The following is a 115,343-nucleotide window of genomic DNA, read 5'->3' as shown; positions in this document are numbered from 1 at the left end:
TCCTGTAGATAGAGTTCTGCGCTTTCGGGCGTCTTTTCCTTTGCTCTTTCGCAGATTTGATGAGCCTCTTCATATCTACCCATTTTGGAAAGGCAGTATGCTTCATTGCTGTATATATCTGTCAAGATAGGGGATTCCTCGTCTCCGATAAATTTTAAAGCCCGTTCGTAGTTTTGATAGCCCAGTTCCCAGTTTTCCAGATGAGTGTAGGCCAATCCGATAAACATATGGGCGAATTCGGGAGGAATACTTTGGCCTTTGAGTGCCAACTGATACTCTTGGATAGCTTTCGATTCATTCTCCAAGTGGAAAAAGCTATGGGCTTTCATGAGGTGGGCTTCTCCAAAATTCTCATCGGCAGCCAGGGCAAAATCGCAGGCTTCAATGGTTTTCTCAAATTCTTGCCGGTTAAAATGAGATTTGGCCAATCCGGTCCAATAGGACGGGTCGTAAGGATTTTTATCTATCAGTTTGTTATAGATATAGATTGCTTGCTCGTCGTGATCGCCACTGCGGTAACAGTCCGCCATAGCGGCCAGAAAATCCTCTTCTTCTTTGTATTCCTCTATGCCGAGCGTAAGCCACGATAATGCTTTTTCGGGATATCCCATGTCCATATAGAGGTAAGACACATCAAGAATGGTGTTTAGCGATTCCTTGTCTTCAATAGAATCGAGCAACTTTTCCGCTTCATCCAGATTACCTTCGTTCAGCAGGATTTCGGCTTTCAGCAACTTGACTTCCGTTTCGTAGGTTTCGGTTATGCATTCGGCTACGTTCTTGGCTTTCTGGAGTTTCATGGTGTCCAGATACAGATAAGCTTGTTCTACCATGAGGTCGGTATGTCCCGGATGAAGTTCCAGGCCGTAGCTGATTACTTCCTGTGCTTCATCAAAGCGCCGACTGAGGGCATATCTGTCAGCAATATCCGCGAGTTGGTCTCCATCCAGATAAAGTGGTTTGTTTTCTTTTTTCGCCGTTTCGTAGTCGGCTATGAGTTCGTTTAGTTCCTGATCTTTATCAGATGAATTATTTTTTCTTGCCATGTGATGTAGTGATAAGTGATTAGTAATTAATAATGTAATGATAAGTGATAAGTGATTAGTGCAATGCAGCATATAGCGTAGCCTACTAATCACTTATCACTTATCGCTTATCACTATTTGTTAATTTTCCCCCATGTATCTTTCAACCCTACGGTACGGTTGAATACTAACTTGTCGGGAGTGGAGTCTTTGTCTATATTAAAATAACCGATTCGCTGGAATTGCAGATAAGAGAGATTAGGCAGGGTGGCTACGAATTTTTCGACGTAGCAGCGGTTAAGTATCTGCAATGAATCGGGGTTGATAATCTCTTTCATGGCTTCCAGGGCTTCGCAGTTTTTGGCTTCGCGGATGGCGGCCAGTTCGTCGCGTGGATTTTCTACTTTCCAGAGACGATCGTAAAGGCGTACTTCGGCAGGCAGGCAATGGGCGCAACTGAGCCAGTGTAGTGTCCCTTTGACCTTGCGGTTTGCATCGGGCATGCCGCTTTTGGTATGCGGGTCGTATTCACAGTACACTTCGGTTATCGTTCCGTTTTCATCTTTTTTGCAGCCTGTACACTTCACGATGTAGGCATTTTTGAGACGTACTTCCTGGCCCGGAGTCATTCGGAAATATTTTTTCGGAGCATCTTCCATGAAGTCTTCGCGTTCTATCCACAGTTCACGGCTGAATTCGATGGTATGGCTTCCGGCTTCCGGATCTTCGGGATTGTTGATGGCTTCCAGCTCTTCCACTTTGCCTTCGGGATAGTTGGTGATTATCAATTTTACCGGATTCAATACGGCGGAAACACGGGTTGCACGAATATTCAGATCTTCGCGAACGGCACTCTCCAGCAGCGCGAACTCATTAAGCGCATCGTAGGTGGTATATCCTATTTTATCAACGAACTTACGGATGGACTCCGGGGAGTATCCGCGACGGCGGAATCCGCAGATGGTAGGCATACGGGGGTCGTCCCAGCCGTTCACCAAGCCTTCTTTCACCAGAGTAAGCAGGTTGCGTTTACTCATCAGGGTATAACTGAGGTTTAACTTGTTGAATTCGTACTGGCGGGGGCGGTTATCGTTCAGGTCGTTGCCTTCTTTGAGCCAGTCGATAAACAGGTCGTACAGTGGACGGTGCACGACGAACTCCAACGTACAGAGTGAATGGGTAACTCCTTCGAAGAAGTCACTTTGTCCGTGTGCAAAGTCGTACATCGGGTAGGCTTTCCAAGTGGTTCCGGTACGGTGGTGAGGATGTTTCACCACACGATAGATAATCGGGTCGCGGAAGTGCATATTCGGGTTTGCCATGTCGATTTTGGCACGGAGCACCATAGCACCTTCTTCGATCTCGCCACTGTTCATCTTGCGGAACAGGGTAAGGCTCTCTTCGACAGGACGGTTGCGGTAAGGGCTTTCGGTTCCCGGTTGGGTGGGAGTTCCTTTTTGTGCGGCGATTTGTTCGGAAGTCTGCTCGTCGATGTAGGCTTTTCCTTCTTGGATCAACCGTACGGCAAAGTCCCAGAGTTGCTGGAAATAATCGGATGCATAATACACATTTCCCCACTCGAAACCCAGCCATTTGATATCTTCTTCGATGGCTTCTACATACTCTACGTCCTCTTTGGTCGGGTTTGTATCGTCGAAACGAAGGTTGCACACGCCACCGTGACGGGCTGCCAGACCGAAATCAAGGCAAATAGCCTTGGCATGGCCGATATGAAGGTAGCCGTTCGGTTCCGGCGGGAAACGTGTCTGCACCTTTCCTCCGTTTTTACCTTCTTTTAAATCATTTTCTACAATTTGCTCAATAAAGTTGAGGCTTTTCTTTTCGCCTGTAACCTCTTCGTCCTTAATATCTGTCATAGCGTTTAAATAAGTTATGAGTTACGAGAGATAATAACTGCTGAAGATGACTCGTAACCAAATATGCTACAAAAGTATGATATTTTTTTCGTATATCCTTATTTCACCGGAATATATCCGCTCTTTTTTATTATATCCTGTCCTTCGCCGGAGAGAATAAAGTCGATGAGAGGGGCTACTGCTTCTTTGTTGTTCGCATTATAGTAATAGTAAAGGGGACGCACGATAGGGTAAGTTTTATTTGTCGCGTTTTCCACACTGGGATGGGCATAATGCATACCGTTATCGTAGGATACGGCTAATGTTTTGACACGTGGTGATACATAGGCCAGACCGACATAGCCGATAGCACCTTTGGTCTGGCTGACAGATTGAATCACGGCACCGGTGGCGGGCATGGAAAGGCTGCCGGACATGTAGTTCTTGTTCTTCAGTACGCTTTCTTTGAAGAACTCGTAAGTTCCCGAAGAAGTCTCGCGGGAGTAAACGATGATTTTCCGGTTTTCACCTCCTACCTGTTGCCAGTTGGTGATTTTACCACGGAAGATGTCTTCCAGTTGCTGACGTGTAAGCTGTTTTACCGGATTGGAGGGATGCACCACCACGGCCAAGGCGTCATAGGCGACAATCGTCTCTTCTATATCTGTTTGGACGGCTTTAGCTTTCATCTTTTCACTGAACTTGATGGGACGGGAAGCCATGGCAATGTCTGTTGTGTTGTCCATCAATGCGGCGATACCCACACCGGTTCCGCCTCCGGTGACGGTGACGCGGGCATCGGCATGTTTGTTCATGAAACGCTCTGCAGTTTGCTGGGCAACCGGAAGGACGGTATCACTACCCTTGATGCGTTGAGCATGGAGACTGGTAATGGCAAGGGAAAAAAATAGAAATAATATACTTTTTACTTTCATGGGAATGATGAATTATGATTTAATATACATGAACTGACTATTATTTGGAATAGATTCAACTTATGGGTTTTATGAATGATAATTTATGGGGCAATGACTGATTGCGATGGCAAATTAAAGGAGAAGATGTTACATTGCTGTTTCAAAATCTTCTTCGGTATTCATTGTAACAGGATTGTAATATGTTTGAAACAATTCCTTCAAACGATGTTCACACCGTCTTAACATAATACCCTTTCCTTTGCATCAGAAATCAACAGGTATGAAGAAGATTTTTGAAAAGATAGTGGAAGGAATATTGACTTGTAGCGGTTTTGTTACAAGTGTTACGATCCTGCTTATCGTACTGTTCTTGTTTACCGAAGCATTCGGGCTGTTTGGCAGTAAAGTGATAGAAGAAGGATATGTTCTCGCTTTGAATAAGGAGAATAAGGTCAATCAACTGAGTCCGGCTCAGATAAAAGATGTTTTCGATGAAGAGATAACGAACTGGGAAGAACTCGGTGGGGAGAATCTCCCTATCCGGGTTTTCCGTTTGGAGGATATCACCCGGTATTATACGGAAGAAGAATTGGGGGATGCTTATCAACATGCCGGGGCATGTATTACGAAACTGGTTGAAAAGACTCCGGGAATTGTTGCTTTTGTTCCGCAGCAGTTTATCACCGAACCGGAACAGGTGCATTTTATCAAAGACAATACGATTTCTGTGAAAGACGTGTTTGCAGGCGCTGAGTGGTTTCCTACGGCAACTCCGGCGCCTTTATTCGGCTTTTTACCTTTGATTACGGGCACGTTGTGGGTGAGTCTTTTTGCGATTCTTATAGCGTTGCCTTTCGGACTTTCGGTTTCTATTTATATGTCCGAAATAGCCGGTTCGAAAGTGCGTAAATGGTTGAAACCTGTTATTGAATTGTTGAGTGGTATACCATCGGTGGTGTACGGGTTCTTCGGGCTGATTGTAATAGTGCCGCTTATACAGAAGGTGTTCGATCTCCCGGTGGGAGAGAGCGGGTTGGCAGGAAGCATTGTGCTGGCTATCATGGCATTGCCTACCATTATTACCGTTACGGAAGACGCCATGCGTAATTGTCCGCGAGCCATGCGTGAAGCGAGTCTGGCTTTGGGAGCTTCGCAATGGCAGACTACCTATAAAGTGGTTATTCCGTATTCTATTTCCGGCATAACTTCGGGGGTGGTACTGGGCATCGGCCGTGCTATCGGTGAAACAATGGCCGTGCTGATGGTAACCGGAAATGCTGCGGTGATTCCGACTACTATTCTGGAACCTCTGCGCACCATTCCCGCTACTATTGCTGCCGAACTGGGAGAAGCCCCTGCAGGAGGCCCTCATTACCAGGCTTTGTTCTTGCTGGGGGTAGTGCTGTTCTTTATTACATTAATAATCAATTTTAGCGTGGAATATATTTCGTCCAAAGGTGTGAAACGCAGCAAATGAAAACGGATAGTACACTTGATGAAGGTTAGCAATATATCAGATGCGAACCAACACTATATCAAGTGAATGCTGACAATATATCAGATGTATGCTAACAATATATCAAATGAATGCCGACAGTGTATCAGATGAAAAAGAAAAATAAATAGAGATGGAAATAACAAGTAATAATAAAGCCAAACGCCGTTCGCAGAAGATCGCTTTCGGAATATTCCGTTTGTTGAGTGTATGCATCGTCTTGATTCTTTTTACGATATTGGGTTTCATTATATATAGAGGTGTCGGTGTCATCAGTTGGGATTTTATCTTTTCGGCACCTACCGATGGTATGACGGGAGGAGGTATCTGGCCCGCTATTGTAGGTACATTTTATCTGATGGTAGGTAGTGCGCTTTTCGCTTTTCCGGTGGGGGTGATGAGTGGCATTTATATGAATGAATATGCTCCGAAAGGGAAACTCGTTCGTTTTATACGTGTGATGACAAATAATCTGAGTGGTATTCCGTCTATTGTATTCGGGCTTTTCGGTATGGCTTTGTTTGTGAACTATCTTGGTTTTGGCGATAGCATACTGGCCGGTTCGCTGACACTGGGATTGCTTTGTGTACCTTTGGTGATCCGTACTACGGAAGAGGCCTTGAAGGCGATTCCCGATAGTTTACGCGAGGGAAGCCGGGCTTTGGGGGCTACTAAATTACAGACTATCTGGCATGTTATTTTACCGATGGGAGTTCCTAATATCATAACCGGACTGATTCTTGCTTTGGGACGTGTATCCGGCGAAACGGCTCCGATATTGTTTACTTGTGCGGCTTATTTCTTGCCGCAGTTGCCTACAAGTATTTTAGATCAGTGTATGGCCTTGCCCTATCACCTGTATGTGATATCGACCAGTGGGACAGATATGGATGCCCAGCTACCGTTGGCCTATGGCACGGCGTTGGTACTGATTGTGATCATATTGCTGATAAATTTATTGGCAAATGCATTAAGAAGATATTTTGAGAAAAAGGTAAGAACAAATTAAAGAGACAGATGGATTTACGATTAGACGATTTACGAATTACGATTGAAGTTAGATAAAGAGATTTTATGATTAGACGATTTACAATTGGAGATAAATGGATTTACGGTACTATAAATTGCAATACAACTCGAAACGAAAAGCGATGCAATTCAAGACAGTTGTAATATCAATCGTAAATTGTAAATCGTCTAATCGTAAATAAAAAGAATGATATTTTTATGATAAATGCCCGTGATGTAAATTTTTGGTATGGTGACTTTCATGCTTTGAAAGGGATCAGTATGGAGATAGAAGAGAAGTCCGTAGTTGCTTTTATCGGCCCTTCCGGATGCGGTAAATCTACTTTTCTCCGCCTGTTTAACCGTATGAATGATTTGATTCCTGCCACCCGTCTGACAGGAGAAATCCGTATCAATGGTGAGAATATCTACGATAAGGGGATAGAAGTAGATGAACTACGGAAAAACGTAGGAATGGTTTTTCAGCGTCCGAATCCTTTTCTGAAAAGTATTTTTGAAAATGTTGCCTATGGCTTGCGTGTAAATGGAGTGAAAGACAATGCTTTCATCCGTCAACGGGTGGAAGAGACCCTGAAAGGTGCTGCGCTTTGGGATGAGGTGAAAGATAAGTTGAAGGAGTCGGCGTACGCTCTTTCCGGCGGACAGCAGCAGCGCCTTTGTATTGCCCGTGCAATGGCTGTTTCTCCTACGGTTTTGTTGATGGATGAACCGGCATCCGCACTCGATCCCATTTCTACTGCAAAGGTGGAGGAGCTGATTCATGAGTTGAAGGAGCGATACACCATTGTGATCGTGACGCACAATATGCAGCAGGCTGCCCGCGTTAGTGATAAAACGGCTTTCTTCTATCTGGGGCAAATGGTGGAATACGACGATACAAAGAAAATTTTTACAAATCCGGAAAAAGAGGCAACACAGAATTATATTACCGGGAGGTTTGGGTAGGAATCTATGTGGATGTCGGGTCCGGTATTCCTTAATTTTTAAATTTTTAATTATTTCATACTATGGTAAAGTTTATAGAATCGGAGCTCATTCTGCTTAAAAAAGAGATTGACGAAATGTGGACACTGGTTTATAATCAGTTGGATAGGGCAGGAGAGGCTGTACTCACGCTCGATAAAGAGTTGGCTCAACAGGTTATTGTCCGTGAACGGCGGGTGAATGCTTTTGAGCTTAAGATAGACAGCGATGTGGAGGATGTGATTGCTTTGTATAATCCGGTAGCCATTGATTTGCGCTTTGTGCTTGCAATGCTCAAAATAAATACCAATCTGGAACGCCTGGGAGATTTTGCCGAAGGAATTGCCCGTTTCGTATTGAAGTGTGAAGAGCCTGCATTGGACCCGGACTTACTGAAACATCTGCGTTTGGAGGAGATGCAGGGGGAGGTGCTCTCTATGCTCGAACTGGCAAAACGTGCCTTGAATGAGGAAAGTATCGAATTGGCAACATCGGTTTTTGCGAAGGATAATCTTCTGGATGAAATCAATGCCGGGGCTACCTCCGTTCTTGCCGGCTATATGAAAGAACATCCGGAAAGCATGCTTTCCTGTCTGAATCTTGTCAGTGTATTCCGTAAGTTGGAACGCTCCGGAGACCATATAACGAATATTGCCGAAGAAATTGTGTTCTTCATTGATGCAAAGGTGCTCAAGCACAGCGGAAAGACGGATGAACACTATCAGGAAAAGTAACATTTTGAAACTTTTTATACAAAAATTAGTGCTACTTAAAAAAATGTTCTATATTTGTCTCCTGTAACGGGTAAGTTACAGGAGATTTTTCTTGAAATGATAATAAATCCAAAGATTTTTCAAAAAGATGTTATAAGACATGTTTTATAATTTGGTTCATAACAGGAAAAGGACCTATATTTGCACCGTTATCCTGAAAACAATCTTTTTACCTTAAAAAAAAACTAATACCTATTGAAAACTGAGAAATGGAGCTTTGTGAAAAGCCCCATTTTTTTTGCGTCTATAGCTCATAACAATTAACACAGATTATTTGTTTAGTCCACGTTTATCGGTTTCAATTTTGTATCTTTGCATCTATGATTAATGAGTATGTTTTGAAGCGTATTCTTCAATCATAGATAGTGAATCGTTAAATTATTAATAATAAACCGCTTTATGTTTTCCGGAATAGTAGAAGAATATGCTACCCTTGTAGCACTGGTGAAAGACCAGGAGAATATACACTTTACCTTCAAGTGTTCGTTTGTGAATGAACTGAAAATCGACCAAAGTATTTCACACAATGGGGTGTGTCTGACAGTAGTTGATCTTACTGATGATACCTATACCGTGACTGCCATGAAAGAGACTCTGGAACGTTCCAATCTCGGGCTGCTGAAGGTAGGTGACAAGGTGAATGTAGAACGTAGCATGATGATGAACGGCCGTTTGGACGGGCATATCGTGCAAGGACATGTGGACCAGACCGCTACTTGCGTGGATATAAAGGATGCGGATGGAAGTTGGTATTTCACGTTCAAATATGCATTTGACAAAGAGATGGCGAAACGTGGATATATTACTGTAGACAAAGGGTCGGTAACGGTAAATGGTGTTAGTCTGACAGTATGTAACCCTACGGATGATACCTTCCAGGTGGCTATCATACCTTATACTTATGAGCATACCAATTTCCATACTTTCGTTATTGGCAGCATAGTGAATATCGAGTTTGATATTATCGGTAAATATATCAGTCGGATGATTGTCTGATTGATGAATCATAATTTATAAGTCACATGGATTTTCAGCAATTAGTCAATTCCCGGCAAAGCGACCGTGCTTATGACAAGGAGCGTCCGGTAGAGCCGGAAAAGTTAGTTCGTATATTAGAAGCGGGGTGTCTGGCTCCTTCGGCTTGTAACGCGCAACCGTGGAAGTTTGTGGTAGTCACAGATAAGGATTTAGCCGGTAAAGTGGGAAGGGCGGCCGCCGGATTGGGAATGAATAAGTTTGCTAAAGATGCTCCCGTACATATTTTGATTGTAGAAGAATCTGCCAATATCACCTCTCTGCTGGGAGGGAAAGTGAAAGACAAACATTTCCCTTTGATTGACATAGGCATTGCTGCTTCCCATATGGTTCTTGCCGCAGAAAGCGAAGGCTTAGGCTCATGTATTCTTGGCTGGTTTGATGAAAAAAAGATCAAGCAACTGACTGGTATTCCCTCTTCCAAGCGGTTGCTGCTCGATATCATTATCGGCTATCCTCTGAAAGAGAAACGGAAGAAAATCCGCAAGGCAAGGGAGAAGGTGGTCTCATATAATAAATACTGAAATAGTGACTGGTGAGTAGTGACATCACTACTCACTATTTTACAGTTCTTTCAGTAATACCTTGCTTGCCTTCTTGTAATATTCTTCTCTTGATTCCACCAGAATCCGCCATTCATCACTGAATTCAACTTCTTTATCGATTTTGAAATTCTCGGAGCCATAGGTGTCCAGCCGGTCAAGTACTACTGCTACATTCAATTGGTTGAGATCCATAGAGGGCTGGTAGGCGATTTCTTCGCTTTTCTGATCGGTTACTACCTCATGTATCAGGTTGATTTCCTGTAATTGATACAACGTTTGGTTTGTAAGCCGGATCGGGATCTGGTGTTCTTCTGATATCTCTTCGGCTGTATAAGGTGGCTCGTTACGTTCGAAACGTTTGGCTATGAGAGACATGATAAGAATAGATATGAAGTCGCGGTAACGACGGCTGATGTTTTGTGTATCTTTATCGAAGCTGAAGTTTCTGAGGTTCTGTCCGGCATAAGTCAGTTCGGCACCGAACAGGCAAATGGTCCAGGATATTTGCAGCCATAACAGAAACATCGGCAGCGCGGCGAAACTTCCATAAATGGCATTGTAGCGCGATACCCATAACTGACTGCTGATGTATAGGAACTGGAATGCCTGATAAGCAGAACCGGCAAGAATACCCGAAATGAGTGCATGCTTAAACTTTACCTTCGTGTTGGGCATAAAGATGTAAAGCCCTGTAAACATAAACCAAGTCAGTACGAAAGGGATAAGCCGTATCAGAAATTTTATGATAGGAGCCAGCAATACGAAATCCTCTATTTGCTTCAGCATAGTACTCATGAAAATAGAAAGACCGCCTGATACGACAATCAGAATAGGCATTAATAGGAACATGGAGAAGTAATCGGTGATTTTGCGATACATGCTTCTTGCTTTCTTTACTCCCCAGATGCGGTTGAATGTAATTTCGATGTTGCTTACCAGATTGATGACTGTCCATAACAGCATGATTAAACCCACTCCGATAAAAATTCCGCCTTTGGTTTGTGATAAGTAAGAGTTTACGAATTCAAGGATCGTATCGGAAGCTTCCGTTGCCCCTCCAAAGCCGTTGCGGAATTGATGCTCCATGATGGTGGATACGCCGAATCCCCGCGCAATGGCGAATACGATGGCGAGTATGGGCACAATGGCAAGCAGTGTGCTATATGTCAATGCAGAGGCTTTATTGACGATACGGTCTTTCGTGAAGCGGTTGATACAGAGGTAAATGGTTTTAATGACGTTATAAACCGAAAATTTGGTTCTGGTCACTTCGTCCTCCGTGATGCGCCAGATATCATAAGTGATGAATTTCCATATATCGGTTATTTTTTTCTTCATGGCATTCATTTGGAATTATAGTTGAAAAAAAGCAGTCAGCCTGTAAGCCGAGTTCTGTATCCTGTTGGATGAAAGTATTAATTTTTTCATTCCTTAAATCCGTTCATTCAACAAGATGCCTGTCATTTATCTGAGTGGCATGTCACCATACCACTTTAGCGGTCTACCCTCCGACATGGAGCGAGCAACTCTCATAACGCCGGTATACATGACCTTACAACTCCTAAGACGTACAGCCCGACATGTCACCATGCGGCTGGTGGGCTCTTACCCCGCCTTCTCACCCTTACCTCTCTCCCCGAAGAAAGAGGGGCGGTCGTTTTCTTCTACGTTACTCTACCCTCGCGGACAGCTTTCTGTTAGAAAGTAGGATGCTCTGTGTTGCCCGGACTTTCCTCCTGCGCCGAAACGCACGCGACAGGCCGGCCAACTGCTTTATGAGTGCAAAAGTACGTCAATTATTTGTTTTTTGCTAAAAAACAAACACAAACTTCTTCTTTATTGTTCGTTCAATTCTTATCTTTGCTATTAATTGTGTAGAAGTTAGAAGGCATTATTCAATGAAGATACGTATCCTTTTTATTATTCTGTTGTGTTTCATGATTTCAAACATGAAAGCAGGAGAAATTTGTCCCGTTTCTGCCGATTCGGCTTATGCTATTGTCAATGTCTCCGTTTGTAATATGCGGGATGAGGGTAAATTTACTTCCGGTATGACTACTCAGGCTTTGCTGGGAATGCCGGTGAAGGTGTTGCAATATACCGGTTGGTATGAGATTCAGACACCGGACGATTATACCGGATGGGTACACCGGTTGGTGGTTACCCCTATGTCTAAACAGAGGTATGACGAGTGGAACCGTGCGGAGAAAATTATTGTGACGGCCCATTATGGTTTTACATACGAGCGGCCGAATGAACATGCACAGACTGTTTCGGATATAGTGGCGGGTAATCGTTTGAAATGGGAGGGGAGTAAAGGACATTTCTATCGGGTTTCTTATCCTGACGGCCGATTGGCTTATATCTCCAAATCGATAGCCAAGCCGGAAACAAAATGGCGTTCTGAATTGAAAATGGATGCACAAAGTATTATCCGTACAGCGTATACAATGATAGGTATTCCTTATTTATGGGCAGGCACTTCTTCGAAGGGAGTCGATTGTAGCGGTCTGGTGCGGACTGTGCTCTTTATGCACGATATCATTATTCCCCGGGATGCTTCACAGCAGGCTTATGTGGGGCAGCGTATCGGTATTGCTTCCGATTTCAGTAATATAGAGCCGGGCGATCTTATATTCTTCGGCCGGAAAGCAACGGCAGACAAAAAGGAAAGCGTGTCTCATGTCGGTATTTATCTGGGTAATAAGATGTTTATACATGCGCTGGGCGATGTGCACATCAGCAGTTTCAATCCGGAAGATAAAGAATACGATGCATTCAATACCGGCCGGTTGCTCCATGCCGTTCGTTTCTTGCCTTATATAAATAAGGAAAAAGAATTGAATACGACCTTTACGAATCCATATTATAATTAAATGACGGGTGAAGAATAGGAACTGTCGGCTACCTGTTACTAAAAGCACTTCATTCCTCATTAAAAAGTGTATATTATGCAAAATCGACGAGACTTTCTTAAGACGGCCACTTTAGCTGCCATTGGTTCCGGCTTAGGTATTCATAATGTGTTTGCCGGAAAATCGGGTCCGGCTCTTTTCTCTGTCAATAAACTCGGTAAGGGAGGCAGGATGAAAATGAGATTTTTTCCTTACGAGCTTAAGTTGAAGCATGTGTTTGCCGTAGCTTCTTATTCGCGCACTACGACTCCCGATGTACAGGTGGAGATAGAGTACGAAGGGGTGACCGGATACGGCGAAGCCTCTATGCCGCCCTATCTGGGTCAGACGGTGGATACCGTAATGGCATTTCTGCGGAAAGTCGATCTGGAGCAGTTTAGCGATCCGTTCGGGTTGGAAGATATCCTGGCATACGTCGACAGCCTCAGTCCGGGTGATACAGCTGCCAAAGCAGCAGTCGATATAGCTTTGCATGATTTGGTTGGAAAATTGTTAGGAGCTCCTTGGTATAAAATCTGGGGACTGAATAAAGAAAAGACTCCTTCTACCACTTTTACTATCGGTATCGATACGCCTGATGTGGTGCGCGGGAAAACCAGGGAAGTAGCCGGACAGTTTAATATATTGAAAGTTAAGTTGGGGCGTGATAATGATAAAGAGATGATTCGTACGATTCGTTCTGTGAGTGCTTTGCCGATAGCGGTTGATGCCAATCAAGGATGGTCGGACCGGCAATATGCGCTCGATATGATTCATTGGTTAAAAGAACAGGGCATCGTGATGATCGAGCAACCTATGCCCAAAGAACAATTGGATGATATTGCTTGGATTACCCAGCAAAGTCCGTTGCCGGTATTTGCCGATGAGTCTTTACAACGCCTTAATGATGTGACCGCTTTGAAAGGTGCTTTTACCGGGATAAATATCAAGTTGATGAAATGTACCGGCATGCGCGAAGCCTGGAAGATGGTGACGCTGGCACGTGCGCTGGATATGAAAGTAATGGTAGGGTGTATGACTGAAACTTCTTGCGCTGTATCGGCCGCAGCACAGCTTTCTCCGGTTGTTGATTTTGCCGATTTGGATGGTAACCTTCTTATCTCCAATGACCGCTTTAAAGGTATGGAAGTTATAAACGGTAAAATCACTCTCAATGATTTGCCGGGAATCGGAGTTGATTTAATAATGTGACAATATGCTATGAGGTAATGGGTTAATGAAAGAATGTAAAGAATGAAAGAATGAAAAAAAATATGCCGGTGGGTTATTCGGGGATGGAGAGCAATTGGCGCATTGATACATTCTTTTCATTCTTTCATTAATCCATTACCCATTAACTGTCTTATTATTTAATTATTTATTTGTTCAAGCCGAAGAAAGTTCCTATCTTTACCGCTCATATATTCAATATTCACACTAAAAAAGAAGAACTTATGGCAAGTAGAAGAGAACTTAAAAAATCAGTAAATTATATTTCGGGAGAATTATTTGCAGAGTGTTTGGTCAATGCTATGTTTATTCCGGGAACGGACAAGGCAAAAGCAGAAGATATTATGGCTGAAATCCTGAAAATGCAGGATGAATTCGTTAGCCGTATCAGTCATACTGAGCCGGGTAATGTAAAAGGATTCTATAAAAAGTTCCGTTCCGACTTCAATGCAAAAGTAAATGAAATTATTGATGCCATCTCGAAATTGAACTGAGAATGAAAAAAGCAATTTATAGCTTTATTTACTATCGCCTTTTAGGCTGGAAAACAAATGTGACGGTGCCCAATTATGATAAATGTGTTATTTGTGCGGCACCGCACACTACCAATTTAGACTTGTTTATCGGTAAACTGTTTTATGGAGCTATCGGACGCAAAACCAGTTTCATGATGAAGAAAGAATGGTTCTTTTTTCCTTTAGGACTTATCTTTAGAGCTGTGGGCGGCATACCGGTGGACCGGAAACGTAAGACATCATTAGTAGACCAGATGGCGCAGCAGTTTGCCAATAGCAAGAAATTCCATTTGGCTATTACGCCGGAAGGTACACGCAAACGAAATCCGAACTGGAAGAAAGGCTTCTATTATATTGCATTGAAGGCGCAAGTCCCTATTGTCCTTATCGGCATAGATTATGCTACCAAAACAATATCTTCCACCAAAGCCATTATGCCTACGGGAGATATTGAAAAGGATATGCGCGAAATCAAACTTTATTTCAAGAATTTCAAAGGGAAATATCCGGAAAATTTCTCCATTGGCGAAATATAAACGAGTAATAATCAGAAACGGAAAGGCTGGTGTTTAACGAAATGATGCATCCATTAAAAATTTCAATCGTTCAGACAGATATAGCCTGGGAAAATAAACAGGAAAATCTCCGTATGCTTCGTGAAAAGCTACATGCTCTTCGCGGAACAACGGAGATTGTTGTTTTGCCGGAAATGTTTTCTACGGGATTCACGATGAAAAGCCGGGAACTTGCAGAACCGGTATCCGGAATTACAGTACGTATTTTAAAGGAATTGGCGGCTGATTTTCAGCTTGCCCTTTGTGGCAGTTTTATTTGTAGCGAACGGAGTAATTATTACAATCGTGCTTTCTTTATTACCCCGGAAGGGGAAGAATTCTATTATGATAAGCGACATCTTTTCCGTATGGGGAATGAAGCAGAATATTTCTCTTCCGGAAACAATAAGCTGATTATTTCTTATCGGGGGTGGAATATTTGTTTGCTGGTCTGTTATGATTTGCGTTTTCCGGTATGGAGCCGGAATGTAAACAATGAATATGACCTGCTGATATATGTGGCGAGCTGGCCCCAGGCAAGAAGATTGGCGTGGGATACTTTGCTTTGTGCCCGTGCATTGGAAAATATGTGTTATGTGTGCGGGGTGAACCGCATAGGCGTAGATGGTAATAAACTCATTTATAATGGAGGCAGTGTTGTCTTTTCTGCTAAAGGAGAAGTCTTGGCTTCTGTCCCGGATGGGGAAGAAGGTATTGAAACCGTTTCGCTCAGCCTGATATCTTTGCAGCAATTGCGCGATAAGTTTCCTGTGTGGAAAGATGCAGATGCTTTCCGGCTTTAGCTTCCTACATATTTCTTTGGTTAAATAAACAAACGTTAAAATTGCTCTTTCTCGGCAACAATACCTACAATAAGGTAGTTTTTATAATAAACTTCTTTTGTATCTTTGTCGTTCAGAAAAACAGTCGCACGACTTGAATCTAACATAACTTAATTAAAGAATTTATGAAAACAAACTTAAGTTCTCAAATCACTCTCAACAGGGTCTCCCCCAGATACTACAGACCGGAGAATGCATTTGAACGGTCGGTATTGACCCGACTTGAAAAAATCCCTACCGATATTTATGAATCTGTAGAAGAAGGTGCCAATCACATCGCTTGTGAAATAGCACAAGTAATACGCGATAAACAAAAAGCAGGGCGCTTCTGTGTATTGGCGTTGCCGGGTGGTAATTCTCCGCGCAATGTGTATGCGGAATTGATTCGTATGCATAAAGAGGAAGGTTTGAGTTTCCGCAATGTGATCGTATTCAATATGTACGAGTATTATCCTCTGTCTTCTGATGCCATCAACAGTAATTTCAATGCTCTGAAAGAAATGTTGCTGGACCATGTGGATATCGATAAGCAGAATGTATTTACTCCGGATGGAAGCATTGCAAAAGATACGATTCTGGAATATTGCCGTTTGTACGAGCAGCGTATCGAAAGTTTTGGAGGGGTTGATATTGCCCTGTTAGGTATCGGTCGTGTAGGTAATATTGCTTTCAATGAGCCGGGTTCGCGTTTGAATTCTACCACTCGTCTGATTTTATTGGATAGTGCTTCGCGTAACGAAGCTGCCAAAATATTCGGAACTATCGATAATACACCTATCAGCTCTATTACAATGGGTGTGTCTACAATCTTGGGAGCCAAGAAAGTATATCTTCTGGCATGGGGTGAAGACAAGGCCCGTATGATAAAAGAATGTGTGGAAGGTTCTATCACGGATACGATTCCCGCTTCTTACCTGCAGACGCACAACAATGCACATGTAGCGATCGATCTTTCGGCTGCCAGCAACCTGACGCGTATCCAGCGTCCGTGGCTGGTGACTTCCTGTGAATGGAACGACAAGCTGATTCGTAGTGCTATCGTTTGGTTATGCCAATTGACAGGTAAACCGATCTTGAAACTTACTAATAAAGATTATAACGAAAACGGTTTGAGCGAATTGTTGGCTCTCTTCGGTTCGGCATATAATGTGAATATCAAGATATTCAACGATTTGCAGCACACTATTACCGGATGGCCCGGTGGAAAACCGAATGCTGACGATACGTATCGTCCTGAACGTGCCAAACCGTTCCCGAAACGTGTTGTCGTATTTTCTCCGCATCCGGATGATGACGTGATTTCTATGGGAGGTACCATTCGCCGTTTGGTAGAGCAGAAACATGAAGTGCATGTAGCTTATCAGACGTCGGGTAACATTGCAGTAGGGGATGAGGAAGTGATTCGTTTCCTGCACTTTATCAATGGTTTCAACCAGATATTCAATAACAGCGAAGACCAGGTAATCAATGAGAAATATACGGAAATCCGTAAGTTCCTTAAGGAAAAGAAGGACGGTGATATGGATTCACGCGATATATTGACTATCAAAGGCTTGATTCGTCGTGGTGAAGCCCGGACGGCTTGTACATATAATAATATTCCGTTGGATCGTTGCCATTTCTTGGATATGCCGTTCTATGAAACCGGTAGAATTCAGAAGAATCCGATCAGTGAAGCCGATGTGGAAATCGTACGTAATTTGCTTCGTGAAGTGAAACCTCATCAGATATTTGTAGCAGGCGATCTTGCCGATCCGCACGGTACACACCGTGTTTGTACGGATGCTGTGTTTGCTGCTATTGATTTGGAAAAGGAGGAAGGTGCCAAGTGGCTGAAAGACTGCCGTATCTGGATGTACCGTGGTGCGTGGGCAGAGTGGGAAATCGAAAATATTGAGATGGCAGTGCCTATCAGCCCGGAAGAGTTGCGTGCTAAACGTAATTCTATTTTGAAACATCAGTCACAGATGGAGAGCGCACCGTTCTTAGGTAACGACGAACGTCTGTTCTGGCAACGTAGCGAAGACCGTAACCGTGGTACGGCTGCGCTTTACGATAATCTGGGTCTTGCTTCTTATGAGGCAATGGAAGCATTCGTGGAGTATATTCCGCTATAACAATTAGTAAAGAATCATAAAGGAAGAGTGAAGAGTCGGGAATTCTTCACTCTTTTTTTGTTTATCAATAAAAAAACTACTAATATGAAGAAAGAAGAAACTTACTGTCGGTTGCTTCCTATGGCGGGAGCTTATAACATGCGTGACTTGGGTGGCTATCGTACGGTTTATGGCAAGTGTGTAAAATGGAAAATGCTTTTCCGCTCGGACGATATGAATAAACTGACTGCAATGGATTTAGATTATCTCTCTTTATTGCCATTGCGTACGGTTATCGACTTCAGGAGTGAAGTAGAGAAAAACGCCGCCATAGACCGTTTGCCGCAAACTGTGTCCAAGCACATACCCTTATCAATTGAAGCGGGCGATATGAGTGGTATCACCCATTTTGATAGAAATAATCTGAGCGCCGTTATGGAGGAAGTGTATGCATATATCATCCGGAATATGCAGGATGTATACAAAGAGTTTTTCAGTATCCTGTCGGAGAAAGAAAACGCTCCGCTTCTTTTTCATTGTTCTGCGGGAAAGGACCGGACCGGTATCGCTGCCGCATTGTTATTGTCGGCTTTGGGAGTCGATCGTGAGACTGTAACGGAGGATTATATGCTGTCTGCAGAACATATCACCAAAAAATATGAATTCATCACTCGGGAGCATCCGGAGTTGAAGCCGTTGACTACCGTAAGAAAAGAGTATTTGGAAACTGCATTCCGGGTAATAGACGAAGAATTTGGAGGAATAGAAAGGTACTTGATCGATAACCTTGAAGTGGATTTGGATAAACTACGTGAATTATACACAGAATAGAGGAATTTACTCTATTTTTGCGGATAAATGGTAAATGATTGGAGTTTTATGAGAAAACTATGCCTATTCCTGTTGTTCCTTATTGCAGGGACATCCCTGCTCTTTGCGCAGGCCATCGAAAAGAACGTAGAAGAGCGACTAACTGATTTCTTCAGTAATTATACCACTGTTTCTGCAAAAATCAACCGACCCGCGCTCAAGAGTGTAGAGATTGATTTTGACCGTAAACGACTGACGATACAAGCTTCCGAGAGTTTTGCCTACCAGCCTTTTCTCCCGGAAACAGTAGAGAGTATTTATAATCAGGTGGAAAATCTTCTTCCCGGTCCTGTACGTTTTTTTGATGTCACGATCTATGCTGACGGTAAACCGATTGAAGATCTCATTCCTAATGTTTACCGAAAAAAGAAAAAGGATAAGACACGTCTTTCTTTGAATATTGATTATAAAGGGGCGCCATGGGTGAAGAATATGTCACGTCCCTATGAAATTTCGCGTGGACTGGACAATCGTCATATCGCTTTGTGGCAAAGTCATGGACAGTACTTTAAAAACGATAAAGGAGAGTGGGGATGGCAGCGTCCCCGGCTTTTCTGTACTACTGAGGACTTATTTACCCAGTCCTTTATTCTTCCTTATGTCATTCCGATGCTTGAGAATGCAGGCGCCAATGTATTTACTCCGCGTGAGCGTGATACGCAGAAGAATGAAGTGATTGTTGATAATGACACGAAAGACGGGTCTGTCTATCTGGAAGTGAAAAGTCGTAAAGCTCGTTGGGAAGTAGCCGCTAAAAGAGGTTTTGCCCGGACGAAACGTGTTTATAGAGATGGGGAGAATCCGTTTTTGGACGGTACTGCCCGTTATGCCCGTACCGAAAAGAAAAAGAATAAGGCTTTTGCGGAGTGGATCCCTACTATTCCGGAGAGTGGTAATTATGCTGTATATGTTTCTTATCAGACATTGCCCAATAGTGTGAGCGATGCTAAATATCTTGTTTTTCACAAGGGGGGAGTTACCGAATTTAAGGTTAACCAGCAAATAGGTGGGGGGACTTGGGTCTACTTAGGAACTTTTGAATTTGATAAGGGTAATAACGATTATGGCATGGTGGTGCTCAGCAATGAGAGTAAGGAGGACGGGGTAGTATGTGCAGATGCAGTACGTTTTGGCGGTGGTATGGGTAATATTTCGAGAGGTGGTAATGTCAGTGGATTGCCGCGTTATCTGGAGGGAGCACGTTACTCAGCACAATGGGGTGGTATGCCTTACGAGGTATATGCCGGCAAGAAAGGAGAAAATGATTATACCGACGACATCAATGTGCGTTCTAATGCATTGAATTATTTGTCCGGAGGGTCGGTGTTTAATCCCAAAGAGAAAGGATTGGGAGTACCGTTGGAGATGGCAGTTGCTTTGCATAGCGATGCAGGGCATAGCAGGACGGACGAAATAATCGGTTCGCTGGGGATATATACGACGGATTTCAATAACGGGCAGTTGAATACGGGGATAGACCGTTATGCTTCACGCGACTTGTCGGATATTTTACTGACTCAAATACAGAATGATATTCGTGCTGCCTACAATATCCCCTGGACACGCCGTAGCATGTGGAACCGGAATTATAGTGAAACGCGTTTACCTTCTGTTCCTTCCACCATTATAGAATTGTTGTCACATCAGAATTTTGCCGATATGCAGTTGGGACATGATCCTAATTTTAAGTTTACGGTAGGGCGTGCTATTTATAAGGGGGTACTCCGTTTCATAAATAGTCAACATGGGAAAGAGTCTGTTGTGCAACCGCTTCCAGTGAGTAATTTTGCGATCCGCTTCGGGAAGAAAAAGAATACACTGGAACTATCCTGGCAGGGAGAAAATGATCCTCTTGAGCCAACGGCTACCCCGCGGGAGTATATGGTATATACCCGTGTCGGTTATGGTGGTTTTGATAATGGAGTATTGGTAAATAAAACGTCGCATGTGGTCAAAATAGAGCCGGGACTTGTATATTCGTTCAAAGTTACGGCAGTGAACCGTGGTGGTGAAAGTTTCCCTTCTGAGATTTTATCGGCTTATAAAGCAAAGAACGAAAAAGGAAAAGTTCTTATTGTTAATGGTTTCGATCGCTTAAGCGGACCTGCCGTTATCAATACTTCTACCACTGCCGGCTTCGATTTGGAGCAAGATCCGGGAGTTCCTTATTTATACAATATTTCTCTTTGTGGTCCGCAGACCGGTTTTGACCGTAAGCAAGCCGGTAAGGAAGGAAAGGGGAGTCTGGGAGATAGCGGCAGTGAGTTGGAAGGTATGAAAATCATCGGAAATACTTTCGATTATTCATTTATTCATGGAAAGGCGATTCAGGCGACGGGACGATATAGTTTTGTATCGTGTAGCGATGAGGCGGTAGAAAACGAAAGAGTACAATTGGAAGAGTACCCGATTGTGGATTACATCTTGGGGCTGGAAAAGGAGAATACGACCGACCGGGCTTATTACAAGACTTTTTCTTCGGCTATGCAACGGATCATCACTGCCTATTGTCAGTCGGGAGGGAATATATTAGTCAGTGGTTCTTATGTGGGAAGTGACATGAGCACTTCGCAAGGGAATCGGGAATTTACCGAGAAAGTATTAAAATATGGTTATCAGGAATCGCTTCGGGATAATCGTTCCGGACAGATCGATGGATTGGGGCGTACTGTTTCGATTCCCCGTTTGCCTAACGAGAAAATGTATGCGGTAACTGCACCGGACTGTATCGTCCCTGTAGCTCCAGCTTTTTCCGTATTTACCTATCATCCGGGAAAGCAGAGTGCCGGTATTGCTTATCGTGGAGATTACCGTACGTTTGTAATGGGATTTCCTTTTGAAAGTATAGAGTCGGAAGCTGATCGGGCCGCAATTATGGCGGCAGTGCTAAACTTTTTTGATGATAAATCCTTTTAAGAGGAAAATTCAAATAGACTCTTAATGGAAGATGGCGAATGTTAAATGATGAATGATTCATAAACGGGTTAGCAATTAATTATTCATCATTTACCATTAATCACTAAAAAATTCTATCTTTGTCGCTATCATTAACTTTAAAATAAAAAGATTATGTATACCATACAAGCAAATCCCAGTGGTACACGCACTATGGAAGTTTCAGAAGAGAATTTGAGAACAATTGAAAAATATGCGTTGTTTCGTCATCTTATCGACAGTAACGGTATTGTCGATGAAGCTGTTCTCGATAAACTCAAGCTCAATATCCGTTCACTTATTGCCAGTCAGGAGGAAGACAGTAAGGACCTGCTCGATCTTTGCATTGATGTGATTTATCACAACAATATGAAAGCATTCGGTTTGCAGCAACTTATAAAGTTATATCTTGTCTGGTTCAATTCGCAAGAGGCAGAAGAGGAGGAGTCATGATTGCTGTTGACACTCGTGGGACGACTGCTTACAGTCCCTTGATTCCAGCCATAAAGGCCATGTGTAGTGCTGAATCCGGTGATACTGTGGAGATTATTATGGATAATGCCAATGCATTTCAGGACTTAAAAGAATATTTGTCGGAGCAAGGCATCGGCTTTCGCGAAATTTATGATGGTGAGCAGATGACTTTACAGTTTACTATTCCAGGATGAGTGAAATACAACAGAAATTAGAAAAACTGCCGGGAAAGGCAATTAAAAAAATAAACAGTATATATGGTAGTGTAGATAAATTCTATGCTACCGTTTATCTTATTGCCCGTAATGAGCATCAATGCCAGATGATGTCTGTACCGGCTGCCGATCAACGAATAAAAACCATTCATGCTTATCAAGGATTGATACGTTTTATGCTTGATGAACTCGGTCTTGATGGAAAAGATATCATGGATGGTATAGCGAGTGCTTATCTGGAGGATTTTGTGAACTATCGTGAGCAGGACTTCGGTATGACGAATGAAGAATTTATTTCTATCATCAAACGCATCGGATAATTTATGGATATCTTTCTGATTATTTTGGGGAGTATTTGCCTGTTGGTAGGGCTAATCGGTTGTATTGTCCCTATGTTGCCGGGGCCGCCTATTGCTTATGTGGCTTTAGTACTGCTTCAACTTACCGATAAGGTCACTTTTACGCCGTTGCAACTCTTTTTTTGGTTACTTCTTGTCGTAGTGATTCAGATACTCGATTATTTTGTCCCGATGTTTGGAGTGAAACGATTCGGAGGTACGGGTTGGGGAAATTGGGGTTGTATTATCGGTACGTTTGCCGGACTCTTTCTATTTCCGCCTTGGGGTGTTATTATTGGTCCGTTTGCCGGTGCATTTATAGGAGAGTTGTTGGGCGGCAAGGAAACGAGGCATGCACTGAAAGCCGGATTCGGGGCTTTTATAGGTTTTCTTTTGGGCACTGTACTCAAAGTAGCCGTATGTGGATGGTTTATCTTCTGCTTTATCCATGCATTAGTATAGCGAAATTATCCGTATCTTCGCAGCATGAAAGAATATCGACTTACCGATTGGTTACCCACTACAAAAAAAGAAGTAGAATTGCGCGGGTGGGATGAGCTCGATGTTATCCTGTTTAGTGGAGATGCATATGTAGACCATCCTTCATTCGGACCGGCAGTGATCTGCCGTATCCTTGAAGCGCAAGGATTACGGGTAGCTATTGTTCCTCAACCGAATTGGCGTGATGACTTGCGCGATTTTAAGAAGTTGGGTCGCCCTCGTCTTTTTTTTGGTATCTCGGCAGGGTGTATGGATTCAATGGTGAATAAATACACGGCCAATAAGCGCCTTCGCAGCGAAGATGCCTACACTCCGGACGGTCGTCCGGATATGCGTCCGGAATATCCTTCGATTGTATATAGTCAGATATTGAAAAAAATCTATCCCGATGTCCCGGTAGTTTTAGGTGGAATCGAGGCGAGTTTGCGTCGGTTGAGTCATTATGACTATTGGCAGGATAAGGTGCAGAAAAGCATTCTATGTGACAGTGGTGCGGACTTACTTATCTATGGTATGGGTGAGAAACCGATTGTGGAGCTTTGCAAGCGTATGCAATCTTCTGTGGAGATACCGACAGATATTTTGCAAACAGCTTATTTGTGCAATGCGACTGAGATGGAATCTATCCGTGCGGAAGGAGATATAGAGCTTTATTCTCATGAAGAATGCCTGAAAGACAAAAAAAAACAGGCGGGTAATTTTCGACATATCGAAGAAGAGTCCAATAAATATGCTGCCTCACGTATACTGCAACGGGTCGATAAACGTGTGGTAGTCGTCAATCCGCCATATCCTCCTATGACACAGCAAGAACTGGATGGTTCGTTTGATTTACCGTATACACGTCTGCCGCATCCGAAATATAAAGGGAAGCGTATTCCTGCCTACGACATGATTAAGTTCTCGGTGAATATTCATCGCGGATGTTTTGGAGGATGTGCTTTTTGTACAATATCGGCACATCAAGGCAAATTTATTGTGAGCCGCAGTAAGGAATCTATTCTGAAAGAGGTAAAAGAGGTCATGCAATTGCCCGATTTTAAAGGATATCTCAGTGATTTGGGAGGTCCTTCGGCCAATATGTACAAAATGGGAGGAAAAGATGAGAATATTTGCCGGAAATGCAAGCGCCCGTCATGCATTCATCCTAAAGTTTGCCCTAATTTGAATACCGATCACCGCCCTTTGCTGGATATCTATTATGCGGTGGATGCGCTGCCAGGTATTAAAAAATCATTTATCGGTAGCGGGGTACGTTATGACCTGTTGTTGCATCAGAGTAAAGATCCTGCGGTCAATCAAAGTACTTCCGAATATACCCGTGAACTGATTGAAAAGCATGTAAGCGGACGGTTGAAAGTAGCACCGGAACATACCAGTGATCGTGTTCTCTCTATTATGCGTAAGCCTTCATTTAACCAGTTTGGAGAGTTTAAGAAGATATTCGATCGGATCAATTGCGAAAAAGGATTGCGCCAGCAGCTTATTCCTTATTTTATTTCCAGCCATCCCGGTTGTAAGGAAGAAGATATGGCAGAGTTGGCGGTTATTACCAAACGTCTGGATTTTCATCTGGAACAGGTACAGGATTTTACTCCTACACCAATGACGGTAGCAACGGAAGCTTGGTATACCGGATTTCATCCATATACTTTGGAGCCGGTATTTAGTGCTAAAACGCAAAAAGAAAAGCTGGCACAGCGACAGTTCTTTTTTTGGTATAAACCGGAGGAACGCCGGAATATCATAAATGAATTACGCCGTATCGGTCGGCAGGACCTGATTGATAAGCTTTATGGAAAGAGGTGAATTGAAAAATTAAAGAATGAAGGAATGAAAGAGTGAAAGAGTGAAAGAATTAAAATGGTATAATTTAGCATCCACTCGATAGATGAAAATGCTGCATAACTTGAAGGGAAAGAGGGAAGCCATACGAGATAAAAGTTATATCGAATTCATGTTAATCTATTAATTGTCTGAATGTTTCTTTCTTTCATTTTTTCATTCTTAAATTGGCACATTGGCACATTATTTAATTATTTAAAATGTCACGAGAGAAAATATTAATAAAAACTTCGTGGATAAGTACGATTGGTAATGCGGTACTTTCTGCGTCGAAAATTGTAATTGGTCTGTGGGCCGGTAGTTTGGCTGTACTCGGTGATGGTATTGATTCGGCAACGGATGTGGTTATTTCCATCGTTATGATTTTTACGGCGCGTGTTATCAGCCGGCCACCTTCCAAGAAGTATGTGTTCGGTTATGAAAAGGCCGAGGGTATTGCAACTAAGATATTGTCACTTGTGATCTTTTATGCCGGTGTACAAATGTTGTTGTCTGCAATTGGGAGTATTTTCTCAAATGAAACTAAAGAAATTCCTTCTCCCATTGCCATATATGTCACCTTGTTTTCTATTGCCGGCAAGTTGTTGCTGGCATCTTATCAATATAAACAAGGAAAGAAGATCAACAGTTCCTTACTTACGGCAAATGCAGTCAATATGCGTAATGATGTGGTCATCTCATCCGGAGTATTACTGGGGTTGATCTTTACTTTTATATTTAAACTGCCTATACTCGATTCAATCACTGGATTGATAATCAGTCTGTTCATTATAAAGTCTTCAGTGAACATCTTTATAGATTCCAATGTAGAATTGATGGATGGCGTTAAGGATGTCAATGTATATAATAAGATATTCAAAGCTGTAGAGCAAGTACCCGGTGCAGGCAATCCCCATCGTGTCCGATCGAGAATGATAGGGAATTTATATCTGATCACACTCGATATAGAAGTCGATCCCAAAATAACCATAACGCAGGCGCATGAGATTGCCGATTCTGTAGAGAAGAGCATTAAAGGTTCGATCGATAACGTTTATGATATTCTGGTACATGTAGAACCTGCCGGTAAATGTCAGACGGATGAAAGATTCGGTATAGATAAAGGTATGGTGGAATAATCCAAAAGTATATTATGGGTGACATACTGCCATATTTGGCATATTCCCCTGTGTAGGAAATGCATGTTAAAAGGGTTGTCATGTAATGAATGTAAATTTGTCAGTTCATGCCGTTAACCGCTGTTAATCAGTAAATATTCTCTGTTAAAAGAGGACAAAAAAGAGTGACAAGTGGAATAAGTGAATGATTTTTGTCGTTATTTTAACGTCATAAAGTTAAAACAAAACGGAATATTAACATTTTAAAGAATAAAAAGAATAGTATGAAACAGACAACAAGAAACATTTTAGGAGTAGGGGCTATCGTTCTGCTGAGTTCAGGAGTTGCAGGCATAACTACCTACAAAATGATGCAGGGGCAGGATACCGATAAGCAGATAGCATTTAATGAGGTGTTCCAGCAGAACCCTAATGTAAAATTGGCTGCTTTTGATGCAATCGATGCACAACCGGTAGATTTGACACAAGCGGCTGAAAATTCGCTTCATGCTGTAGTCCATATAAAATCAACTCAGACTTCAAAGACGCAGACCGTTCAGACACCTCCCGATATTTTTGATTTCTTTTTCGGTGATGGACGTGGCGGACAGCGTAGAGTACAAACTCCGGAACGTGTAGGTTTCGGTTCGGGGGTCATTATCTCTAAAGATGGATACATCGTAACGAACAATCACGTAATTGACGGAGCTGACGAAATAGCTGTGAAGTTGAATGATAACCGTGAATTTAAAGGACGTATCATCGGTACAGACCCGAGTACTGACCTTGCATTGGTGAAAATAGAATCGGATGATGATCTGCCTACCATTCCGGTTGGTGATTCTGAAGCGTTGAAAGTAGGAGAGTGGGTACTTGCAGTAGGTAACCCGTTTAATCTGAATTCTACTGTAACTGCCGGTATCGTAAGTGCAAAGGCCCGTACATTGGGTGTTTACAACGGTGGTATCGAATCGTTCATCCAGACGGATGCTGCGATCAACCAAGGTAACAGTGGTGGTGCGTTGGTTAATGCTAAAGGTGAATTGGTTGGAATCAACTCTGTGTTGTCATCTCCTACAGGTGCATATGCCGGGTATGGATTTGCTATCCCGACCAGCATTATGAAGAAAGTGGTTGCCGACTTGAAAGAATACGGTACTGTACAGCGTGCAATGTTAGGTATCGCAGGGGCTTCTTTGGGAACCAGTATTATGGAAGACCAGCAGCCTATCGATAAATCAGGTACTACACTTCGTGATAAAGCAAAAGAATTCGGTGTGGTAGATGGTGTTTGGGTTCGTGAAATTGTTGACGGTGGTTCTGCTGCCGGTGCCGATATCAAGGTAGACGACGTTATTATCGGTATTGATGAAAAGAAAGTACATAACTTTGCTGATTTGCAGGAAGCACTTGCTAAGCATCGTCCGGGTGACAAGGTGACTGTGAAGTTGATTCGCGATAAGAAAGAGAAGAATGTAGAGGTGATATTGAAGAATGAACAGGGAACTACCAAAGTAGTAAAGAATGCCGGAATGGAAATTCTGGGTGCAGCTTTCAGGGAGATTCCTGCTGATTTGAAGAAACAACTCAAGTTAGGATATGGTGTCGAAGTGACAGGAGTTACCAATGGAAAAATGAAGGATGCGGGTGTCCGTAAAGGTTTCATTATCTTGAAAGCTAATGGCGAGCAAATACGTAAAGTCAGTGATCTGGAAGAAGTGCTCAAGGCAGCTACTAAGTCACCGGATCAGGTATTGTTCCTCACCGGAATGTTCCCCTCTGGAAAACGTGCCAACTACGCCGTTGATCTGACTCAGGAATAAATGGGTAGTTTATAATTAATTTAAGGTAAGAAGATTGTAATATTAGCTAATGAATAAGAAAAAGAATGCCGACAGACAACTTGTCGGTGTTCTTTTTTGTTTCATAGTTAATAATAATGGTGAAAAAGTTACGTTAAGATAATAAGTTAACAAATTATTTGTTGTAACTTTGCACTCCAAATCTGTTTTATAAGAATGAGACAACTAAAGATTACCAAAAGTATCACTAACAGAGAGAGCGCTTCTCTTGATAAGTATTTGCAGGAAATAGGTCGTGAAGATCTCATCACTGTAGAAGAAGAGGTAGAGCTCGCTCAGCGTATTCGTAAGGGTGACCGTGTAGCGTTGGAAAAACTGACACGTGCCAATCTTCGTTTCGTCGTATCTGTGGCCAAGCAGTACCAGAACCAGGGTTTGAGTTTGCCGGATTTGATTAATGAAGGCAATTTAGGACTGATCAAGGCTGCCGAAAAGTTTGATGAAACACGTGGATTTAAGTTTATCAGTTACGCTGTATGGTGGATTCGCCAGTCTATTCTGCAAGCATTGGCAGAGCAGTCGCGAATTGTTCGTCTCCCATTGAACCAGGTAGGTTCGCTGAATAAAATCAGCAAAGCCTTTTCCAAGTTTGAGCAAGAGAACGAACGTCGTCCGTCTCCTGAAGAGTTGGCAGACGAACTGGAAATCCCGGTTGATAAAATCTCTGATACATTAAAGGTGTCCGGCCGTCATATTTCGGTGGATGCTCCGTTTGTTGAAGGAGAAGACAACAGCTTGCTGGATGTGCTGGTAAACGATGATTCGCCTATGGCGGATCGCTCTCTGGTAAATGAGTCTCTTGCGAGGGAAATTGATAGAGCTCTTTCTACGTTAACCGATAGAGAAAAAGAAATCATACAGATGTTTTTCGGTATCGGACAACAGGAAATGACATTAGAAGAAATCGGCGATAAGTTTGGCCTCACACGTGAGCGCGTTCGCCAGATAAAAGAAAAAGCAATCAGAAGATTAAGACAAAGTAATCGTAGTAAATTGCTCAAATCGTACTTGGGATAAGTCGATATATCAGTTTTCGAAAAAAGGTATTAGTCGTGTAAGTAAAAGTGTTTAGGGTAACAATCTTAAAACGTGCTTACACGACTTTTTTATGTCTTTGTAGAAGCGTATTCCTGTATTTTTACTTGTAAGTATACTGTCTTATGAATAAACCGGTTCGATTTTTGTTAGTTCTGTTTTTGGCTTTCATATTCTGTTTTATTGCACGTGGCAGATGTGGTGGAAGCGCCGATACTTTCTCTACTGGTGAATACAATCGTTTGAAGTTAAAGGCAGATTCTGCAAAAGTTTATTGTGTAGATAAGGGATTCAATACCAATTACTGTTTCTTGGTCGATTTCTGTATACATTCCGGCAAGAAAAGGTTTTTTGTTTGGGACTTTAGGGGTGATTCCGTCGTATATGCCAGCCTTTGTGCACATGGGTATGGGAAAAACAGTACTGCTTCCAAACCTGTATTCAGTAATGTGGAGGGAAGTTATTGTTCTTCTTTGGGACGCTATAAAGTCGGTATCCGTTCGTATAGCAAATGGGGAATCAACGTTCATTATAAATTGCACGGACTGGAACCGACGAATGACAATGCTTTCAAACGTGTAATTGTGCTTCATTCGTATGATCTTGTGCCTGCGACCGATATTTATCCGGTACATCTTCCATTGGGGATAAGCCAGGGATGTCCTGTGATATGCAATGATGTGATGCGAAAAGTAGACAAATTGCTAAAGGGTGAGGCTAAGCCGGTGTTGCTATGGATGTATCGTTAGTAATGCCATTTATTTGTGATAAATAAGGGATATTTCCTCTTTTTTGTTACCTTTGCCACGATAAAAACAATTCAGATATGAAATACGTAAAAATACTATTTGCCATAGCATTGGTGTTTACAATGTGTTCGGCGTTTTCACTAAAGAAAGGTTCTCACAAGCCTGTGTATGCCTTTGGCATTTCAGCATCGTTTACTGATACGGTGGTGTATTATACCGACATTCAGTTGTTGGATAGTGTTCATCTTGATAAGGGTGGTTTTTTGCCGCATCGTGAATTGTATAGCTACCAGTTGAAGAACTTCCTGGAGTTTGAAATGAACTTGCCTAATCGTACCTGTATGATTTATTTTTCCGATAATAAAAAGAAGATTGATAAGGAGGCTTTGAAAGTACTCGGAAAATATAAGAAGAATAAATCGATTGTTCTGCAAAAAATAGATCCGGAGAAGTTCCGGTTTACTAAACCGGAAGAGTAGTTCGGACGTTAATATATAAGAGATACATGGTTTGTATCTCTTATTTTTTTATCTTTGTACACATTGTAATAAATAAATTTAAAATGAAGCGACTGATTACACTTTCTTTCTTTTTCTATCTGGTAGTTTTTTTGGTATCTTGTCATGACGATGAAGAGCCTAAGATAAAAGCTTCAAGAACTGTTCTTATGTATTTGGTCGCAGATAATAGTATAAGTGATGATATATATCCTAACATTGCGTCGGTAGAAGAAGGGTTGAAAAATGCGGAGACTCCAGGGACTTTTGTGATTTATTGGGATGGAGGGAAGTATTATAGGAGTGAGTTTCCACAGCCTACTTTATTTAAATATGAAGTAGGGGAAGATGGAAAAGTGAGTGATCGGGTGATTATTCAAACATATAATGAACAGAATTCGCTGTCTCAGGATGTGATGCTTGATGTATTTAAAGATGTAGAAGAACTATGCCCTGCGGAATGTTATGGATTGATATTTGGATCTCATGCTACAGGATGGCTTCCGGTGGATCATAGTCGTACTCGGTCTTTTGGGGATGACGGTGGCTTAAAAATTGACATACCTGATTTGGCTGATGTGTTGGCACGTACTTCTATACATTTTGACTATATTTTGATGGATGCCTGTTTGATGTCACAGGTTGAAGTTGCATATGAACTTAGACATAGTGCCGATTATTTGATCCTTTCTCCGGCGGAGGTGATGAGTACCGGTTTTCCTTATAAAAATATTGTAAAGTATCTTTTGTCTGTTGACGATAAAGAAAGGAATGCAGTTTTATTAGCTCAGGCATATCTTGATTATTATAAAACACAAAGATTTCCTTGGGCCACAATTGCTGTTGTGAAGACTGATGAAATGGAGCTTTTGGCTGCAGTTACTCGTTCTATTATGCAAGAGAATATGGAGAATATTGCAAGTTTTACTCCATCTATGTTATCCTTATTTCAGAATAGATATGGGTATGGAAGAGGAGAACTAAGTCGTTCATCATATGATTTCAGAGCTTTTGTAAGTGAAGTGACCGGTGGAAATATTCCTTTAGCTTTTGAAGGACAACTTGGAAAAACTGTTATTTTCGAAGGGTATGTGAATGATTATCCATTGGTAAATATTGATGAAGATATGTATTCCGGTATTGGTTGCTATATTCCATACAAGTCTTTTACTAAATGGAATGCTTATTTTAAGAATTTACAGTGGTATTCTGCTGTGGGCTGGGATACTACTGAAGTCTTATTGGAATAAATATACTATGGAAAACACCTCAAATCTTATCCCTCCAACTCCGAAGCAAAAATATGTCCGTGGTTGGCTTTCCTTTTTTCTGTTTGTAGTAGGCTTTGGTTCATTGTTTAGTTTGATCATGTCCATTGTCGGTTTTAGTTCTGTAGACAACGTTGGTTTTATTACTTGTCTTTTTTCCGGTATCGATATTTTATTTTCTTTAGGTCTTGTGGCGTTAGCCGGTTATACCATTTATGCTTTTTTGTATATTCGGCCTAATGCCGTTTTTCTCGGAAAGTTATATGTTATCATTATTTTTATTTCCAATATGTTGGTTTTGTTGTCCGGTGAAATGCCGGATACAGGGTGGGATAGCCTTCCACAGGTGGTGAAAGCATTGGTTTGGAGTTTTATCTGGTTCAGTTATCTTTGTGTTTCCAGGCAGGTGGAGAATCTTTTTCCTAAAGAAGAACGTATGGTGTTCAAAAGAGATAAATATTTTGCGATTTCTTTACTGGTGATACCGGCCTTGCTTCTGCTAATTTATTTTATATCTTATTTAGGGAACAGTACTGCTGTGGTGTCTCTTTCTCCGGAAAAGGGAGAATATACCGACGGAGTTGTTGCTTTTCGTGCCCCGAAGGGCTTGTTGTGTGAAAGAGTAGATAGTATTTCCGATAACATATACCATTCCTTCGAATCGGGAGACAGTATTTGGGGAACAGTAGTAGGGGTATATGATACGAATACTACTGAAGCTTACTTCAAAGAGTGTGTGGACTCTTGGAGAGACACTGCGCTGGATGGTTATGATTTCTCCGTTCTTGATATGAATACCGGACTGGTGGATCATAATGTGTTGCGTATGCAGTCGATCCGATATATAACCGATCCGCGTCTGGTTTGGACATTTGCTGCTTTGTTTAGTCCGGAGACAGGGAAGGCGTGTATTATTTCTTGTTTTGCAACCACTCCGGTAGAAAGAACGGAGGGAGTGGTCAATGAGATGCTACAGACCATACGATTTAAATAGGTGGTGGAAAGTTCTTTTTTATTTTGATTTTATGGATAAAAAATCTATGTTTGTAGCACCGACAATATTGCGGTAATTAAAAAAACAGTAAGCAATGGAATATGCTGTAATCATCTATTACGTACTTGTTGAAGGAGAACAAGTCGTTGAAAGCCTGAATGTTAAGAAAAACATAGAGGCAAGTTCTCCGGAAGAGGCTATTGGTGTGGCTTATAAATTATTTGAAGCCGAAGTGGAAGCTGCGGATGAAGAATGTTATATTGTGTCGATAATTCCTAATGCTATGCACTAATGTATGATGTTTTCATATTTCGGATAATATGGATGTGATTGATAGGCTTGGCATGAGGTTTTTGTTGCAATATAATAAAGATCGTTTTTGCAGTATAGTTTATCTAAAAAATGTGATAATTATGGTTATTATTGCAGGGTAATATTGTTTTTAATGCAATAAAATAATTATTATTTCTGTCACATTTGTTACAGTTTTGATTCATGTATTTGCATTATCTTTGCAGAAAAATATGATTATGGAACAGTTACATGCACATGAAGTTCTCCACATGATGGAAGGAAATAGTTATTCAGAATCATCTTTGCGGAAAGCAATTGTAGATAAGTTTGGTGAATGTCAGCATTTTTATGCTTGTTCGGCAGATGATATGAATGTTGATGAATTAATCGAATTTCTTAAAAAGAAAGGTAAGTTTATGCCTGTGAGGGATGGATTTACCGTAGATGTATCTAAGGTTTGTAGTCACGAAACAGGTAAGTAGATTTTTATCGGTGGTACTGTTCACTATTTGAAGTGTGCCCCAAAAGTTTTATGTCTAACGGCAGTATCCATAATTTTGTGTAAATAGAAACGGGATTCAGTTATAAGTTCTCTTATATCTGAATTCTGTTTTCAAAAATAAGCATAAATTGATTCATAATCAATCCCCAGTTAGTAATCGGCATTGTCCATTTCTTCTCAATCTCCATCAGAGAAAGGTATACCATTTTCTTCACAGCATCATCCGAAGGGAATGAAAGTTTTGATTTAGTGTACTTTCTGATTTTTCCATTCAGATTTTCTATGAGGTTTGTTGTGTAGATTATTTTCCTGATTTCCAATGGGAACTGGAAGAAAACAGTCAGGTCATCCCAGTTATTCCTCCATGAGAGGATGGCATAAGGGTACTTCCCTCCCCATTTCTTTTCCAAATTATCCAGTTCCACGGCAGCAGCCTCCTTGTTGGGCGCGTTATAGATGTTCTTCATATCGGCTGTAAACTCTTTCTTGTCCTTGTAAACGACATATTTGCAGGAGTTCCTAATCTGATGTACGACACATATTTGCGTGGAAGATTGAGGAAATACGGCACGTATGGTGTCGGTAAATCCGTTCAGGTTGTCAGTGCAGGTAATCAGTATGTCCTGCACTCCGCGGGCCTTCAAATCTGTCAGGACACCCATCCAGAATGAAGAACTTTCTGATTTTCCCACCCACATGCCAAGGACTTCCTTCAAGCCGTTCTGTTTCAGACCGATACAGAGATAGACAGTCTTGTTGATGATTTTACCGTTGTCACGAACCTTGAAGACAATACCGTCCATCCAAACGATAAGATAGACCGGGTCCAAAGGGCGGTTCTGCCATTCCTGAGCAGCTTGATTGACTTTGTTCGTGATGATGGAAATGGCTGATGTGGACAGTTCTATCTCATAGATTTCACGCATCTCCTCTTCTATGTCGGACACGATCATTCCTTTGGCATATAGGGAGATAACAAGTTTTTCTATGGAAAGCCCACGACTCTCGTGTTTGGGAACAACTATGGGCTCGAATTCACCGTTACGGTCACGGGGAATAGGTATGACCGCTTCACCGTGTTCGGTTTGGATTTTCTTGGGGTAGCTGCCGTTACGGGAATTGCCGCTGTTATGACCGGAAACCGAATTCTTCTCATAACCCAGATGGGCATCCATCTCACCTTCAAGCATTTTCTCCAATACCTGCGCGTGTAACTGCTTCAGAAACTTGCTGACATCAGCTTCTGTTTTGAACTGGCTAAGGAACTCCTTACTTAATACCTCATCAGGCACTACATGATTCTTCTCTTTCATAATTTTCTTCATTTTGCAAAGCTATTAAATAAAAAATACGGAACCCATACTGAATCCCGTATTTTACATTTACACAAAATATTTTATAGTGCCTTTTATGTCTAACTTTTGGGGTGCACTTCATTTTTTGCCTTGTCCACTTTTTTGTGTAAATATCAAACTTCAGTATTCAAGTTTCATACTTGATTCCTGTTTTTTTCCTCATTCCGTTTTTTCTTTTTAATCTGTGTTTTTTTCTGTTCCCACAAAATAGTAGGCAGTAGCCACAAAATAGTGAGCATCCTCTTTTTAACATCGTTAATTTTTTTATCCCCTCCTGTATCCGGCCTTCATTTCCCCTTCCTGTCAATATTTGTCACAAGGCTTCTCCCTTTCTCCATCCTGAAAGGCTCCTTTTCTCTATTGAAAAATAGATACATCCGTCTTCTTTCTTAATGTGCTGTTTACCAACCTCTTGCCTTTTCTTCTTTTTTCCCGTAGAGAATCTCCCCGTTCCTCTACGAGTCTCCCTTCCTTCCTCTACGGGTTTCCGTCCTTTTCCCGTAGAGTCTTCCTTCCCTTGTTTCTAATCCGTTACATCCCCCTCTTTCCTCCCTTCCTTTCCCTTTCTCCTTGTGTAATGATAAATGCTTCTCCATGCGGCAACGGATTCTTTTCCACAAACCTTCCCTTCCTTTCAATCCGTTTCTTTCTTCATCGTCCCCTTTTTTCCTTCATTTTTCCCTTTTCACGCGCGTATATATATTATAATGTGTAGCCCTTTTTCCCTTCCTTTCCCTTCCTCTGTTTTTATGTTCTACAACATGTTTCATAATCAGCCCCTTACATATTTATTTTCATTTTATTCAAAAATAAACATTGAAATCTTTTGCTTGTATCGTAAAAAGGCCTACTTTTGCATCCGCTTAGCTGAAGAGCCTGAGCCTGTTTCTTTGACATATTGAAAGCGCATTCTCCAAGTTAACGGTTTAAACAAAAAAACTCCCTGAAAGTTTTGGAAGTAAAACAATAAATTCGTTATCTTTGCAGTCCGGTTCGCAAAAAAAAAGGTCGGTTTGGTGTGTCGGTTCTTTCTTTCCCTTTCGCAAGAGAGTCTTAGAGTAGAAAATCCGCAACCCGAAAAAAAAACTTCCGAAATATTTGGCGGTTTAAAATAAACCCCTTACCTTTGCACCCGCTTTTGAAAACAAAGCAACCATAGTTCTTTGAAATATTGATAAACAATACAAGTAGTACGATTCTGTCTTATTAAGTTATGACAGATTAAAAATTTAGAACCGTCAATGCTTATTAATATAGGTATTTAGAATGACGTCAATAGATTTACGGTATCCTGAACAGAGCAATATACTGCCGCGTTTTAATTGTTGATTCATTAATGATTGATTCGTGCAGTCACAATACTTTTACAATGAAGAGTTTGATCCTGGCTCAGGATGAACGCTAGCTACAGGCTTAACACATGCAAGTCGAGGGGCATCAGGGTGTAGCAATACACCGCTGGCGACCGGCGCACGGGTGAGTAACACGTATCCAACCTGCCCTTTACTCGGGGATAGCCTTTCGAAAGAAAGATTAATACCCGATGGTATAACATGACCTCCTGGTTTTGTTATTAAAGAATTTCGGTAGAGGATGGGGATGCGTTCCATTAGGCAGTTGGCGGGGTAACGGCCCACCAAACCTTCGATGGATAGGGGTTCTGAGAGGAAGGTCCCCCACATTGGAACTGAGACACGGTCCAAACTCCTACGGGAGGCAGCAGTGAGGAATATTGGTCAATGGGCGAGAGCCTGAACCAGCCAAGTAGCGTGAAGGATGACCGCCCTATGGGTTGTAAACTTCTTTTATATGGGAATAAAGGGTGCCACGTGTGGCATTTTGTATGTACCATATGAATAAGGATCGGCTAACTCCGTGCCAGCAGCCGCGGTAATACGGAGGATCCGAGCGTTATCCGGATTTATTGGGTTTAAAGGGAGCGTAGGTGGACATGTAAGTCAGTTGTGAAAGTTTGCGGCTCAACCGTAAAATTGCAGTTGAAACTGCGTGTCTTGAGTACAGTAGAGGTGGGCGGAATTCGTGGTGTAGCGGTGAAATGCTTAGATATCACGAAGAACTCCGATTGCGAAGGCAGCTCACTGGACTGCAACTGACACTGATGCTCGAAAGTGTGGGTATCAAACAGGATTAGATACCCTGGTAGTCCACACAGTAAACGATGAATACTCGCTGTTTGCGATATACAGTAAGCGGCCAAGCGAAAGCATTAAGTATTCCACCTGGGGAGTACGCCGGCAACGGTGAAACTCAAAGGAATTGACGGGGGCCCGCACAAGCGGAGGAACATGTGGTTTAATTCGATGATACGCGAGGAACCTTACCCGGGCTTAAATTGCAAATGAATATGCCGGAAACGGCATAGCCGCAAGGCATTTGTGAAGGTGCTGCATGGTTGTCGTCAGCTCGTGCCGTGAGGTGTCGGCTTAAGTGCCATAACGAGCGCAACCCTTATCTTCAGTTACTAACAGGTCATGCTGAGGACTCTGGAGAGACTGCCGTCGTAAGATGTGAGGAAGGTGGGGATGACGTCAAATCAGCACGGCCCTTACGTCCGGGGCTACACACGTGTTACAATGGGGGGTACAGAAGGCCGCTACACAGCGATGTGATGCCAATCCCTAAAGCCCCTCTCAGTTCGGATCGAAGTCTGCAACCCGACTTCGTGAAGCTGGATTCGCTAGTAATCGCGCATCAGCCACGGCGCGGTGAATACGTTCCCGGGCCTTGTACACACCGCCCGTCAAGCCATGGGAGCCGGGGGTACCTGAAGTACGTAACCGCAAGGAGCGTCCTAGGGTAAAACTGGTGACTGGGGCTAAGTCGTAACAAGGTAGCCGTACCGGAAGGTGCGGCTGGAACACCTCCTTTCTGGAGCGATGCCGTAAAGGGCGTCCATTTCCGGTTCTGAATGTACTACTGGTACTTGTTTATTTATAGCATATAGATCGACCGTCTATATTATATTATAGATAGAGATAAACAAGAGAAAGAAGAAGCCGAGCCGCATGGCGAGGTTGAACTAGTCCTATAGCTCAGTTGGTTAGAGCGCTACACTGATAATGTAGAGGTCGGCAGTTCAACTCTGCCTGGGACTACTTCCGCAAGTCGACGCCTGGTGGATTGCGGGTTTGAAACTAAGTTTTCAACTCTCAACTTCCAACTTTCAACTTGTACGAAGGGGGATTAGCTCAGCTGGCTAGAGCATCTGCCTTGCACGCAGAGGGTCAACGGTTCGAATCCGTTATTCTCCACTCCGCTTCGGATTGCCGGTTGTCAAAGGACGACTGACAGTTTAGGGCAAACGATCTTTGACATGATGTACAAAAAGTAAATTTTAGTAAAGAGCTAAAAGTATATATCAAACCGTAGTGTTTCGATTTTGGATTCCTGATTATTGATTTTTAAATTCTTAATTATTGATTTCAAATCGATCCGGTGATATGAAGAAAGTAAGAAAGGGCGCATGGCGGATGCCTTGGCTCTCGGAGGCGATGAAGGACGTGATAAGCTGCGATAAGCTGCGGGTAGGTGCAAATAACCTTTGATCCGCGGATTTCCGAATGGGACAACCCAACCGGTTGAAGACCGGTTATCTATCCAATGATAGAGGCTAACGCAGGGAACTGAAACATCTTAGTACCTGCAGGAAAAGAAAATAAACAATGATTCCCCTAGTAGTGGCGAGCGAACGGGGATTAGCCCAAACCATGGATGTCACGGCATCCATGGGGTTGTAGGACCACGATGTCGCAAGACATCTGACGAATGGAATCCTCTGGAAAGAGGAGCCGTAGACGGTGATAGCCCGGTACATGAAGTCAGACGAAGCGTAGTGGTATCCTGAGTAGCGCGGAGCACGAGGAATTCTGCGTGAACCAGCCGGGACCATCCGGTAAGGCTAAATACTCCCGAGAGACCGATAGCGAACCAGTACTGTGAAGGAAAGGTGAAAAGCACTTCGAATAGAAGAGTGAAATAGTCCCTGAAACCGTGCGCCTACAAGCGGTCGGAGCTGTTTTAAACAGTGACGGCGTGCCTTTTGCATAATGAACCTACGAGTTACTTTTACTGGCAAGGTTAAGCATCTTGAGATGTGTATCCGAAGCGAAAGCGAGTCTGAACAGGGCGTATAGTCAGTAGGAGTAGACGCGAAACCAAGTGATCTACCCTTGGGCAGGTTGAAGGTTAGGTAACACTAACTGGAGGACCGAACCGATAAGCGTTGAAAAGCTTCCGGATGACCTGAGGGTGGGGGTGAAAGGCTAATCAAACTTGGAGATAGCTCGTACTCCCCGAAATGCATTTAGGTGCAGCCTTGTGAGTTACTAATGTGAGGTAGAGCGACTGATAAGATGCGAGGGCTTCGCCGCCTATCAAGTCTTGATAAACTCCGAATGCGCATTAGTCCTATCACAGGAGTGAGGGCATGGGTGCTAAGGTCCATGTCCGAAAGGAGAAGAATCCAGACCATCAGCTAAGGTCCCCAAATAAATGCTAAGTTGAACTAACGAAGTCAGATTGCTAAGACAGCTAGGATGTTGGCTTGGAAGCAGCCATTCATTTAAAGAGTGCGTAACAGCTCACTAGTCGAGGAGTTTGGCGTGGATAATAATCGGGCATCAAGCATTTTACCGAAGCTATGGGATACGTAAGTATCGGTAGGGGAGCATTCCACTCTGCGTCGAAGGTGAAGCGCGAGCTTTGCTGGAGCGTGTGGAAAAGCAAATGTAGGTATAAGTAACGATAAAGGGGGTGGGAAACCCCCTCGCCGAAAGACTAAGGTTTCCTGATCAACGCTAATCGGATCAGGGTTAGTCGGGTCCTAAGGCTCAGCCGAACGGTGATGCCGATGGCAGAACAGGTTAATATTCCTGTACTACCTTAAGGAGTGACGTGGAGACGGAGTCGTGACAGCGCCGCGGACTGACGGAATAGTCCGTTGAAGGGTGTAGATGTTGATTGCGGCAGGCAAATCCACCGCAAGAGTCGAACCTGATAGTATGGAGCGTTCTTCTGAACAATCCAATAGTGCGTGTAATCATACTCCCAAGAAAATCCGCTAAACTTAATCCTTGAGGTACCCGTACCGTAAACGGACACACGTAGTCGGGTTGAATATACTAAGGCGCTTGAGTGATTCACGGTTAAGGAACTAGGCAAATTGACCCTGTAACTTCGGGATAAAGGGTCCCTGCTGAGAGGTAGGGCGCAGAGAATAGGTCCAGGCAACTGTTTAACAAAAACACAGGGCTGTGCAAAATTGAAAGATCACGTATACAGCCTGACACCTGCCCGGTGCTGGAAGGTTAAGAGGAGATGTCATCGCAAGAGAAGCATTGAATTGAAGCCCCAGTAAACGGCGGCCGTAACTATAACGGTCCTAAGGTAGCGAAATTCCTTGTCGGGTAAGTTCCGACCTGCACGAATGGTGTAATGATCTGGACACTGTCTCAACCGTGAGCTCAGTGAAATTGTAGTATCGGTGAAGATGCCGATTACCCGCGATGGGACGAAAAGACCCCGTGAACCTTTACTATAGCTTAACATTGAATTTGGGTAATTGATGTGTAGGATAGGCCGGAGACTTTGAAGCGGGTACGCCAGTATCTGTGGAGTCGCTGTTGAAATACGGCCCTTTGATTATTTGAGTTCTAACTCGTTGTCACGAGGACACTGTTTGGTGGGTAGTTTGACTGGGGTGGTCGCCTCCAAAAGTGTAACGGAGGCTTCTAAAGGTGCCCTCAGGACGATTGGTAACCGTCCGCAGAGTGTAATGGCATAAGGGCGCTTGACTGGGAGACTCACAAGTCGATCAGGTAGGAAACTAGAGCATAGTGATCCGGTGTTTCCGCATGGAAGGGACATCGCTCAAAGGATAAAAGGTACTCCGGGGATAACAGGCTGATCCCTCCCAAGAGCTCATATCGACGGAGGGGTTTGGCACCTCGATGTCGGCTCGTCACATCCTGGGGCTGGAGAAGGTCCCAAGGGTTGGGCTGTTCGCCCATTAAAGTGGCACGCGAGCTGGGTTCAGAACGTCGTGAGACAGTTCGGTCTCTATCTATCGTGGGCGTATGAAATTTGCGTGGCTCTGACACTAGTACGAGAGGACCGTGTTGGACTGACCTCTGGTTTACCGGTTGTGCCGCCAGGTGCATTGCCGGGTATCTAAGTCGGGATTGGATAAGTGCTGAAAGCATCTAAGTACGAAGCCAGCCACAAGATTAGATTTCTCAGGGTCGTCAGAGACGATGACGTTGATAGGAGGCAGGTGTAAAGGTAGTAATATCAAAGCCGAGCCTTACTAATTGCCCGTTGACTTTCTTTTTGTCACGATGGTTTCATATATACGTTTAGCCTGCTGCTGCTGCGGCTTTTGAATTTACTTTTTTCCGTCATGTCTACCTTATTCAGGTGACTATAGCACCGGGGTTCCACCTCTTCCCATTCCGAACAGAGAAGTTAAGCCCGGTCACGCCGATGGTACTGCGTAACAGTGGGAGAGTAGGTAGTCGCCGTTTTTTTTCTGAAGGATCCCCTTGCAACCCGGAATACGGGGGCAAGGGGATTTCTGTGTTTAGGGGTATTGGAAGGAATTGGGGGGGAGAAGAAAGAGGGGAGATGGGAGAATGGAGAGGGGAGAAGTGCTATGCAGCGTGACAGCGCAGCCTGCTTCTCACATCTCAATTCTCACATCTCCCTTTTTTAAATTCTCCCTTTTCCTTTCTTTTTGACTATTCTTTTGCTCTTATTGAACAGTTTTCTTCTTGTTTTCCCTTTTTTTATAAGATTGATTTTCGTACTTTTGGCAAAAATCTAATTGAAGCAATAGATATTATAATATAAACTTCTAAATAGTCCGTGAATATGGAAAACAAAATTCAAGAGTTGACCGATAAGATTTATCGTGAAGGCGTAGAAAAAGGTAACGCAGAAGCCCAACGTCTTATCGCAAATGCTCAGGAAGAAGCGAAAAAGATCGTCGAAGATGCTCATAAAGAAGCGGAATCGATTATCGCCACCTCTCGTAAGTCTGCCGACGAAATGGCAGAGAATACTAAATCGGAGTTAAAATTATTTGCCGGTCAAGCTGTCAATGCTTTGAAATCGGAGATTGCTACCATGGTGACCGACAAGATTGTGACGGCTCCCGTGAAGGAATTTGCGCAGAATAAGGACTTCTTGAATGCTTTTATTGTAGCGTTGGCTACCAAATGGAGCGTAGACGAACCGATTGTTATTTCGACTGCGGATGCAGAGTCTTTGAAAAAATACTTTGCTGCCAATGCGAAAGCCCTGTTAGATAAAGGTGTAAAGATAGAACAGGTGAATGGTATCAAAACGCTGTTCTCCGTTTCTCCGGCAGACGGTTCGTATAAAGTGAACTTCGGGGAAGAAGAATTTATGAACTACTTCAAAGAGTTCCTGCGTCCTCAGTTGGTAGAAATGCTATTCTAAAGAGAACCATTATGAGTAAATACTATTACTTGGTAGCCGGTTTGCCCGAACTCACTCTTGAGGATAGCAAACTGAGTTATACAGTAGCCGATTTTAAAACAGAAATTTATCCTGGGCTTTCTTCTTCAGACCAGAAGCTGATCGATCTGTTCTATCTGAAATTCGATAATGCCAATGTCTTGAAATTACTGAAAGACAAAGATGCAGTTATCGATTTGCGTGGAAACTTCTCCGCAGCAGAATTGAATGAGTACATCGCTACTATCAAAGAAGGCGGTGAAGTCAGCGCTAAAGAATTTCCTTCTTACCTATCCGTTTTTATTTCCGATTATTTCAATACACCAGCCGAAAGTGCGGTGCTCCACGAAGACCATCTGGCAGCCCTGTATTATGAGTATGCCATGAAATGTGGAAATAAGTTCGTCTCTTCCTGGTTTGAGTTCAATCTGACGATTAATAATATTCTGATTGCGTTTTCTGCTCGTAAATATAAATGGGACATCGCTCAGAATGTGGTAGGCAACACGGAAGTGTGCGAAGCATTGCGTACATCCGGAGCCCGCGATTTCGGACTTTCCGGTGAAGTGGATTGTTTGGAACAATTGATGAAAATCAGCGAAATAACCGAATTGGTGGAGCGTGAGAAGAAACTCGATTCATTGCGTTGGAACTGGATGGAAGAAGCGACGTTCTTCGATTACTTTACGGTAGAGCGTATTTTTGCATTCCTGCTGCAACTCGAGATGATTGAACGTTGGATAGCGTTGGATAAAGAAAAAGGAAATCAACTCTTCCGGAGCATTATCGATGCATTGAAAGATGAAGTGCAGATTCCCGCAGAATTCAGATAAAATAAAATAACTAAAATTATATGGCAACAAAAGGAACTGTTAGTGGCGTTATTGCCAATATGGTGACCCTCGTCGTTGACGGACCGGTATCTCAGAATGAGATTTGTTATATCTCTACCGGTGGCGATAAGTTGATGGCGGAGGTGATTAAGGTGGTAGGTTCGCATGTATATGTCCAGGTGTTTGAAAGCACCCGTGGGTTGAAAGTGGGAGCGGAAGCCGAATTTACAGGACACATGCTTGAGGTGACTCTGGGTCCGGGCATGTTATCGAAAAACTACGACGGTCTGCAAAACGACCTCGACAAGATGGATGGTGTTTTCCTTAAGAGAGGACAATATACATATCCGTTGGATAAAGAAAAAAAGTGGCATTTCGTGCCGTTGGTAAATGTAGGCGACAAGGTGGAAGCTTCGGCATGGTTGGGACAGGTAGACGAAAATTTCCAGCCGCTGAAGATTATGGCGCCTTTTACACTGAAAGGAACCTGCACGGTGAAGTCTGTTGCTGCCGAAGGGGATTATAAGATTGAAGATACCATTGCCGTACTCACCGATGAAGAAGGTAAGGATATTACAGTCAATATGATTCAGAGATGGCCGGTGAAGCGTGCAATGACTAATTATAAAGAAAAGCCCCGTCCTTTTAAATTGCTGGAAACCGGAGTTCGTGTTATCGACACGGTGAATCCGATTGTAGAGGGAGGAACGGGCTTTATCCCTGGCCCTTTCGGTACGGGTAAGACAGTGCTTCAGCATGCCATCTCTAAACAGGCGGAAGCGGATATTGTGATTATCGCTGCTTGTGGTGAGCGTGCCAATGAGGTTGTGGAAATCTTTACCGAATTCCCCGAGCTGGTTGACCCGCATACAGGACGCAAGCTGATGGAGCGTACTATTATTATTGCAAATACTTCGAACATGCCGGTGGCTGCCCGTGAGGCATCCGTATATACAGCGATGACCATTGCAGAGTACTATCGCGCGATGGGATTGAAGATTCTGTTGATGGCCGATTCTACTTCCCGATGGGCACAGGCATTGCGCGAAATGTCCAACCGTATGGAAGAGTTGCCCGGACCGGATGCGTTCCCGATGGACTTATCGTCTATCATTTCCAATTTCTACGGCCGTGCCGGTTATGTGAAACTGGATAATGGAGCATCGGGTTCTATTACTTTTATCGGTACGGTGTCTCCGGCCGGTGGTAACTTGAAAGAGCCTGTTACCGAGAACACCAAGAAGGTGGCCCGTTGTTTTTATGCACTTGAACAGGATCGTGCCGATAAGAAACGTTATCCGGCAGTGAATCCGATCGATTCTTATTCCAAATACATCGAATATCCGGAATTTGAAGCATATATCTCCGAACATATCAACGGTGAATGGATCGGGAAGGTAAATGAAATCAAGACCCGTTTGCAGCGTGGTAAAGAGATTGCCGAGCAGATCAACATTCTTGGTGACGACGGTGTACCTGTAGAATATCACGTTACTTTCTGGAAATCGGAACTGATCGACTTCGTGATCCTTCAGCAGGATGCTTTCGACGAGATAGATGCCGTGACTCCGATGGAACGTCAGGAAACTATTCTGAACATGGTAATTGATATCTGCCACACTGAATTCGAATTTGAAAACTTCAATGAAGTAATGGATTATTTCAAGAAGATGATTAACATCTGCAAACAGATGAACTACTCCAAATTCCAGTCGGAACAGTACGAAGACTTCCGGAAGCAGCTGAAAGAGCTGATTGATGAAAGAAGTGTTAAATAGTAAATCGTAAATAGCTAAATAGTAAATAGATGGCAACAAAAGCATTTCAAAAGATATATACCAAGATCACTCAGATTACGAAAGCTACCTGTTCGCTGAAAGCGACGGGAGTGGGGTATGACGAGTTGGGCACCGTGAATGGCAAACTGGCCCAGGTGGTAAAAATTGCCGGTGATGAAGTGACGTTGCAGGTGTTCGAAGGTACCGAAGGTATCCCGACCAATGCGGAAGTCGTGTTCTTGGGCAAATCGCCTACGATCAAAGTAAGCGAGCAGCTTGCCGGTCGTTTTTTCAATGCGTTTGGCGACCCTATCGACGGGGGACCGGAAATTGAAGGACAGGAAGTGGAGATCGGTGGTCCGTCTGTAAATCCGGTTCGCCGTAAGCAACCGTCGGAACTTATTGCAACGGGTATTGCCGGTATCGACCTGAACAATACATTGGTATCCGGACAGAAGATTCCGTTCTTTGCCGACCCTGACCAGCCTTTTAACCAGGTAATGGCAAACGTGGCCTTGCGTGCCGAAACGGATAAGATTATCCTCGGTGGTATGGGTATGACGAATGACGACTACCTGTATTTCAAGAATGTATTCTCCAATGCCGGTGCACTCGACCGTATTGTCAGCTTTATGAATACGACGGAGAATCCTCCGGTGGAACGTCTGTTGATTCCCGATATGGCATTGACTGCTGCTGAATATTTTGCGGTGGAGCACAATGAGAAAGTACTGGTATTGCTTACCGATATGACCTCTTATGCCGATGCTTTGGCAATCGTGTCCAACCGTATGGACCAGATTCCTTCGAAAGATTCTATGCCCGGTTCGCTTTATTCGGACTTGGCGAAGATCTACGAAAAGGCGGTGCAGTTCCCTTCCGGCGGTTCTATCACGATTATTGCCGTGACTACTTTGTCCGGTGGTGATATTACGCATGCTGTGCCCGATAATACGGGATATATCACCGAAGGCCAGTTGTTCCTGCGTCGTGACAGTGATATCGGTAAGGTTATTGTCGATCCGTTCCGTTCTTTATCCCGCTTGAAACAGTTGGTAACCGGTAAGAAGACACGTAAGGACCATCCGCAGGTGATGAATGCCGCCGTACGTCTGTATGCCGATGCCGCCAATGCCAAGACAAAGTTGGAAAACGGTTTCGACCTGACTAATTATGACGAACGTACTTTGGCTTTTGCAAAAGACTACTCCAATCAGTTACTTGCTATCGATGTAAATCTTGATACTACCGAAATGCTGGATGTAGCTTGGGGATTGTTCGGTAAGTATTTTCGTCCGGAAGAGGTGAATATGAAGAAAGAACTGGTAGAACAGTATTGGCCGAAATAATTGGATTTACGATCAGGCAGTTTACAGTCGTGCGATTGGATTTTTGTAGATTGTAATAGCGAAAAGAGTTGTTTCGATTGTCTGTTGGTAAATGGTTAAAACAGTAAAATAAATGAGATGGCTATAAAGTTTCAATATAATAAGACGTCCCTTCAGCTATTGGAGAAACAACTGAAAGTGCGGGTACGTACTCTGCCTATTATTAAGAACAAGGAGAGTGCCCTGCGCATGGAGGTGAAGCGCTGCAAGACGGAAGCGGCCGATCTGGAAGAAAGGCTGGAGAAACAAATCCAGGCTTATGAAGCCATGTTCGCACTTTGGAATGAGTTTGACGCCTCATTGATAAAGGTAAATGATGTTCATCTTGGCGTGAAAAAGATTGCCGGTGTACGGGTGCCGTTACTCGAAAATGTAGATTTTGAGATACGGCCGTACAGTATGTTTAACGCTCCCAAGTGGTATGCCGACGGGCTGCATCTGTTGAAGCAGCTTGCACAAACGGCTATCGAAAGAGAGTTTATACTCGCCAAACTGAACTTGTTGGAACATGCAAGAAAAAAGACCACTCAGAAAGTGAACCTTTTTGAGAAGGTACAGATACCGGGGTATCAGGATGCACTGCGAAAGATCAAACGTTTCATGGAGGATGAGGAAAACTTATCCAAGTCGTCGCAGAAGATTCTGAAATCCCAGCAGGAAAAAAGGAAGGAGATAGAGGCATGATTACAAAAATGAAGAAACTCACGTTCCTGGCTTATCATAAGGAATACGAAGATTTTCTGAATAGTCTTCGCGAGCTTGGCGTGGTGCACATTGTTGAAAAACAGCAGGGTATAGCTGAGAATGCCGAGTTGCAGGACAGTATTCGTCTTTCGTCGCGTCTGGCGGCTGCCATAAAGTTGCTCCAGAATGTGAAGCTCGATAAGAATACGGCAGTTGCCAAAGAGGGGGGGACTCCTCAACGGGGTGCACAAGTACTGGATGAGATAGATGCGTTGCAGACGGAAAAGAGTAAACTGACCCAACAGTTGCAGGGTTATGCAAAAGAGCGGGATGCCTTGACTGCATGGGGCGACTTCGAACCGGAAAATGTTCGTCGGTTGAATGAGGCTGGCTATACGGTAGGGTTTTATACCTGTTCGGAAGGAAATTATAAAGAAGAATGGGAAACGGAATATAATGCGATGGTTATCAGTCGTATATCTTCAAAAGTATTCTTTATAACCGTAACGAAAGACGGAGCAGAAGTCGATCTGGATGTAGAGCAGGCCAAGTTGCCGGCTTACTCACTGACTCGCGTGAATCAGCTTTATGCCGAAACGGAACAGGCTATTACTGAAAATGAAGGAAAGCTTGCTTTGTTGGCCGAAAAGGATATTCCTTCCCTGAAGGAGATGGAGAGGGATTTACAGAATAATATCGAGTTTTCTAAAGTAGTGTTGAGCACAGAACAGGCTGCCGGTGAAAAACTGATGTTGCTTGAAGGTTGGGTTCCTGCCCGTAACAAGATAGAGATTGAGGCTTTCCTCGATTCGTCTCATGTCTATTACGAACTTTCCGATCCCACGCCAGAAGATAATGTGCCGATCGAATTGAATAATAAGGGATTCTTTTCCTGGTTCGAACCGATTTGCAAGCTCTATATGCTGCCGAAGTATAACGAATTGGACTTAACTCCGTTCTTTGCTCCGTTCTTTATGGTTTTCTTCGGGCTTTGTCTCGGCGATTCGGGGTATGGATTATTTCTTTTTGCGGGTGCTACGGCATATCGTCTGATGGCTAAGAAGTTGACTGCTTCTACCAAGTCGATCATTTCGCTGATCCAGGTACTGGCTGCTTCTACTTTCTTTTGCGGATTGTTGACGGGAACTTTTTTCGGAGCAAATATCTACGATCTGGATTGGCCGATTGTACAGAGGTTGAAACATGCGGTCTTCATGGATAATAACGATATGTTCCAGCTCTCGTTAATATTGGGAGTGATACAGATCATGTTCGGTATGGTGCTGAAAGCGGTGAACCAAACGATACAGTTTGGCTTTAAATATGCCGTTGCAACGATCGGATGGATTATCCTGTTATTGTCTATGGGTGTTTCGGCTTTGCTTCCGGAAATATTACCGATGGGCGGTACGGTGCATTTGGTAATACTCGGTATTGCCGGTGTGATGATATTCCTTTTCAATACTCCCGGAAAGAATGTGTTCCTGAATATCGGACTCGGTTTGTGGGATTCCTACAACATGGTTACCGGTTTGCTGGGTGATGTGCTTTCGTATGTCCGTCTGTTCGCTCTCGGGCTTTCAGGAGGTATTTTGGCAGGAGTATTCAATAGTCTCGCAACCGGAATGAGTCCTGATAATGCTGTTTTAGGACCGATTGTGATGGTACTGATCTTTGTGATCGGCCATGCCATCAATATATTTATGAATGTACTCGGTGCGATGGTTCACCCCATGCGTCTGACATTTGTGGAATTCTTCAAGAATTCCGGATATGAAGGCGGTGGTAAAGAGTATAAACCTTTTAAGAAATAAAGAAACAAAGATTTAAAATTAAACAATAAAAACAGAATAAAATTATGGAAATGAATTTGTTTATTGCCTACATTGGCATCGCGGTAATGGTTGGTTTGTCGGGTATCGGTAGTGCATACGGGGTAACGATTGCAGGTAACGCTGCCATCGGCGCATTGAAAAAGAATGATAGCGCATTTGGTAACTTCCTTGTATTGACAGCCCTTCCGGGTACACAGGGTTTGTATGGTTTCGCCGGCTACTTTATGTTCCAAACGATTTTCGGTATCCTGACTCCTCAGATCACAGCTATTCAGGCTTCTGCCGTATTGGGTGCAGGTATTGCTTTGGGATTGGTTGCTTTGTTCTCAGCGATCCGCCAGGGACAGGTTTGTGCCAATGGTATCGCTGCTATCGGTCAAGGTCACAACGTGTTCAGTAATACACTGATCCTTGCTGTATTCCCGGAACTTTATGCAATCGTAGCTTTGGCTGCTACTTTCTTGATTGGTAGTGCTTTGGCATAAGCCGGATATATAAAAAAATATGAAAGACTCCTGTAATATCGTATTGCAGGAGTCTTTTTTATCGAGAGCATATGATCATTTTTTTTTTGATGCATGTCCATTCAAAGAATAGAATGAAACGCCCTGCTGAAGGGGGATTGCAAACGTTTGTGGCTTCCTGTCAATTCATATTTTCTGCATAAACCATTATTTTTCAATAAATAATGCGTATTTTTGCAGTCGCTTAATAAAAAAGAGTTCTAAACAATTATATGGTAAAAGATTTATTAACCCCCGATTATATCTTCGAAGCCAGTTGGGAGGTGTGTAATAAGGTAGGAGGAATCTACACTGTTCTGTCCACAAGGGCAAACACATTACAGACCGCTTTTCGTGATAAATTGTTCTTTATTGGTCCGGACGTGTGGCAAGGTAAGGATAATCCTTTGTTTATAGAGTCCGACAATCTTTGTGCGGCATGGAAAGAACATGCCTGTGAAAAAGATAATCTTTCCGTCCGTGTAGGACGTTGGAATATTCCGGGCAATCCCATTGTGATATTAGTAGACTTTCAGTCGTTCTTTGCAGAAAAGAATGAAATATATACAGAGATGTGGAATCGTTTTCAGGTAGATTCGCTGCATGCTTATGGCGACTATGATGAAGCATCGATGTTTTCGTATGCTGCCGGTAAAGTAGTGGAAAGTTTTTATCGCTACAATCTGACGGAGAACGATAAAGCTGTTTATCAGGCACATGAATGGATGACCGGATTAGGAGCGCTTTATCTGCAAACGGCTGTACCGGAAATTGCGACGATCTTTACGACCCATGCTACGTCTATCGGACGTTCCATTGCGGGAAACAACAAACCTCTGTATGATTACCTGTTTGCTTATAACGGTGATCAGATGGCCGGAGAGCTGAATATGCAGTCCAAACATTCCATCGAAAAGCAGACAGCTCATTATGTGGACTGTTTTACGACGGTAAGTGAAATAACCAATAACGAATGTAAAGAGTTGCTTGATAAAGCGGCCGATGTGGTATTGATGAATGGTTTTGAGGACGATTTCGTTCCTAAAGGAAGTACTTTCACCGGCAAACGTAAACGTGCCCGTTCGGTTATGCTGAATGTTGCCAATAAATTATTGGGAACAAATTTGGGTGATGATACGTTAATTATCGGAACCAGTGGACGTTATGAATTTAAGAACAAAGGTATCGATGTGTTTCTGGAATCATTGAACCGTTTGTGCCGGGATAAGAACTTGAAGAGAGACGTATTGGCTTTTGTCAATGTTCCCGGCTGGGTGGGCGATCCCCGTGAAGATTTGCAGGCGCGTCTGAAAAGTAAAGACAAGTTCGATACTCCGTTGGAAGTGCCTTTTATCACGCATTGGTTGCATAATATGACGCATGACCAGGTGCTTGATATGTTGAAATATCTTGGAATGAGCAATCATCCCGAAGATAAAGTGAAAGTGATTTTTGTGCCTTGTTATCTGAATGGCAGGGATGGAATCTTGAATAAGGATTATTATGATCTGTTGTTGGGACAGGATCTTAGCGTTTATCCGTCTTATTATGAACCTTGGGGATATACGCCTTTGGAGAGTGTGGCTTTCCGTGTGCCTACCATTACTACTGATCTTGCCGGTTTCGGTCTTTGGGTGAAGAGCCTGAAAAAACAGAATGGTATTGATGGCGGGGTGGAAGTGTTGCACCGTTCGGATTATAATTATTCCGAGGTGGCCGATGGTATCAAAGATACAGTCTCGCTATTCTCCGCAAAAACAGAAAATGAAGTGAAGGAAATCCGCAAACATGCCGCCGAAATCGCAGAGAAGGCGTTGTGGAAACACTTTATTAAATATTATTATGAGGCTTATGATATTGCTTTACGCAATGCAATGAAACGTCAGCTGAATTAAATTATTTATCAAACAAGTAAATGATAACATTATGAAAGTTAAAGTTAGTAATGTGAACACTCCGAACTGGAAAGAGGTGACTGTAAAGTCACGTGTTCCGGCGGAATTGGAAAAGTTGTCTGAAATAGCACGCAACATTTGGTGGGCCTGGAACTATGAAGCAACCGAATTATTCAGAGATTTGGATCCGGCTTTGTGGAAAGAAGTGGGTCAGAACCCTGTGCTGCTTCTGGAACGTATGAGTTATGAGAAGCTGGAAGCTTTATCAAAAGATAAAGTTATCCTGAAGCGCATGAATGATGTTTATACTAAGTTCAGAGACTATATGGATGTGAAACCGGACGCTACTCGTCCCTCTGTGGCTTATTTCAGCATGGAGTATGGTTTAACGAATGTTCTTAAAATATATTCCGGAGGTTTGGGTGTACTTGCCGGCGACTATCTGAAAGAAGCTTCTGACAGTAACGTGGACCTTTGTGCAGTAGGGTTCCTTTATCGTTATGGCTACTTTACCCAGTCATTGTCTATGGACGGACAGCAGATTGCCAACTACGAAGCGCAAAACTTCGGCCAATTGCCTATCGACCGTGTGCTCGATGCAGACGGCAAACAGATGGTAGTGGACGTTCCTTATATGAACTACTTCGTACATGCTAATGTATGGCGTGTGAATGTAGGCCGTATTTCTCTGTATCTGCTGGATACGGATAATGAAATGAATAGCGAGTTCGACCGTCCTATTACTCACCAACTGTACGGTGGTGATTGGGAAAACCGTCTGAAACAGGAAATCCTGTTGGGTATCGGTGGTATCTTGACTCTGAAAGCATTAGGTATCAAGAAAGATATTTATCATTGTAATGAAGGACATGCTGCACTGATCAATGTTCAGCGTATCTGTGACTATGTGGCTACCGGTCTTACTTTCGATCAGGCCATCGAGCTTGTTCGCGCTTCTTCTCTTTATACGGTTCATACTCCGGTTCCTGCCGGACACGACTATTTCGACGAAGGCCTTTTCGGCAAGTATATGGGAGGATATCCTGCTATGATGGGTATTAGTTGGGACGATCTGATGGATCTCGGACGTAATAACCCGGGTGATAAGGGCGAACGTTTCTGCATGTCTGTGTTTGCCTGCAATACTTCTCAGGAAGTAAATGGTGTGAGTTGGTTGCATGGAAAGGTTTCTCAGGAAATGTTCTCTTCTATCTGGAAAGGCTATTTCCCGGAAGAGAGTCATGTGGGTTATGTTACCAATGGTGTCCACTTCCCTACATGGAGTGCTACGGAATGGAAGCAGTTGTATGCGAAGTATTTCAATGAGAATTTCTTGTATGATCAGTCTAATCCGAAGATTTGGGAGGCTATCTATAATGTGGCTGATGAAGAAATCTGGAAGACCCGTATGACCATGAAGAACAAGCTGGTAGACTACATCCGCAAGCAGTTCCGTGAAACATGGTTGAAGAATCAGGGTGATCCTTCACGTATTGTGTCTCTGATGGATAAGATCAATCCGAATGCGTTGCTGATTGGTTTCGGCCGTCGTTTTGCTACATACAAACGTGCTCATTTGTTGTTCACCGATTTGGAGCGTCTGGCTAAGATCGTTAATAATCCCGATTATCCGGTACAATTCCTTTTCACTGGAAAAGCTCACCCGCATGATGGTGCTGGACAAGGCTTGATAAAGAGAATCATCGAGATCTCCCGTCGTCCGGAATTCTTGGGTAAGATTATTTTCCTTGAAAACTATGATATGCAGTTGGCACGTCGTCTGGTATCCGGTGTTGATATCTGGCTGAATACACCGACTCGCCCGCTCGAAGCATCCGGTACATCGGGTGAGAAGGCATTGATGAACGGTGTGCTTAACTTCTCCGTACTTGACGGATGGTGGCTGGAAGGCTATCGTGAAGGTGCAGGATGGGCGTTGACAGAAAAGCGAACTTACCAGAATCAAGATCATCAGGATCAGCTGGATGCTGCTACTATCTACAGCATTCTTGAGACGGAAATTCTACCGTTGTTCTATGCACGCAACAAGAAAGGATTCTCTGAAGGCTGGGTGAAGACAATCAAGAATTCTATTGCGCAGATTGCACCTCATTATACGATGAAGCGTCAGCTCGATGATTATTATAGCAAGTTCTACACGAAAGAAGCCAAACGTTTCCAGATGTTGTCTGCCAATGACAATGCCAAGGCAAAAGAGATTGCAGCATGGAAGGAAGAAGTGGTTGAGAAATGGGATTCAATTGAGGTTGTATCTTGTGAGAAGACAGAAGAACTTGTAAAAGGCAGCATTGAAAGCGGAAAAGAATATACGATTACTTATGTTATCGATGAGAAGGGCTTGAACGATGCAGTAGGACTTGAATTGGTGACTACTTATACAACGGCTGACGGTAAACAACATGTTTATTCTGTAGAACCGTTCAGTGTCATCAAGAAAGAGGGGAATTTGTATACATTCCAGGCTAAACACAGCTTGTCTAATGCAGGAAGTTTCAAGGTATCTTACCGTATGTTCCCGAAGAATCCGGATCTGCCTCACCGTCAGGATTTCTGTTATGTACGTTGGTTTGTGTAATCAATCGGTATACCGATAAAGCATCATAAAAACAGCCCTTGCAGTTTGATTTGCAAGGGCTGATTTTTTTGTGTATTCTCTTGAGAATCGACTTTTATTTCTTCAGTGCTTCGGCAATCTTTGTTTGCAGTTCTTCTCCGTGTAAACCACGGGCAATGATTGTTCCTTCACCGTCAATCAACATGGTATGAGGAATACTGTTTACGGCATACAACTGTGCGCCTTCACTGTTCCAGTATTTCAAATCGGACATCTGCGGCCATGTCATTTTCAGTGTTTTAATAGCTTCTTTCCAAGAGTCGGCATTCTGATCGAGTGATACGCCTACGATTTCGAAGTTCTTACCTTTGTATTTTGCATAAGCTTCTACTAAGTTCGGCATTTCACGACGACAAGGACCGCACCAGCTTGCCCAGAAGTCTACAAGAACTACTTTCCCTTTTCCTGCATAGTCCGACAACTTAACAGATTTTCCGTCAGGAGTCTGCATTTCGAAATCGATGAATTTCTGTCCGACGGCTGTTTTCTTTTGCTTTTCAACCATCTCTTTGATTTTTACGATGGCAGCATCGTTTTGGAATTGAGCCGGAATCTGTTGCAATAAAGCATCATTTTCTGCTGTTTCCATGCTGTAATAGTTCATCTTGAACAAGTGGATACCTACCGGATTGGTGATGTTTTTTTTGATTCCCTCTTTATAAACTTCTCCCAATTCATTCTGAAGACCTTCGAGTGCTTTCATGTTTTCAGCCCTCTGTTCTTCGGTCATGTCGGCATTTCCCATGGATTCGTAAATGGGTTGTGCTTTCTGATTGAGCGCGTTGATCTTGTTGCGTATTTCCTGGTAGGCGTCGTTGTTGGCTGTACCGGTTGCCGAATCATTGTTTTTAGTCAGAGCGATATTGATTTTTCCGTTTTCAAGGAAGAAGTCCATAAGCATTGCTTCATTTCCTGTGCCGGATGTTACATAGCGGTTTACGGCAGAGTCCTGCACGCCTTCGAATGTAAATGTACCGTTCTTTATAATGGCAGTATCCAGTTTGCTGAGTTGTCTGCCTACTACTTCCTGTAAAAATACAGTGTCACCGTCGGCTGCTCCCTCTACTGTACCGGTAATGACATAGCCTGGTTTGTTTCCGCCGCAAGCCACCATACCTAAAGCGGCGGCAGCAACGAACAAATAAGTTAACTTTTTCATGCTTTCGTAAAATTAGTGAATAAATATTTATGCAAAGATAGATTATTTTTCAATCTTTCGGAGGAAAACTCTGTTATATTAGATTAACACGTAGGAGGAAATCGTAGAAATGTGTACCTTTGCACCCCAAATTAGTATGAATATGCAAGAAAACAATTACATTATCGAAGTAAACAGTGTATCGAAGTTTTTCGGTGATAAGACTGCTTTGGATAATGTGACCTTAAATGTAAAGAAGGGAGAATTCGTGACGATTCTCGGTCCTTCGGGTTGTGGTAAGACCACGTTGTTACGCCTTATTGCCGGCTTTCAGACGGCTTCGGAAGGTGAAATCAGAATATCGGGAAAGGAAATAACACAAACACCGCCCCATAAGCGTCCGGTGAACACGGTTTTTCAGAAATACGCTCTTTTTCCGCATCTGAATGTGTATGATAATATCGCTTTCGGTTTGAAGCTGAAAAAGACACCGAAGCCGGTCATTGAAAAGAAAGTGAAGGCTGCCTTGAAGATGGTAGGCATGACGGATTATGAATACCGTGATGTCGATTCTCTCTCCGGCGGACAACAGCAACGGGTAGCCATTGCCCGTGCCATTGTCAATGAGCCTGAAGTTTTGCTGCTCGACGAACCGTTGGCTGCGCTCGATCTCAAAATGCGTAAAGATATGCAGATGGAGCTGAAAGAGATGCACAAGAGTTTGGGCATTACATTTGTATATGTGACTCACGATCAGGAAGAGGCTTTGACGTTGAGTGATACCATTGTGGTGATGAGCGAGGGACGGATTCAGCAGATAGGTACGCCGATCGATATATACAATGAGCCTATCAATTCGTTTGTTGCCGATTTTATCGGTGAGAGTAATATACTGAACGGTACCATGATCAAAGACAAGCTGGTACGTTTTTGCGGTACGGAGTTCGAATGTGTGGACGAAGGTTTTGGTGAAAACATGCCGGTAGATGTGGTGATTCGTCCCGAAGACCTGTATATTTTTCCTGTATCCGATATGGCACAACTGACAGGAGTAGTGCAATCTTCCGTATTCAAAGGGGTGCACTATGAAATGACGGTGCTTTGTAGTGGTTACGAGTTTTTGGTGCAGGATTATCATCACTTTGAGGTGGGAGCCGAGGTAGGATTGCTTGTGAAACCCTTTGATATTCATATAATGAAGAAAGAGCGCGTGTGCAATACTTTCGAAGGCAAACTGACGGATGAGACTCATGTGGAGTTTTTGGGATGTAACTTCGAATGTGCACCTGTGACGGATATCGCGGCCGGTGCCGAAGTTCGGGTAGAGGTAGGCTTCGATAAGATTATCCTTCAGGATAACGAAGAAGACGGTACACTGACCGGTGAAGTGAAATTCATCCTTTATAAAGGTGACCATTATCATCTGACTGTATGGTCGGATTGGGACGAGAATGTGTTTGTGGATACGAATGATGTTTGGGACGATGGCGACCGCGTAGGTATTACTATTCCTCCCGATGCGATCCGGGTAATTAAAAAATAAAAATGAATTTCAGAGGTGAATAAGTTATCAGTCTTTTTTTCATCACGTAAGAGTTGGACTCTTCCTTACATTATCTTTTCGGCGATATTTGTCGTCATTCCGTTGCTTCTTATTGTGGTTTATGCATTTACAGATGACAACGGACATCTTACTTTGGAGAACTTTGAGAAGTTCTTTACTCATCATGAAGCAATCAATACCTTTGTATATTCTATCGGAATAGCGATTATTACGACGCTTGTATGTATCCTGTTAGGATATCCCGCTGCGTGGATATTGAGCAATGCGAAACTGAACCGTTCTAAGACATTGGTAGTGCTGTTTATCCTGCCCATGTGGGTCAATATTCTGGTACGTACGTTAGCCACCGTTGCCCTTTTCGATTTTTTCCGAATGCCGTTGGGAGAAGGGGCGTTGATATTCGGTATGGTATACAACTTTATTCCTTTTATGATCTATCCCATCTACAATACACTGCAGAAGATGGATCACAGTTATATAGAGGCAGCACAAGATTTGGGGGCCAATCCGGTACAGGTGTTCTTGAAAGCGGTATTGCCCTTGTCGATGCCGGGAGTGATGAGTGGTATCATGATGGTGTTTATGCCTACCATCTCTACTTTTGCCATTGCCGAGTTGCTGACCATGAACAATATCAAGCTTTTCGGTACCACCATTCAGGAGAATATCAATAATAGCATGTGGAATTACGGTGCGGCCTTATCGCTCATCATGTTGTTGCTGATTGCGGCCACTTCACTGTTCAGTACCGACGATAAGGATCATTCTAACGAAGGAGGAGGATTATGGTAAAGAGGATTTTTGCCCAGGCCTATTTGTGGATATTGCTGTTGTTGCTCTATTCGCCCATCGTGATTATTGTGATTTATTCGTTTACCGAAGCCAAAGTATTGGGAAACTGGACAGGTTTCTCAACTAAACTCTATTCTTCGTTGTTTACCACAGGAACGCATCATTCGTTGATGAATGCATTGATAAATACGGTGACTATCGCTCTGATTGCCGCCACTGCATCTACTTTGTTGGGAAGCATTACTGCTATCGGCATTTTTAACTTGAAGAACCGTGCCCGTAAGACCATTGGTTTCGTAAACAGCATTCCCATTTTGAATGGTGATATCATTACCGGTATTTCATTGTTTCTGCTGTTTGTTTCTTTGGGTATCTCTCAAGGATACACTACGGTGGTGTTGGCACACATCACATTTTGTACGCCTTACGTGGTGCTCAGTGTGCTTCCGCGTCTTAAGCAGATGAATCCGAATTTATATGAGGCAGCGCTCGATTTAGGGGCTACTCCCATGCAGGCTTTGCGCAAGGTGATTTTTCCGGAAATCCGTCCGGGGATGATCAGTGGCTTCATGCTGGCGCTGACACTTTCCATCGATGATTTTGCAGTAACAGTATTTACCATCGGCAATGAGGGGCTGGAAACTCTTTCCACCTATATTTATGCCGATGCCCGAAAGGGCGGATTGACACCGGAGTTGCGCCCTCTTTCCACTATCATTTTTGTAGTGGTGTTGGCTTTACTCATTGTCATCAATCATCGTTCAAGCAAAAAATAATGTAATAATGTGCCAATGTGCCAATATGCCAATGTGCCAATATGCCAATTGGCTGCGCTGCAATTGGATGTAATTTGAAGGAATAATCATGCCGCATGGAAATTGGCACATTGGCATATTGGCACATTAAATAATTATTAATGTTATGAGAAAAATTCTATCTATACTCATTTTAGGAATTCTTTTTGCCAGTTGTTACAATACCGGGGAGCCTCGCAAGAATGTACTGAAGATATACAATTGGGCTGATTATATCGGTGAGGGTGTTTTGGAAGATTTTCAGGTTTATTACAAGGAACAGACCGGAGAAGATATCCGTATTGTCTATCAGACATTCGATATCAACGAAATCATGCTTACCAAGATTGAAAAGGGACATGAGGATTTTGATGTGGTTTGTCCTTCGGAATACATTATCGAACGTATGCTGAAAAAGGATTTGTTGTTGCCCATCGATACTGTTTTTGCCCATTCGCCCGATTATATGAATAATGTGGCGCCTTATATCCGTGAGCAGATTAATAAACTGAGTCAGCCGGGACGCCCTGCCAATCATTATGCTGTGTGCTACATGTGGGGGACGGCAGGAATCCTTTATAATAAGGCTTTCGTGACGGAGCAGGATGTAGATACCTGGGGATGCCTTTGGGATAAGAAGTTTGCCGGTAAAATACTGATGAAAGATGCCTATCGCGATGCATACGGGACAGCGATCATCTACTCTCATGCCAAAGAACTGGCCGAAGGAAAGGTGACCGTAGAGCAGTTGATGAACGATTATTCTCCTCAGGCAATGGCTATTGTGGAGAAATATCTGAAAGCGATGAAACCGAACATTGCCGGCTGGGAAGCAGATTTTGGTAAAGAGATGATGACTAAAAACAAGGCTTGGATAAATATGACCTGGAGCGGAGATGCCATGTGGGCTATCGAAGAAGCCGATGCAGTGGGAGTAGACCTCGATTATGTAGTGCCCGAAGAGGGCAGTAATATATGGTATGACGGTTGGGTGATTCCGAAATATGCACGTAATCCGCAAGCAGCCAGTTATTTTATCAATTTCATGTGTCGACCTGATATTGCTATTCGCAATATGGATGCCTGCGGATATGTAAGTGCTATTGCTTCTCCCGAAATAATGGAGGAGAAAATCGATACGACCTTGACTTATTATTCCGATCTCAGTTACTTTTTCGGGCCGGATGCCGATAGTATTCAGATAAACCGTATCCAATATCCGGACCGTAGTGTGGTGGAACGTTGTGCCATGATTCGTGATTTTGGTGATAAGACGAAAGACGTACTCGAGATATGGTCACGTATCAAAGGGGATAATCTCGGTGTGGGGATCACGATACTTATTTTTGTGGTGGTCGGCGTAATGAGCGGCTGGATGATTTATAAACGTGTGCAGCGTTATCAGCGTAATAAGTTGCAGAGACGGCGTAGCCGTAGACGACGGAGTCTGAATCATTGAAACGGGCTGTGTTCCGTACTGGAATATACGATACTTAATACTGGAATATACGATGTTCAATACTGGGGGTAACCGTATTTTATCCTAAAATGAATCGTTTTTTCATTCATAGGTATTTAATCTATTTTTTCAATTTTTAATTGACACCCATAACAGCATTTCCCTTATACGAGCGTCTAATAAACAAAGCCAGACGCCGTATGAGGGATTTTTTCATTTATACTATTCTATGTTTATTCTGTTTCGCCCCGGCGGCGGCACAGGAAGTTCCGTTCGAGGGACTCCATCTGGATGATTTGATTTCAATCCCCGGCGAGCGAAAGCCGGGGATTATCAATCATCCTGTTTCTGCTTTTGAATTACCCGGTTTCAAATTGCTTCCTTCCGGGCATGCGCATCTTCTCCGTCATTATCCCGGAATTTCTTTACCTAGTATGCCCCCGGTCCCTTTTCCGGAAAAGAACAATCTCCGGAGTTATTCTTTCTGGCAACCCTTGAAGCGGTTGACAATAAGGGGGAACTACTTCTTTTCAGGAATATTACCGGTAGAAACTTACTCTTCTACTACGGTTCGCTCGGATGTAGAGGCTCGTTACCGGTTGACGAATAAGTTTTCACTTTATATGTCTACTAACTATCTGTCCGACAGATACCGTACCCCACGTTCCCTCTATACGAGGGGAACAAGTGCCGGAGTCGCTTATCAATTGTCCGACAGGTTTTTGTTAAAGGCCGGCGCCTCTTATCAATATAATACTGTCCTTCGAAAATGGGAATGGATATACATGACTGGTCTTGTTTTCTGTTTTTGAAGTCTGTTTGTCATCTTTTGAAATCCGTTTGTCACCCTTTTCTGTTTTTTTTGCATTTATTTTTAAAGAATTTGTCGATTTCTTTTCTCAATCCCCACTTAATGCCTATATTTACCACGTTTTAAAGATTTCTGATAAGTAAGATACGGTTCCTTTTCAATGTTATTGCAGAGTTATTTATCTCCTTAATAAGACTTCTCTAACAAAATCATTTTATTATTTAAGAATTAATTATTTTTTTTCGATGAACATTTTTATTGCAGGATTGAGCTATAACATTAGCGATTCCGATTTAACAGAGTTGTTTGCAGAGTATGGAGAAGTAGCCTCAGCAAGAGTTATTTCTGACAGAGAGACAGGCCGTTCCAAAGGTTATGGTTTCGTAGAGATGGCAGATGAAGAAGCCGGTGATAAGGCGATTGCAGCATTGAACGAAGCAGAAGTAGATGGCAGAAAACTTGCTGTATCTGTAGCTCGCCCTAAAGAAGAATCTGCTCCTCGTCGTAGCTACGGCGGTGGTGGTAATCGTGGTGGTGGCTACGGTGGCGGTAACCGTGGCGGTGGTTACGGTGGCGGTCGTGACAGATATTAATCTGACAAAAAGCGGTAACGCTATGTACGCATAGTAAAAGGGCATCCGGAGAAATATTTCCGGATGCTTTTCTTTTATTGAATACGTCAATCTGCGTCTTCTCCCTTTACTTCTCCTTCCACTCTTCTCAAAGGCCTGGCATCTTCCCTTGATGAGGGGACTCGTTTTATTTCTCCTGATTTTGCTGTAATTCAGCAAGTTCTTGTTATATTTGTGAAATGGGAGAAACACTATCAGACATCGCACTTTATCATGAGTATAGGGTAAAGGCGGATACGGACGGTTTGGTGTCCGAACGAACCTGGGATGATTTGAATATGGACGACGTTTTTCTGTCTGCCGATTACACTTCTTCTTGTGTGGGCAGACAGTACCTGTATGATGTATTGCATTACAATCGTCCGTCGGCAATAGCCGTTCATGAGGACATATTGCATACGCTTTCTTCCGATACGACATTGCGCAGTGACATTCAGAAGGAATTAAAAAAGTTGAATCATTCGGACGCCTGTTCGATAGCTTCCTTGTTATCGGCAGATCATCCGGTCAGTTCCCGTTCTTTTTATCGGTTGTTGAGGGTCTTGCAATTTGTCCCTGTGCTTTCTTTGGGGTTGTTGTACGTCACTTCTTCCGTCTGGTTTCTTTGGCTGATGTTAGTAGGCTTGCTGGTGAATCTTATCTTGCATTATCGCAAAAAGACAGAGATGCAGGCATATCTTTTCTCCGTTCCGCAATTATTGAACCTGTTGAAGCAATCGGAAAAACTGGCCAAGCGCCCGCTCTGCCTTTCGGTCGATAAAGAGATTACCGGCGTTTTGGCCGATTTAATCTCTTTGAGGAAGCGGCTGGCTTCTTTTCGTATGGGTATTCGTCTGGAAAATGATCTGGTTCTTATTGCCTATTTCTTTACGGAACTGCTGAATATGTTCTTTTTGCTGGAAGCGATTTCTACCTCCCGTGCTTTTTTTCTTTTACAGGGTAAGCAGCAGAAGATAGAACAGGTGTTCCGTTTCTTCGGGTTGGTCGATGTGTTGTGTTCCGTATCGATGTTTCGGGAGTCATTGCCCTATCACTCACTGCCCGGACGTTGCCGTGAGGGTGAATCTTTTCATGTGGCGGATATCTATCATCCGCTTATCGGCCATTGTGTTTCCAATACGGTTACCCTTCATGGCAAGTCTGTGTTGATCACCGGTTCCAATATGTCGGGAAAGACGAGCTTCATCCGTTCGATAGGAGTTTGCCAGCTTGCTGCCGAGGCGTTGAACACCTGTTTTGCGCGCAGTTTCCGTTACCCTTCGGGTATGCGGCTTGCTTCCGCCATTCATATGGAGGATAGTTTGCTGGAAGGAAAGAGTTTTTTCTTGCAAGAGGTGCAGACGATTAAGGAGATGATTGATTTGAGCAGGGAAGGGAATCATCTCTTTTTGCTGGATGAGTTGTTCAAGGGAACGAATACCGTAGAGCGCATTGCCATTGCCAAAGCGGTGCTTTCGGCATTGATACGGCAAAGGAACATCGTATTCGTATCTACCCATGACATCGAACTGGCATCTTTGCTGAAAGATGAATACGACCTGTATCACTTCTGCGAGAATGTGGAAAACGGAGTTTTGTCTTTTGATTATAAACTGAAACCCGGTCCGGTTACGGAACGTAATGCCATTCGCATTCTGGAAATCTGCGGATACCCGCAGGAAGTAGTGCAGGAAGCATACAGTGCGGTAGGGCAGACCTCTCAACTCTGATTCTATTCCAGCTCACCGGCAGGGGTAAAGGTCATAGTGACTTTCGTATAGCTTTCTACCTGCGATTCTATCGCTATCTTGCCGCCGTATACCGATACGATTTTCATAGACAGGCTGAGGCCGATACCTTGTCCCGCATACTCGCGCGTGTTGCTTGCCCGGTAGAAAGAGTGGAAAATGTGTTGTATCTCTTCTTCCGGAATACCGATTCCATAATCTTTCACTTCTATGACGGGCGCGTTTTCACGAATGCTTAAACTGACATCTACCTGCCCTTTGGAGTACTTCCGGGCATTATCGATTACATTTTGGAAGGCTATGCGCAGCAGATAGAAATTGGCCGTAACGAGAGCATGGCCTTCCGGCACATCGGTATGGAACATCACTTGGGGGTATTGTAGGCATAAGTCGCGTAAAAGCACCACAAGGTCCATCTCTTCCCTTGCGTTTTGCAGGATGTCTTCTTCTTGGCGGGAGAGGAAAAGCAGGTGCTTTATCAGTTGGGTGATGCGCTTGCTTTCGGTAGAGATACGTTGGAGCGAATCGATATACTCTTGGGGGGAACGCTCTTTGAGCAGGGTGATTTCGCACTCGCCCTGAATGGCGGTGAGCGGGTTGTTCAGTTCGTGCGAAGCATTGCTGATGAAAGATTTTTCCGCTTGGAAAGCGGTGTCGATTCTGTCCAGCATCCCGTTCAGCGTGCGGATGAGGTCGTCCAGTTCATCCTTGTTGCCGAACGTTTTCATCCGTATGTTCAGGTTGTTTCCACGGATGCGCTTCAACTCTTTGAGCATGTGTTTCAGGGGATGCAGAATGCGGTTGGCATAGATTCTTCCGATGAGATAGATGAGTCCGCAACTCATCAGCAGCAGGAACAGGGCGAGCAGGAGGATGTGTTTCTGAATGTCGCGTCCGTAATTATTGCTTGCCATGACCAGTACGATGAAGTCGCCTTCATTGTCGGGATAGTGGAGGGCGGCACCCCTCAGATTGCCGTAGACGAACGGAACCGGAAAGTCTTTGAACAGGCGTGCCTGCTGGTTGCTGTCGAGATATTTGTTCAGCGTGTCGTTCACGGCTGCCGACGCACTGTCTGTATTCAGCAATATCTCTTGTGCCTGTGGCAGCAGTTCGTCATATTTCTGTTGGATTTCGCGGTAGCTGTATTCATCCACCTCATCTTTTTCCCAATGCTTCTGAGCGGTCAGATAGGCTTTTTCTATCAGGTAAGAGTCGTAAAGATGGTTGATGTAGCGGGAGGTGAAAAAGTAGAATACCATGACCACCGCAGCGATTGCCCCTACGGTGATGATGGTATAAAACAACGCTATTCTGGAACCTATCTTCATACGCTGTGCTTTTTCTTTTTATCTGTTACTGGATACCCATGATATAGCCCATTCCCACAACAGTGTGAATGAGTTTCGTGTCGAAATCCTTGTCTATCTTGTTTCTCAGATAGTTCACGTAGACATCTACCACGTTGGTGTTGGTATCGAAGTTCTTGTCCCACACGTCTTTTAGCAAGGTGAGACGGGAAAGGACAACGCCTTGATGGGTCATGAAGTATTCCAGCAGGCGATATTCCTTTACGGTAAGGTCGATGCTGATCTCTCCGCGTTGGGCGCGGCGGGTGTTGCAGTCCAGCACGAGGTCATTGCAGGTCAGTTGCAATGCCGGTGTTTCCCTGCCCCGGCGGAGCAGCGCTTTGATGCGGGCTTCGAGTTCCTGAAAGCTGAAAGGTTTTACCAGATAGTCATCCGCTCCGGCATCCAGCCCTTTCACTATATCTTCGGTAGTGCCGAGTGCGGTGAGCATGATGACAGGTGTCTGATATCCTTCCTTCTGCCGGTATTGCCTGCATAAGTCCAGACCGTTTATTCCGGGCATGATGATGTCCAGCACTAACAGGTCGAATGCTTCGTGCTGCAACAGTTCCCAAGCGGTGGTGCCGTCGTGGGTTACGCTTACCGTATGACCGAATTCATGCAGTCCGCGTTCGATGAACGAGGCTATGTTCCTTTCATCTTCTACCAATAATATCTTTGCCATAACTGGAACGACGTTTTTAAAGTACCGTACAAATATACGAGAATTCACCACAGAATGCCATAGAGTTTCTTAAGTTTAAGGCTTGTATTTGTTTTATTTGTACCAACACACCATTATGGTTACTTGCAAGGCTCGAAAAGAAAAACTCTCTGTGCCCTTCTGTGGTGAATATCTTATTTATAGTTTTCTCTGGTTCAGATTTCCTTCCTTGTCATACAGCATCTTCTTGTAAACCATCTCCACAATCAGCGGGAAGATGAACAGGGCAAAGAAAGTAGCGCCTATCAATCCGCCGATAATGACGATTGCCAACGGGCGTTGCGATTCCGAACCGATGCCGTGACTCATGGCTGCCGGCATCAGGCCGGTGGCTGCCATGGCTGCCGTCATCACTACGGGGCGGATGCGCGAACGCATGCTTGTCTTTATGGCTTCCGGCAATGGCAACCGTGCCTGTATGTTGTGCTTGATGTCCGAAATCATAATCACACCGTTCTGAATACAGATACCGAACAGGGCGATGAACCCGATACCTGCCGATATGGAGAAGTTGAAGTGGGTGATGAGCAGCGCAATAATACCGCCGACGGCTGCAAAGGGTACATTCAGTAATACCAACCCTGCATCCCGTGCATTGGAGAACAGTACGAACAGGATGATAAAGATGATAGCGATACTTACCGGAACGACTTGCGAAAGACGTTTGGTGGCACGTTGCTGATTCTCGAAGTCTCCCGTCCACTTTAGCGTGTATCCTTCGGGCAGGTGTACGGAAGTATTGACCTTCTTTTGCGCTTCGGCCACGGCAGTACCCATGTCCCGACCGCGTACGGAGAATTTCACGGCGCAGAAGCGGGTGTGGTTATCGCGGAATATCAGCAGGGGGCCTGTGATGGTTTTTATCTCCGCCAGTTCCTTGATGGGGATCATTGTCCCGTTCATGGTGGGTACCAGAATCTTGCCTATTTCCTCTTCGTTCTGCCGGTATTCCGGTTTATAGCGTACCATGATGTTGAACTTCCGCTCGTCTTCGTAAAGCAGTGATGCCGATTTTCCTCCGATAGCCATTTCGATGATGGACTGTACATCCTCTTTGGCTACCCCATAGCGTGCCAGACTCTGTTCGTTCAGTTCGATGCGTAGTTCCGGCTGACCGATGTTGCGGATAACTCCGAGGTCTTCGATACCCTGCACGGTGGAGAGTATCTTGTCTATCTGTACCGCAATCTTTTCCGATTTATACAGGTCTTTTCCGAATACTTTCACGGCGATGGAGCCTTTCACGCCCGAAGCCGCTTCCTCCACATTGTCCGTGATGGGCTGGGAGAAGTTAAAGTCGATGCCGGGATATAGCGAAAGGTCGTCCTGCATTTTGTCTATCAGTTGCAGCTTGCTGAGTTTGCTTTCCCAGTCCTTTTCCGGGTAGATATCTACGTGGAATTCGATGTTGTAGAATCCTGTGGCATCCGTGCCGTCATTGGGGCGTCCGGTTTGTGAGAGCACTTGCCGCACTTCGGGGTATGCCGCTAACTTGCGCCGCATCTGATTGGCGAGCTGTACCGATTCATCCAGCGAGATGCTTTGCGGCAGGGTGGCACGGATGTAGATGGAACCTTCGTTCAGTTGCGGCAGGAACTCCGTGCCCAGCAGGGTGAACATCCACAATCCCACGATGGCGGCGATGCTCGCCAGCCCGATGGATAGCTTGCGATGTGCATAGCATTTGTCGAAGAGGGCACTTGCCTTTTCGTTGATGAAACGGACAAAGAAATTATTCTTTTCGCGTACATTCTTTTTCAGCAGCATGGACGACATTACGGGTACCAGCGTCAGCGTAAACAGCAGTGCGCCCAACAAAGCGAAACCGAGCGTATAGGCCAACGGTGAGAACATCTTACCCTCTACTTTCTGGAAAGAGAAGATAGGGATAAGCGCCGTGATGATGATCAGTTTGGAGAAGAACACCGCTTTGGCCTTGTCTTTGGCCGTGTGGCGGATGAGTCCCATCTTCGACATGCGGTTGAAGGCAGGCATGCCCACTTCCCGCGCTTTTTTGTCGAGCGCCACGAACACCCCTTCCACCATCACCACAGCACCGTCTATGATAATACCGAAGTCGATGGCGCCCATGGATAGGAGATTGGCCGACATGCCCATGGCCCGCAGGCAGATGAAGGCGAAAAGCAGTGCTAACGGAATGACTACCGCCACTACCACCGTGGTACGCCAGTCGGCCATGAATATCAGTACGATGAAAGTCACTAACAGAATCCCTTCAATCAAGTTATGGGTAACCGTGCGCACGGCAAGGTTTACGAGATTTTCGCGGTCATAGAACGGAACGATTTCCACATCTTTGGGCAGTATGTTCTTGTTTATATCCTCTATTTTAGTCTTTAGGGCGTCGATCACCTCTCCGGGATTTTCTCCCTTTCGCATCACGACGATGCCTTGCACTACATCGTCTTCGTCCATTCTTCCCACTTGTCCCAAGCGTGGCAGGCACGATTCGTGCACATCTGCCAGGTGGCGTACCAGTACGGGCGTACCGTTGATGTTTTTCACTACGATGTTCCGCAGTTCCTCCAGGTCGTTGATGAGGCCGATACCCCGTACCACATATGCCTGCGAGCTTTTCGTGATAACGTCGCCGCCCACGTTGATATTACTGTTGGCAATGGCGTTGTACAGTTCCAGCGCGGTGATGCCATAATTGATCAGTTGGTGCGGGTTGACACTAACCTCAAAAGTCTTCACCTCTCCGCCGAAGCTGACAATATCCGCTACGCCCGATACTGCACGGAGGTTACGTTCGATCACCCAGTCCTGAATGGTTTTCAGTTCGCGCACGCTCCGTTTGTCACTGCGCAGGGTGTAGCGGAATATCTCTCCCGTAGGACCATAGAGGGGCTGTACCTCCGGTGTGATCCCTTCCGGCAGGTCGGCGTCGTTCAGCAGGTTGTATACTTGCTGGCGGGCGGTGAAGTCGTCCACTTGATCTTCAAACATCACATTGATCACCGATAGCCCGAAGAGGGTGGTAGAGCGGATATCCGTTTTCTTCTGTACCGGATTCATGGCTATCTCGATAGGGATGGTGATGAACTTCTCCACCTCTTCGGCGCTTCGTCCCGGCCATTGGGTGATGATGGTGACCTTCGTGTTCGTCACATCCGGAAAGGCGTCGATCGGTGTATGCTTAAAGGACACGATTCCGGCGATAACGGCTATCGTGGTACAGAAAAAGATAAAAAACTTGTTCTTCAGTGAGAAGGCTACAATGTTATCGATAAACTTGTGCATCGTCTGTTCCTCCCTTTAATCTGCATTCAGTGCGTTATACACTAACAATACGTTTTTGTTCAGAATCCGGTCTCCTTCCTGTACCCCCGATGAGAGATAACACTCCTTGCTCAGTTGCCGGTATACTTCCACCTCTTTTACGGCGAGTTTGCCGTCGGCATCCACCGTCACTACAAAGTTCTTTCCGTTTTCAAACACGAGGGCGTGCGAGTCGATGCGGGGCAGTTGCTTGTCGGACGATCTGCTGATTACGGATACGTTGGTGAACATGCCCGGTTTCAGCAGGTAGTTTTCGTTGGTGAGCTTCACACGCACGTTCATCGTTTTACTTTCGTCGTTCAGCATGTTGTACACCTTGTCTATCTTTCCGGTGAACTCCTTGCCGGGGTAGGCGAGGGTGGTAATCCGTACCGGAGCGTTCTCGTGCACCTTACTGATGTTGCTTTCGTATACATCCGCCATCACCCACACGTTTTCCAGTCCGGAGATGACGAACATCTCATCGTTCTGGTCGGAACGTATCTGCATCTCCTTATTGATATTCTTTTCGATGATGAAACCCGATACCGGCGCTTTCACTATATAAAGGGATTTGCCGGCAAGGTGGTAGATGGAGAATATTTCCGTGATTCTCTTCTCTTCCGCTTCGGCATTGCTCAGTTCCTGGCGTGCTTGCAGCACATCGCGTTCCGATGCCATGCCGGATGCGAACATATCCTGCACGGATTGCAGGTTGCGCCGGGCGATGATGAGCTGTTGTTCGGCTTCTTTTTTCTGTTTCTCATAATCGGCTACCTCACCGCTCCGGATGACGGCAAGTATATCGCCTTTGCGTACATGGTCGCCGATTTCGGCAGAAACCTCGGTCACCGTTCCCCCGAAGATGGGGAATACGCGTGCCACTTGTTCCTGATTGAAAGTGACCCTGCCGTTAAGCGTCAACTCATCGGCCACTTCATGTATGTGTACGGTGTCCACCGATACTACGTTTTGTAAACTGTCTGTAAGAAAAAGTTCCCGGGTTGTTTCTTGGGGAGCTTCTGTTTGTCCGCCACAAGCACTTAATAGCGCAGCGCAGAGGCAGGCGGGTAGTAGAATGCGATTCATATTGAGTTTAATAGTTAAATACGGTTTGTCCGACAATTGTGTTTAAATTCTCCATAGCGAGGAATACCTCTTTTTTCAGTTCGTTCAGTTGCAGGCAGGTTTCTTTGTAACTTTGGTAATAGTCGATGAATTCGAGCATGCTGATGTTCCTTTTCCGGAAGTTCTCGTTCACCCCTTCGATGAGACGGCCGAAGTTATGTTCCAGTTCATCGTTGGACGAGCGGTACAGTTCCGCTGCTTTCTGCAATCGGATATAGGCGGCATGCAGCTCCATACGTGCTTTCTCTATGGCGTATTCCTCTTCCTTGCCATTTTGTTGTATGTCGAGTTTGGCCGATTTGATGTTTCCCTGATTACGGTTGAAGATGGGTACGGAGATGCTGGCTCCTATGGCGAAGTAGTTATCAATAAAGTTACCCGCCCGGTCGTACATCCCTTTGATGGAGAACTCCGGTGCGGCCAGCGACCGTTGTAGTTTCAGGTTTGCCTGAGCGGCTGCGACGCTGGCATGAGCCATTTTCAGATCGGGACGGATGGAAAGCATCCGGCTCATATCCGTGAAAGAGACCGTTGCCGCATCCACCTGCTTCAGAATCTCATCATCCAGCAGTAATGTTACCTCTTGACCCGTAGGAAGGCTCAACAGCAGGTTCAATTCGCCGTGCAGGCCGACGAGATTGTTTTCAAGTTCGTTCTTCTCTTTACGGAGCGATAACAGTAAGGATTCCAATCGTGAACTCTCCAGCAGCGAGATGTTTCCTTTGCTCTGTTGCTCTTTAGTTGCCTGCATCAGCAGTCCGAGGGATTCTATCTCTTTGTCGTATATCCCGATGGAGCGGGTGGAGAAGCAGATTTCTACAAAAGTCCGGTTCAGTTCGCTGCGCAAAGTACGCAATACCTCTTCAAACTGATATTCGGCTATCTCCTTGTTTACCCTTTCCAGCCGTACCCGTTTGTTGCGTTGTCCGGCCAGGTTAATCACCTGCTCTATTTCGGCAGTGGCTTCCCCCTCTTTCCCCATATCGAAGTATTTGCCGTTCAGACGATTGTACACGTTTTGTTCCAATGAGATGACGGGGTTTTCGAATAATCGTGCCTGCGTTACTTGCGCCTGAGCCATATCGATGTTGTATCTTTCGGCAATCAGTGACAGGTTGCGTTCCAGAAATATCTTTTCCGCATCTTTCAGTGATAATTGTAAAGCCGTAGTTTCCTGTGCATGCAGAAATCCGTAAACGGATAAGAGCAATAAAATAATAATCAGCCTTTTCATTCTTACTTTTAATTTTGGGGCAAAAGTAAAACTCTCCTTCCGGAAGGCATTCCGAAGGGGATTATAATACACTCAGACGAGATTAGAAAGTGATTAGAGAGCTTTAGAAGCTGCCTGGATTTTGCTCAAAATAAGCTGATAAAAACTTTTAAGAGAAAATTTAAACAGGTCGCTAGGTCAGGCTTTGTGTGGATAACAATATAGGTGGCGGGACACTACATATATTGGTGGATGACATTACATTTATTGTTATTTCTTTTATATGTAATGGTACAGGAAAGAAATTTGTTTTTGTTCCTCTTTTGTAATATCATTCCTGACAGGTACATAATTGTTGAAAAAGCAAATATAAAATTTCTCGAGAGTTGGCGATGAGGTTGATTGTGCTTCTTTGCTATTTGTGTAATCGCTTGTTGTAGAGTGATATATGAGTGATTCTTCGGTCGTTGTAAAAGTATGTTCTTTTTCTTGTGTTAACTGTATACTTCTGCCGTATAGGAGTATACAGTTTTGTAGGGGAATGATATATACTTTTAGATAGCCAATCTTTATTGTTAATTTGGAATGTTAATAATGGGTTTTCTTTTTAACTGTCTATCTTCTTTTGATAATTTGAATATGGTTAATTGTATTGATGGGGTGTACGATACATATCCGAAATTACGGACTTATATGTAATAGAACTTATATTGAATAAATAATAAAAGCATTCTTTTCTTTATCTTTGTGATTTAAAAAGTTTAATAGATGTATTACGACAAAATCTGTCACTGGTACAGTCTGGTTTTTGCTTTTACAGGGCTAATTTCTGTAGAGTGCGATACGTTACTGATAACTACCAAATACCATTTATAGTGAAAATCGTATTTACCGGATAATTACTTTTACTTAAGAATATGCCTATTATTGAAATATCTTCTTTATCTCATCCTGGAGTTGAGATGTTCTGTACTCTTACCGAGGCTCAATTGCGTAATCGTATCGAGCCTGACAAGGGTATTTTTATCGTGGAAAGCCCGAAGGTCATCATTAGAGCTTTGGATGCCGGTTATGAACCCTTAGCCATTTTGTGTGAGTATAAGCATATCACCGGTGATGCCTCCGACATTATTAAACGTTGCGAAAATGTGCCTGTCTATACGGGCAATAGGGAATTACTTGCTACACTGACCGGCTACGTTCTGACACGTGGTGTTCTTTGTGCTATGCGTCGCCCCGCAATACGTAGTATGGAAGAAGTATGCTGGGAAGCCCGGCGCATCGTCGTGATCGATGGCGTTGTTGATGCTACCAACATTGGCGCTATTTTCCGTTCGGCGGCCGCTCTCGGAATAGATGCTGTATTGCTGACACGCAATTCTTGTGACCCATTGAATCGTCGTGCAGTCAGGGTATCGATGGGGGCAGTTTTCCTTGTTCCATGGACTTGGTTGGACGGTTCCCTTAGGGATTTGGGTAAATTGGGGTTCCGCACGGCTGCCATGGCACTCACGGATCATTCTATTTCCATTGATAATCATGCTTTGGCTTCTGAGTCCAAATTAGCTATCGTGATGGGTACTGAGGGTGACGGTCTCTCACCTGAAACGATTGCCGAAGCTGATTATGTAGTCCGTATCCCTATGTCGCATGGGGTCGATTCGCTCAATGTGGCTGCTGCGGCTGCCGTCGCTTTTTGGGAGCTTCGTGATACACGGTTCAAAGATTAGTATGCATTAGCGATACCGTTGTTTAGGCTGGATGAACTTTGTCCGGACATTAATGTATACACTTCTATTTTGTAATACAGGTTCTTTGATTGTGGAAAGAGAAAAGCATTTTCTTGAAAAGATTGAAAGTAAATAGAAAATAAGTACCTTTGTTGTTATAGAAAAGGAGAGGAATATGGGCAATAAAATTTATCCTATCGGTATTCAGAGTTTCGAGAAGATTCGTAAAGACGGTTATTTTTATATTGATAAGACAGCGTTGGTTTATCAATTGGCAAAAACGGGTTGTTATTACTTTTTGAATCGTCCCCGTCGTTTCGGTAAAAGCCTGCTCATCTCTACTTTGGAAGCTTACTTTCAAGGAAAGCAGGAATTATTTGAGGGACTGGCGATCGATAAGTTGGAAAAGGATTGGATAAAATACCCTATACTGCACTTGGATCTTAATATTGGAAAGTATGATACTCCGGAAAGTCTGAATCAGATATTGAACGATCATTTGACGCATTGGGAAGAATTATATGGAAGCCGCCCGTCTGAGGTTTCTCTTGCTTTGCGTTTTGCCGGTATCATTCAACGCGCTTGTGAGCAAACCGGACAACGGACCGTGATTCTGGTAGATGAATATGACAAGCCTATGTTGCAGGCTATTGGTAATCCGGAATTGCAGGAAAACTATCGTAATGCCTTAAAGCCTTTTTATGGGGCTTTGAAAAGTAAGGATGGGTATATTAAATTTGCGATGCTGACGGGAGTCACTAAATTTGGTAAGATAAGCGTATTCAGTGATCTGAATAATCTGGATGACATATCTATGCGTGAGCCTTATGTGGATTTGTGTGGAATATCCGAAGAGGAAATTCATGCGAATCTGGAAACAGAACTGCATGAATTGGCAGTGGCCCAAAAAATGACCTACGAACAGGCTTGTGCTAAGTTGGAAGAGTGCTATGATGGCTACCATTTTGTGGAAGATACAATTGGTATTTACAATCCGTTCAGCTTGCTTAATACGTTTAAGTATAATAAATTCAGTAATTATTGGTTTGAAACAGGTACGCCTACTTATTTGGTGAAACTTCTGAAACGACATCATTATAATTTGGAACGTATGGCAGATGTAGAGACGGATGCCGATGTGCTGAATAGCATTGATTCGGAATCTACTAATCCCATTCCGGTTATCTATCAGAGCGGGTATCTTACTATTAAGGAATACGACAAAGAATTTGGTATTTATCGCTTGGGATTTCCTAATCGCGAAGTAGAGGAAGGATTCATGCGTTTCCTGCTTCCTTATTATGCCAAGACCACTAAAGTGGAAGCTCCGTTTGAAATTCAGAAATTTGTTCGTGAGGTACGTATCGGTGATTACGATTCTTTCTTTCGCCGTCTGCAAAGCTTTTTTGCCGATACTACTTATGAGATTATCCGTGAACAGGAATTACACTATCAGAATGTTCTTTTCATCGTTTTCAAGTTGATGGGCTTTTACACGAAAGTGGAATATCGTACCTGTGAGGGGCGTATAGACTTAGTTCTCCAGACCGATAATTTTATTTATGTCATGGAATTCAAATTGGATGGAACTTCCGAAGAAGCGTTGCAACAAATTAATGAAAAGCATTATACACAGCCTTTTCAGACAGATAGCCGTAAATTATTCAAGATAGGAGTGAATTTTAGCGGAAAGACACGGAACATAGAACGGTGGATCGTAGAAGAATAGATAAGTGCAGGTATTTTCTTTTTTTGAAGAATACCTGCACTGTTTAAGTTCGTATCAGCGATTTACCTTATGCTTACCTTTTCCGTCTACGAACTTTGAGAGGAATTATAGTCCTGTCTTTTTTGCAATAAAGAATGTATAACCGTAGAAATCTTTATACTTACGATACAGTTCTTCTTCAATGGATTGAAGTGCACTGAATTCTTCGGCAATTTTATTTCCTGCATATTTCTCGAGAAAAATCTTCTGTGCTGGAATTTTTAGCGCAAGATAATGTTCCGTCCAGCAGGTGGCAGGTAGAATAAATGTGGCGACGGGAAGATACCCTGCTTTGTGTATCTTGGCCACTTGATTGGGAATTGTATCTATTTCCGGATACGCATCCACCCAGAAGTCATTGATTTCCGCAGGACGTTCGTCGGTAAACCACGAACTTTCGGAAACGGCAATATATCCTCCTTTCTTCAAATACTTGCGCCACTCATTCAGTCCCCGTTCGAACCCGATATTATAGATGGCTCCTTCCGACCAGATCAAGTCTAATTCCTCGCTCTGAAATGGAAGGTTATCCATTGAACCGACAATGCCTTTCACTCTATTTTGCAAACCGAGGTGTTTGGCATTACGGTTGAATATATCGATAAAGTCGGGAAATAAATCGAGTCCGGTGATCTGTCCCTGTAACTGCCGAGCCAATACCATTGTCTGACCGCCTGTGCCGCACCCGATATCGGCGATGAGGGATTTGTCGGTGAGACCGTCTATGAAGCTTAATGCTTTTAGGGTTACTTCGGGGCTTCCGGGCCCTTGCCGTTCCATATTGGAAAAAAAGTCGCAGATTAACTTTAGTTCGAAATCGTGAATGGTTTTATTTTCGTTACTCATTGTCTTAATGTATTTTGCATACACAGCGAAGCATCACAAAGCTTTCGCCATTGTATGCAGATTAAAAATTGAAACTATAAGGGTATAAAAATCACTCCCGAAAAGAATGATCCGAGAGCATACGAAAGGACAATCTGTACGTGAAACACAGATTGTTTACAACACCAAATCCGATTTAATAGTCTTTGTCATGCGGCAAAGGTACATAAAAACGAGGTAAAACCAAATTTTAACCCTATAAGTTGGATACTCTCAAGAAATATATGATGAATAAAGCAATTAAAATTTTATATATACTTCTATCGATGGATGTAAAATTTTCCACTACATTTGTATATAGTATTTAAAAAACTAATGGTATGAAAAACAGAGTGTATTTTATTATTGTTTTTATCTTTTTTTCTTGTGTCTCTTATTCTGCAAACGTAGAATGGATGAAAGGATATGTTGTGACCAACGAATCTGATACTATTTATGGGGAATTGGGTTATCGTGATGGTACAGGAGACTGGAAAGAATGCTTTTATCGTCAGCAGGGAGAGGTAGAATATAAAGTTTATTCTCCGGAACAGATTACTGCTTATGGTTATGAATCAGGGCTTCTCTTTGTCTCTGAAGATATAAAACTATTCAAAATAAAGCAACGTGTTTTTGTTCAGTCGCTTCTTTCTGGTATAATAGATCTTTATTATTTGGATGTAAAAAAATGTACGGATTTTCCCAAGGGTTATGCTGCATATATTGTAAAAGAGGCTTCCGGAATAATGATGGAGTTGTCTGATCCTTCTAAATCTGACAATAGAGACATCATAAGGCGACAGAATAAAGCTAAATTGAATTATTTGTTTTCGGATTATCCTCAATTACAGGAAAGCATAAATAAAATAGATTCAGATAGAGATCAATGGATAGCATTGTTTCAGAAATATCATGATATTATTTGTAATGAATCTGTTTGCACTAATTATGAGGAAAAGAAGGTGGCTTCCCGTTGCTTTTTAACTCCTTATATAATAGGGAATTATTGTAAGGTGGGTTTTAATAACTTCGTTGATAGGAATAGCTTTGCGCCTGGAATAGGAGTTGCTTTTTCCAGAAGTATGAGTAAATATACAGATCGAAATTTAATTCATGTTGGATTGGAGTTTTCCGGAATCTCTATATCTTCACATGAAGAAGGCTCAGAACAAATGGATTTTTCTACGTTATCTTTTATAAATTACTATACTTATGAGAATCGTTTTACACTTGACAAAGTAGCTCCATTGTTGGAAGTGGGATTTTTTCATGGTCTACAATTTGCGTGTAAGAATAAATTAGAGAGCCACTATGATTATGCTAATGAAGTAGACTATAATAAATACTATTATGGTATTACTTTGGGGGCAGGTATAGCTATTAAAGTGAGAAAAACTTGGATTCCTGTGAAGCTCCAATATAGATATTACTTTTGGGGTACAAAAGTATTAGAGGGAGTTTCTCTTCAGAAAATTAATGGTGTTTCTTTATCTATTGGATATGATTTTAAATTGTAACCTATACTGCCAATTTTATGTTTTATATTTTAAGATAGCATCATTTTTATTTGTATCGTGTTACGGGATATATGGCAGATTTGCTTTATATTCGCGTAATATATAATAAAAGAAGAATGAAGCAATCATTTAATTTATTCTCGAAATACCAATACCTTTTCTTTGATCTGGATGGTACCGTTACCGACCCTATGCAGGGTATTACCCGTTCCGTAGCTTATGCTTTGAATCATTTTGGCATTGTTGTGAATGATCTCCGGGAACTATGTCCTTTCATAGGTCCTCCATTGAAGGATTCTTTTATAGAGTTTTATCAGTTTACGGAAGTGCAGGCAGAAGAGGCGGTGAAGAAATACCGGGAACGATATTCGGAAACAGGACTTTATGAGAATGAAGTGTATCCGGGTATGGCCGAACTTCTGGAACAAGCTCGGCGAAAAGGATATCAGTTGATGATGGCTACTTCTAAACCGGATGTTTTTGCCGGGCTTATTCTGAAACATTTTCATTTGGACGGTTATTTTTCCTTTGTGGGTGGTAGCGGATTGGATGGTTCGCGGCATACGAAGGCGGACGTGATAGAGTATGTGATACGTGAGAATGGAATTACGGACTTAAGTAAGGTAGTGATGATTGGCGACCGGAAACATGATATAATAGGTGCGAAAGCGGTAGGCATTGATTCTATCGGTGTGCTGTATGGATATGGTGACCGGGAGGAGCTGATGACGGCCGGAGCAGATTATATTGTAGAGGATATCGAGGAACTGATGTCTTTACTTTAATCATATTCTATTTTTTCATTTCTTTCGTCCCGCACAGATATGCAAAGATAATTGGATGAGGATATAAAAACGGTAAAAGCCCGTCGGGTTGCATGCATAGATAGTGCTGCCAGACGGGCTTTGGTAATTCTTTATTTGTTATGCTCTTTTCTTTCAGAATTTGTTTTGCAATGTTCCCGATGCTTTCAAGTATTCGATATAGCTTAGGTAGAGTTGGAAATGCGCATCTACTTTAGTCTCGTAAGCTTGTTGCCATAACGCTTGTGCTTCCAAATGGTCGGATAGGTTTTCAAGTCCTACTTCATATTGGCTTTTGCTTACTTTCATGTTTTCTTCGGCCTGCTCCAGAGCACGGTTAGAAAGTTCACATTCCAGACGGGCTTCATCCAGATTGTTGGCGGCTTGTGTCAATTCCAGCAGCATCTGCTCGTTCATATTCTCTTGTTCCAGCCGGGATTGTTCTAATTTGGCCTTGGAGGCACGCACTTTGTTGCTCCGTTCGCCAAAGTGGAAAAGTGGGATACTCACATTCAGAAAGACAGAAAAACTGCCTTTATCCAGTAGTGTCTGATCGTTCAGATCTAATCCGTGAACGTAGTCATAAGAACCTTTGATACCGACTTTGGGTAATAATTCACTGCGATTTAGTTTTACTTGTTGCTGTGCAATAGCTACTTGTTTGCTCAATATACTATATTCGGGGCGGGCGGCAATGTTTGTTATTTGAACTTCCACATCTTGCTCTATCTTTGGAAAATCAGCCGATACGGCTATATCCGTATTTAGTGGTTTCCCAATGAGGTGACAGAGGTTCATTGTGGCCAGTCGTAGTGCATTTTCCGCTTTCCGGATATTCAGTTCGCTTTCATTTAGCTTTACTTGTACTTTTAAAACGTCATTTTGGGGCTTTAGCCCGTGTTTATGTGCGCTTGCAACGTTCTTGTGTAACTCTGTAAGCACAGTATTGTACATGTCGGCTACTTTTTTTATTTCTTTGGCCTTTACTACTTGTGCATACGCTTGGTCTGTTTTTAGGATAACGGTGGTTGCAGTCAGTGTTTCATTCATTTGCGCCATTTCCTTTCCTAATACAGACATTTTATAGGCAGCACTGATTTTTCCTCCCATGTAGAGTGGTTGTTCCATTTGGATACCTCCCATGTAGATTGCTCCTATTTTGTAGTTCAAATCGATACCGGGAAAATAGGCAAAGCCGCCGTTAGGCAGAAATTGTCCGGTAGCATCCGGCAAGAAAACCGGTAAGTTGCCGCTGCCGGAACTGTAACCGCCATCTGCATTGCTGTATATTCCGGTTCCATTGGCTGTAAAATTAGGAAAGAAATTACCTTTGTAGCTCTTTACGGTGTAAAGTGCACTTTCTGTTTGGCGGATGGAAGCCGCCATCTCTTTATTATACTTCAATGCCATTGCTCTGCATTGCTCCAAACTCAGCATTTCTTGTGAGAAAAGCGACGGGCAGGACAGAGAACATATTGTAATAATTATAGATATTCGTTTCATTCGTTTGTCTTTTTTATGTGAAAGAATAATGCATATAGAACAGGGATAAAAAGCAGGGTTATCAGCGTTCCGAATAATAAACCGCCCATGATGGATGCTGCCAGTGAACCAAACATTGCATCTGACAATAGTGGAATCATTCCGAGAATAGTAGTCAGAGAAGCCATCATTACCGGACGAAGGCGGCTTTGGGAGCTATCGATTAAAGCCGTAACAGGTTCTATTCCCTTATTGATTTGCAATGTGATTTCGTCCATTAATACGATGCCGTTTTTGATAATCATACCTATTAGCCCCAGTGTGCCTACAATGGCCACGAAATTGAATGTTTTCCCTGTAAGCAGCATGATAGCCACTACACCGACAAAAACTAACGGAATGCAACAGAAGATAATGAGCGGTTTACGATAATCCTTAAACAGCATGATCAGAATGGCTATCATCAGGATAATTGCCAACGGGAAGTTTTTGAATAGATATTTCATGGATTTGGTACTGGCTATCTTTTCTCCCTGCCAGCAGAGTGAATATCCGTCGGGCAACTGTATCTTTTCAATTTCACGGGCAATGGCCAGTCGTGCCTGTTCCGTTTCCAATCCCGGAGTAGGAGAACATTGTACACGCAGATTTCTTTGCCCGTTATATCGGGGCACTACGGGATCTTCCCATCTGACATCGATACCTTTACTGATTTGCTTGAGTGGGGTACTTCCCATCAGTTTTTCTACCAGCTCTTCTTTAGAAAGTGTACCGGCTTTTAACTTTACCATTGTTTCTTCATTCAATAGTCCGTTCAAAGAAGGCAATGATGAGAATACTTGTGCATTACTCAAATCTTCAATGGGATGACCTTTTTCGTCGAGGCATTTGAGATAGATATTGTTTTTGTGAATGCCTTCATAAAAGGAACCGATAGGAATTCCGCCTGTGGCAGAAAGTAAAGAAAGACTGACATCGTTCCGGCTGAGCCCCAACGCGCGAGCCGTAGGCTGATCGTATTCTATGGTAAGTACCGGAACCGAGGGTTCCCAGTCTGAAGTGATAAGACATACTTCCGGAGCCTTTTCCATGATACTGCGGGCACTGTCTGCCAATTGGCGTAATATTGCCGGGTCGGGGCCTAAGAACTGTGCTTCAATAGGATATTTTTTGAACATCAGGTTATACCGTTTTAATTTGACGTAGGCATCCGGATATTGTTGTGATAAATAATTTTGAATTTCATCCAGATTACTGACAAGCTCTTCGGGGGATATAAAATCGATAATGAGTTCACCGTATGCCAAGGAGGGGTTGGCAACACTGCGTACCAGATTGTAACGTCCCGGTGTTCCTCCTATGGAAGTCGTGATATGTGTAATCTCTTTACGGCCTTTCAGGTAATTTTCGATTTCTGCCAGATCATGGGCTACACGCGTGGAATTGGTTCCTTCCGGCAGTTTGTATTCCATATAGAGCTGATCGTAGACCATATCGGGAAAGAATCCCTGACGCATGTATCCGTAGCCGAAAATAGAAAGGGCCAACAAGCCGATCATGGCAAATACGAAACTCCAGCGATGGGCAAGGCCGAACCGTAAAGAGGTGCGTAGAAAAGCATAAATACGTCCTTTATATTCACGTTTTCCCGAATTACTGATTTCTACGTTCGGGTGTAATCCGCGGTCTGCCATCAAGGGGACATGAATTAATGCCAATACCCAACTCAGTAAAAGGGAGACTGCCAGGACTATAAAAAGATCACGGGTATAAACTCCTGCCGTGTCGGGTGACATATAGATGGGGAGGAATGCGATAATGGCAATGAGCGTGGCGCCTAGAAGTGGCATAGCTGTCTGTCGGCCAATAGCGGTCATTGCTTCCATCCGGCTCTTGCCGGCTTTGAGATCTACCAATATACCGTCGATAATGACAATGGCATTGTCGACCAACATACCCATAGCCAGTACAAATGCTGCTAAAGACACACGCTGCATCGTTCCCCCTGCAAAATGAAGGAAGAGAAACGAACCGAAAACCGTGACAATTAAGCTGATTCCTATGATGAGACCGCTCTTAAATCCCATGGCTATCATCAGAATCAAAACAACAATGGCTACGGATTCTATCAAATTGATGATGAAAGTGCCTAATGAATCGCCTACACGTTCCGGTTGATAAAAAACTTTATGATATTCTACACCGGCAGGCAGGTGGTGACTTTGGAGTTTGGCTAATGTTGTTTCCACCTCTTTGCCTACTTTAATGATGTCTGAACCACTGGAAGCTGCAATCAGAATGCCGAGCGCCCGTTCCCGGTCGTAGAACATTTCATTACGTGTCGGGGTTTCATAGTCTTTTTCAATCTGTGCAATGTCCCGCAGGCGAAGTTGATCGTCGTCATGCCCTTGAATAAGCATTTTGCCGATATCTTCTACTGTCTTGAATTTATCGTTTACCATCACCCGAATGCGATTCTTGCCATTTTCGTAATAACCGGTATAGGTGGTTTGGTTTTGTCCGTTGAGTGTGGCAAGAACTTCGGCGGGTTTAACTCCTAAGTTGGCCATGCGATCCTGTAATAAGGATATATTGATACATTCGGCGCGTTTTCCGTATAGCTCCACCCGGTCTACTCCTTCCAAGTCGCTGACCTCTCGTTTGATCAGTTCTGCATAATCAGATAATTCGCGATCGGAGAGCCCGTCGCCAGTCAAGGCATAAAATATACCGTATACATTGCCGAAGTCATCTTTTACAACCGGCGTGCTTACCCCTTCGGGAAGGGAAGCACGGGCATCATTTACCTTGCGGCGTAGCATGTCCCAGCATTGCTCCACATCTTCATCGTTGACGGTGCTTAGCAGTTCGATTTGTATAAGAGAAAGGTCATTGTAGGAATAACTTTCTACATTATCTATATTGCCCATAGTACGGATGCTCTTTTCGAGCACATCCGTTACTTCCAGTTCTACCTGATGAGCCGATGCTCCCGGATAAGTGGTTACTACCATGGCCAGTTTTACTTTTATTTCCGGATCTTCCAGTTTACTCATTTCATAACATGAATAAGCACCTCCAAATAGTAAAACGGTCACGAAGAAATAGATCAGATTCCGGTTCTGGAATGCCCATTTACTTATATCCATTATAGCAATCCTCCTATATTTGTTTTTGTGGAATGTGGTAAAGGTTTTACCTTTTCACCGTCTTTAATGTGATGTACTCCGGATGACACGACCCATTCGCCCGGTTGCAAATTATCTGATGTAACAATACTGTGTCCGTTGCTAAGCAAGCGTATGACAGTAATTTTACGGCTATGAACGGTGTGGTCGATGGAGTCGTAGGCAAACACGTATGTTTGTCCTTCTTTTTGTAGGATGGCACCTTGAGGAACAGATAAGGAATGTGTCGCATCCGTATCGCAATGAATAGTAACCATGGCATTCATTCCGGGAGAGGGAAGCGGTTGCTCGTTCGGAGTCAATTGCAGGCGCATCGTATACAATTGGTTGGCGTTTGCTTTGGGAGTAATGCTGATATATTTCATCGGATAAACTTTATCCGGATAAATGTCGAATGTGCAGTGATAGCGAAGAAATTGTTTGCGACGGATGTATTCTGCTGCCGGAAGGTTTATTTCTACTTCGGGTGTTTCACTACTGATCATGGAGATTACAGGCATTCCTGCTCCGATGGTTTCATGCTCATTGAACAGGTGTTTTTGCACGTACCCGTCAAAAGGAGCGTATAGACGGGTATAGCCCAGCTGGTCTTTGTGGTGCTGATACTTGGATGTTATCTGTTTCAGGCCATAGACTGCCTTGTCATAGGTATTGGGAGTCGTTCCATTCTCTTGGTAAAGGGCGATTACTCTTTCTGCTTCGGCTTTGATTTGTCTGTACTCTGCTTCTGTGGCATCCAACTGCACTTGATAGTCGGTAGGATCGAGTTCTGCCAGCAATTCTCCTTTACGTACATGTGTGCCGTTTTCGACACATATTTTACGGATGGTTCCGCTTACCCTGAAAGCAATATTGATATCTTGGGCAGCTTTTACTTTTCCGGGAAACTGCAAAATAGTTTGTTCGCCGGCGGAAGTGACTGTGTCTGTTTTTACTGTCTGCAACTCTTGTTTTTCCTTTGTACGGCCGGTACAGGAAATTGATAAAAATATGCAGATACCGGATAAAATGAGATAAAATTGTTTCATAACTTAAGCATGTTGATTTGTGAATACAAAATTATTCCGACCGGACAAGACAGAAAAGGTTAATATGAATAATAAATTGTTCGATTTGTCTATTTTTTAACTGAATGATAGGTCTGTATTTGGCGATTTGTATTTATTTTGCGCTGAATATATAAATAGAAGAAAATGTTTAATCAGCAAATACCTTTTGAATTTGCGTTACTTTCCTGCGGTGATACTGCACAAGTTGTTAAAACAGGACAGATTATTTCAACAATAAATAAATGCGGATTCTTTCTTTGTCGGCAGGGAGAGATAGAAATATCTTTGCAGGAGAAATCGTATATAATAAAACGGGGTGATCTCTACATTTATATTCCTTCTACTTTGGTGCGGCTTTTACATAAAAGTGCGGATGCAGAGGGTATTATGGTTGGAGTCGATTTGGATTATGTGATCCCGATTGTCAATAAAGTGACTAATGTAGAGAATCTGTTGTTTATCAGAGAGTATCCGTGTGTTTCTCTATCGGATGAACAATATATACATTTGGAAGCTTTGCTTGAGAACTTGCAAAACAGAATCCGTTTGGAAGAGTGTTCGGATATGGGCATACAGCGCCGTCGTCTGACATTGGAACTTGTCAAATCTATGGGGCAGACTATCTGTTATGAGGTTCTGAACATCTATTTTACCAATCGACCGTTGCAACCGTTGTCGCAGAATAAAAAAGATGTGGTTTTTCAGCATTTTATGTTATCTCTGTATCGCTTTTATCGTAAAGAACGCGATGTTACCTTTTATGCCGGGTTGCAACATCTTTCCCCGCGCTATTTTTCAACTATTGTCAAAGAAAAATCGGGTAGCAGTGCTTCTCAGTGGATTATCCAGATGGTTATCACGGAAGCGAAGCAATTATTGGAAACGTCGGATTTAAGTATAAAGGAGATAGCTACGCAGCTGAATTTTCCGACACAGTCCTTTTTCGGTAAATACTTTAAGCAATATGCCGGTGTATCTCCCAAAGATTATAGGAAAGATGAGTTAGGCAGGCGCAGGTGATTGGCGGCGGAGTTATAATAATTGTAATATTAAACAATATAGAGAAAGTATGAAGAATAATATTTCATGGAAGTTCGGAATAATTGTGGCATTGTTTTTGATTATTTCGTGGCATGGATATGCCACTCATCCCTTGAAAGCTGATTTTGATAAACTGTTGCAAGATAAGCAGGCAACCGTAGGAGTAGCTGTTGTGTCTGATGGGCGCAAGACTTTTACTTACAATAATCAGCATCATTTTCCCTTAATGAGTGTTTTTAAGTTTCATCAGGCATTGGCAGTATTGAATTATCTGGACAGGAAACAATTGCCGTTGACGACGGAAATATTGATTCGAAAAGCGGATCTGCTGCCCGATACTTACAGTCCGTTAAGGGAAGCACGCCCTGAAGGAGGGTTTAAAATGTCAGTGGGTGAGCTATTGAGATATAGCGTGTCGGAAAGTGATAATAATGCCTGTGATATTTTATTTCGCTATATCGGTGGAGTTGAGGTAGTGGATAAATACATCCGTACATTGGGTATCACGGATTTTAAGATTGAGGCAACGGAGGAGGATATGCACGAAGGTTTTAGATATCAATACCTCAATTGGACCACTCCTCTTGCGGCAGTTCGGGCTTTGGAGAAGTTTTGCACGGAAACCTTGTTCCGGCATTCCGGATATAAAGAGTTTTTAGAGAAAATAATGATGGAAACCGTTACAGGGAAGGACAAATTGAAAGCAGGATTACCTCCGGCAATTGTATTGGGGCACAAAACAGGTTCGTCTGACAGAGACGAATCAGGATTGAAAGCGGGCGATAATGATATGGGTTTTGTTCGCTTACCGGATGGAAGCCGATATAGTATAGCGGTGTTTGTGAAGGATTCCAAGGAGGATGATAAGACAAATGCTGCCCTTATCGCGGCGATTTCTCAAAAGGTATATGAATATTACAGCATGTATAAGGAATGAAAGCGCTCTTGTCATTGAGAGATATTTTTTGAGACCTTTCATTAGGAAAAGGGTATTCTATTCTGTTTTTCAAAGAATAATTCTTATCTTTCGGAAATGAAATAAGAGGTGAAATAAGGGATTCTTTGTCGATAGGAAATCGAGATAAATTTGAAACTAAACAATAGGAAACAAACTTTATTATGGAAACTACAGTGTTGATTACAGCTTTTATCCTCATTGGTCTCGGGGTACTTGTAAAGCGTTTCCCGATTCTTATTGCAGGATATAATACTATGTCTAAGGAAGAAAAGATGAATGTGGACGTCAAAGGATTGTCTGCTTTTATGTGTTACAGTCTGGTGGGTATGGGGACGGTTCCTGTACTTGCTTACTACATCTGTTTGGGACTGGGACATGCCGATTGGGCAAGTTATTGCCTTTTCCTTCCTATACTTTATATTCCGTACCTGATAGTCAAGGCGAATAAGTTCGATCACAATCCTCCTAAAAAAAGTACGAAGTACGTGGTTGCTATCAGTGTGTTTACCATCGCAGTGATTGCTGCATTTATGGCGTATGGCATGAATCCGGCTACAATAAAGATCAAGGATGACAGACTGGTCTTTACGGGGATGTATGGAATTACCAGAACTTTTGGAGAGATTGCCGGAGTTCGTTTGGTGGATTCTCTTCCTGATATCACTCTCCGGCTCAATGGCCTTTCGATCGGTGGGATCAGCAAAGGTTGGTTTAAATTGAAAGAGGGAGGTAATTGTTTACTGCTGCTTTCTTCTCGTAGCAAACCTTATATTGTGTTTACGGAAAGAACGGGGAAGGAAATCTTCTTCAATTCGACGAACGGTGAAATTACAGAAACTCTGTATCAGGAATTGAAGAAACTGATCCATCAGTAGCAGGGCAATGGCAATAAGGAAAGTAGGGACGATGAATTAACATGGTTAACGGCTTTTTCCAACTCTATTTTCTTGTGAAAAGGAAATGTATTTTATAGATGCAAAGAATAGTATTCTTATCTGTAAGGAAACACTTTTAACATGCTGTTAAAAGCGTTTCTTTGTTACTAATGAATCATATAGTTTAAATCGTTGGAAATAAGTATTATACCCTTTCTTGATCTCTTTTCTTCCCTTGTCTACTGCTTTGTTTGGGAAGAGGAGAAGATGGGAAACTTGCTATTTTGATAACTATCTTTTTGTTTTTAGAGATAGACTATTTAGCAGAATTGTCCTATGTCATAAACATAAAAAATCCTCCCCGGCAAACCGGAGAGGATTCTTATAGTTTTAATCCCAATTTTTTGAATTTGCTTACTCTTATTCGGCAACTTCTGTTGCAGGAGCTTCTTCTGCCGGAGCAGCTTCTTCCTCTGCGGGTGCATTAGCAGCAGCTTTTGCAGCTTCTTCAGCAGCTTTCTTTTCTGCCAATACTTTAGCTTTTGCTTCGTTTACTTTCTTTTCTGCTTCAAGACGTGCTTTTGCATCAGCTTTCTTAGCTTCTTCTTCTTTAGCTTTCAAAGCAGCAAGACCTGTTTGCTTGTTGTTTTTCCAGGCTTCGAATTTTGCATCAGCTTCTGCTTCACCGAATGCGCCTTTAGCTACACCACCGAGGAGGTGCTTCTTCATGTAAACACCTTCGCGTGAAAGGATGTTACGTACAGTATCGCTGGGTTGTGCACCCTTCAATACCCATGCCAATGCAGCGTCAAAATTCAAATCTACTGTAGCAGGATTGGTGTTTGGGTTATAAGTACCAATCTTCTCAATAAATTTACCATCACGTGGTGCTCTGCTGTCTGCAATTACAATTGAATAGAACGCGTAACTTTTACGTCCGTGTCTTTGCAATCTGATTCTGGTTGCCATTTTTAATAAATGTTTTTAATTAATGATTTGAATTAGTGCTACTAACTCGTAATAGCGGCTGCAAAGATACAACTTTACTTTTGATTGACAAAGTATCCTGCTGATTATTTGTGTAGTGCGATATGGAAGAGCTTATTTCTTTTGGTATTCTTGAGGTGTCATTCCGGTTTTTCTTTTGAAGAATTTACAAAAGAAAGAGGGATTGGGGAAATTTAACTGGTCGGCAATCTGATAGATCAGTAAATCGCTGTGTTTAAGCAAAACTTGTGCTTCGAGTATCACGGCTTGGTTTATCCAGTCCATCACTGTGTGGTGGCTCACTTGATGGATAACGGTATTCAGATAGCGGGGTGTGAGGCATAATTTGTCGGCATAAAATCCGACAGTGCGTTTTTCTTTGCTGTATTCGTTGACTAAGGCGATGAACCGACGGAACAATTCTTCTTGGTGCGAAGGGGCTTGTCCGGTACTGTTTCGTAACTTTCTTTGTATATACCTTATATTATATAGAAGAGCTGTGAGCAGATGTAGAACGACTTCCCGTCTAAAGACCGGTTCTTGCACAGTTTTCCAAATCAGTGAGAAGTACATGCTGATTTCATCCCATTCCTCATCTGTCGGTTTAATTACGATGCCTTGTTGCATATATGAATCGGCCAGGTCTTCTTTATGGGGGATAGGTAGAAAACTGCTGTTGGTAGCAATCATCTGAAAATCGTAGTCGGGAGAAAAATTTATGATTTGGATGATAGAATCCGGTGGAGTAACGATGATCATTTGGGGATCGATATCGTATTCTATCAGATTGACTGATATACGTGCTTTTCCGTGTAAACTGCGGATAATCCGTCCCTCTTTGGCACGATAGGGTTGTCCCGCCTTGACAAGATTACTTTCCAGTTTGGAGGAACTGATGACAATTCCGAAATCGGGGTTTATATATCGATATTCGTTGTTGTGTACAATCAGGCTATGTTTTAATTGCTCGAGCGTTATTTCAAGCGGCTCGTTTTTTTCTTTCATAATAAGACACTCGTATTTCCTACAAAGATAGGATAGAAGAGGGAAAAAATGTGATTTGTACGGGAATAATTTAATATCGGAAGAGTTTTCTTCTTTCTTGTTTTATAAAATCAAGGAAAATCGAACCAATGGAACATCATTACAAACAATTGGAACCTGGTTGCATATTCTATTTCCCTATCTTTGCCGAAAAGAAATTAATAGAGAAAAAGAGTATGAAACGAATGATTCTTTTATTGTCTTTCTTGATGGTAGTGTCATGGATGTACGGACAGATAACTTTGGAGGAGTGCCGGCAGAAAACACAGGATAACTATCCGTTGGTGAGACAATACAGCCTTATTGAAAAAACAAAAGAGTATAATCTGAATAATGCTTCGAAAGGAAATCTGCCACAGTTTTCCCTTTCCGCCAAAGCGAGTTATCAAAGCGATGTGACGGAGCTCCCTGTGAAAATTCCGGGAATAGATATTAAAGGACAGCCGAAAGATCAGTATCAAGTGATGCTGGAGCTGAAACAGAACATTTGGGATGGGGGAGAGATACATTCGAAAAAAGAGAGGATACTTGCATCGTCTGACGTGGAACGGGAAAAGTTGAATGTCGATATGTATGCTCTGAACGAACGGGTAGATCAAATTTATTTCGGCATTCTGTCATTGGATGAGCAGTTGATACAGAATCGTCTGTTACAGGAGGACTTGGAGCGTAGTTATCGGCAGATCAGTGCTTATATGGAAAACGGAATAGCCAATCAGGCTGATCTGGATGCTGTGAAAGTGGAACAGCTTAATACTCGGCAAAAACGGATCGAACTTACCTCGTTGCGACAGGCGTATTTGAAGATGTTGTCTTTACTGACAGGTGAGGAATTGGCGGAAGATACAAAACTGATGAAGCCGTTAGAGAGCGAATACTCGCTGCTGAATGAGATCCGGCGACCGGAGTTGACATGGTTCGATGCACAGAACAATCAACTCGGGATACAGGAGGAGGCTCTGAAGGTTGGCTATCTTCCCCGTTTGGGCTTGTTTGTGCAAGGGGCATATGGCAATCCGGGACTGAATATGTTGAAGGATGAGTTTGCGCCTTTCTATATAGCAGGGGTGCGCTTATCGTGGAATTTTGGAAGTCTGTATACACTGCGGAATGATAAAAAGGTGATAGCCAGTAACCGGCAACAGTTGCAGACAAACCGGGATGTGTTTCTTTTTAACACCCGCTTGCAGGCCACACAACAGAACAGCGATATTGTTTCAATGCGGAAACAGATGCAGGATGACGAAGAAATAATTCGCTTGCGTACCAATATTCGTTTGGCTGCCGAAGCGAAGGTGGCGAACGGTACCCTTACTGTTACCGATATGCTTCGGGAAATCACCTCTGAGAATATGGCCCGGCAAACGAAAGCATTGCACGAGGTACAGTTGTTGATGAACATCTGGAAACTGAAATATACGATAAATGGAGAGTGATATGCCGGTTGAGAGAGACAAATAATAGAAATAATTAAAATATACTTTATATGAAGTCAATGAAACTTATAGGAACTTTTTCCTTACTTTTAATAACTGCCGCTTGTGGGAGTGGCATGCCTGATTATGATGCAACCGGTACGTTTGAAACGACCGAAGTGCTGGTCTCCTCCGAAGTATCCGGAAAATTACTTTGGCTGGATGTAGAGGAAGGTACGGTTTTGGAGGCCGGGCAGCAGGTGGGAGTGGTGGATACCGTTCAGCTTTACTTAAGAAAAAAACAGTTGGAAGCCAGCGTGAAATCAGTTGAGGGCCAACTTCCCGATATTTTGAAGCAGGTTGCCGCTTTGAAAGAAGAGATTGCTACTGCCGAGCGTGAGAAACGTCGTGTGGAGAATCTGTTGAAAGCTGGTGCTGCCAATCAGAAACAACTGGATGACGCCCAAGCCCATCTGGAAGTATTGCAGAAACAACTCGTAGCGCAGGGATCTACTTTGCTTAACAGCCGTGAAAGTCTTACCTGGCAGAGTTCTTCGGTAGGTGTTCAAGTGGCACAGGTGGAAGATCAGTTGATGAAATGTCACATTACATCTCCCATCGCCGGCACGGTACTCGCCAAATATGCGGAAGCCGGCGAACTGGCAACGATGGGTAAGCCGCTGTTTAAAGTGGCGGATATGGAGCAGATGTATATCCGCGCATATATTACTTCCGAACAACTGTCGCAAGTGAAGTTGGGGCAAAAGGTCACGGTGTTTTCCGATTATGGAAATGATGAAAGAAAAGAGTATCCGGGCGTTGTTACTTGGATATCCGACCGTTCGGAATTTACTCCGAAAACGATTCTTACGAAAGATGAACGCGCCAATTTGGTATATGCCGTAAAAGTAGCCGTGAAAAATGACGGGTATCTGAAAATAGGAATGTATGGAGGAGTGGTGTTTGAGAAGGGGAAATAAAAGGAGAGGGGAGAATGGAGAAAGAAGATAGGATGAAGATGGAGGTGGTGGTAGATGGGGTAAGTAAACGGTATGGGAAAGTGGAGGCTTTACAGGATGTCTCTTTCTCGGTGAAGCGTGGTGAACTGTTCGGGCTTATCGGACCGGATGGGGCAGGAAAGAGTACGCTTTTCCGGATTTTGACTACGTTGTTGCTTGCTGATGGCGGTACGGCTACCGTAGGAGGACTGGATGTGGTGAAGGAATATCGGAAAATCCGGCACAAAGTGGGGTATATGCCCGGGCGGTTCTCTTTGTATAAGGACTTGACGGTCGAAGAGAATCTGAACTTCTTTGCGACGGTTTTTCATACTACCATAGAGGAAAATTATGATTTGGTGAAGGATATTTACCAGCAGATAGAGCCTTTTAAGAAACGCCGGGCAGGGGCATTGTCGGGAGGAATGAAGCAGAAGTTGGCTTTGAGTTGTGCTTTGATCCATAAGCCGGACATCCTGTTTCTTGATGAACCGACCACCGGGGTAGACCCCGTTTCCCGTAAGGAATTTTGGGAAATGCTTCGCCGGCTCAAAGAGCAGGGGATCACCATTATAGCTTCTACCCCCATTATGGATGAGGCCCGGCAATGCGACCGTATTGCTTTTATTCACGAAGGACGGATACACGGCATCGATACCCCGGAACAGATTCTGCGCCGGTTTGCCGCTATCCTATGTCCGCCGGGACTGGAACGGGAGGAAACGCATCACGACAACGACTATGTCATTGAAGTGGATAACCTCTGTAAACGATTCGGGAACTTTACTGCCGTGGATCATATTTCATTTAAAGTGAATCGTGGCGAAATCTTTGGTTTTCTTGGTGCCAATGGGGCCGGCAAGACTACTGCGATGCGTATGCTTTGCGGATTGAGCAAGCCGACTTCCGGGCAGGGAGTGGTAGCCGGATTCGACATCTTTACTCATTCTGAGGAAGTGAAAAAGAATATCGGTTATATGAGCCAGAAATTTTCTCTGTACGAGGATCTCAAGGTGTGGGAAAATATTCGTCTGTTTGCCGGTATCTATGGCATGAAAGATAAAGAGATTGCTGTGAAGACGGATGAACTTCTGGCACGCCTTGGTTTTAGTGACGAACGCGATACGCTGGTCCGTAGCCTTCCTTTAGGCTGGAAACAGAAGCTTGCTTTTTCCGTTTCCATCTTTCATGAGCCGAAGATTGTCTTTTTGGATGAGCCTACCGGAGGAGTCGATCCCGCCACCCGCCGACAGTTTTGGGAGCTTATCTATCAGGCTGCCGACCGGGGAATTACCGTTTTTGTTACCACCCATTATATGGATGAGGCAGAGTATTGCAACCGTGTTTCTATCATGGTGGACGGGTGTATCGAGGCGCTCGACACACCTCTTCGGCTGAAGGAACAGTTTCATGCCGATACGATGGATGATGTATTTCAGCAACTGGCCCGCAAGGCTGTCCGTAAAGCAGATTAAGGAATGAAACAGTTTATAGCTTTTGTCAGAAAAGAGTTTTTCCATATTTTTCGTGACCGGCGGACGATGTTGATCCTTTTGGGAATGCCTGTCGTTCAGATCATTCTCTTTGGTTTCGCCATATCTACCGAAGTGAAAAATGTGCGTGTAGCCGTACTCGATCCTAACAATGACGTAATGACGCGTCACATCGTCGACCGGATCAATGCCAGTGAATATTTTATGGTGACCCGGTTGCTTCATTCTCCACAGGAAGTGGAAAAGGCCTTTAGGGAGGGGGATACCGATCTTGCTATTGTATTCGGTACACAGTTTGCCGACAGGCTTTATGCCGGTGATGCCGAGATACAGCTTATTACCGATGCCACCGACCCTAATATGGCAACAACACAGGTAAATTATGCTACGGGTATTATCGCTTCCGTGCAACAGGAAATGATGCCTGCCGGCGTTTCTGTTCCTACGATCGTGCCGGATGTCAAGTTGCTCTATAATCCGCAGATGAAGAGTACTTATAACTTTGTTCCCGGTGTCATGGGGCTTATCCTGATGCTGATTTGTGCAATGATGACCTCTATATCCATTGTTCGTGAGAAGGAGACCGGAACAATGGAGATCTTGTTGGTTTCACCTGTCCGTCCGTTGTTTGTGATATTATCCAAAGCAGTACCTTATTTTGTATTGTCATTCATTAATCTGATCACGATCCTGTTGTTGTCGGTTTATGTGTTGCATGTGCCTGTGGCAGGTAGTCTGTTCTGGTTGATTGTCGTATCGCTGTTGTTTATATTCGTATCATTGGCATTGGGCTTGCTTATCTCTTCGGTAACACGGACACAGGTAGCTGCCATGTTGGCTTCGGGATTGATTTTGATGATGCCTACCATGATACTTTCCGGTATGATTTTCCCCATAGAAAGCATGCCGCTCGTATTGCAGGTGATATCCGATGTACTGCCTGCCCGTTGGTACATTCAGGCTGTGCGTAAGTTGATGATCGAGGGAGTGGATGTCGCATTTGTAGTGAAAGAGATTATTATTCTGGCATTTATGGCGATAGTACTGATTACGATTAGTTTCAAGAAGTTTAAAAACAGATTGGAATGATGGAATAATGTGCCAATTGGGCAATATGCCAATGTGCCAATTAGAGAAAATGAACATAATTAACCCATTAAAAGCGCCAGCCAATTGGCACATTGTCCCATTGGCATATTGGCACATTATTTACTATGATCAAGTTTCTTATTGAAAAAGAATTTAAGCAATTGATGCGTAATTCGTTTCTTCCGCGTCTTATCTTGCTCTTTCCTTGCATGATCATGATTTTTATGCCTTGGGCAATGAATCTTGAAGTGCGGAATATTTCTCTGAATATCGTAGATAATGATCATTCGGTGATTTCGCGCCGATTGGTTGATAAGATTGCCGCTTCCACTTACTTTCGCCTTACGGCTCTTCCGGATTCTTATGACGCGGCATTGAGAAATGTGGAGTCGGGTGATGCCGATGTTATCCTTGAAATTCCACATCATTTTGAAAGGAATTGTACCAGTGGAAACACTGCTCACGTATTGATTGCAGTGAATGCGGTTAATGGTACGAAAGGCGGATTGGGCAGTGCTTATCTCTCCAACATCATTCGTGATTATGCTTCCGAAGTAGTCTCTTCGTCTGCATTCTCTCCTGTAACGCTTTCTGTGCAAGCTGATGTATTGGGGGATGATACTGTCGTAGGGGGTATTCCGGCATCTTTTACTGCCGATTGCCGGTTATCTACTCTTAACTTGTATAATCCGAATCTGAACTATAAGCTTTTTATGGTACCGGCACTTATGGTAATGTTGCTTACTCTGATCTGTGGCTTTTTACCGGCCCTTAATATTGTAGGAGAGAAAGAAGCAGGAACTATTGAGCAGATAAATGTCACTCCGGTTGGTAAATTTACTTTTATTCTGGCAAAGCTGCTTCCATATTGGCTGATTGGTTTTGTTGTTCTTACTATTTGCTTTATTCTGGCATGGGTACTTTACGGCATTACTCCGGTAGGTCATTTTCTGATAATCTACTTTTTTGCGGTTTTGTTTGTATTGTCTATGTCCGGTTTGGGATTGGTTATTTCTAACCATTCTGCCACTATGCAGCAGTCCATGTTCGTTATGTGGTTTTGCATGTTAGTCCTTATTTTAATGAGTGGTTTGTTTACTCCCATCAGTAGTATGCCCGAGTGGGCACAAGTGATTACCGTATTCAATCCGTTGAAATACCTGATGCAGGTGATGCGTATGGTTTATTTGAAGGGTAGTGGCATGGCCGATTTGTTGCCGCAGTTGGGAGCCTTGCTTGCTTTTGCATTGGTGCTGAATATTTGGGCCGTAAAGAGTTTTAAGAAAGTCGAGGGATAGAGGTACGTTTTTTCGCTTTTTATAAAAAATCACCCGCGTCACAAATTATCTGAACTAACATTCCCAAAACGTTGTGTTCAACTTTGGGGGTACAGTTGGTCTGTGACGCGGGTGGATCTTATGAAAAAAGGGGAGTTTTATTATCCCCTTTTTACTGTTTATTCTATCGGTAAGATGATTCTTGTCCTTAGAACTTTTTATTTAATTTCAATCGTTCTCTCCGGTTTTTTTATCTCCTCTTCGCTAAGTTTGGGAAGATCAATAGTCAAAACACCGTTTTCAACCTGAGCAGCGATTTTTTCCTTGTCTACATTGTCCGGCAAGATCATGGTTTGTTGGAACTTGGAGTATGAGAACTCACGGCGCAGATAGCGACCGTCTTTTTTCTCTTCCTTGTTTTCAACTTTTTTCTCCATAGAAATCACGAGATTGTTATCTTCATCGATACGGATGTTGAAATCTTCCTTTGTCATACCCGGAGCAGCTACTTCCACTTTATATTCTTTTTCCGATTCAATTACATTGATGGCAGGTGCTGTGGCGTTTGCTTTTGCCATCCATTCGTTATCAAAGAAATCATTAAAGATACTTGGTAACCAGTTTTGAGTTCTTCTAACAGGCATCATAATTTTAGTCTCCTATCTTTAAGTTAAACATTCAATTCGTTTATAACTTCCGTTCCGTTTCCGGAACCGTCGTTCACTATCGATAGGGCAAAACATATGCCAAGCCATTTTTATTCCTATATTTGACTATTTGTCATAAAATAGATGCCAAATTTTCATTATTCATGCCAATTTGTTATCTCATTTTGTTTATTTTATAAAAAATAGATGGAATTTTGATGTTTTGATATTATTTTATCAACTTAAAGCGCATTCGCAATACTTTCCGCTCTTCGTTATAATCATAACTGATAATTTTGAAAGTACCTATTTCGGACGTGTTTTCTACATGTAGTCCGATACATGCACAGACATCATAGCCTCCGATGCGGACGATCCGTAATGTTTCACTTGCGTCTTCCGGCAGTTTGCTGAGGTCGACAATATCTTTGGCTTCCTGTTGTGACATAAATTCAATGCTTACAGGCAGATGTAAACGGATAACCTCATTCACCTTCTCCTCGATGGCCTGTATCTGTTCTTTGTTCGGACAGCTTGCTAATTCATAATCACATTTACTTTTCTTTTTTTCGATGTGGGCATTGCGTGAACGCGGGCAACCGAAGGTTTTCACCATAGTAGCATTCAGAATATGTTCTACTGTATGCATGGGCGCGATTGACACATCCTGAAACTTGGGGGCTGCTTGATTTATTTCCATAATAGATAAGTTTTTATTTTTAAATATAAGGACAAAAGTACATATTTGATTTCATTTTTCTGTTAAACTCACTTGTATACATCATAAGAGGGCATTTCTGTTTGTTATGCTTGTCGGGTTTAACTGACTCTTCCATATTATTTTAGTTTTTTGTAGAAATACGAAATAAGTTTTTCCAGCATATTCTTCTTGGATGGATTTGAAATAGGCATATTTTCATTAAGATCATGGCTTTTGCCTGTTTCGTGTTCTTGAATAGGAGTATTAATCCATTGTTTAAGGTAATTTAGTGTGTATTTATACCAATCTTCTTTTGTTAAAGCTACATCATTCCAATACCATTGGGTACCGTAGCTTTTTAGTTCTCCTATGGCATTTGATAACAGATAAAAGTCGCATAAGATACTATTGTATTCAGTGTCTATGTATAGTTGTTCCAACTTGAACAATACTTCCGAGATCTTTTCTTTATTTGGTGATTGAACAGCCTGTTTTATAAGGTAGGTGCTATATATTATGAAAACCCGGTCAGTGATATTAATCTTGTTTAGGTGTAGCTCTTCAAATATTTTATTTGTTAGGGCAGTGAATTCAAATGGATTACAATGAATATCTTCTCCTGCCAATATAATTAGGTTTTCGGTTTCGTATCCTGCCTGAAGCATTTCGATTGCCCAGTTTATCCATTGAATGTTTATGTTGGAATTTTGCTGTTTATAGAACAGAATTTCAGCAGTCATAGGGACTTTTTGTAGTAAGTCGTTTAGGGTTGCTTCGGTCTCACTTGTATACATAGGCGGATGCTTTTGCTTATTGGGGTCGTTGTGTTCCGGTTGTCGTTCGGTAATCATGATTTGTTGTTCTTTACTTTATTTCTAACTTTTATTATTTCAAATATAGCATTTATTACTAAAACACAGGTGAAAGATGCTACGATGAGAATGGATATAATGCTATTCGAGAAAAGTTTATATATCATCCAGTAAAAGCCGATAAAGAAAACAATGATAAAAATGAAATAGACAATAGAAGCATATTTGTTACGACATATTTGTTCCAGCCTTTTTCGAAATGAAGATTTTTGTTCCCATTTATTGTAGATTTTGCTATCCGGCTTTTTAAGCCATTCATCAAAATATGCTCTTACATACTCTTCCTTATTTTTTAGATCCATGCCTTTCCACAGAGATTGTTCTCCTTCTTCTCTCAGCTCTGTGTAGGCCACATAGAGTACATGGAAATCATATAATAAATAATAATAAGTATTCAGAAACAGCTGATTGAGTTGAGATAATATTTCATATACCTCTTTATTGAGTGTCAATCCCTGCTTTAAGATATAGATGCCATAGTATTTATAGATTGTGAAAGTATCATCCAAGTCGATATTTAGTTCATCAAAGATGACATTGATAAGTCCAATTGATTTTATTTGATCATCTGTCTTTTTATGACTCAAAGCAATGATGTGTGCGTTAATATAGCCTGCTTTCAAAAGCTCGGATGCCCATTCGAACCATTCGGTAGTAATTTCCAGATCCGCATATTTGGTTGATACCATATAGTATGCGATAGCGGCTGTTGATGGTACTTTCTCGAAAATTTGATTAGAGGGTATGTTATCCTCTGTTGTATCTATATTACGCATTGCTTAATTGCTCTGTTATTAAATATGGAATATGACTCTATTCAAATATATCAAGGTTCGTGACATTCTTGAATATGAATTTAAGGTGCTTATCCACTTCTCATTGTCGCTGTTTGTCTTTTTAGAAATGATTGCAGTTTTCTGCTTTGCTTTAAACATTGATTTTCATGTTATAAGCATATTCTTCAGCACTGTTTTTGGCTTTTTGGCGATTGGTTTTGCTACATATGATATATATATTGGCACAACGGCCTATTTCATACATCAGCAATCGTTCCAAATAATACTTTCTTGCACTTTCCTTTGTAAATTCGAAGAACCAATCTTCGTGTTCCTTTTGAGGAGTTGATGCATAGCCTAGCCTTTATACCATGTTAATTGTCGATTTGTTGGTTTCTTTTTACCTATCATCAACTTGTTGTTTTTAGAGAAGGGGTACAATATAATAACATAGACTCCGCTGCCAACTATAAACTCTCTTTGGTCATGATTATTATATGGATTTTTTTTTCTTAGCCATATATGTGTCAAAGGAGCGACGTCTTCGGTGGGTAGCTGTTCTAGCACGCTTTTTATATCGTCTACCGTTATTGGGAAATAAAAATCTTTGGATGGATTTTCTTGCATGTAAATAGGACATTCGTCCAATGGGGAGGGGCACTGTAATGAATGTAACTTTCTCAAAATATTGTCTTTCAGTTTTACCCGCATCCGTCCTCCTTTGAGGTCACCGAAGGTTCGGCTTTTTTTCCATGCGGTTTGCTTTTTACTTTGGAGGTGTCTCATGGTATTGCATTTTTAGAAAGAATATGTGTATGACAAATATAGGATCATTCTATGAAGAAAGCAAACGAATGTGAGAAAAGTTAAGATTGCAAAGCTGGCTTTTGAAGATGATAGTGGTGAATAGGTATTTTGAAGCAGCGTAAAAATATGTCCCGGAACTCTTTGATTTTTTTGTGGAGGAAGTAAACGTCTGAAAATAAAAAAAGGAGCAACGCCTTGCTCCAACCTTTGTTAACCTTAAATCTAATACTATGAAAAACACAGTGCAAAGATACGGCCTTTGGGGATATCTGCAAATTTTTCGACTTTAAAACTATGTTTTATAACATTGATTAAGATTTGTATTTCTGAAATTAAGTTCTATTGAGAAAATTATCCCCATTTTTCCTTCATCAGATCTTCTAACTTCAGCAATTCGTCGCGATATTGTGCCGCTTCGATGAACTCCAGTTTCTTAGCAGCTTCTTGCATAAGTTTTCGTGTGCGTTCAATACTTTTTTGCATTTGCGCTTTTGTCATGTATTGAACAACAGGGTCAGCTGCTATATTTGGACTTAATGGCTCTACATAGGCACGTTGTTCTTTTAGCATGGTTTCTGTCTCAGTATTGTTTCCACCGAATACGGAAAGATTACGGGCCTTCTTTATCTGCTGTGGAGTGATACCGTGTGCTTCATTGTAAGCTAATTGTTTTTCGCGTCTGCGATTGGTTTCATTAATGGTAAGCTGCATGCTTTCCGTTATTTTGTCGGCATACATGATGACTTTTCCATTTACATTTCGGGCAGCACGCCCGGCGGTTTGTGTCAATGAACGGTGCGAGCGGAGGAACCCCTCTTTGTCCGCATCGAGAATGGCAACAAGTGATACTTCGGGAAGATCTAACCCTTCACGCAACAGATTTACGCCGATAAGCACATCATATATTCCTTGACGTAGATCATCCATGATTTTTACCCGTTCAAGCGTATCGACGTCGCTATGGATATAGTTACAGCGCACATTGTTGTTTAGCAGGTATTCCGTCAGTTCTTCTGCCATCCGTTTGGTCAGAGTAGTGACAAGCGTGCGCTCTTCTTTTTCAATGCGTATCTGAATTTCTTCCATCAGATCATCGATTTGGTTAAGACTTGGACGTACCTCGATAATCGGATCGAGCAGACCGGTAGGACGTATCACTTGTTCTACAATGATGCCTTCTGAATGGATAAGCTCGTAATCGGCAGGAGTGGCACTTACGTATATTACTTGCTTGGCCATCTCTTCAAATTCTTCGAATTTTAACGGACGGTTATCCATCGCTGCGGGTAGACGGAAACCGTATTCTACCAAGTTTATTTTTCGTGCACGGTCGCCTCCATACATGGCACGTATTTGTGGAACACTCACATGGCTTTCGTCTATTACGATAAGAAAGTCATCGGGGAAGAAATCCAACAGGCAATAGGGACGTGTGCCAGCGGCGCGCCCATCGAAATAACGAGAATAATTTTCGATGCCGGAACAGTGTCCCAATTCACGGATCATTTCCATATCGTAGGTCACACGCTCATATAGTCGTTTGGCTTCGTATTCTTTTCCGATGGATTCAAAATAGGCGACCTGCTTGGTGAGATCCTCTTCTATTTCGTGAATAGCCCGTAAGGTTGCTTCTTTGGTGGTCATAAAAAGGTTGGCGGGGTATATTTTGTATGCCTCGAAAGGAGCGGTAGTAACACCGGTAATCGGGTCCACTTCTTCTATTCCGTCAATTTCATCTCCCCAAAAAGTAACCCGTAGGATGTTATCGGAATAGGCCAGATAGATATCCACCGTATCTCCTTTGACACGGAAATTACCTCGGTTTAAATCCAGGTCGTTACGTACATATAGGCTGTCGACGAGACGGCGCAGAAAGACGTTGCGATCCATCATACGCCCGCGCTCTATTTCTATTACGTTATTATAGAAATCCGAAGGGTTCCCCATACCATAGATACAAGAGACGGATGAAACCACTACCACATCTTTTCGTCCCGAAAGTAGAGAAGAAGTGGCGGCAAGGCGCAGTTTGTCTATTTCATCATTGATGGCAAGATCTTTTTCGATATACGTATCGGAACTGGGAAGATAGGCTTCCGGTTGGTAATAGTCATAATAAGATACGTAGTATTCAACGGCATTGTTTGGGAAAAATCCTTTGAACTCACTGTATAGTTGGGCTGCCAATGTCTTATTATGGCTCAATATCAGTGTGGGTTTATTGATATTGGCTATGACATTGGCAATCGTAAAAGTCTTTCCGGAGCCTGTAACTCCCAGCAGAGTTTGGCCCGGTAGTCCTTGTTTCACCCCTTCGGTGAGCTGTGCAATGGCTTCAGGTTGATCGCCTGTAGGTTTATAAGCGGATGTTAATTCAAAATTCATGTTCTGTTTTAAAAAGGAAGGCAATATTCGGGAAAATAGTTGAGATAAACAAGTCTTTTTTTCAAATAAATCCTTTACTTTGCAACAGTTTATTATAAAAAACAGAATAATACAAATAGAAATACAGCGAAAAACATGATTTGGAATGAAAGTATCGAATGCATGGACCGGGAGAGCCTTCGCAAGATTCAAAGTATACGGCTCAGGAAAATAGTAGAGCACGTTTATCACAACACACCTTTTTACCGGAAGAAAATGCAGGAGTTAGGCATTACTCCTGACGATATCAATAGTATTGACGATATAGGAAAACTGCCTTTTACTACAAAGTATGATTTACGGGATAATTATCCATTTGGACTTTGTGCCGTGCCGATGAGTCAGATTGTACGTATTCACGCCTCTTCGGGAACTACCGGAAAACCGACGGTGGTGGGGTATACTCGTAAAGATTTGTCTACGTGGTCGGAATGTTTGTCGCGTGCTTTTACAGCTTATGGAGCGGATAGTTCGGATATTTTTCAAATATCTTATGGTTACGGACTCTTTACCGGTGGGCTTGGTGCTCATGCGGGGGCTGAAAATATTGGGGCGTCCGTCATTCCTATGTCAAGCGGAAATACGGAAAAACAAATAACGTTGATGCATGATTTCGGTTCGACTATGCTGTGTTGCACTCCATCTTATGCGCTTTATCTGGCTGATGCTATTAAAGATTCCGGTTTACCTCGTGAAGAGTTTAAATTGAAAGCCGGTGCTTTTGGAGCCGAACCTTGGACGGAGAATATGCGTCGTGAAATAGAGGAGAAGTTGGGCATTAAAGCTTATGATATATACGGGTTGAGTGAAATAGCCGGTCCGGGTGTCGGATATGAGTGTGAATGCCAGCATGGTACACATTTGAACGAGGATCATTATTTCCCTGAAATCATCGATCCTCATACGCTGCAACCCGTTAAACCCGGACAGACAGGAGAGCTTGTCTTTACACATCTTACGAAAGAAGGAATGCCTTTATTGCGCTATCGTACTAAAGATCTTACTGCTTTACATTATGATACATGTTCTTGTGGACGAACGCTGGTGCGTATGGATCGTATTTTAGGACGTAGTGATGATATGCTGATTATTCGTGGCGTAAATGTATTCCCCACTCAGATTGAGTCCGTCATTCTTGAAATGCCGGAATTCGAGCCGCATTATCTGTTAACTATTGATCGTCAGAACAATACTGATACGATGGAGCTGAAAGTGGAAGTGCGTGAAGATTGTTATTCGGATGAGATTAACAAGATGCTCGCATTAAAGAAGAAGTTGACTTCTCGTTTACAAAGTGTGTTAGGGTTAGGTGTGAATGTAAAGCTGGTTGAACCACGTAGTATTGAACGCAGTGTGGGAAAAGCAAAGAGAGTAATTGATAACAGAAAACTTTAATTTGATTACAGATGTGTGAGTTGCAAACGATCAAATGTGTTTATTTTGCATGATTGGCAACTTTGTTATTTGTAAATCGTAACTTCAAATATTATGGTAGCAAAACAACTTTCTATCTTTTTGGAAAATAAGTCCGGCCGTTTGACGGAAGTGACTGAGGTACTGGCGAAAGAGAATATTAATCTTTCTGCTCTATGTATTGCCGAAAATGCTGATTTTGGTATTTTGCGTGGTATTGTGTCCGATCCCGATAGAGCTTATAAGGCTTTGAAAGAAAATCATTTTGCAGTTAATGTGACAGATGTAGTAGGGATTAGTTGCCCGAATGTGGCCGGGGCATTGGCTAAGGTGCTGAGATATCTGTCTGATGAAGGGGTATTTATTGAATATATGTATTCGTTTGCCAACAATCAAACAGCTAATGTTGTGATCCGTCCCAACGATATGGAAAACTGTATCCGTGTATTGACGGAGAAAAAGGTAGATTTATTGGCAGCGAGCGATTTGTATAAGCTGTGATTTTAATAGATGAATAGATGAGTAGTAAGTAGTCAAGTAGTTAAGTAGTAAGTAGCTGATAGTTCTTGTTGGATAATTGTGGAGTGGAAATTTAGTTTTGTAGTTATTGATAGGGGAATTGGACTATCATAACTCATAAGGAGTCTAATCATTTGCTATTGACTAACTTACTGCTACTTGACTACTTACTACTAACCTACTTATCTGCTTACCACCTCCCAACTCCTATTTTATATTAAAAAACATTGATTAATTGGTTAATTCGGTACGATTCTGTAACTTTGCGCATTATTTGAAATAGAATGAAGAAAAATATCGTTATAACTCTGCTTGTAGCTGCTACGCTTTCCTCGTGTGGAGAGTATAATAAATTGCTGAAAAGTACTGATTACGAATACAAGTATGAGGCAGCTAAAAACTACTTTGCCAAAGGGCAGTATGGGCGTTCGGCTACATTGTTGAACGAGTTGATTACCATTCTGAAAGGTACGGATAAAGCGGAGGAATCCCTTTACATGTTGGGTATGAGTTATTATAATCAAAAAGACTACTCTACCGCAGCCCAGACGTTTATAACTTATACAAATACTTATCCGCGTGGTACATTTGCCGAATTGGCCAGTTATCATGCCGGTAAAGCTTTATTTTTAGATACGCCGGAAGCACGGTTGGATCAGTCGGGTACTTATACGGCTATTCAGCAATTACAGACATTCCTTGAATATTATCCGGCAAGTTCTAAAAAGCAGGAAGCACAAGACATGGTTTTTGCTCTTCAGGATAAACTTGTGTTGAAAGAGTTTATGTCAGCTAAGTTATACTATAATTTGGGTAATTATATGGGGAATAATTATGAGTCGTGTGTAATCACTGCTCAGAATGCACTGAAAGATTATCCTTATACTGACTATCGCGAAGATCTTTCCATTCTTATTCTTCGGGCTAAATACGAAATGGCGGTTAATAGTATAGAAGAAAAAAAGATAGACCGTTACCGTGAAACGATTGATGAATACTATGCTTTTAAGAATGAGTTTCCGGAAAGTAAATATTTGAGAGAAGCTGAGAAGATATTTAATGCATCAACCAAAGTAATAAAAGATTAAATTATAAATAGATTTATGGATTACAAAAAAACGAATGCTCCGTCTAATACTGTAACGCGTGACATGATGGAACTGTGCGCAGATACAGGTAATGTTTATGAGACTGTGGCTATCATTGGTAAGCGTGCCAATCAGATTAGTGTGGAAATCAAAAATGACCTTTCTAAGAAGTTGGCAGAGTTTGCTTCTTATAATGATAATTTGGAAGAGGTTTTTGAAAACCGGGAGCAGATTGAGATTTCCCGTTATTATGAGAAATTGCCGAAACCGACATTGATTGCTACTCAAGAGTATATCGAAGGTAAAATTTATTATAGAAATCCGGCTAAAGAGAAAGAAAAATTGCAGTAAAGGAAAACTGTAAATAAGGAATAGATAAGAATAAAATAGTCAGGTAGTAAGTAGGAATTATATTCTTATTATTACTTGGCTATTTTTTTAGTCACTAATTTTTTATTGACTATCGACCGTCTGACTACTAACTTCTAATTACTAAAATAATTATGATTCAACGAATTCAGAGTGTTTATTTACTGCTTGTTACCGGTTTGTTGATAGCAAGTATGTGTTTGCCTGTGGGCTCTATAATCGACTTTAACGGAGCAGCGAATGTGTTTAAACCGTTAGGACTTATGATAGGTGAGACGTTTCAGTCTACATGGGGACTTTTTGGGATATTGATGTTGGCTGCTATTATTGCATTTGCCACTATTTTCTTGTTTAAGAATCGTATTTTGCAGATTCGTATGGTTATATTCAATAGTCTTTTACTGGTAGGATATTATCTGGCTTTTTTAGCTTTCTACTTTGTGCTTCGTAGTGACGATACATCTTTTCAGTTCCATTGGGCATTGTGCTTTCCATTGATAGCTATTATACTGAATTATCTTGCTATGCGTGCAATTGGCCGTGATGAGGCTATGATACATGCGGCTGACAGATTACGGTAAAATAAACGGTAAGTTACGTGTATTTATAGTTTTTTAGTTTTATTTGAAAATACAGAAAGTCCGCCATATCTCTTAGAGATAACAGCGGACTTTCTGTATTAGGGAATTATATACTTTATAACCTATAATTCATAATTGAGTAACCTTGGGAATTTTCTTGAGGTTATTTTTTTGCATTTAGCGCGTGTCTATTCTAAATTACATTTCTTTGTAAATCAGCAAACTATCTTGTTTTTACATCTAAAAAAGCCGCCTTATTTAGACAGTTGCACCAACAACCAAAAAATCACCAAAGTTAATCACACCAAACCAGTTTAAGTTTGGGTATGAATACTTTTGAATTCAAATCTTTATTCGATTTATTACAAGCGTTTCCTACGGAACAATCTTGTATTGAATATTTAGAATTATGTAGATGGAAGAATGGCATAGTTTCTCCCTATGACCCAGCATCTAAGGTATATAACTATGGCGGCGGAAAATACCGTTGTAAGAATACAGGATTGAACTTCAATGTCAAAACGGGTACGGTATTTCAAAAGAGCAAAGTGCCATTGATAAAGTGGTTTGTGGCGATATGGTTTGAAACGTCTCATAAGAAAGGAATATCTTCCATACAACTGTCGAAAGACATTTCAGTAACTCAGAAAACGGCTTGGCATATGTTACATCGTATTCGGGAATGCTTCTATTGTGAGAACGATCATAAGTTAGATGGCGGAGTAGAACTGGACGAAACGTTCGTTGGTGGCAAGAATAAAAATAGGCATGCTAACAAAAAGATAAAGAACTCTCAAGGAAGAAGTTTCAAAGATAAGACTCCAGTGCTGGGAATGCTCGAAAGGGGTGGCAAAGTGGTATGTAGGGTAATAAATGATACTTCCAAAAGGAGTCTTACCGTACCTATTCTCAGAACTGTAAAACGCTCCGCAAGGTTATATACCGATGAATGGTGTGGTTATGACACGATAGGTAGAATCTATGTTCGCAATATTGTAGACCACGGTAAAGGACAGTATGTTGATGGTGACTCTTATACTAATAGTATTGAAAGTTTTTGGGCTACGGTAAAAAGAAGCATAATTGGCATCTATCATAAAACGAGTCGTAAACACCTACATAGATATATGAATGAATATGTATTTCGTTACAATACCCGTAAAATGAATGAAACGGAACGATTTAATTTGTTACTTTGCAACGTAGAATATCATATCACTTACAAATCATTGACGGAATGAATAAAAAGAAAGAATTGACAGTAAACGATATGAAGCGAATATCGAATACTGACGAAAATCCCAAAAGAGTGCATAAGAAACCGACTTCTTTTGAGGAAGCCGTAAGCTTGATGATAAATTATCGTCCTAAGAAGAACAATAAAGGCAGGAAATAAAAAAAATCCTGCCCTCATTACGTAATATTTTCTTTCCCAATTGTTATAATGATAAAATAATCAATAACGAAAACGGTATAAGTAAGATAAGCCACATCACTGTAACGAGCGTGTCACTTTCATATTCTTCTTTGTTTAATTTCTCAGAGCATGCTAATACAATCAATCCTATAATACCCCAAAAACAAGACACAAAGAACCAATTCACAGGATTGCGATTTTTTCGGGATGCTAATGCAGCCGCCGCAATAGCAATTCCCAACGCAAACAAAAGACCAATTAAAATTACTAATACTTCCATAGGCGATTTTTTCGAGTTTTCTCTACGGGCAGACTATAAGAGAAGTTAACAATGTTATTTATAGAAAGTGGACTGCCACCCGTGTAAACCCGAAAGCATCGCCAAACGCTTGTACAAACACACAGATGAGCAGCCCACTTAATATGAGCTGTTCTCTGTGCCCCGTTTGTACTTTGATTGAATTGGCGATTCTTAGAGTTGTGAGGCACTTTCTAATTATTTCCATAAATTATCCCGCAGGACGTTGCAAATATACGGAAAAATTTGTATCTTTGCAAGGAATCAAGGCAGTAAGTTATGACACAGATATGTCCAAAATGTAAAGGAACAAAATTTGTTCTACAAAATATAGATATTGATAATTGTAATTATCCATTCGTTTCTATACAGTGTAAAACTTGTGGAAACTCAATGGGTGTAACTACTTTTGAAAATGTACCTAATTCCATACAAAAACTTGGTTATTTGTTAGAGGAAAGAATAAATGATTTAGAAAAACAGATTAACGAACTGAAGAGTAGGCTCAATCGCTAACTTTGATATTAGCCACTTGGTCTAATAGACACCCTTTCTTTTGAGTTCCATCGCACGTTGTATCTTTACAACTTCCGCCTTTATAACCACATTTCTTTTGATTAACAGCGGGTTTTTCAATCGTTCTATAATCGGGTATTCCTGCGGACTTACTTTTCAAAGAAAGTCCGTTTAATATTTTGCGTATACAAACAATACTTAGTTTTCCACACAATTCCGGATATTTTAAAGCACGTTGCTTTAAATAATGCAATCTCAAAATAGGCTTTTCTTTATCCGCGTACGCAAATTCTTCTTCAAACATAAAAGTCCGGTTTCGTTCGCCTGTCACAATAATGGTAGCATCATTACTGCCATCATCTAAAATTTTGATTTTAATTATGGTTTCATTCATATCTGTAAAAGTTTCTATTAATAACTTTGTAAAAAAATAACCTCAAGAAAATTCCCAAGGTTACTCAATTATGAATTATAGGTTATAAAGTATATAATTCCCCTGTATTATATATAAATTCTTTTGGACTTCTTCTTTGTGTCAGCTATTTGGTTATATCAAACAAATAGGTAAGTTTTATCGATATAGTGTTATGGGCAGCGCGGGAAAAATCATCTTTCTTTCTGGTCTTATAAAAATCGGCTAACCCGAAATAGTATCTGCCTTCTAACAGGAAATTGCCGGCTCTTTTGGTTCTGATCTCGAGTCCGCCACCACCTGCAATTCCATAGTCGAATTTATTTTCTATCTTTTTTCCGTATTCTGGTCTTATGGCTATTTGCTCAGCAGTCCAGCCGTCTGCTTTTTCCGATTCGTTGATTAGGAAAGCTACCTGTGGCCCCAAATTGATAAAAAACTGTACGCCCCTGTCTTTGCCAAAAGCCAAATGAGCAAGAAATGGAATTTCTAAATATGTCATCTCCCGGCTATAACTACGGCTTAAATCTTTTTGTCCGTCAGCTGTTTCAAATAGGGCTTCCCAACCACGCTGTGATATGTTTAATTCAACTTGCGCACCACAGATCATTGCAAAATATTTTTCGGAAATATAACGTCCTGTCAGACCGGCTGTGATGCCCATAGGCATGTTTTGTTTGATCTTTGGTTCGAAAGTCACTTTATTGAGGTTAACGCCACCGTTGACGCCAATAGAGAAATTATGTCGCAATTCGCCTATTTGTGCCATTGACGGAAGGGCAATGCCTGACAATAATAATATGATAACTGCTATTATTGATTTTTTTTTATTAATCATTTTATTCAAAATCAAGTTTTACTAATTCAAAATTCTTGGTAAAACGGACGAAGAATACTTTCTTATTAATGAAACCGCCCCAGTTGTTAACTCTTTGGAATTTAAACCCGGTTTGTATAGGAGTCAAATCCATTTTAGGCAGATTTTTTTCCAGTTCGGAGCCGTATTTAGCCAGTCCCTTCAAGAAGAAAAAACCGGTATCAAACCCAAGCATACCGTACTGCGGATAGTTTACGGTCATGTCTTTACTGTACCATTTATGGTAAGAGTTGATAAAGTTGATAGCTGCTGGAAGCATATTGTTCGTGTAGAATGAGGAATAAAAATAAGTGTCCAGTTCAAAGAAACTGTCTAAATGGTTTTTGGTATAAGTTTGCCATTCGGGATAGCCGAAAAGGTGAATGTTGACGTCCGGGTTTTCCCTTACCAGCATGGTTAATTGGGGGATGATTTTGATAAGTGTCACATCACTGCCGGAAGTGGGAATAAAGATATTCTCTTTATCATTTCGGAGAACCTCTTTCATGTTTTGTGCCGTTGCTGATTCGGACAGCGTTTTAACGGAGATTCCTTTGTTGCTTAATTCCTGTTTCAACCCTTTGATAAATTCGGTTTTATCTTTTTCTACTGCCGTAGCTTCCAATATTATTATATTGGCGTCTGGAAATTGGCGTGTAAAATGTTCGTATACTTCAGAGTACAGATAAGACTGTGGAGTATTGATTTGATAAATAAAGGGGTTGTTGAATACCTCCTCTTCTTTGGAAGAGAAAGGGATAACCATGCGGATATCGTGTTTTTTGGCAAAGGTTGCCAGCGTTTTCACATGTTGTGATTGTGATGGTCCGAAAATGATATTCATGTTTTTCATTTCCTCCTTGGCGAGGATTGTGTTCAGTGAAGCCTTGTCGTCTCCACAGTTATAAACATAAAGATCGACAGAAGTGCCTGTACGTTTCAGGCTATCCACGGCGATAAGAAATCCTTCGTAGTATTCGATCATCCGTTTGTCCTGCAAAAAAGGAAGTAAGATCGCTGCTTTTACAGTACTTATTTTTTCCGGAGTTTCTTTATTGGCAAGGAATAATTCTCTATCGGTAGGGGGAATGGGGTTTCTGTTTCCTGGCGATGTCACCGGCTTTTCCGATGGATAAGGAATACATAAGAATTGTCCCTTTTTCATTCCTTGTTTTAATTCCGGATTGGCGTTGATAAGTTCTTGTTCACTGATTCCGTATTCACGGCTGACACTAAAGATCGTTTCACGACGCTTTACTTTGTGCATCTCTTTGCATCTGGACTGAACAGGGCCTTGAATCGTATTGGTTGTTTTCTCTGTGTCTGCATTATTTGGCTCTTGTGAGTCGGCAGTTGCTTGTGCGGCTTCTTCGGCAGAAGGAATACGGATCACTTGACCGATGCGAAAGTTTTCCGCACTCAGTCCGGGGTTGGCTTCACAAATAGCCTTAGCCGATATATTGTATACAATTGTCAGTTTGTATAAAGTCTCTCCAGCTTGGATTGTATGGAATATTTCGCTTTGTTGGGCAGTTTTCTTTTGAGGAATTTTGATCGTTTGACCTGCGTATATTTTTTCATCACATCCGGGGTTTAATCTGATGATGTCGGCTTGGCTTACTCCATACATACTGGATATGGAATATAGACTTTGTCCCTTTTCAATAGTGTGAAGGAAGTAGGATTGATTCTCTTGAGCATAAAGGCTCATACAAGAGATACTTATAAAAAACAGAAAAAAGAGTATACGACTGATTATCGGTTTCATCAATTTTTAAACTATTGGTTCTTAAAATCAGGCAACAAAGGTACGAATTCTGCTATATATCTGCCTAATAATTGCGTTAAGAAAATAATATTGTGTTTCTTTAATACCATAATTCGAGCGGAAACATTAATTTTGCAGATGTTATGTCACTACGTATATTATCTTATATCGTGCTATTATGCATCGCCCTTCCTTTCTCAGAAAGCAAGGCGCAGATCAGCTTGAATCCTGTAGGCATAGTGCTGAAGGAGAATGGAGTTGAACCGGAAGAGACCAAAACGCTTGAAGCGGGTGGAGAAACCTACCAGGGAGCTGCCCCGCTTGAAATTCGCTTTATGGCTAATATAGAGTCACCTTCTGCTACATTGCGTTATGAATGGAATTTTGCATACGATGCAGAATTTACGGATAATTACCTGCCACCGCGTTATGATGAAGAGACCACTGTACCCTTTGATACTTCAGGAACATTTTATGTCCGGTTGCAGGTGAGTGATACGAGTGTGGAGGACGGTCCGACTTCGACTTCGGACATTTTTGTAATCCAGGTACCCGAATCGGAGCTGAAGATTCCGAATGCTTTCTCACCCAACGGAGACGGTATTAATGACATTTTTAAGGTGAAGCATAATTCATTGGTCAGTTTCAATGCGGTAGTGTTTAATCGCTGGGGACAAAAAATGTATCAGTGGGGATTTCCGGATATTGATAAAGGATGGGATGGGACATCGAATGGGCATCAGGTTCCTGCCGGTGTCTATTTCATTGTCATAGAAGCCCGTGGATCGGATGGAGTAGTGTACAAACATAAAGGAGATATAAATATACTTAGGTAAAAAGAATATGCAGGAAACAGAATATATAAATGTATACGGTGCGCGTGTACATAATTTGAAAGATATTGATGCTGAAATTCCCCGTAACAGTATGACGGTGATTACCGGACTGAGCGGAAGTGGTAAATCCTCGTTAGCATTTGATACGATATTTGCCGAAGGACAGCGACGGTATATTGAAACATTTTCGGCTTATGCCCGTAACTTCTTGGGTAACTTGGAACGCCCTGATGTAGATAAAATCACCGGATTAAGTCCGGTAATTTCCATAGAACAGAAAACAACGAATAAAAATCCCCGATCTACGGTGGGAACGACAACGGAGATATATGATTACCTCCGTTTGCTTTATGCCCGCGCGGGAACAGCTTATTCTTATCTTTCGGGAGAAGAGATGGTGAAGTATACTGAAGAACAAATACTCGATCTTATTCTGAAAGATTATAAGGGAAAGAAGATTTATATGCTGGCACCGTTGGTTCGTTCACGCAAAGGACATTATAAGGAATTATTCGAACAGGTGCGTAAGAAGGGATATCTATATGTACGTGTAGATGGAGAGGTGCGCGAAGTGACGCACGGCATGAAACTGGATCGTTACAAAAATCATGATATCGAAGTAGTGATCGATAAGATGGTGGTAACTGATAAAGATGACAAACGTTTGAAACAAAGTGTTGCCACTGCTATGAGGCAAGGAGATGGTTTATTACTGATTCTGGATGTGGCGACTGAAAGTATCCGTCATTATAGTAAGCGGCTGATGTGTCCTGTTACCGGATTGTCTTATCGGGAACCGGCGCCGCACAACTTTTCGTTTAATTCTCCGCAAGGAGCCTGTCCGAAGTGTAAAGGGCTCGGAGTAGTAAGCCAGATTGATGTGGACAAGGTAGTTCCCGATCGAAGTATGTCTATCTATGAGGGTGCTATCGCCCCATTGGGCAAGTATAAGAATGCGATGATATTCTGGCAGATAGGAGCATTGCTTGAAAAGTATGAGGCTACGTTGAAGACTCCTGTTAAGGATTTGCCGGATGATGCCATTGATGAAATCTTATATGGTTCGGATGAAAGAATCAAAATAAAAAGTTCTCTGATCGGAACTTCTTCCGATTATTTTGTGACTTATGAAGGCGTGGTTAAATATATTCAGATGCTGCAGGAGAAAGATGCTTCGGCCACTGCCCAGAAATGGGCGGAGCAGTTTGCACGTACTACCGTTTGTCCGGAATGTAAGGGAGCACGATTGAATAAAGAAGCATTGCATTTCCGCATTCACGATAAGAATATCAATGAACTCTCCAATATGGATATCAACGAGCTTTATGACTGGTTGATGAAAGTAGATGAATTCTTGTCGGATAAACAAAAGAAAATCGCTGCTGAAATATTAAAAGAAATACGTACGCGCCTGAAGTTTTTGTTGGATGTAGGACTCGATTATCTGGCGTTGAACCGTAGTTCGGTAAGTTTATCGGGAGGGGAAAGTCAGCGTATACGTTTGGCTACGCAGATAGGTTCGCAGTTGGTGAATGTACTTTATATTCTTGATGAACCGAGTATCGGGCTCCATCAGCGGGACAATCTGCGACTCATCAATTCGTTAAAGGAATTGCGCGATATGGGGAATTCTGTTATTGTGGTCGAACATGATAAAGATATGATGCTTGCAGCCGACTATGTGATCGATATGGGGCCGAAGGCCGGCCGGTTGGGAGGTGAAGTCGTGTTTGCCGGTACACCGCAGGAAATGTTGCAAACCAATACGCTGACTTCCCAATACCTCAACGGGCAACAAAGGATTGAGATTCCTGCCAAGCGCCGTCCCGGTAACGGTAAGTCGTTATGGCTTCGCGGGGCGAAAGGGAACAATCTGAAAAATGTCGATGTGGAGTTTCCATTGGGTAAGTTGATTTGTGTAACCGGTGTCTCCGGCAGTGGTAAATCCACTTTGATTAATGAGACCTTGCAACCGATTCTTTCACAAAAGTTCTATCGGTCTTTGCAGGATCCGTTGGAATACGATTCTATCGAAGGGTTGGAGAATATAGATAAAGTGGTGAACGTAGACCAGTCACCATTGGGCCGTACCCCGCGTTCCAATCCGGCAACGTATACCGGTGTCTTTTCTGATATTCGTAATCTTTTTGTCGGCTTACCTGAAGCGAAGATACGCGGTTATAAACCCGGCCGTTTCTCTTTTAATGTATCCGGCGGGCGTTGTGAGGCATGTTCCGGAAATGGCTATAAGACGATTGAAATGAATTTTCTGCCGGATGTGTATGTACCTTGCGAAGTATGTCATGGTAAGCGTTATAACCGTGAAACCTTAGAAGTACGTTTTAAAGGAAAATCCATTGCTGATGTGCTCGATATGACGATCAACCGTGCTGTGGAGTTCTTTGAAAACGTGCCGCAGATTCTGAATAAAATCAAGGTGATACAGGATGTCGGACTGGGATATATAAAGTTAGGACAATCGTCAACAACCCTTTCCGGTGGTGAAAGCCAGCGTGTGAAATTGGCTACCGAGCTCTCGAAACGCGATACGGGCAAAACCCTTTATATTCTTGACGAACCCACTACCGGGTTGCATTTTGAAGATATCCGCGTACTGATGAATGTGCTGAATAAACTGGTAGACAAGGGAAATACGGTTATTGTGATTGAACATAATTTGGATGTAATCAAAATGGCTGATTATATTATCGATATGGGACCGGATGGGGGTAAAGGCGGCGGTGAGTTATTGAGCTTCGGTACTCCGGAGGAAGTTGCGAAGAGTAAGAAAGGATATACTCCGAAGTTTCTTCGCGAGGAACTGGCCCTTTGATCGGATTCCCAAAGAACACATACCCTGAAGATGAAGAATTATTTATTTGTTTTATCGTTATTATTGGTTTGTTTTCCGGTATCTGCCAACGATGATGCCTTGTTGGACAGTCTGCGTTTGAACTTGGAAACGGCTGAGGGAAAAACAGGGAATGCCTTGGCCGAAGCCTATTCGGATTTGGGGGATTATTACATGTATAAGCAGCCCGATTCGGCTTATTATTATTTTCAGAAAGGCATAGATCATCTTCACAATCATACCGATTTCTGTTATTCCGGATTGTTGAGTAATATGGCTACCTATTATTACTCTATAGGGGATATAGATAAGGCACTTTCTTCTTATCTTTTTGCTTTGCAAGAGGCCGTGAGATTAGGGCATGATGAGATTTCCACTTTAGTATCTTCGTCACTCGGAGTGATTTATCGTAGAAAGGAAATGCCGGATTCTGCTCTTTATTATTATAATAGAGCGCTGGAGTTTGCGGAACATCAGAATGACTTTGCAACTATTGCCAATTTATACACTAATATTGCGGTGTTGTATAGTGCTACTTCCCGTTTGTCGGAGGCGATTCCTTATGCAGAAAAGGCAGTAGGATTTTCTCTGAAAGGAAATGATCCTGTTCAGACGGTGTATAGCTACTCTGTTTATGGTTCTTTGCTGATAAAGAATAAGGAGTGGGAAAAAGCTTCGCAGATATTGAGAAGCGGGGTGGCGGAGTCGAAAAAGATGCAGTCATCACAACTTGTAGTGAAGTGTATTACTCCTTTGCTGTCTGTCTTTGATTGTTTGGGGCAGGCCGATTCTGTAAAATATTACATGGATATAGCAGAGAAAGAACTTCCTGAGTTATCTCCCAATGCGATAGAAGTACTCGGGTTTTATGAAGTAAAAGGAGAACTGTTTAACAGATACGGGCAATATCGTGAGAGTTTGGAAGTTCTGAAAAAGATCGAAAATCTGCGCGGAAAGAATCTGCATACACCGCTCGATCTGCTTTATTTCCGGTTTGCAAGCAATTATTATGGCTTGAAGGATTTTACTTCTGCATATGTGTATATGAAAAAGGCTTATCTGGCAAAAGATTCCCTGTTTGCCGGTGAGGTGCAAAAGCAATTGTCTGACATGACTGTAAAATATCAGACGAAAGAGAAAGAACTTGAGATAGCGCAATTAAAGCAGATTCAAACCGAGCAGCATGCTCTGATGGTAAAAAGAATTTTTTATCTTGTATTTTTCTTATTGGTCCTGATTGCAGCGTTTCTCGTTTTGCTGTATAAGAAAAAGGCTTTGGAGAAAGAGACTGATCTTCGTCTGGCACGTCAGTATATCGATGGATTGGAGAGCGAACGGAAGCGTCTGGCAAAAGAACTTCATGACGGAGTATGTAATGACCTGTTGGGCATACAATATTACATGCAGACATCGGATGCCATAGGGAAAGAAGCACAGCAGAAGCTTTTTCCTATGATTGAGCAGACTCGTACGGATGTTCGTTTCATTTCGCACGAATTGATGCCTCCTGCTCTTCAATATGCCAATTTGAATGTGATGTTGGAGGATTATGTCGAGCGGCTCGGCAATGTACACCAGCTTATTCACTTTCATTATTTTTCTTTGCCGGAGCAAGCAAATTGGGAACTTGTTTCCAGTCAAAAAGCATATGAACTTTATCGTATCGTGCAAGAAGTGTTAGGCAATTCTTTGTCTCACAGCAAAGCTACTGAAATTGAAATAATCTTATCGATGATCGCAGAGGAGAGGAAGATTGTATTGACAGTTTCTGATAATGGTAAGGGGGCATCGGTTTCACTTGCCAGTGGTAACGGTATCGGATTGCGAACGGTGGAAGATCGTGTAAAATGCATTGATGGTGTTTATTCGTTGACTTCAGATGCTAAGGGAACTTCTTTTATTGTAGAAACGGGGATTTAGAGCTTGTTTAAATTTTGCTTAAAATAAACTGATCGATATTTTTAAGAGCAAAATTAAAACATTGGGACTTAATGAAAGGATATAAGAAAGAATGTATCAATCGCTTTTCAATGTCATAGTGCAGTCAATTGGTACATTGGCATATTATTCATTCTTTCGCTGATTTTTCACGGTTTTCCGTGAAGTGTGTTTTTACTAATATTCATTACTTTGCAGATGAATAACGAAGGACAGTAAATGAGTGAAACCAAGAAAAGCATATTATTGGTCGATGATCATGATTTAATTCTTCAAGGCATTAAATACATTGTCGATCAGATACCGGAAATAAATCAACTTTGTACAGCTTCTTCTGCAGAAGAAGCTTGTCGGTGTATTTCCAGCCAGCCTTTTGATCTTTATATCTTAGATGTCGAACTTCCGGATGCGTCCGGA

General features: G+C 42.5%; 94 protein-coding genes, 2 tRNA genes, 3 rRNA genes and 1 other RNA gene (2 of these 100 cut by a window edge). 72 read left to right on the top strand and 28 right to left on the bottom strand.

The window, feature by feature from the left end; translation table 11 throughout:
* From RB604_RS17140 to RB604_RS17130, 3 genes are all read right to left on the bottom strand, one after another.
* Positions 1-1,046: the 5' portion of a tetratricopeptide repeat protein gene (locus tag RB604_RS17140; RefSeq protein WP_055294307.1), read on the bottom strand. 448 nt of this gene lie to the left of the window's left edge; only the first 1,046 of its 1,494 coding nucleotides appear in the window; its start codon is at positions 1,044-1,046; the stop codon falls past the left edge of the window.
* 113 nt (positions 1,047-1,159) lie between these two features.
* Entirely contained in the window at positions 1,160-2,902 is a 1,743-nt protein-coding gene (locus tag RB604_RS17135; RefSeq protein ID WP_005931086.1) for a glutamine--tRNA ligase/YqeY domain fusion protein, read from the bottom strand.
* Between the two features lie 98 nt (positions 2,903-3,000).
* Positions 3,001-3,816 carry a PstS family phosphate ABC transporter substrate-binding protein gene (locus RB604_RS17130; protein ID WP_005931088.1) on the bottom strand — a complete coding sequence of 272 codons (816 nt, stop codon included), beginning with the start codon at positions 3,814-3,816 and terminating at the stop codon, positions 3,001-3,003.
* A gap of 262 nt (positions 3,817-4,078) precedes the next feature.
* Here RB604_RS17130 and pstC point away from each other — a divergent pair, with 262 nt between their 5' ends.
* The 6 genes from pstC (at position 4,079) to RB604_RS17100 (ending at position 9,617) form a co-directional block, all read left to right on the top strand.
* Positions 4,079-5,275 carry a phosphate ABC transporter permease subunit PstC gene (gene pstC / locus RB604_RS17125; RefSeq protein WP_055294309.1) on the top strand — a complete coding sequence of 399 codons (1,197 nt, stop codon included), beginning with the start codon at positions 4,079-4,081 and terminating at the stop codon, positions 5,273-5,275.
* Positions 5,276-5,426: 151 nt separating this feature from the next.
* Positions 5,427-6,302, top strand: coding sequence for a phosphate ABC transporter permease PstA (pstA, locus tag RB604_RS17120; protein ID WP_005931092.1), 876 nt, complete (start codon positions 5,427-5,429; stop codon positions 6,300-6,302).
* A gap of 218 nt (positions 6,303-6,520) precedes the next feature.
* On the top strand, positions 6,521-7,267 hold the full coding sequence (pstB, locus tag RB604_RS17115; protein ID WP_309006402.1) for a phosphate ABC transporter ATP-binding protein PstB: 747 nt from the start codon (positions 6,521-6,523) through the stop codon (positions 7,265-7,267).
* 62 nt (positions 7,268-7,329) lie between these two features.
* Entirely contained in the window at positions 7,330-8,019 is a 690-nt protein-coding gene (gene phoU, locus RB604_RS17110) for a phosphate signaling complex protein PhoU (protein WP_005931095.1), read from the top strand.
* A 438-nt stretch (positions 8,020-8,457) separates the two neighbouring features.
* Positions 8,458-9,054 carry a riboflavin synthase gene (locus tag RB604_RS17105; RefSeq protein ID WP_005931096.1) on the top strand — a complete coding sequence of 199 codons (597 nt, stop codon included), beginning with the start codon at positions 8,458-8,460 and terminating at the stop codon, positions 9,052-9,054.
* Positions 9,055-9,080: 26 nt separating this feature from the next.
* Positions 9,081-9,617 (top strand): nitroreductase family protein, encoded by a 537-nt coding sequence (locus tag RB604_RS17100; protein WP_005931099.1) that lies wholly within the window; start codon positions 9,081-9,083, stop codon positions 9,615-9,617.
* 39 nt (positions 9,618-9,656) lie between these two features.
* Here the strand turns inward: RB604_RS17100 and RB604_RS17095 are convergent, their stop codons facing one another.
* Both RB604_RS17095 and rnpB read right to left on the bottom strand, forming a co-directional pair.
* Complete coding sequence (locus RB604_RS17095) at positions 9,657-10,976, bottom strand: YihY/virulence factor BrkB family protein (RefSeq protein WP_005931102.1); 1,320 nt, start codon at positions 10,974-10,976, stop codon at positions 9,657-9,659.
* Between the two features lie 27 nt (positions 10,977-11,003).
* Positions 11,004-11,410: RNase P RNA component class A (gene rnpB / locus RB604_RS17090), an RNA gene on the bottom strand.
* A 126-nt stretch (positions 11,411-11,536) separates the two neighbouring features.
* On the opposite strand from rnpB, the gene RB604_RS17085 reads away from it, so the two are divergent.
* The 22 genes from RB604_RS17085 to RB604_RS16980 all read left to right on the top strand — a co-directional run bounded on the left by RB604_RS17085 (position 11,537) and on the right by RB604_RS16980 (position 33,224).
* Positions 11,537-12,514: a C40 family peptidase gene (locus RB604_RS17085; protein ID WP_055294312.1), complete on the top strand. Its 978-nt coding sequence runs from the start codon at positions 11,537-11,539 to the stop codon at positions 12,512-12,514.
* Between the two features lie 75 nt (positions 12,515-12,589).
* Positions 12,590-13,744 (top strand): dipeptide epimerase, encoded by a 1,155-nt coding sequence (locus RB604_RS17080; RefSeq protein ID WP_055294314.1) that lies wholly within the window; start codon positions 12,590-12,592, stop codon positions 13,742-13,744.
* Between the two features lie 242 nt (positions 13,745-13,986).
* Positions 13,987-14,256: a hypothetical protein gene (locus RB604_RS17075; protein ID WP_005931110.1), complete on the top strand. Its 270-nt coding sequence runs from the start codon at positions 13,987-13,989 to the stop codon at positions 14,254-14,256.
* A gap of 2 nt (positions 14,257-14,258) precedes the next feature.
* On the top strand, positions 14,259-14,813 hold the full coding sequence (locus RB604_RS17070) for a lysophospholipid acyltransferase family protein (protein WP_005931113.1): 555 nt from the start codon (positions 14,259-14,261) through the stop codon (positions 14,811-14,813).
* A gap of 44 nt (positions 14,814-14,857) precedes the next feature.
* The gene (locus RB604_RS17065) at positions 14,858-15,634 is read left to right on the top strand and encodes an amidohydrolase (protein WP_044094101.1); all 777 of its coding nucleotides are present in this window, start codon (positions 14,858-14,860) and stop codon (positions 15,632-15,634) included.
* 164 nt (positions 15,635-15,798) lie between these two features.
* Positions 15,799-17,790, top strand: a complete 1,992-nt coding sequence (locus tag RB604_RS17060) for a glucosamine-6-phosphate deaminase (RefSeq protein WP_005931122.1) — start codon at positions 15,799-15,801, stop codon at positions 17,788-17,790.
* Between the two features lie 84 nt (positions 17,791-17,874).
* Complete coding sequence (locus RB604_RS17055) at positions 17,875-18,600, top strand: tyrosine-protein phosphatase (protein ID WP_005931125.1); 726 nt, start codon at positions 17,875-17,877, stop codon at positions 18,598-18,600.
* Between the two features lie 48 nt (positions 18,601-18,648).
* Positions 18,649-21,555, top strand: a complete 2,907-nt coding sequence (locus RB604_RS17050; protein ID WP_055294349.1) for a golvesin C-terminal-like domain-containing protein — start codon at positions 18,649-18,651, stop codon at positions 21,553-21,555.
* Between the two features lie 153 nt (positions 21,556-21,708).
* Positions 21,709-22,026: a DUF8442 family protein gene (locus tag RB604_RS17045; RefSeq protein WP_005931130.1), complete on the top strand. Its 318-nt coding sequence runs from the start codon at positions 21,709-21,711 to the stop codon at positions 22,024-22,026.
* Positions 22,023-22,241 carry a sulfurtransferase TusA family protein gene (locus RB604_RS17040; RefSeq protein WP_005931133.1) on the top strand — a complete coding sequence of 73 codons (219 nt, stop codon included), beginning with the start codon at positions 22,023-22,025 and terminating at the stop codon, positions 22,239-22,241. The genes RB604_RS17045 and RB604_RS17040 overlap by 4 nt, the downstream gene beginning before the upstream one ends.
* Positions 22,238-22,582 carry a hypothetical protein gene (locus RB604_RS17035; protein ID WP_005931135.1) on the top strand — a complete coding sequence of 115 codons (345 nt, stop codon included), beginning with the start codon at positions 22,238-22,240 and terminating at the stop codon, positions 22,580-22,582. The genes RB604_RS17040 and RB604_RS17035 overlap by 4 nt, the downstream gene beginning before the upstream one ends.
* A gap of 3 nt (positions 22,583-22,585) precedes the next feature.
* A complete protein-coding gene (locus RB604_RS17030) occupies positions 22,586-23,062 on the top strand; it encodes a DUF456 domain-containing protein (protein ID WP_005931137.1) in 477 nt (158 codons plus the stop codon).
* 24 nt (positions 23,063-23,086) lie between these two features.
* Complete coding sequence (locus tag RB604_RS17025; RefSeq protein ID WP_007482090.1) at positions 23,087-24,910, top strand: YgiQ family radical SAM protein; 1,824 nt, start codon at positions 23,087-23,089, stop codon at positions 24,908-24,910.
* 236 nt (positions 24,911-25,146) lie between these two features.
* Positions 25,147-26,064 (top strand): cation diffusion facilitator family transporter, encoded by a 918-nt coding sequence (locus tag RB604_RS17020; RefSeq protein WP_005931143.1) that lies wholly within the window; start codon positions 25,147-25,149, stop codon positions 26,062-26,064.
* Between the two features lie 263 nt (positions 26,065-26,327).
* Entirely contained in the window at positions 26,328-27,866 is a 1,539-nt protein-coding gene (locus RB604_RS17015; protein ID WP_005931145.1) for a trypsin-like peptidase domain-containing protein, read from the top strand.
* Between the two features lie 195 nt (positions 27,867-28,061).
* Positions 28,062-28,922: a sigma-70 family RNA polymerase sigma factor gene (locus RB604_RS17010; RefSeq protein ID WP_002561589.1), complete on the top strand. Its 861-nt coding sequence runs from the start codon at positions 28,062-28,064 to the stop codon at positions 28,920-28,922.
* Positions 28,923-29,065: 143 nt separating this feature from the next.
* A complete protein-coding gene (locus tag RB604_RS17005) occupies positions 29,066-29,689 on the top strand; it encodes a murein L,D-transpeptidase catalytic domain-containing protein (protein ID WP_025819574.1) in 624 nt (207 codons plus the stop codon).
* A gap of 77 nt (positions 29,690-29,766) precedes the next feature.
* Positions 29,767-30,168: a hypothetical protein gene (locus tag RB604_RS17000; RefSeq protein WP_005931154.1), complete on the top strand. Its 402-nt coding sequence runs from the start codon at positions 29,767-29,769 to the stop codon at positions 30,166-30,168.
* Positions 30,169-30,251: 83 nt separating this feature from the next.
* Positions 30,252-31,436 (top strand): clostripain-related cysteine peptidase, encoded by a 1,185-nt coding sequence (locus tag RB604_RS16995; RefSeq protein ID WP_007482108.1) that lies wholly within the window; start codon positions 30,252-30,254, stop codon positions 31,434-31,436.
* 7 nt (positions 31,437-31,443) lie between these two features.
* Positions 31,444-32,448, top strand: a complete 1,005-nt coding sequence (locus RB604_RS16990; RefSeq protein ID WP_055294316.1) for a hypothetical protein — start codon at positions 31,444-31,446, stop codon at positions 32,446-32,448.
* 94 nt (positions 32,449-32,542) lie between these two features.
* Entirely contained in the window at positions 32,543-32,740 is a 198-nt protein-coding gene (locus RB604_RS16985) for a hypothetical protein (RefSeq protein WP_005931162.1), read from the top strand.
* Positions 32,741-32,978: 238 nt separating this feature from the next.
* Positions 32,979-33,224, top strand: a complete 246-nt coding sequence (locus RB604_RS16980) for a YecH family metal-binding protein (protein WP_005931164.1) — start codon at positions 32,979-32,981, stop codon at positions 33,222-33,224.
* Positions 33,225-33,336: 112 nt separating this feature from the next.
* On the opposite strand, the gene RB604_RS16975 is transcribed toward RB604_RS16980, so the two are convergent.
* Positions 33,337-34,557, bottom strand: a complete 1,221-nt coding sequence (locus RB604_RS16975) for an IS256 family transposase (protein ID WP_444859570.1) — start codon at positions 34,555-34,557, stop codon at positions 33,337-33,339.
* 1,408 nt (positions 34,558-35,965) lie between these two features.
* Between RB604_RS16975 and RB604_RS16970 the strand changes: the two genes are divergently transcribed.
* The 14 genes from RB604_RS16970 (at position 35,966) to RB604_RS16905 (ending at position 53,608) form a co-directional block, all read left to right on the top strand.
* Positions 35,966-37,488, top strand: a 16S ribosomal RNA gene (locus tag RB604_RS16970).
* 153 nt (positions 37,489-37,641) lie between these two features.
* Positions 37,642-37,715, top strand: a tRNA-Ile gene (locus RB604_RS16965).
* An 82-nt stretch (positions 37,716-37,797) separates the two neighbouring features.
* Positions 37,798-37,871: transfer RNA gene (locus RB604_RS16960), tRNA-Ala, on the top strand.
* A 192-nt stretch (positions 37,872-38,063) separates the two neighbouring features.
* Positions 38,064-40,948 (top strand): 23S ribosomal RNA (locus RB604_RS16955).
* A gap of 82 nt (positions 40,949-41,030) precedes the next feature.
* Positions 41,031-41,141 (top strand): 5S ribosomal RNA (gene rrf, locus RB604_RS16950).
* Together the 16S, 23S and 5S rRNA genes with 2 tRNA genes alongside form the textbook arrangement of a ribosomal RNA operon.
* Positions 41,142-41,487: 346 nt before the next feature.
* Positions 41,488-42,078: a V-type ATP synthase subunit E family protein gene (locus tag RB604_RS16945; protein WP_005931169.1), complete on the top strand. Its 591-nt coding sequence runs from the start codon at positions 41,488-41,490 to the stop codon at positions 42,076-42,078.
* Between the two features lie 11 nt (positions 42,079-42,089).
* On the top strand, positions 42,090-42,929 hold the full coding sequence (locus RB604_RS16940; RefSeq protein ID WP_005931171.1) for a DUF2764 domain-containing protein: 840 nt from the start codon (positions 42,090-42,092) through the stop codon (positions 42,927-42,929).
* A gap of 20 nt (positions 42,930-42,949) precedes the next feature.
* Positions 42,950-44,707: a V-type ATP synthase subunit A gene (locus RB604_RS16935; protein WP_005931174.1), complete on the top strand. Its 1,758-nt coding sequence runs from the start codon at positions 42,950-42,952 to the stop codon at positions 44,705-44,707.
* Between the two features lie 29 nt (positions 44,708-44,736).
* Entirely contained in the window at positions 44,737-46,056 is a 1,320-nt protein-coding gene (locus RB604_RS16930; protein WP_005931177.1) for a V-type ATP synthase subunit B, read from the top strand.
* Between the two features lie 117 nt (positions 46,057-46,173).
* Positions 46,174-46,779 (top strand): V-type ATP synthase subunit D, encoded by a 606-nt coding sequence (locus RB604_RS16925; RefSeq protein ID WP_005931179.1) that lies wholly within the window; start codon positions 46,174-46,176, stop codon positions 46,777-46,779.
* On the top strand, positions 46,776-48,593 hold the full coding sequence (locus tag RB604_RS16920; protein ID WP_005931182.1) for a V-type ATP synthase subunit I: 1,818 nt from the start codon (positions 46,776-46,778) through the stop codon (positions 48,591-48,593). Before RB604_RS16925 ends, RB604_RS16920 begins: the two co-directional genes overlap by 4 nt.
* A gap of 44 nt (positions 48,594-48,637) precedes the next feature.
* Positions 48,638-49,099 (top strand): V-type ATP synthase subunit K, encoded by a 462-nt coding sequence (locus RB604_RS16915; protein ID WP_002562679.1) that lies wholly within the window; start codon positions 48,638-48,640, stop codon positions 49,097-49,099.
* Between the two features lie 251 nt (positions 49,100-49,350).
* Complete coding sequence (locus RB604_RS16910) at positions 49,351-51,012, top strand: glycogen/starch synthase (RefSeq protein WP_007481320.1); 1,662 nt, start codon at positions 49,351-49,353, stop codon at positions 51,010-51,012.
* Positions 51,013-51,043: 31 nt separating this feature from the next.
* The gene (locus RB604_RS16905; RefSeq protein ID WP_005931189.1) at positions 51,044-53,608 is read left to right on the top strand and encodes a glycosyltransferase family 1 protein; all 2,565 of its coding nucleotides are present in this window, start codon (positions 51,044-51,046) and stop codon (positions 53,606-53,608) included.
* 94 nt (positions 53,609-53,702) lie between these two features.
* On the opposite strand, the gene RB604_RS16900 is transcribed toward RB604_RS16905, so the two are convergent.
* Positions 53,703-54,806: a TlpA disulfide reductase family protein gene (locus RB604_RS16900; RefSeq protein WP_007481318.1), complete on the bottom strand. Its 1,104-nt coding sequence runs from the start codon at positions 54,804-54,806 to the stop codon at positions 53,703-53,705.
* Between the two features lie 136 nt (positions 54,807-54,942).
* On the opposite strand from RB604_RS16900, the gene RB604_RS16895 reads away from it, so the two are divergent.
* The 7 genes from RB604_RS16895 to RB604_RS16865 all read left to right on the top strand — a co-directional run bounded on the left by RB604_RS16895 (position 54,943) and on the right by RB604_RS16865 (position 62,546).
* Positions 54,943-56,328: a polyamine ABC transporter ATP-binding protein gene (locus RB604_RS16895; RefSeq protein ID WP_085930798.1), complete on the top strand. Its 1,386-nt coding sequence runs from the start codon at positions 54,943-54,945 to the stop codon at positions 56,326-56,328.
* 15 nt (positions 56,329-56,343) lie between these two features.
* Positions 56,344-57,141 carry an ABC transporter permease gene (locus RB604_RS16890; protein ID WP_005931197.1) on the top strand — a complete coding sequence of 266 codons (798 nt, stop codon included), beginning with the start codon at positions 56,344-56,346 and terminating at the stop codon, positions 57,139-57,141.
* Positions 57,135-57,917 carry an ABC transporter permease gene (locus RB604_RS16885; RefSeq protein WP_005931200.1) on the top strand — a complete coding sequence of 261 codons (783 nt, stop codon included), beginning with the start codon at positions 57,135-57,137 and terminating at the stop codon, positions 57,915-57,917. The genes RB604_RS16890 and RB604_RS16885 overlap by 7 nt, the downstream gene beginning before the upstream one ends.
* A 145-nt stretch (positions 57,918-58,062) precedes the next feature.
* Complete coding sequence (locus RB604_RS16880; RefSeq protein ID WP_007481314.1) at positions 58,063-59,394, top strand: ABC transporter substrate-binding protein; 1,332 nt, start codon at positions 58,063-58,065, stop codon at positions 59,392-59,394.
* Positions 59,395-59,594: 200 nt separating this feature from the next.
* Positions 59,595-60,206 (top strand): porin family protein, encoded by a 612-nt coding sequence (locus RB604_RS16875; protein WP_007481312.1) that lies wholly within the window; start codon positions 59,595-59,597, stop codon positions 60,204-60,206.
* Between the two features lie 244 nt (positions 60,207-60,450).
* A complete protein-coding gene (rbp, locus tag RB604_RS16870; RefSeq protein ID WP_005931209.1) occupies positions 60,451-60,798 on the top strand; it encodes an RNA-binding regulator in 348 nt (115 codons plus the stop codon).
* Between the two features lie 218 nt (positions 60,799-61,016).
* A complete protein-coding gene (locus RB604_RS16865; RefSeq protein WP_309006175.1) occupies positions 61,017-62,546 on the top strand; it encodes a MutS-related protein in 1,530 nt (509 codons plus the stop codon).
* A gap of 2 nt (positions 62,547-62,548) precedes the next feature.
* On the opposite strand, the gene RB604_RS16860 is transcribed toward RB604_RS16865, so the two are convergent.
* From RB604_RS16860 to RB604_RS16840, 5 genes are all read right to left on the bottom strand, one after another.
* Positions 62,549-63,895, bottom strand: coding sequence for a sensor histidine kinase (locus RB604_RS16860; RefSeq protein ID WP_007481307.1), 1,347 nt, complete (start codon positions 63,893-63,895; stop codon positions 62,549-62,551).
* A 25-nt stretch (positions 63,896-63,920) separates the two neighbouring features.
* A complete protein-coding gene (locus tag RB604_RS16855; RefSeq protein WP_007481305.1) occupies positions 63,921-64,598 on the bottom strand; it encodes a response regulator transcription factor in 678 nt (225 codons plus the stop codon).
* Positions 64,599-64,775: 177 nt separating this feature from the next.
* A complete protein-coding gene (locus RB604_RS16850; RefSeq protein WP_055294354.1) occupies positions 64,776-67,901 on the bottom strand; it encodes an efflux RND transporter permease subunit in 3,126 nt (1,041 codons plus the stop codon).
* A 15-nt stretch (positions 67,902-67,916) separates the two neighbouring features.
* Positions 67,917-69,008, bottom strand: a complete 1,092-nt coding sequence (locus RB604_RS16845; protein ID WP_007481302.1) for an efflux RND transporter periplasmic adaptor subunit — start codon at positions 69,006-69,008, stop codon at positions 67,917-67,919.
* 7 nt (positions 69,009-69,015) lie between these two features.
* Positions 69,016-70,281: a TolC family protein gene (locus tag RB604_RS16840; protein WP_007481300.1), complete on the bottom strand. Its 1,266-nt coding sequence runs from the start codon at positions 70,279-70,281 to the stop codon at positions 69,016-69,018.
* 896 nt (positions 70,282-71,177) lie between these two features.
* On the opposite strand from RB604_RS16840, the gene RB604_RS16835 reads away from it, so the two are divergent.
* Together RB604_RS16835 and RB604_RS16830 are read left to right on the top strand one after the other, a co-directional pair.
* Positions 71,178-71,990: a TrmH family RNA methyltransferase gene (locus RB604_RS16835; protein WP_007481297.1), complete on the top strand. Its 813-nt coding sequence runs from the start codon at positions 71,178-71,180 to the stop codon at positions 71,988-71,990.
* Positions 71,991-72,165: 175 nt separating this feature from the next.
* On the top strand, positions 72,166-73,719 hold the full coding sequence (locus tag RB604_RS16830; protein WP_007481295.1) for a PD-(D/E)XK nuclease domain-containing ATP-binding protein: 1,554 nt from the start codon (positions 72,166-72,168) through the stop codon (positions 73,717-73,719).
* 105 nt (positions 73,720-73,824) lie between these two features.
* Here the strand turns inward: RB604_RS16830 and RB604_RS16825 are convergent, their stop codons facing one another.
* A complete protein-coding gene (locus RB604_RS16825; protein ID WP_007481293.1) occupies positions 73,825-74,604 on the bottom strand; it encodes a class I SAM-dependent methyltransferase in 780 nt (259 codons plus the stop codon).
* 359 nt (positions 74,605-74,963) lie between these two features.
* Between RB604_RS16825 and RB604_RS16820 the strand changes: the two genes are divergently transcribed.
* Together RB604_RS16820 and RB604_RS16815 are read left to right on the top strand one after the other, a co-directional pair.
* The gene (locus RB604_RS16820; protein WP_007481292.1) at positions 74,964-76,139 is read left to right on the top strand and encodes a hypothetical protein; all 1,176 of its coding nucleotides are present in this window, start codon (positions 74,964-74,966) and stop codon (positions 76,137-76,139) included.
* A 116-nt stretch (positions 76,140-76,255) separates the two neighbouring features.
* A complete protein-coding gene (locus RB604_RS16815; RefSeq protein WP_007481291.1) occupies positions 76,256-76,924 on the top strand; it encodes an HAD family hydrolase in 669 nt (222 codons plus the stop codon).
* Between the two features lie 153 nt (positions 76,925-77,077).
* Here the strand turns inward: RB604_RS16815 and RB604_RS16810 are convergent, their stop codons facing one another.
* From RB604_RS16810 to RB604_RS16800, 3 genes are read right to left on the bottom strand one after another with little or no spacing between them, the layout of a single operon-like run.
* On the bottom strand, positions 77,078-78,445 hold the full coding sequence (locus RB604_RS16810) for a TolC family protein (protein ID WP_021936928.1): 1,368 nt from the start codon (positions 78,443-78,445) through the stop codon (positions 77,078-77,080).
* On the bottom strand, positions 78,442-81,573 hold the full coding sequence (locus RB604_RS16805; RefSeq protein ID WP_055294356.1) for an efflux RND transporter permease subunit: 3,132 nt from the start codon (positions 81,571-81,573) through the stop codon (positions 78,442-78,444). The genes RB604_RS16810 and RB604_RS16805 overlap by 4 nt, the downstream gene beginning before the upstream one ends.
* Complete coding sequence (locus tag RB604_RS16800; protein ID WP_007481288.1) at positions 81,573-82,640, bottom strand: efflux RND transporter periplasmic adaptor subunit; 1,068 nt, start codon at positions 82,638-82,640, stop codon at positions 81,573-81,575. Before RB604_RS16800 ends, RB604_RS16805 begins: the two co-directional genes overlap by 1 nt.
* Before the next feature lie 165 nt (positions 82,641-82,805).
* Here RB604_RS16800 and RB604_RS16795 point away from each other — a divergent pair, with 165 nt between their 5' ends.
* The 3 genes from RB604_RS16795 to RB604_RS16785 all read left to right on the top strand — a co-directional run bounded on the left by RB604_RS16795 (position 82,806) and on the right by RB604_RS16785 (position 85,535).
* Positions 82,806-83,681, top strand: coding sequence for a helix-turn-helix domain-containing protein (locus RB604_RS16795; RefSeq protein ID WP_007481286.1), 876 nt, complete (start codon positions 82,806-82,808; stop codon positions 83,679-83,681).
* Positions 83,682-83,730: 49 nt separating this feature from the next.
* On the top strand, positions 83,731-84,639 hold the full coding sequence (gene bla / locus RB604_RS16790; protein WP_007481284.1) for a class A beta-lactamase, subclass A2: 909 nt from the start codon (positions 83,731-83,733) through the stop codon (positions 84,637-84,639).
* Between the two features lie 182 nt (positions 84,640-84,821).
* The gene (locus RB604_RS16785; protein ID WP_007481282.1) at positions 84,822-85,535 is read left to right on the top strand and encodes a DUF3784 domain-containing protein; all 714 of its coding nucleotides are present in this window, start codon (positions 84,822-84,824) and stop codon (positions 85,533-85,535) included.
* Between the two features lie 420 nt (positions 85,536-85,955).
* Here RB604_RS16785 and RB604_RS16780 read toward each other — a convergent pair whose 3' ends face one another.
* Complete coding sequence (locus RB604_RS16780; protein ID WP_005931255.1) at positions 85,956-86,504, bottom strand: 30S ribosomal protein S16; 549 nt, start codon at positions 86,502-86,504, stop codon at positions 85,956-85,958.
* Positions 86,505-86,636: 132 nt separating this feature from the next.
* Positions 86,637-87,527, bottom strand: coding sequence for a helix-turn-helix domain-containing protein (locus RB604_RS16775; protein ID WP_005931257.1), 891 nt, complete (start codon positions 87,525-87,527; stop codon positions 86,637-86,639).
* 215 nt (positions 87,528-87,742) lie between these two features.
* Between RB604_RS16775 and RB604_RS16770 the strand changes: the two genes are divergently transcribed.
* The 5 genes from RB604_RS16770 to RB604_RS16750 all read left to right on the top strand — a co-directional run bounded on the left by RB604_RS16770 (position 87,743) and on the right by RB604_RS16750 (position 93,859).
* Positions 87,743-89,002: a TolC family protein gene (locus RB604_RS16770; RefSeq protein WP_044094045.1), complete on the top strand. Its 1,260-nt coding sequence runs from the start codon at positions 87,743-87,745 to the stop codon at positions 89,000-89,002.
* A gap of 50 nt (positions 89,003-89,052) precedes the next feature.
* Positions 89,053-89,961 carry an HlyD family secretion protein gene (locus tag RB604_RS16765; RefSeq protein ID WP_005931262.1) on the top strand — a complete coding sequence of 303 codons (909 nt, stop codon included), beginning with the start codon at positions 89,053-89,055 and terminating at the stop codon, positions 89,959-89,961.
* A 32-nt stretch (positions 89,962-89,993) separates the two neighbouring features.
* Positions 89,994-91,454: an ATP-binding cassette domain-containing protein gene (locus RB604_RS16760; RefSeq protein ID WP_044094044.1), complete on the top strand. Its 1,461-nt coding sequence runs from the start codon at positions 89,994-89,996 to the stop codon at positions 91,452-91,454.
* Positions 91,455-91,457: 3 nt separating this feature from the next.
* Positions 91,458-92,561, top strand: a complete 1,104-nt coding sequence (locus tag RB604_RS16755; RefSeq protein WP_005931268.1) for an ABC transporter permease — start codon at positions 91,458-91,460, stop codon at positions 92,559-92,561.
* A gap of 125 nt (positions 92,562-92,686) precedes the next feature.
* Positions 92,687-93,859: an ABC transporter permease gene (locus tag RB604_RS16750; RefSeq protein ID WP_025819190.1), complete on the top strand. Its 1,173-nt coding sequence runs from the start codon at positions 92,687-92,689 to the stop codon at positions 93,857-93,859.
* A 197-nt stretch (positions 93,860-94,056) separates the two neighbouring features.
* On the opposite strand, the gene RB604_RS16745 is transcribed toward RB604_RS16750, so the two are convergent.
* From RB604_RS16745 to uvrB, 6 genes are all read right to left on the bottom strand, one after another.
* Complete coding sequence (locus RB604_RS16745) at positions 94,057-94,485, bottom strand: Hsp20/alpha crystallin family protein (RefSeq protein ID WP_025819189.1); 429 nt, start codon at positions 94,483-94,485, stop codon at positions 94,057-94,059.
* 229 nt (positions 94,486-94,714) lie between these two features.
* Positions 94,715-95,185, bottom strand: coding sequence for an alanyl-tRNA editing protein (locus RB604_RS16740; protein WP_005931277.1), 471 nt, complete (start codon positions 95,183-95,185; stop codon positions 94,715-94,717).
* A 137-nt stretch (positions 95,186-95,322) separates the two neighbouring features.
* The gene (locus RB604_RS16735) at positions 95,323-96,036 is read right to left on the bottom strand and encodes a hypothetical protein (protein WP_005931283.1); all 714 of its coding nucleotides are present in this window, start codon (positions 96,034-96,036) and stop codon (positions 95,323-95,325) included.
* A complete protein-coding gene (locus tag RB604_RS16730) occupies positions 96,033-96,833 on the bottom strand; it encodes a hypothetical protein (protein ID WP_007481277.1) in 801 nt (266 codons plus the stop codon). Before RB604_RS16730 ends, RB604_RS16735 begins: the two co-directional genes overlap by 4 nt.
* 357 nt (positions 96,834-97,190) lie before the next feature.
* Positions 97,191-97,619 (bottom strand): hypothetical protein, encoded by a 429-nt coding sequence (locus RB604_RS16725; RefSeq protein WP_007481275.1) that lies wholly within the window; start codon positions 97,617-97,619, stop codon positions 97,191-97,193.
* Between the two features lie 372 nt (positions 97,620-97,991).
* Positions 97,992-100,025 (bottom strand): excinuclease ABC subunit UvrB, encoded by a 2,034-nt coding sequence (uvrB, locus tag RB604_RS16720; protein WP_005931294.1) that lies wholly within the window; start codon positions 100,023-100,025, stop codon positions 97,992-97,994.
* A 135-nt stretch (positions 100,026-100,160) separates the two neighbouring features.
* On the opposite strand from uvrB, the gene RB604_RS16715 reads away from it, so the two are divergent.
* The 7 genes from RB604_RS16715 (at position 100,161) to RB604_RS16685 (ending at position 105,430) form a co-directional block, all read left to right on the top strand.
* Positions 100,161-101,459 (top strand): phenylacetate--CoA ligase family protein, encoded by a 1,299-nt coding sequence (locus tag RB604_RS16715; protein WP_005931297.1) that lies wholly within the window; start codon positions 100,161-100,163, stop codon positions 101,457-101,459.
* Between the two features lie 93 nt (positions 101,460-101,552).
* The gene (locus RB604_RS16710; protein ID WP_007481273.1) at positions 101,553-101,978 is read left to right on the top strand and encodes an ACT domain-containing protein; all 426 of its coding nucleotides are present in this window, start codon (positions 101,553-101,555) and stop codon (positions 101,976-101,978) included.
* A gap of 302 nt (positions 101,979-102,280) precedes the next feature.
* A complete protein-coding gene (locus tag RB604_RS16705; protein WP_005931301.1) occupies positions 102,281-103,084 on the top strand; it encodes an outer membrane protein assembly factor BamD in 804 nt (267 codons plus the stop codon).
* 15 nt (positions 103,085-103,099) lie between these two features.
* Positions 103,100-103,435, top strand: a complete 336-nt coding sequence (locus tag RB604_RS16700; protein ID WP_005931304.1) for a DNA-directed RNA polymerase subunit omega — start codon at positions 103,100-103,102, stop codon at positions 103,433-103,435.
* Positions 103,436-103,587: 152 nt separating this feature from the next.
* Positions 103,588-104,034, top strand: a complete 447-nt coding sequence (locus RB604_RS16695; RefSeq protein ID WP_005931306.1) for a DUF4293 domain-containing protein — start codon at positions 103,588-103,590, stop codon at positions 104,032-104,034.
* Between the two features lie 326 nt (positions 104,035-104,360).
* Positions 104,361-105,275 carry an IS1595 family transposase gene (locus RB604_RS16690; protein WP_005925328.1) on the top strand — a complete coding sequence of 305 codons (915 nt, stop codon included), beginning with the start codon at positions 104,361-104,363 and terminating at the stop codon, positions 105,273-105,275.
* Entirely contained in the window at positions 105,272-105,430 is a 159-nt protein-coding gene (locus tag RB604_RS16685; RefSeq protein WP_005925326.1) for a hypothetical protein, read from the top strand. The genes RB604_RS16690 and RB604_RS16685 overlap by 4 nt, the downstream gene beginning before the upstream one ends.
* Before the next feature lie 43 nt (positions 105,431-105,473).
* Here RB604_RS16685 and RB604_RS16680 read toward each other — a convergent pair whose 3' ends face one another.
* The 4 genes from RB604_RS16680 to RB604_RS16665 all read right to left on the bottom strand — a co-directional run bounded on the left by RB604_RS16680 (position 105,474) and on the right by RB604_RS16665 (position 109,301).
* The gene (locus RB604_RS16680) at positions 105,474-105,731 is read right to left on the bottom strand and encodes a hypothetical protein (protein WP_005925324.1); all 258 of its coding nucleotides are present in this window, start codon (positions 105,729-105,731) and stop codon (positions 105,474-105,476) included.
* A gap of 523 nt (positions 105,732-106,254) precedes the next feature.
* Positions 106,255-106,659 carry a hypothetical protein gene (locus RB604_RS16675; protein ID WP_005925320.1) on the bottom strand — a complete coding sequence of 135 codons (405 nt, stop codon included), beginning with the start codon at positions 106,657-106,659 and terminating at the stop codon, positions 106,255-106,257.
* A 145-nt stretch (positions 106,660-106,804) separates the two neighbouring features.
* Positions 106,805-107,515, bottom strand: a complete 711-nt coding sequence (locus tag RB604_RS16670; protein WP_007481270.1) for a porin family protein — start codon at positions 107,513-107,515, stop codon at positions 106,805-106,807.
* A gap of 1 nt (position 107,516) precedes the next feature.
* Positions 107,517-109,301 carry a LysM peptidoglycan-binding domain-containing protein gene (locus RB604_RS16665; RefSeq protein WP_021936915.1) on the bottom strand — a complete coding sequence of 595 codons (1,785 nt, stop codon included), beginning with the start codon at positions 109,299-109,301 and terminating at the stop codon, positions 107,517-107,519.
* A 143-nt stretch (positions 109,302-109,444) separates the two neighbouring features.
* On the opposite strand from RB604_RS16665, the gene RB604_RS16660 reads away from it, so the two are divergent.
* The 4 genes from RB604_RS16660 to RB604_RS16645 all read left to right on the top strand — a co-directional run.
* Positions 109,445-110,137 (top strand): T9SS type B sorting domain-containing protein, encoded by a 693-nt coding sequence (locus RB604_RS16660; RefSeq protein ID WP_005931312.1) that lies wholly within the window; start codon positions 109,445-109,447, stop codon positions 110,135-110,137.
* Between the two features lie 7 nt (positions 110,138-110,144).
* Positions 110,145-112,970, top strand: a complete 2,826-nt coding sequence (gene uvrA, locus RB604_RS16655; protein ID WP_005931314.1) for an excinuclease ABC subunit UvrA — start codon at positions 110,145-110,147, stop codon at positions 112,968-112,970.
* Between the two features lie 30 nt (positions 112,971-113,000).
* Entirely contained in the window at positions 113,001-114,908 is a 1,908-nt protein-coding gene (locus RB604_RS16650) for a tetratricopeptide repeat-containing sensor histidine kinase (protein ID WP_007481266.1), read from the top strand.
* A gap of 237 nt (positions 114,909-115,145) precedes the next feature.
* Positions 115,146-115,343, top strand: partial view of a response regulator gene (locus tag RB604_RS16645; RefSeq protein WP_007481265.1) — the start only. The gene runs 459 nt beyond the window's last position; 198 of the gene's 657 nt are visible here — the first part of the coding sequence; it begins with the start codon at positions 115,146-115,148; its stop codon lies beyond the right edge, outside the window.

The sequence above is a fragment of the Bacteroides salyersiae genome (genome assembly GCF_031172035.1).
GTDB classification, from domain to species: Bacteria; Bacteroidota; Bacteroidia; order Bacteroidales; family Bacteroidaceae; genus Bacteroides; species Bacteroides salyersiae.
This window is presented reverse-complemented; position numbering and strand designations above follow the sequence as displayed.

Coding starts and splice junctions, on each gene's coding strand:
- RB604_RS17135 (WP_005931086.1), bottom strand. CDS start 2,902: ATGACAGATATTAAGGACGAAGAGGTTACAGGCGAAAAGAAAAGCCTC.
- RB604_RS17130 (WP_005931088.1), bottom strand. CDS start 3,816: ATGAAAGTAAAAAGTATATTATTTCTATTTTTTTCCCTTGCCATTACC.
- pstC (WP_055294309.1), top strand. CDS start 4,079: ATGAAGAAGATTTTTGAAAAGATAGTGGAAGGAATATTGACTTGTAGC.
- pstA (WP_005931092.1), top strand. CDS start 5,427: ATGGAAATAACAAGTAATAATAAAGCCAAACGCCGTTCGCAGAAGATC.
- pstB (WP_309006402.1), top strand. CDS start 6,521: ATGATAAATGCCCGTGATGTAAATTTTTGGTATGGTGACTTTCATGCT.
- phoU (WP_005931095.1), top strand. CDS start 7,330: ATGGTAAAGTTTATAGAATCGGAGCTCATTCTGCTTAAAAAAGAGATT.
- RB604_RS17105 (WP_005931096.1), top strand. CDS start 8,458: ATGTTTTCCGGAATAGTAGAAGAATATGCTACCCTTGTAGCACTGGTG.
- RB604_RS17100 (WP_005931099.1), top strand. CDS start 9,081: ATGGATTTTCAGCAATTAGTCAATTCCCGGCAAAGCGACCGTGCTTAT.
- RB604_RS17095 (WP_005931102.1), bottom strand. CDS start 10,976: ATGAAGAAAAAAATAACCGATATATGGAAATTCATCACTTATGATATC.
- RB604_RS17085 (WP_055294312.1), top strand. CDS start 11,537: ATGAAGATACGTATCCTTTTTATTATTCTGTTGTGTTTCATGATTTCA.
- RB604_RS17080 (WP_055294314.1), top strand. CDS start 12,590: ATGCAAAATCGACGAGACTTTCTTAAGACGGCCACTTTAGCTGCCATT.
- RB604_RS17075 (WP_005931110.1), top strand. CDS start 13,987: ATGGCAAGTAGAAGAGAACTTAAAAAATCAGTAAATTATATTTCGGGA.
- RB604_RS17070 (WP_005931113.1), top strand. CDS start 14,259: ATGAAAAAAGCAATTTATAGCTTTATTTACTATCGCCTTTTAGGCTGG.
- RB604_RS17065 (WP_044094101.1), top strand. CDS start 14,858: ATGCATCCATTAAAAATTTCAATCGTTCAGACAGATATAGCCTGGGAA.
- RB604_RS17060 (WP_005931122.1), top strand. CDS start 15,799: ATGAAAACAAACTTAAGTTCTCAAATCACTCTCAACAGGGTCTCCCCC.
- RB604_RS17055 (WP_005931125.1), top strand. CDS start 17,875: ATGAAGAAAGAAGAAACTTACTGTCGGTTGCTTCCTATGGCGGGAGCT.
- RB604_RS17050 (WP_055294349.1), top strand. CDS start 18,649: ATGAGAAAACTATGCCTATTCCTGTTGTTCCTTATTGCAGGGACATCC.
- RB604_RS17045 (WP_005931130.1), top strand. CDS start 21,709: ATGTATACCATACAAGCAAATCCCAGTGGTACACGCACTATGGAAGTT.
- RB604_RS17040 (WP_005931133.1), top strand. CDS start 22,023: ATGATTGCTGTTGACACTCGTGGGACGACTGCTTACAGTCCCTTGATT.
- RB604_RS17035 (WP_005931135.1), top strand. CDS start 22,238: ATGAGTGAAATACAACAGAAATTAGAAAAACTGCCGGGAAAGGCAATT.
- RB604_RS17030 (WP_005931137.1), top strand. CDS start 22,586: ATGGATATCTTTCTGATTATTTTGGGGAGTATTTGCCTGTTGGTAGGG.
- RB604_RS17025 (WP_007482090.1), top strand. CDS start 23,087: ATGAAAGAATATCGACTTACCGATTGGTTACCCACTACAAAAAAAGAA.
- RB604_RS17020 (WP_005931143.1), top strand. CDS start 25,147: ATGTCACGAGAGAAAATATTAATAAAAACTTCGTGGATAAGTACGATT.
- RB604_RS17015 (WP_005931145.1), top strand. CDS start 26,328: ATGAAACAGACAACAAGAAACATTTTAGGAGTAGGGGCTATCGTTCTG.
- RB604_RS17010 (WP_002561589.1), top strand. CDS start 28,062: ATGAGACAACTAAAGATTACCAAAAGTATCACTAACAGAGAGAGCGCT.
- RB604_RS17005 (WP_025819574.1), top strand. CDS start 29,066: ATGAATAAACCGGTTCGATTTTTGTTAGTTCTGTTTTTGGCTTTCATA.
- RB604_RS17000 (WP_005931154.1), top strand. CDS start 29,767: ATGAAATACGTAAAAATACTATTTGCCATAGCATTGGTGTTTACAATG.
- RB604_RS16995 (WP_007482108.1), top strand. CDS start 30,252: ATGAAGCGACTGATTACACTTTCTTTCTTTTTCTATCTGGTAGTTTTT.
- RB604_RS16990 (WP_055294316.1), top strand. CDS start 31,444: ATGGAAAACACCTCAAATCTTATCCCTCCAACTCCGAAGCAAAAATAT.
- RB604_RS16985 (WP_005931162.1), top strand. CDS start 32,543: ATGGAATATGCTGTAATCATCTATTACGTACTTGTTGAAGGAGAACAA.
- RB604_RS16980 (WP_005931164.1), top strand. CDS start 32,979: ATGGAACAGTTACATGCACATGAAGTTCTCCACATGATGGAAGGAAAT.
- RB604_RS16975 (WP_444859570.1), bottom strand. CDS start 34,557: ATGAAAGAGAAGAATCATGTAGTGCCTGATGAGGTATTAAGTAAGGAG.
- RB604_RS16945 (WP_005931169.1), top strand. CDS start 41,488: ATGGAAAACAAAATTCAAGAGTTGACCGATAAGATTTATCGTGAAGGC.
- RB604_RS16940 (WP_005931171.1), top strand. CDS start 42,090: ATGAGTAAATACTATTACTTGGTAGCCGGTTTGCCCGAACTCACTCTT.
- RB604_RS16935 (WP_005931174.1), top strand. CDS start 42,950: ATGGCAACAAAAGGAACTGTTAGTGGCGTTATTGCCAATATGGTGACC.
- RB604_RS16930 (WP_005931177.1), top strand. CDS start 44,737: ATGGCAACAAAAGCATTTCAAAAGATATATACCAAGATCACTCAGATT.
- RB604_RS16925 (WP_005931179.1), top strand. CDS start 46,174: ATGGCTATAAAGTTTCAATATAATAAGACGTCCCTTCAGCTATTGGAG.
- RB604_RS16920 (WP_005931182.1), top strand. CDS start 46,776: ATGATTACAAAAATGAAGAAACTCACGTTCCTGGCTTATCATAAGGAA.
- RB604_RS16915 (WP_002562679.1), top strand. CDS start 48,638: ATGGAAATGAATTTGTTTATTGCCTACATTGGCATCGCGGTAATGGTT.
- RB604_RS16910 (WP_007481320.1), top strand. CDS start 49,351: ATGGTAAAAGATTTATTAACCCCCGATTATATCTTCGAAGCCAGTTGG.
- RB604_RS16905 (WP_005931189.1), top strand. CDS start 51,044: ATGAAAGTTAAAGTTAGTAATGTGAACACTCCGAACTGGAAAGAGGTG.
- RB604_RS16900 (WP_007481318.1), bottom strand. CDS start 54,806: ATGAAAAAGTTAACTTATTTGTTCGTTGCTGCCGCCGCTTTAGGTATG.
- RB604_RS16895 (WP_085930798.1), top strand. CDS start 54,943: ATGAATATGCAAGAAAACAATTACATTATCGAAGTAAACAGTGTATCG.
- RB604_RS16885 (WP_005931200.1), top strand. CDS start 57,135: ATGGTAAAGAGGATTTTTGCCCAGGCCTATTTGTGGATATTGCTGTTG.
- RB604_RS16880 (WP_007481314.1), top strand. CDS start 58,063: ATGAGAAAAATTCTATCTATACTCATTTTAGGAATTCTTTTTGCCAGT.
- RB604_RS16875 (WP_007481312.1), top strand. CDS start 59,595: ATGAGGGATTTTTTCATTTATACTATTCTATGTTTATTCTGTTTCGCC.
- rbp (WP_005931209.1), top strand. CDS start 60,451: ATGAACATTTTTATTGCAGGATTGAGCTATAACATTAGCGATTCCGAT.
- RB604_RS16865 (WP_309006175.1), top strand. CDS start 61,017: ATGGGAGAAACACTATCAGACATCGCACTTTATCATGAGTATAGGGTA.
- RB604_RS16860 (WP_007481307.1), bottom strand. CDS start 63,895: ATGAAGATAGGTTCCAGAATAGCGTTGTTTTATACCATCATCACCGTA.
- RB604_RS16855 (WP_007481305.1), bottom strand. CDS start 64,598: ATGGCAAAGATATTATTGGTAGAAGATGAAAGGAACATAGCCTCGTTC.
- RB604_RS16850 (WP_055294354.1), bottom strand. CDS start 67,901: ATGCACAAGTTTATCGATAACATTGTAGCCTTCTCACTGAAGAACAAG.
- RB604_RS16845 (WP_007481302.1), bottom strand. CDS start 69,008: ATGAATCGCATTCTACTACCCGCCTGCCTCTGCGCTGCGCTATTAAGT.
- RB604_RS16840 (WP_007481300.1), bottom strand. CDS start 70,281: ATGAAAAGGCTGATTATTATTTTATTGCTCTTATCCGTTTACGGATTT.
- RB604_RS16835 (WP_007481297.1), top strand. CDS start 71,178: ATGCCTATTATTGAAATATCTTCTTTATCTCATCCTGGAGTTGAGATG.
- RB604_RS16830 (WP_007481295.1), top strand. CDS start 72,166: ATGGGCAATAAAATTTATCCTATCGGTATTCAGAGTTTCGAGAAGATT.
- RB604_RS16825 (WP_007481293.1), bottom strand. CDS start 74,604: ATGAGTAACGAAAATAAAACCATTCACGATTTCGAACTAAAGTTAATC.
- RB604_RS16820 (WP_007481292.1), top strand. CDS start 74,964: ATGAAAAACAGAGTGTATTTTATTATTGTTTTTATCTTTTTTTCTTGT.
- RB604_RS16815 (WP_007481291.1), top strand. CDS start 76,256: ATGAAGCAATCATTTAATTTATTCTCGAAATACCAATACCTTTTCTTT.
- RB604_RS16810 (WP_021936928.1), bottom strand. CDS start 78,445: ATGAAACGAATATCTATAATTATTACAATATGTTCTCTGTCCTGCCCG.
- RB604_RS16805 (WP_055294356.1), bottom strand. CDS start 81,573: ATGGATATAAGTAAATGGGCATTCCAGAACCGGAATCTGATCTATTTC.
- RB604_RS16800 (WP_007481288.1), bottom strand. CDS start 82,640: ATGAAACAATTTTATCTCATTTTATCCGGTATCTGCATATTTTTATCA.
- RB604_RS16795 (WP_007481286.1), top strand. CDS start 82,806: ATGTTTAATCAGCAAATACCTTTTGAATTTGCGTTACTTTCCTGCGGT.
- bla (WP_007481284.1), top strand. CDS start 83,731: ATGAAGAATAATATTTCATGGAAGTTCGGAATAATTGTGGCATTGTTT.
- RB604_RS16785 (WP_007481282.1), top strand. CDS start 84,822: ATGGAAACTACAGTGTTGATTACAGCTTTTATCCTCATTGGTCTCGGG.
- RB604_RS16780 (WP_005931255.1), bottom strand. CDS start 86,504: ATGGCAACCAGAATCAGATTGCAAAGACACGGACGTAAAAGTTACGCG.
- RB604_RS16775 (WP_005931257.1), bottom strand. CDS start 87,527: ATGAAAGAAAAAAACGAGCCGCTTGAAATAACGCTCGAGCAATTAAAA.
- RB604_RS16770 (WP_044094045.1), top strand. CDS start 87,743: ATGAAACGAATGATTCTTTTATTGTCTTTCTTGATGGTAGTGTCATGG.
- RB604_RS16765 (WP_005931262.1), top strand. CDS start 89,053: ATGAAGTCAATGAAACTTATAGGAACTTTTTCCTTACTTTTAATAACT.
- RB604_RS16760 (WP_044094044.1), top strand. CDS start 89,994: ATGAAGATGGAGGTGGTGGTAGATGGGGTAAGTAAACGGTATGGGAAA.
- RB604_RS16755 (WP_005931268.1), top strand. CDS start 91,458: ATGAAACAGTTTATAGCTTTTGTCAGAAAAGAGTTTTTCCATATTTTT.
- RB604_RS16750 (WP_025819190.1), top strand. CDS start 92,687: ATGATCAAGTTTCTTATTGAAAAAGAATTTAAGCAATTGATGCGTAAT.
- RB604_RS16745 (WP_025819189.1), bottom strand. CDS start 94,485: ATGATGCCTGTTAGAAGAACTCAAAACTGGTTACCAAGTATCTTTAAT.
- RB604_RS16740 (WP_005931277.1), bottom strand. CDS start 95,185: ATGGAAATAAATCAAGCAGCCCCCAAGTTTCAGGATGTGTCAATCGCG.
- RB604_RS16735 (WP_005931283.1), bottom strand. CDS start 96,036: ATGATTACCGAACGACAACCGGAACACAACGACCCCAATAAGCAAAAG.
- RB604_RS16730 (WP_007481277.1), bottom strand. CDS start 96,833: ATGCGTAATATAGATACAACAGAGGATAACATACCCTCTAATCAAATT.
- RB604_RS16725 (WP_007481275.1), bottom strand. CDS start 97,619: ATGAGACACCTCCAAAGTAAAAAGCAAACCGCATGGAAAAAAAGCCGA.
- uvrB (WP_005931294.1), bottom strand. CDS start 100,025: ATGAATTTTGAATTAACATCCGCTTATAAACCTACAGGCGATCAACCT.
- RB604_RS16715 (WP_005931297.1), top strand. CDS start 100,161: ATGATTTGGAATGAAAGTATCGAATGCATGGACCGGGAGAGCCTTCGC.
- RB604_RS16710 (WP_007481273.1), top strand. CDS start 101,553: ATGGTAGCAAAACAACTTTCTATCTTTTTGGAAAATAAGTCCGGCCGT.
- RB604_RS16705 (WP_005931301.1), top strand. CDS start 102,281: ATGAAGAAAAATATCGTTATAACTCTGCTTGTAGCTGCTACGCTTTCC.
- RB604_RS16700 (WP_005931304.1), top strand. CDS start 103,100: ATGGATTACAAAAAAACGAATGCTCCGTCTAATACTGTAACGCGTGAC.
- RB604_RS16695 (WP_005931306.1), top strand. CDS start 103,588: ATGATTCAACGAATTCAGAGTGTTTATTTACTGCTTGTTACCGGTTTG.
- RB604_RS16690 (WP_005925328.1), top strand. CDS start 104,361: ATGAATACTTTTGAATTCAAATCTTTATTCGATTTATTACAAGCGTTT.
- RB604_RS16685 (WP_005925326.1), top strand. CDS start 105,272: ATGAATAAAAAGAAAGAATTGACAGTAAACGATATGAAGCGAATATCG.
- RB604_RS16680 (WP_005925324.1), bottom strand. CDS start 105,731: ATGGAAGTATTAGTAATTTTAATTGGTCTTTTGTTTGCGTTGGGAATT.
- RB604_RS16675 (WP_005925320.1), bottom strand. CDS start 106,659: ATGAATGAAACCATAATTAAAATCAAAATTTTAGATGATGGCAGTAAT.
- RB604_RS16670 (WP_007481270.1), bottom strand. CDS start 107,515: ATGATTAATAAAAAAAAATCAATAATAGCAGTTATCATATTATTATTG.
- RB604_RS16665 (WP_021936915.1), bottom strand. CDS start 109,301: ATGAAACCGATAATCAGTCGTATACTCTTTTTTCTGTTTTTTATAAGT.
- RB604_RS16660 (WP_005931312.1), top strand. CDS start 109,445: ATGTCACTACGTATATTATCTTATATCGTGCTATTATGCATCGCCCTT.
- uvrA (WP_005931314.1), top strand. CDS start 110,145: ATGCAGGAAACAGAATATATAAATGTATACGGTGCGCGTGTACATAAT.
- RB604_RS16650 (WP_007481266.1), top strand. CDS start 113,001: ATGAAGAATTATTTATTTGTTTTATCGTTATTATTGGTTTGTTTTCCG.